At 67.1% G+C, this 93,772-nt stretch carries 81 protein-coding genes (1 of these 81 running past the window's edge); 30 read left to right on the forward strand and 51 right to left on the reverse strand.

Annotation, left to right across the window (positions count from 1 at the left end; all coding sequences use genetic code 11):
• Positions 1–1,010: the 3' portion of an S-methyl-5-thioribose kinase gene (gene mtnK / locus QNJ30_07195; GenBank protein MDJ0943231.1), read on the forward strand. It extends 286 nt beyond the left edge of the window; only the last 1,010 of its 1,296 coding nucleotides appear in the window; the start codon falls outside the window, past its left edge; its stop codon occupies positions 1,008–1,010.
• Positions 1,011–1,126: 116 nt separating this feature from the next.
• Positions 1,127–1,594: a class I SAM-dependent methyltransferase gene (locus QNJ30_07200; GenBank protein ID MDJ0943232.1), complete on the forward strand. Its 468-nt coding sequence runs from the start codon at positions 1,127–1,129 to the stop codon at positions 1,592–1,594.
• Positions 1,595–1,621: 27 nt separating this feature from the next.
• Here the strand turns inward: QNJ30_07200 and QNJ30_07205 are convergent, their stop codons facing one another.
• Positions 1,622–2,647, reverse strand: a complete 1,026-nt coding sequence (locus tag QNJ30_07205; protein MDJ0943233.1) for a D-cysteine desulfhydrase family protein — start codon at positions 2,645–2,647, stop codon at positions 1,622–1,624.
• A gap of 148 nt (positions 2,648–2,795) precedes the next feature.
• Between QNJ30_07205 and QNJ30_07210 the strand changes: the two genes are divergently transcribed.
• The 4 genes from QNJ30_07210 (at position 2,796) to QNJ30_07225 (ending at position 7,073) form a co-directional block, all read left to right on the forward strand.
• Entirely contained in the window at positions 2,796–3,557 is a 762-nt protein-coding gene (locus QNJ30_07210; protein ID MDJ0943234.1) for a type 1 glutamine amidotransferase, read from the forward strand.
• 536 nt (positions 3,558–4,093) lie between these two features.
• A complete protein-coding gene (locus tag QNJ30_07215; protein MDJ0943235.1) occupies positions 4,094–5,179 on the forward strand; it encodes a TAXI family TRAP transporter solute-binding subunit in 1,086 nt (361 codons plus the stop codon).
• A 169-nt stretch (positions 5,180–5,348) separates the two neighbouring features.
• Entirely contained in the window at positions 5,349–6,641 is a 1,293-nt protein-coding gene (locus QNJ30_07220) for a sulfite oxidase (GenBank protein ID MDJ0943236.1), read from the forward strand.
• 87 nt (positions 6,642–6,728) lie between these two features.
• Positions 6,729–7,073, forward strand: a complete 345-nt coding sequence (locus QNJ30_07225; protein MDJ0943237.1) for a hypothetical protein — start codon at positions 6,729–6,731, stop codon at positions 7,071–7,073.
• 123 nt (positions 7,074–7,196) lie between these two features.
• Here QNJ30_07225 and QNJ30_07230 read toward each other — a convergent pair whose 3' ends face one another.
• The 3 genes from QNJ30_07230 to QNJ30_07240 all read right to left on the reverse strand — a co-directional run bounded on the left by QNJ30_07230 (position 7,197) and on the right by QNJ30_07240 (position 10,459).
• A complete protein-coding gene (locus QNJ30_07230) occupies positions 7,197–7,676 on the reverse strand; it encodes a GNAT family N-acetyltransferase (protein ID MDJ0943238.1) in 480 nt (159 codons plus the stop codon).
• 17 nt (positions 7,677–7,693) lie between these two features.
• Positions 7,694–8,794 (reverse strand): S-methyl-5-thioribose-1-phosphate isomerase, encoded by a 1,101-nt coding sequence (mtnA, locus tag QNJ30_07235; protein ID MDJ0943239.1) that lies wholly within the window; start codon positions 8,792–8,794, stop codon positions 7,694–7,696.
• A gap of 111 nt (positions 8,795–8,905) precedes the next feature.
• Entirely contained in the window at positions 8,906–10,459 is a 1,554-nt protein-coding gene (locus QNJ30_07240; protein ID MDJ0943240.1) for a hypothetical protein, read from the reverse strand.
• 326 nt (positions 10,460–10,785) lie between these two features.
• Here QNJ30_07240 and QNJ30_07245 point away from each other — a divergent pair, with 326 nt between their 5' ends.
• Positions 10,786–11,463 carry a spondin domain-containing protein gene (locus QNJ30_07245; GenBank protein MDJ0943241.1) on the forward strand — a complete coding sequence of 226 codons (678 nt, stop codon included), beginning with the start codon at positions 10,786–10,788 and terminating at the stop codon, positions 11,461–11,463.
• 73 nt (positions 11,464–11,536) lie between these two features.
• Here QNJ30_07245 and QNJ30_07250 read toward each other — a convergent pair whose 3' ends face one another.
• Positions 11,537–12,622: a metal-dependent hydrolase gene (locus tag QNJ30_07250; protein MDJ0943242.1), complete on the reverse strand. Its 1,086-nt coding sequence runs from the start codon at positions 12,620–12,622 to the stop codon at positions 11,537–11,539.
• A gap of 401 nt (positions 12,623–13,023) precedes the next feature.
• On the opposite strand from QNJ30_07250, the gene QNJ30_07255 reads away from it, so the two are divergent.
• The gene (locus QNJ30_07255) at positions 13,024–13,869 is read left to right on the forward strand and encodes a hypothetical protein (protein MDJ0943243.1); all 846 of its coding nucleotides are present in this window, start codon (positions 13,024–13,026) and stop codon (positions 13,867–13,869) included.
• Positions 13,870–13,891: 22 nt separating this feature from the next.
• Here QNJ30_07255 and QNJ30_07260 read toward each other — a convergent pair whose 3' ends face one another.
• From QNJ30_07260 to QNJ30_07320, 13 genes are all read right to left on the reverse strand, one after another.
• On the reverse strand, positions 13,892–14,650 hold the full coding sequence (locus tag QNJ30_07260) for an SDR family oxidoreductase (protein MDJ0943244.1): 759 nt from the start codon (positions 14,648–14,650) through the stop codon (positions 13,892–13,894).
• 88 nt (positions 14,651–14,738) lie between these two features.
• Complete coding sequence (locus QNJ30_07265; protein ID MDJ0943245.1) at positions 14,739–15,167, reverse strand: YbaN family protein; 429 nt, start codon at positions 15,165–15,167, stop codon at positions 14,739–14,741.
• Positions 15,168–15,292: 125 nt separating this feature from the next.
• Positions 15,293–16,324, reverse strand: a complete 1,032-nt coding sequence (locus QNJ30_07270; GenBank protein MDJ0943246.1) for an ABC transporter ATP-binding protein — start codon at positions 16,322–16,324, stop codon at positions 15,293–15,295.
• 52 nt (positions 16,325–16,376) lie between these two features.
• On the reverse strand, positions 16,377–17,642 hold the full coding sequence (locus QNJ30_07275; GenBank protein MDJ0943247.1) for a hypothetical protein: 1,266 nt from the start codon (positions 17,640–17,642) through the stop codon (positions 16,377–16,379).
• Between the two features lie 4 nt (positions 17,643–17,646).
• A complete protein-coding gene (locus QNJ30_07280) occupies positions 17,647–18,897 on the reverse strand; it encodes a carbohydrate ABC transporter permease (protein ID MDJ0943248.1) in 1,251 nt (416 codons plus the stop codon).
• A gap of 1 nt (position 18,898) precedes the next feature.
• Positions 18,899–20,188, reverse strand: a complete 1,290-nt coding sequence (locus QNJ30_07285; GenBank protein ID MDJ0943249.1) for a sugar ABC transporter permease — start codon at positions 20,186–20,188, stop codon at positions 18,899–18,901.
• A 43-nt stretch (positions 20,189–20,231) separates the two neighbouring features.
• Positions 20,232–21,578 (reverse strand): extracellular solute-binding protein, encoded by a 1,347-nt coding sequence (locus tag QNJ30_07290; protein MDJ0943250.1) that lies wholly within the window; start codon positions 21,576–21,578, stop codon positions 20,232–20,234.
• Positions 21,466–22,692, reverse strand: a complete 1,227-nt coding sequence (locus QNJ30_07295) for a substrate-binding domain-containing protein (GenBank protein MDJ0943251.1) — start codon at positions 22,690–22,692, stop codon at positions 21,466–21,468. The genes QNJ30_07290 and QNJ30_07295 overlap by 113 nt, the downstream gene beginning before the upstream one ends.
• Positions 22,693–22,848: 156 nt before the next feature.
• Positions 22,849–23,274: a CBS domain-containing protein gene (locus tag QNJ30_07300; protein ID MDJ0943252.1), complete on the reverse strand. Its 426-nt coding sequence runs from the start codon at positions 23,272–23,274 to the stop codon at positions 22,849–22,851.
• 165 nt (positions 23,275–23,439) lie between these two features.
• Positions 23,440–25,095 carry an NAD(P)-binding protein gene (locus QNJ30_07305; GenBank protein ID MDJ0943253.1) on the reverse strand — a complete coding sequence of 552 codons (1,656 nt, stop codon included), beginning with the start codon at positions 25,093–25,095 and terminating at the stop codon, positions 23,440–23,442.
• On the reverse strand, positions 25,092–26,111 hold the full coding sequence (locus QNJ30_07310; GenBank protein MDJ0943254.1) for a thiamine pyrophosphate-dependent enzyme: 1,020 nt from the start codon (positions 26,109–26,111) through the stop codon (positions 25,092–25,094). Before QNJ30_07310 ends, QNJ30_07305 begins: the two co-directional genes overlap by 4 nt.
• A gap of 17 nt (positions 26,112–26,128) precedes the next feature.
• Positions 26,129–27,385, reverse strand: coding sequence for a hypothetical protein (locus tag QNJ30_07315; protein ID MDJ0943255.1), 1,257 nt, complete (start codon positions 27,383–27,385; stop codon positions 26,129–26,131).
• A gap of 28 nt (positions 27,386–27,413) precedes the next feature.
• Entirely contained in the window at positions 27,414–27,974 is a 561-nt protein-coding gene (locus tag QNJ30_07320; protein ID MDJ0943256.1) for a 2-oxoacid:acceptor oxidoreductase family protein, read from the reverse strand.
• 223 nt (positions 27,975–28,197) lie between these two features.
• Between QNJ30_07320 and QNJ30_07325 the strand changes: the two genes are divergently transcribed.
• Together QNJ30_07325 and QNJ30_07330 are read left to right on the forward strand one after the other, a co-directional pair.
• Positions 28,198–29,889: a GNAT family N-acetyltransferase gene (locus QNJ30_07325; protein ID MDJ0943257.1), complete on the forward strand. Its 1,692-nt coding sequence runs from the start codon at positions 28,198–28,200 to the stop codon at positions 29,887–29,889.
• A 98-nt stretch (positions 29,890–29,987) separates the two neighbouring features.
• On the forward strand, positions 29,988–30,617 hold the full coding sequence (locus QNJ30_07330) for a histidine phosphatase family protein (GenBank protein MDJ0943258.1): 630 nt from the start codon (positions 29,988–29,990) through the stop codon (positions 30,615–30,617).
• A gap of 30 nt (positions 30,618–30,647) precedes the next feature.
• On the opposite strand, the gene QNJ30_07335 is transcribed toward QNJ30_07330, so the two are convergent.
• The 5 genes from QNJ30_07335 to QNJ30_07355 form a co-directional block, all read right to left on the reverse strand.
• Complete coding sequence (locus tag QNJ30_07335; GenBank protein ID MDJ0943259.1) at positions 30,648–31,823, reverse strand: hypothetical protein; 1,176 nt, start codon at positions 31,821–31,823, stop codon at positions 30,648–30,650.
• Positions 31,824–31,860: 37 nt separating this feature from the next.
• Entirely contained in the window at positions 31,861–32,316 is a 456-nt protein-coding gene (locus QNJ30_07340; protein MDJ0943260.1) for a CBS domain-containing protein, read from the reverse strand.
• Between the two features lie 152 nt (positions 32,317–32,468).
• Positions 32,469–34,790: a polyphosphate kinase 1 gene (gene ppk1 / locus QNJ30_07345; protein MDJ0943261.1), complete on the reverse strand. Its 2,322-nt coding sequence runs from the start codon at positions 34,788–34,790 to the stop codon at positions 32,469–32,471.
• Positions 34,791–34,919: 129 nt separating this feature from the next.
• Positions 34,920–36,800 (reverse strand): Na/Pi cotransporter family protein, encoded by a 1,881-nt coding sequence (locus QNJ30_07350; protein MDJ0943262.1) that lies wholly within the window; start codon positions 36,798–36,800, stop codon positions 34,920–34,922.
• The gene (locus QNJ30_07355; GenBank protein MDJ0943263.1) at positions 36,793–37,293 is read right to left on the reverse strand and encodes a universal stress protein; all 501 of its coding nucleotides are present in this window, start codon (positions 37,291–37,293) and stop codon (positions 36,793–36,795) included. Before QNJ30_07355 ends, QNJ30_07350 begins: the two co-directional genes overlap by 8 nt.
• Before the next feature lie 566 nt (positions 37,294–37,859).
• Here QNJ30_07355 and QNJ30_07360 point away from each other — a divergent pair.
• A complete protein-coding gene (locus tag QNJ30_07360) occupies positions 37,860–39,446 on the forward strand; it encodes a CNNM domain-containing protein (GenBank protein MDJ0943264.1) in 1,587 nt (528 codons plus the stop codon).
• Positions 39,447–39,449: 3 nt separating this feature from the next.
• Complete coding sequence (locus QNJ30_07365; protein MDJ0943265.1) at positions 39,450–40,709, forward strand: hemolysin family protein; 1,260 nt, start codon at positions 39,450–39,452, stop codon at positions 40,707–40,709.
• A gap of 21 nt (positions 40,710–40,730) precedes the next feature.
• On the opposite strand, the gene QNJ30_07370 is transcribed toward QNJ30_07365, so the two are convergent.
• The 8 genes from QNJ30_07370 to phoB form a co-directional block, all read right to left on the reverse strand.
• Positions 40,731–41,531, reverse strand: coding sequence for a phosphate ABC transporter ATP-binding protein (locus QNJ30_07370; protein MDJ0943266.1), 801 nt, complete (start codon positions 41,529–41,531; stop codon positions 40,731–40,733).
• Positions 41,532–41,570: 39 nt separating this feature from the next.
• On the reverse strand, positions 41,571–42,398 hold the full coding sequence (locus tag QNJ30_07375; GenBank protein MDJ0943267.1) for a phosphate ABC transporter ATP-binding protein: 828 nt from the start codon (positions 42,396–42,398) through the stop codon (positions 41,571–41,573).
• Positions 42,392–43,261: a phosphate ABC transporter permease PstA gene (gene pstA / locus QNJ30_07380; protein ID MDJ0943268.1), complete on the reverse strand. Its 870-nt coding sequence runs from the start codon at positions 43,259–43,261 to the stop codon at positions 42,392–42,394. Before pstA ends, QNJ30_07375 begins: the two co-directional genes overlap by 7 nt.
• 31 nt (positions 43,262–43,292) lie before the next feature.
• Positions 43,293–44,282, reverse strand: coding sequence for a phosphate ABC transporter permease subunit PstC (gene pstC, locus QNJ30_07385; GenBank protein ID MDJ0943269.1), 990 nt, complete (start codon positions 44,280–44,282; stop codon positions 43,293–43,295).
• Between the two features lies 1 nt (position 44,283).
• A complete protein-coding gene (locus tag QNJ30_07390; GenBank protein MDJ0943270.1) occupies positions 44,284–45,375 on the reverse strand; it encodes a PhoU domain-containing protein in 1,092 nt (363 codons plus the stop codon).
• 170 nt (positions 45,376–45,545) lie between these two features.
• Complete coding sequence (locus QNJ30_07395; protein MDJ0943271.1) at positions 45,546–46,424, reverse strand: PstS family phosphate ABC transporter substrate-binding protein; 879 nt, start codon at positions 46,422–46,424, stop codon at positions 45,546–45,548.
• 181 nt (positions 46,425–46,605) lie between these two features.
• Complete coding sequence (gene phoR / locus QNJ30_07400; GenBank protein MDJ0943272.1) at positions 46,606–47,931, reverse strand: phosphate regulon sensor histidine kinase PhoR; 1,326 nt, start codon at positions 47,929–47,931, stop codon at positions 46,606–46,608.
• On the reverse strand, positions 47,928–48,623 hold the full coding sequence (gene phoB / locus QNJ30_07405) for a phosphate regulon transcriptional regulator PhoB (GenBank protein ID MDJ0943273.1): 696 nt from the start codon (positions 48,621–48,623) through the stop codon (positions 47,928–47,930). Before phoB ends, phoR begins: the two co-directional genes overlap by 4 nt.
• A gap of 417 nt (positions 48,624–49,040) precedes the next feature.
• Between phoB and QNJ30_07410 the strand changes: the two genes are divergently transcribed.
• Both QNJ30_07410 and QNJ30_07415 read left to right on the forward strand, forming a co-directional pair.
• Positions 49,041–49,721 carry a TIGR00153 family protein gene (locus tag QNJ30_07410; protein MDJ0943274.1) on the forward strand — a complete coding sequence of 227 codons (681 nt, stop codon included), beginning with the start codon at positions 49,041–49,043 and terminating at the stop codon, positions 49,719–49,721.
• Between the two features lie 36 nt (positions 49,722–49,757).
• On the forward strand, positions 49,758–51,023 hold the full coding sequence (locus QNJ30_07415; protein MDJ0943275.1) for an inorganic phosphate transporter: 1,266 nt from the start codon (positions 49,758–49,760) through the stop codon (positions 51,021–51,023).
• Positions 51,024–51,109: 86 nt separating this feature from the next.
• Here the strand turns inward: QNJ30_07415 and QNJ30_07420 are convergent, their stop codons facing one another.
• Positions 51,110–52,453, reverse strand: a complete 1,344-nt coding sequence (locus QNJ30_07420) for a metallophosphoesterase (GenBank protein ID MDJ0943276.1) — start codon at positions 52,451–52,453, stop codon at positions 51,110–51,112.
• Between the two features lie 137 nt (positions 52,454–52,590).
• On the reverse strand, positions 52,591–53,241 hold the full coding sequence (locus QNJ30_07425) for a hypothetical protein (protein ID MDJ0943277.1): 651 nt from the start codon (positions 53,239–53,241) through the stop codon (positions 52,591–52,593).
• A gap of 405 nt (positions 53,242–53,646) precedes the next feature.
• Here QNJ30_07425 and QNJ30_07430 point away from each other — a divergent pair, with 405 nt between their 5' ends.
• From QNJ30_07430 to QNJ30_07445, 4 genes are all read left to right on the forward strand, one after another.
• Positions 53,647–54,156, forward strand: a complete 510-nt coding sequence (locus QNJ30_07430; protein MDJ0943278.1) for a universal stress protein — start codon at positions 53,647–53,649, stop codon at positions 54,154–54,156.
• The gene (locus QNJ30_07435) at positions 54,156–55,004 is read left to right on the forward strand and encodes a Crp/Fnr family transcriptional regulator (protein MDJ0943279.1); all 849 of its coding nucleotides are present in this window, start codon (positions 54,156–54,158) and stop codon (positions 55,002–55,004) included. The genes QNJ30_07430 and QNJ30_07435 overlap by 1 nt, the downstream gene beginning before the upstream one ends.
• 151 nt (positions 55,005–55,155) lie before the next feature.
• Positions 55,156–57,774, forward strand: coding sequence for a TRAP transporter permease (locus QNJ30_07440; GenBank protein ID MDJ0943280.1), 2,619 nt, complete (start codon positions 55,156–55,158; stop codon positions 57,772–57,774).
• Between the two features lie 15 nt (positions 57,775–57,789).
• Positions 57,790–58,218 carry a universal stress protein gene (locus tag QNJ30_07445; protein MDJ0943281.1) on the forward strand — a complete coding sequence of 143 codons (429 nt, stop codon included), beginning with the start codon at positions 57,790–57,792 and terminating at the stop codon, positions 58,216–58,218.
• 213 nt (positions 58,219–58,431) lie between these two features.
• Here the strand turns inward: QNJ30_07445 and QNJ30_07450 are convergent, their stop codons facing one another.
• The 3 genes from QNJ30_07450 to QNJ30_07460 all read right to left on the reverse strand — a co-directional run bounded on the left by QNJ30_07450 (position 58,432) and on the right by QNJ30_07460 (position 62,084).
• Entirely contained in the window at positions 58,432–60,159 is a 1,728-nt protein-coding gene (locus tag QNJ30_07450) for a thiamine pyrophosphate-binding protein (GenBank protein MDJ0943282.1), read from the reverse strand.
• 51 nt (positions 60,160–60,210) lie between these two features.
• Positions 60,211–61,191: an NAD-dependent epimerase/dehydratase family protein gene (locus QNJ30_07455; protein MDJ0943283.1), complete on the reverse strand. Its 981-nt coding sequence runs from the start codon at positions 61,189–61,191 to the stop codon at positions 60,211–60,213.
• A 170-nt stretch (positions 61,192–61,361) separates the two neighbouring features.
• Positions 61,362–62,084, reverse strand: coding sequence for a hypothetical protein (locus QNJ30_07460; GenBank protein MDJ0943284.1), 723 nt, complete (start codon positions 62,082–62,084; stop codon positions 61,362–61,364).
• Between the two features lie 95 nt (positions 62,085–62,179).
• On the opposite strand from QNJ30_07460, the gene QNJ30_07465 reads away from it, so the two are divergent.
• Positions 62,180–63,709 carry a wax ester/triacylglycerol synthase family O-acyltransferase gene (locus QNJ30_07465; GenBank protein ID MDJ0943285.1) on the forward strand — a complete coding sequence of 510 codons (1,530 nt, stop codon included), beginning with the start codon at positions 62,180–62,182 and terminating at the stop codon, positions 63,707–63,709.
• Here QNJ30_07465 and QNJ30_07470 read toward each other — a convergent pair whose 3' ends face one another.
• From QNJ30_07470 to QNJ30_07485, 4 genes are all read right to left on the reverse strand, one after another.
• Entirely contained in the window at positions 63,710–64,567 is an 858-nt protein-coding gene (locus QNJ30_07470) for a hypothetical protein (protein MDJ0943286.1), read from the reverse strand. It abuts the gene before it with no gap.
• A gap of 15 nt (positions 64,568–64,582) precedes the next feature.
• The gene (locus QNJ30_07475; protein MDJ0943287.1) at positions 64,583–65,227 is read right to left on the reverse strand and encodes a TetR/AcrR family transcriptional regulator; all 645 of its coding nucleotides are present in this window, start codon (positions 65,225–65,227) and stop codon (positions 64,583–64,585) included.
• Positions 65,228–65,265: 38 nt separating this feature from the next.
• Positions 65,266–66,486, reverse strand: a complete 1,221-nt coding sequence (locus tag QNJ30_07480; GenBank protein ID MDJ0943288.1) for a patatin-like phospholipase family protein — start codon at positions 66,484–66,486, stop codon at positions 65,266–65,268.
• A gap of 96 nt (positions 66,487–66,582) precedes the next feature.
• The gene (locus QNJ30_07485) at positions 66,583–67,017 is read right to left on the reverse strand and encodes a phasin family protein (protein ID MDJ0943289.1); all 435 of its coding nucleotides are present in this window, start codon (positions 67,015–67,017) and stop codon (positions 66,583–66,585) included.
• A 163-nt stretch (positions 67,018–67,180) separates the two neighbouring features.
• Here QNJ30_07485 and QNJ30_07490 point away from each other — a divergent pair, with 163 nt between their 5' ends.
• Entirely contained in the window at positions 67,181–69,166 is a 1,986-nt protein-coding gene (locus QNJ30_07490) for an SDR family oxidoreductase (protein ID MDJ0943290.1), read from the forward strand.
• Here the strand turns inward: QNJ30_07490 and QNJ30_07495 are convergent.
• Positions 69,163–70,080 carry an alpha/beta fold hydrolase gene (locus tag QNJ30_07495; GenBank protein MDJ0943291.1) on the reverse strand — a complete coding sequence of 306 codons (918 nt, stop codon included), beginning with the start codon at positions 70,078–70,080 and terminating at the stop codon, positions 69,163–69,165. The genes QNJ30_07490 and QNJ30_07495 overlap by 4 nt on opposite strands.
• A 334-nt stretch (positions 70,081–70,414) precedes the next feature.
• Here QNJ30_07495 and QNJ30_07500 point away from each other — a divergent pair, with 334 nt between their 5' ends.
• From QNJ30_07500 to QNJ30_07515, 4 genes are all read left to right on the forward strand, one after another.
• Entirely contained in the window at positions 70,415–72,082 is a 1,668-nt protein-coding gene (locus tag QNJ30_07500) for an AMP-binding protein (protein MDJ0943292.1), read from the forward strand.
• Positions 72,083–72,227: 145 nt separating this feature from the next.
• Positions 72,228–73,883 carry a GMC family oxidoreductase gene (locus QNJ30_07505; protein MDJ0943293.1) on the forward strand — a complete coding sequence of 552 codons (1,656 nt, stop codon included), beginning with the start codon at positions 72,228–72,230 and terminating at the stop codon, positions 73,881–73,883.
• Positions 73,880–75,346 (forward strand): coniferyl aldehyde dehydrogenase, encoded by a 1,467-nt coding sequence (locus tag QNJ30_07510; protein ID MDJ0943294.1) that lies wholly within the window; start codon positions 73,880–73,882, stop codon positions 75,344–75,346. Before QNJ30_07505 ends, QNJ30_07510 begins: the two co-directional genes overlap by 4 nt.
• Positions 75,347–75,491: 145 nt before the next feature.
• Positions 75,492–76,103, forward strand: coding sequence for a hypothetical protein (locus QNJ30_07515; GenBank protein MDJ0943295.1), 612 nt, complete (start codon positions 75,492–75,494; stop codon positions 76,101–76,103).
• A gap of 190 nt (positions 76,104–76,293) precedes the next feature.
• On the opposite strand, the gene QNJ30_07520 is transcribed toward QNJ30_07515, so the two are convergent.
• From QNJ30_07520 to QNJ30_07540, 5 genes are read right to left on the reverse strand one after another with little or no spacing between them, the layout of a single operon-like run.
• Positions 76,294–77,265, reverse strand: coding sequence for an NUDIX domain-containing protein (locus QNJ30_07520; protein ID MDJ0943296.1), 972 nt, complete (start codon positions 77,263–77,265; stop codon positions 76,294–76,296).
• Positions 77,266–77,277: 12 nt separating this feature from the next.
• Positions 77,278–78,483, reverse strand: a complete 1,206-nt coding sequence (locus QNJ30_07525) for a sodium ion-translocating decarboxylase subunit beta (protein ID MDJ0943297.1) — start codon at positions 78,481–78,483, stop codon at positions 77,278–77,280.
• Between the two features lie 26 nt (positions 78,484–78,509).
• A complete protein-coding gene (locus tag QNJ30_07530) occupies positions 78,510–78,914 on the reverse strand; it encodes an acetyl-CoA carboxylase biotin carboxyl carrier protein subunit (GenBank protein MDJ0943298.1) in 405 nt (134 codons plus the stop codon).
• Between the two features lie 37 nt (positions 78,915–78,951).
• Positions 78,952–79,278 carry a hypothetical protein gene (locus tag QNJ30_07535; GenBank protein ID MDJ0943299.1) on the reverse strand — a complete coding sequence of 109 codons (327 nt, stop codon included), beginning with the start codon at positions 79,276–79,278 and terminating at the stop codon, positions 78,952–78,954.
• A gap of 30 nt (positions 79,279–79,308) precedes the next feature.
• Positions 79,309–80,862 (reverse strand): acyl-CoA carboxylase subunit beta, encoded by a 1,554-nt coding sequence (locus tag QNJ30_07540; protein MDJ0943300.1) that lies wholly within the window; start codon positions 80,860–80,862, stop codon positions 79,309–79,311.
• A 237-nt stretch (positions 80,863–81,099) separates the two neighbouring features.
• Between QNJ30_07540 and QNJ30_07545 the strand changes: the two genes are divergently transcribed.
• Positions 81,100–81,537, forward strand: coding sequence for a CBS domain-containing protein (locus tag QNJ30_07545; GenBank protein ID MDJ0943301.1), 438 nt, complete (start codon positions 81,100–81,102; stop codon positions 81,535–81,537).
• Positions 81,538–81,589: 52 nt separating this feature from the next.
• Here the strand turns inward: QNJ30_07545 and QNJ30_07550 are convergent, their stop codons facing one another.
• Positions 81,590–82,786: an elongation factor Tu gene (locus tag QNJ30_07550; GenBank protein ID MDJ0943302.1), complete on the reverse strand. Its 1,197-nt coding sequence runs from the start codon at positions 82,784–82,786 to the stop codon at positions 81,590–81,592.
• Between the two features lie 250 nt (positions 82,787–83,036).
• Here QNJ30_07550 and rocD point away from each other — a divergent pair, with 250 nt between their 5' ends.
• The 5 genes from rocD to QNJ30_07575 all read left to right on the forward strand — a co-directional run bounded on the left by rocD (position 83,037) and on the right by QNJ30_07575 (position 88,137).
• The gene (gene rocD / locus QNJ30_07555; GenBank protein MDJ0943303.1) at positions 83,037–84,269 is read left to right on the forward strand and encodes an ornithine--oxo-acid transaminase; all 1,233 of its coding nucleotides are present in this window, start codon (positions 83,037–83,039) and stop codon (positions 84,267–84,269) included.
• Between the two features lie 69 nt (positions 84,270–84,338).
• Positions 84,339–85,340 carry a metal-dependent hydrolase gene (locus QNJ30_07560; GenBank protein ID MDJ0943304.1) on the forward strand — a complete coding sequence of 334 codons (1,002 nt, stop codon included), beginning with the start codon at positions 84,339–84,341 and terminating at the stop codon, positions 85,338–85,340.
• A 322-nt stretch (positions 85,341–85,662) separates the two neighbouring features.
• Positions 85,663–85,839: a hypothetical protein gene (locus QNJ30_07565; protein ID MDJ0943305.1), complete on the forward strand. Its 177-nt coding sequence runs from the start codon at positions 85,663–85,665 to the stop codon at positions 85,837–85,839.
• A 115-nt stretch (positions 85,840–85,954) separates the two neighbouring features.
• Positions 85,955–87,304, forward strand: coding sequence for a cation:dicarboxylase symporter family transporter (locus tag QNJ30_07570; protein ID MDJ0943306.1), 1,350 nt, complete (start codon positions 85,955–85,957; stop codon positions 87,302–87,304).
• A complete protein-coding gene (locus QNJ30_07575; GenBank protein MDJ0943307.1) occupies positions 87,301–88,137 on the forward strand; it encodes a transporter substrate-binding domain-containing protein in 837 nt (278 codons plus the stop codon). Before QNJ30_07570 ends, QNJ30_07575 begins: the two co-directional genes overlap by 4 nt.
• 238 nt (positions 88,138–88,375) lie before the next feature.
• Here QNJ30_07575 and QNJ30_07580 read toward each other — a convergent pair whose 3' ends face one another.
• Genes QNJ30_07580 through QNJ30_07595 form a run of 4 tightly spaced genes read right to left on the reverse strand, consistent with a single transcriptional unit; the run spans position 88,376 to position 93,554 of the window.
• Positions 88,376–88,957, reverse strand: a complete 582-nt coding sequence (locus QNJ30_07580; protein ID MDJ0943308.1) for a sarcosine oxidase subunit gamma family protein — start codon at positions 88,955–88,957, stop codon at positions 88,376–88,378.
• On the reverse strand, positions 88,950–92,003 hold the full coding sequence (locus QNJ30_07585) for a sarcosine oxidase subunit alpha family protein (protein ID MDJ0943309.1): 3,054 nt from the start codon (positions 92,001–92,003) through the stop codon (positions 88,950–88,952). Before QNJ30_07585 ends, QNJ30_07580 begins: the two co-directional genes overlap by 8 nt.
• Complete coding sequence (locus tag QNJ30_07590; protein ID MDJ0943310.1) at positions 92,000–92,281, reverse strand: sarcosine oxidase subunit delta; 282 nt, start codon at positions 92,279–92,281, stop codon at positions 92,000–92,002. The genes QNJ30_07585 and QNJ30_07590 overlap by 4 nt, the downstream gene beginning before the upstream one ends.
• Positions 92,282–92,291: 10 nt before the next feature.
• Positions 92,292–93,554, reverse strand: a complete 1,263-nt coding sequence (locus tag QNJ30_07595; protein MDJ0943311.1) for a sarcosine oxidase subunit beta family protein — start codon at positions 93,552–93,554, stop codon at positions 92,292–92,294.
• Positions 93,555–93,772 lie beyond the last annotated feature (218 nt).

The raw sequence follows: 93,772 nt of genomic DNA on the forward strand, positions 1-93,772 counted from the left end.
AGGCGCGTTTCGCGCCCGGGCTGGTACCGGCGATCCGGCACTACGACGAGACCCTGGCCCTGATCGCCATGGAGCTGCTGGAGCCGCACATCATCCTGCGCCGTGGCATGATCGCCGGCAGGGTCTATCCCAGGTTCGTCGAACACATCACGACCTTCGCGGCGCAGACCCTGTTCCACAGCAGCGACCTCGCGCTGGGCGCCGCGGCAAAGAAGGATCTGGTCGCGGCCTTCGCCGGCAACAGCGCGCTCTGCAAGATCACCGAGGACCTGATCTTCACCGAGCCCTACATGGTGGCCGATAACAACCGCTGGACCAGCCCGCAGCTCGATCCCTATGCGGCAAGGCTGCGCGAGGACGGCGACCTCAAGGTCGCGATCTCGCGGCTCAAGCTGCGCTTCCTCGGCGACTCCCAGGCCTTGATTCACGGCGACCTGCACACCGGCTCGATCATGGTGACCGAGGAGGACACCCGGGTGATCGATCCGGAGTTCGCCTTCATGGGGCCGATGGGCTTCGACACCGGCGCCCTGGTCGCCAACCTGCTGCTCAACTACTTCGCTCAGGATGGGCACGAGGAACGGCCAGGGGCGCGGGACGATTACCGCGCCTGGGTGCTGGAGACGACGGTGGGCTTCTGGGACAGCTTCCGTGCCAAGTTCCTGGCCCTCTGGCGCAGTGAGGCGGCGACCGGCGACGGCTATCCGGCCGCGCTGTTCCAGGGTTCGCTCGGCGCGGCGCGCCTCGACCAGGAGCGCAAGGCCTACCTCGACCGGCTCTACCGCGACACCCTGGGCTTCGGCGCCGCCAAGATGATCCGACGGATCGTCGGCCTGGCCCACAACATCGACCTTGAATGGATCGAGGACCCGGCGCTCCGCGCCCGCTGCGAGGCCCGCGCCCTGACCCTGGCCCGAGAGTTGATGGTCAACCCCGGCACCTTTCCAACGATCGGCGACGTGATCGAAGCCGCCGCCGAGCTGCGCGGCTGGGAGCCGAAGCTCGGGTAGCGTCGAACGAGGGCTCGCGACCGCTTCGCCTTGACGGGGTAGGTCGCCCTGCCCATGCTGCCGCCCGCATGTCGCGCCGCGCTGGCGGGCGCGCAAGGGGAGGTCGGGACATAAGCATGAGCCGCCTGGAGAGTCATATCCGCCGCTGCCTGGCGCAGTGCGCGTGCATCGAACGGGCGGCGGAGCTGATGTCCGAGCTGCCCGGCCCGGTGCTGGAGCTGGGGCTCGGCAACGGCCGCACCTACAGCCACATCCAGGAGCACTTGCCGGGGCGCGAGATCTACGTCTTCGACCGGCAGATCGCGGCTCATCCGGACTGCATCCCCGACGAGGACCACATCTTCCTGGGCGAGATCACCGAGACCCTGCTCCAGGCCGTCGAGCGCTTCGCTGGGACGATCCCGCTGCTCCACGTCGACCTCGCGCCGGAGGTGATCCGCGATATCGCGGCCCACTTCCCGAAGCTGCTGCGCCCGGGCGGCATCGCCCTGGCCCAAGCCGAGGCTGTGGCGGAGGGCCTGGTCCCGCTCGAGCTGCCCTCCGGCGTCGCGCCCGGGCGCTATTTCATCTACCGCGCCGATTGACCGGCGGAGCCGAGCGGTCCCGACTGGCTACAGCCCCAGAGCCTCCCGGTAGGCGAAGAGCGCCGGCTCGCCGCCGCTGTGAAGGAAAACGACCTCCTCGTTGGCTTTCCAGCGGCCGTCGCGCACCAGGGCGATGAGGCCGGCCAGACCCTTGCCGGAATAGACCGGGTCCAGGACCAGGGCCTCCAGCCGGGCGGCGAGCTCGATCGCTTCCAGGGTCGCGGCCTGGGGCACGCCGTAGGCCGGCCCGGCGTGGCCGGCCAGGACCTCGACGTCGTCGGCTTCGAAGGGGATTTGCAGAAGCTCCGCAGCCGCCTCGGCGTAGCGCAGGACGTCGGCCTCGACCCGGTCCGGCTCGGCGTCGATGTCGATGCCGAGGACGCGGGTCTCCGGCAGGGCCGCCCGGGCGCCCAGCACCAAGCCGGCCTGGGTGCCGCCGCTGCCGGAGCAGTGCACGATGGCGCTGGGCGTGAAGCCGGCCTCGGCGCTCTGCCGTGCGATCTCGACGACCGTCGAGGCATAGGCCAGCGCCCCGCGGGCGTTGGAAACCCCGTAGGGCACGACGAAGGGCTTGCGCCCCTGCGCCCGGAGCGCTTCGGCGCGGGACTCGATGGCCGTGTTGCGGTCGCCGGTCCAGGTCAGGGTCTCGATCTCGGCGCCGAAGAGCCGGTTGAGCAGGGCGTTGCCCGAGCGGTGGTAGTCGGGCGAAGGCGGCGTCACCCGGCCCTCGTAGACGACGAGGTGGCAGGCGAGGCCGAGCTTGGCGGCGGCCGCCGCCACCTGGCGCTGGCTGTTCGACTGCGCCACGCCGCCGGAGACCAGGGTGTCGGCGCCTTGGGCGAGGGCCTGGCTGAGGACGTAGTCCAGCTTGCGCAGCTTGTTGCCGCCGAAGCCCAGGCCGCTGCAGTCCTCGCGCTTGACCCAGAGTCGCGGACCGCCGAGGTGGGCGGTGAGGCGCGGAAGCGGCTCCAGCGGCGTCGGCAGATGGGCGAGGCCGACCCGCGGGATGCGCTCGAGGCGCTGCGCCAGATCGTCGGTCGAGGATCGACACATGTCCTCTTCCTAGCCATCAGGGTCGGCCAAGCCAACGCTTCGCTGCCCACGCCCCGCGCAGCGCTGCCATGCGCGAGGCCGAAAGCCCTTGGTGGCTTGGGCGAGGCCGGCCAAGCTGGGCGCCTGGCGCGGTGGCGAAGGAGGGATCATGCGGCTTCTGGTCTTTCAACACATTGCCTGCGAGCATCCCGGGATCTTCCGCAAGTTCCTGGCCGAGGACGGCATCGCCTGGGATCCGGTCGAGCTCGACGCCGGCGAGGCGATCCCCGACCTCGAGGCCTACGACGCGCTCTGGGTCATGGGCGGCCCGATGGACGTTTGGGACGAGGACGAGAATCCGTGGCTCCGGGCCGAGAAGACGGCGATCCGCGAATGGGTGCAGGTCCGACGCAAGCCCTTCTTGGGGATCTGCCTCGGCCATCAGCTGCTCGCCGACGCGCTCGGCGGGCGCTGCGACTGGCTGAACCCGCCCGAGGTCGGAATTCTGGAGGTCGCGCTGACCGAGGAAGGCCGGGCCGATCCGCTCTTCGCGGCGTTGGATCCGGTCGCAGAGTGCCTGCAGTGGCATTCTGTCCAGGTGGTGGAGCCGCCAGAGGGCAGCGTCACCCTGGCGAGCTCAGCGGCCTGCCGGCACCAGGCCCTGCGGATAGGACAGTATGCCTACGGCATCCAGTACCATGTCGAGCTGGAAGCCGACACCATCGCCAACTGGGGCGAGATCCCCGCCTACGCGGCCGCCCTCGACAAGGTCCAGGGCGCGGGCGCCCTGGCCCGCATGGACGCGGCGGCCCGGCCCCTGATGCCGGCCTTCGCCAAGAACGCTCGCCGGCTGTACGACGGCTTCCTGCGGATGGCGCTGGCGCACGATGACATGAGGTCGAACCGACCTCCTGTCCGAATTGTGCTCTAACCCTCTGAAAGAAAGCGGAATTCAGACATGAAGCCGGATCGGCTTCATGTCGTCCCGCTCCAGCAGAGGCGGACAAGTCGGCCCGTTGACCTGCCGGCTTGGCTTCCGGCGCCGGCGTTGTCAGGAACGAGAGCGGCCGCTGGCCCTCGGCGCGCGCCATTAGCCACGCCTCCGGCCTCGCTGATCCCGATCTTCGGCGCGGATGTATTCGTGCCGCAGATCGCCCAGGTCCAAGTGAAACGTCTTCCGTCGCGGGCTTCCCCCGCTTGGGCCCAGATCTGCCCGGCCATGGCTTAGTGCCTATTCTAAATAGGCTAATTTGTCACATTTATGTTCTCGAACAGCGGCAACCGCTGCTTGTATCACTGTGGGCAGGTTGATATCGTTTGCTCTGACGGCGGCCGAGATCACAAATGTCAAGTCACACCCGTGTGATGTGGCTTTCAAATAGGGCGAGATCTGAAAATAGGGTCATCCAGATGCTAGTCTCTTCAACCTTTCAGCGCAGTATTCGTTGCTTCATAGCCGCTCTGGCGATGTCTTTCACCTTGGGCGGCGCGGCCGCGGCTGCCAACCCGGACGACTATCCTGTCGGTGACGTCGAATGGAAGCGATACGCCAACGGTGGAACGGTTCGGATCATCACCAAGGGCCTGGGCTGCACCTGTACGGCGATCGCATCAGATATGGCACGGGTCCTGAACGATATGGGCGATTTGCGCGTGCTGCCGGTCATCGGGCATGGGTCGCTCCAGGGCATTGCCGACGTCATGTACCTCAAGGGCATCGACCTGAGTATCTTGCAGTCGGACGTGCTGGCCTACGTGAAACGCAACAGAATTCACCCGAATATCGACAACAAGGTTCGCTATGTGACGAAGCTATACAACAGCGAGCTTCACCTCATCGCCGGGCGGGGTATCGAGAAAATACAAGATCTGAATGGCAAGCCCGTCAGCTTCGATGTCAAGGGGCGCGGTGCCGCCTTCACGGCTCAGAACGTCTTCGATGCCATGGGCATCGTCCCGGTTCGGCTGAATCTCGAGCGAGATGTGGCGATCCAGAAAATCAGGACGGGCGAAATCGCGGCGGCCTTTGTGGTGACCGGCAAGCCTGCCGACTCCATGCTCAATGTCGAGCCCGGAGACGGTCTGCATTTCCTGAACGTCCCCTTCTTGCCGGCCCTTGCCGAGACCTACCTGCCGTCCAAGCTGACCCACGAGGACTATCCCAACCTCGTCGCCGAAGGGCAGGCGGTGGATACGATCGCCGTGGGCGAAGTTCTCGCGGTCTACAACTGGGCGCCAGAGAGCGAGAGGTACAAGAAGCTCGAACGCTTCGTGGCCGAGTTCTTCTCCAATTTTGCCAAGTTCCAGGATCCGGTGCGGCATCCGAAGTGGCGGGATGTCAATTTGGCGGCCTCGCTCCCCGGCTGGAAGCGGTTCAAGCCGGCTCAGGATTGGTTGGACAAGAATACTCCGGCCTCTGCCCCGCCCCTGGCGAATCTCCGCAGCAGCTTCGAGCGATTTCTGGCCGAATCGAATTATATCCGTCCGAGCAGTCCGCAGGATCAAGATGCGCTCTTCCAGGCCTTTCTCAATTGGGCCAAGAACCAACAATAGGCCGATTGAGGGCGGGCGCAGACAGAGATCAGGATATTTTTCCTTGAGCGCTTGCCTAACATGACGATCGGTCGGCATCCTGGCGGAGATGGCAACCATGTTCTTGCCCCGAGATATCGTGATATCTCGGGGCCTTGGGCCTTGATCACAAGCAGAGGGAATCTACGCGATGGGTGACAAGCACCAGTTGGGATTGTTCGAGCTCTATGATGAGGATCCTGATCGGGCGGATAGGCTGCTGTTCGGGCGGGAGGCAAAGCCGGATCGACGTGGCTTTCTTCGGGGTGCCGGGCTCACGACGATGTGCGCGATGGTCGGCGCCACGATTCCTTTCGCCGCCAACATGCCCGCGGGCTTCATTCCCGTGGCCTTGGCGGATTCCTCCAAGATCAAAGGCAAAGACGGTCTGACCCTGCTCAACGATCGGCCGCTCAACGCCGAAACGCCGCCGCACTTGCTGGATGACGATATCACTCCGGTGTCGCGCCACTTTATCCGCAACAACGGCGTGCCTCCTGAAGACATGAACCCGGAGACCTGGAGTCTGACCATCGACGGGCTGGTCGAAAAGCCGATGAAGCTGTCCATCGCTGAACTGAGGGACAGATTCGAGACCGTAACGGAGGCCTTGACCATCGAGTGCGGTGGCAACGGTCGGTCTTTCTTCGACCCGCCGGCCAAGGGTAATCAGTGGACGCTTGGTGCGGTCGCCTGTTCGAATTGGACCGGCGTGCGCCTCGCGGACGTGCTCAAGGCCGCGGGTGTGAAGGACAACGTCGTCTACACCGCCCATGTCGGCGCCGATACGCATCTCTCCGGTGAGGAAGGCAAGCTGCCCATTTCCCGCGGCGTTCCGATCGAGAAGGCGATGAACCCTCACAATCTCATTGCCTTCCAGCAGAATGGCGGGCCGATCCATCCCATGAACGGTGCGCCTCTTCGTCTGGTGGTGCCGGGCTGGCCCGGGTCGTGCTCGCAGAAGTGGCTGACGCGAATTTGGCTTCGCGATCAGGTCCATGATGGCCCGAAGATGACCGGCACGTCCTACCGCGTGCCCAACCGGCCGGTCGAAGCCGGCGAGAAGGTCGACAAGAAGGACTTTGTCATCATCAACGCGATGCCGGTGAAGTCTCTGATAACTTCGCCCGTGACGGGGCAGGAGACGTCGGATGGCAAGATCGCCGTGCGGGGCCACGCCTGGGCCGGCGATGACAGGGTCGAGCGGGTCGATCTGTCGATCGATTTCGGCGCAACCTGGATGCAGACCGATCTGAGCGAGCCTGCCAACCCCTATGCGTGGCAAACCTTCCGTGCCGAGCTGGCCCTGCCGCAAAAGGGCTACTATGAGGTCTGGGCCCGGGCGACCAGCGACAAGGGAGTCTCCCAGCCGCATGCCATTGCCTGGAACCCGAAGGGATACCTCAACAATTCCATGCACCGGATTGCCGTACGATCGGTATAGGCGAGCGGCTTCGAAGGGTCTCCGAAGCCGGCCGAGGGCTGCGAGGGGTAACCGCCTGACGGCCGACGACAAGACACCGGACCTGTCATGACCGCGTGGTTTCGCTTGACGTTGTTGGCCGCGTCGATCCCGCTCGCGTCCCTGCCATTTGTCTCGGTTCTCGACGCGGCCGGTTCCGAGACCGACGAGCTTGCGGCGCTCGGCTTCCCGCCTGACGCCGGGCGGGAAGAGGTCGAGATCTATTGCGGCGCCTGTCACTCCCTCAGGCTCGTCGCTCAACAGGGCCTGTCGCGCGGCGATTGGGACGAGGTGCTTGACTGGATGGTCGAGGAACAGGAGATGGAAGAGTTGGAAGCTTCCGAACGGAGACTGATCCTCGACTATCTTGCCCGTCACTTGAGCATCGAGGCCCGACGGCAGAAGCGCAAGTAGAGCGGGCTGGGCTGGCGCCCTGGCCACTTCCGCGTAACGTTCCCATGCCTGTGATGACGCAAATCTCCTTCGGACGGGATCAGCCCAGGTTCCGGCGACTTGAGAGGTCGTTCTTGGGTGCGCTCAGGGAAGTCGCTTCTCCAGCTGCGGCAACCTGCGGCCCCGGATCGATGCGGAGGGCGCGTCGCCGATGAGAGTTGCGCCCATAGCCTGGTAGAAGGGCAGGGCTTTGGGATCGGAGTCGATGGTGATCCGCTTGGCGCCCAGGGCCGTTGCCCGCTCCTCGAGGCACGCCCAGAGCCGGCGACCGATGCCGCGGCCCTTCGCGTCCGGCTCGACGAAGAAGGCCTCGACATCGGCGCGCTCTGCCTCGACGCGCAGATCGAAGAAGCCCAGCACCTGTCCGGCCTCGTCTTCGCCGACCCAGATTTCTCCCGCCGCAAGCGAACTGGCATCGACGCTCAGCTCGGCCACGCAGGCAAGCATGAATGCCTTGTCATAGCCGTTCGAGGCCTTGGATCTGAAAGCAAGCTGCGTCAGCGGGCCACTGTCGTCGACGCCAGCGCGGCGCAACTTCAGCAAGGTCGGATCGGACGAGAACACTTCCGGCCCCCTGACAGCTAGCCACCCTTCGCCCGCTCGGGGAAAAAGCGGGCGAGGCCCTCCTTGCTGGCCTCGGCCACGCCGGCCTCGGTGATAAGGCCGGTGACCAGGCGGGCCGGGGTCACGTCGAAGGCGTAGTTCGCGACCGGTGAGCCCTCGGCAACGATGGAGACGGTCTCGATCCGGCCGTCGGCGGTGCGCCCGGTCATGCGCGAGACCTCCTCGCCGCCGCGCTGCTCGATCGGGATGTCCTTGATCCCGTCGGTCAGGGTGAAGTCGATGGTCGGCGAGGGCAGGGCGACGTAGAAGGGCACGCCGTTGTCCCGCGCCGCCAGCGCCTTGAGGTAGGTGCCGATCTTGTTGGCGACGTCGCCGCTGCCGGTGGTGCGGTCGGTGCCGGTGATCACCAGGTCCACCAGGCCGTGCTGCATGAGGTGGCCGCCGGTGTTGTCGGCGATCACGGTGTGCGGCACGCCGTGGTTACCCAGCTCCCAGGCGGTCAGCGCCGCGCCCTGGTTGCGCGGCCGGGTCTCGTCGACCCAGACGTGGACATCGAGGCCCTTGTCGTGGGCCATGTAGACCGGCGCCGTCGCGGTGCCCCAGTCGACCGTGGCCAGCCAGCCGGCGTTGCAGTGGGTCAGGACGTTGAGCCTTTCGCCCGGCTTCTTCGCGGCGATCTCCTCGAAGACCGCCAGGCCGTTGCGGCCGATCGCGGCGCAGATCTCGACGTCCTCGTCGCAGATCTCGGCGGCCCGGGCGTAGGCCGCCGCCGGGCGCTCCCCGCGGGCCCGGTTGCGCAGCGCTGCCATCATCTCGTCCAGCGCCCAGCGCAGGTTGACCGCCGTCGGCCGGGTCCGCAGCAGGCGGTCGTGCGCGCGCTCCAGGCCCTCGTCCGAGGCGTCCTCCCGCAGCGCCAAGGCCATGCCGTAGGCCGCCGTCGCGCCGATCAGGGGCGCGCCGCGCACGACCATGGTCTCGATGGCGCAGGCCGCGTCCTCGCAGGTCTTCAAGGGCAGAACCTCGAAGCGGTGCGGCAGCTTGGTCTGGTCGATGACCTCGACCGTCCAGCCGTCCTCGGCGACCCAGATCGTCCGGTAGTGCCGTCCCTCGACCTTCATGCTTCGCCTCCCGACGGGTGATCCCGGGCACATAGAACCGTGTCCGGCGGTCGACGGCAAACGACGATTGCGATGTGTCGCGGAGCCGGCTCCGCGTGAGCGGAGACTGCGCTAGACTCCGAACAGGTAAGCGGGCTTGGCCGTCTCGAGCTTGGGCCGAGTTTCGAGTTCCTCCTCCCGCTCCAGGGACTTCCTGAAGAGCAGCGAGATCACGGCGCCGATCCCGCCGCCGACGACGAAGGCGCTGATGATGCCCGGCCATCCGGGCCCCGAAGCCGGCAGGGTGGCGAACAGCAGATCGATCAGCCCCATGCCCAAGCTGCAGGTGACGAAGAGCATCGTCCCGCCGAGCAAGGCGACGCGGGCGGGAGAGGCCTCCGGGGCCTTCGCCTGACGACAGGCCATCGCTACGCCGAAGGAGAAGAAGATTGGCATCAGCCGCCAGGGCCAGCGCTCGGCAATCGCCGCTGCCGAGGTCCCGAGGGCCGCGAAGCCCTCGCTCGGCACGAGCGGTGCCGCGAAGATCGCGAAGCGCGCCAGGCTGGAGATCGCCACCGCCGAGAGCGCAAAGAGCACGAACTTCGCCACGGGCGGAAAGTTGAACCGGTCCGCCTGATCGAGGGTCTTGTAGGCGGCCAGGACCCCGACCACCGTCGAGATGCAGATTTCGACCGATATGATCAGGGCTTGGAACAAACCGTTCGCAAAGCCGGAGGTTCCGGGGAACAGCATGAAGTACAGTATGAAGAAGCCGATCGAAGCGATCAGGATCGTGAGATACTGGTTCATTCCGATGAAGGAATGCGCCTTCTCGATCTCGAAGCCGAACTCCTGGAGCCGCCGATAGCGCCTGTTCTCGGTCCGCTCCACGAAGAGAACCGCGCGCGCCAGGATCTCCGCGAGGCGTACGAACATCTTCTGCCCGCTCTCGCGGAAAAGCTCGGCATACTCCTTCTTCGGCGCCGACATCCTGAAGAAATCGCTCGCCTCTTGCACAAACTCCCTGAAGTCCTTCTCGAGCGGGTTCAGAATCCCGCTGTGCTTGGCGAGAAAGAGGCGGTAGCTCTTCGGCAGGCTGTTCTGCTCCAGAAGAAAGAAATAGAAAATAGTGAAAGACTTCGTGAAGAGAGACTTGTTCGGGTCCGTGTTGGAGAAGTCGAAAGCCTTGCCGTCGATCTCCAGCTTCTGCCCGGCCGCGATGATCTTCTCGACGAGGGCCGGATCGTTCTCGGTGCAATCCGGCTGCGGATCGCCGCAGAGCCGGAACACGGACTGCCGCGTAATCCGGTAGACGAGGTTGTCCATTTCCCGCGGGGTCGCGGCCAGCCTTTCGCAGATGCTTCTTGCCCCGGCGTCCAGGCGCTTCACCCTGCTGTCGTACCAGGACAAGACGACGAGGAGCATGGCGACGACCGGAATCCCGAAGGCGAGTTCGTCCGGGATGTCGAAACTGAAGTCCGCCAGCATCTTCCCGCCGCCCCGTAGCGTGAGGATGACCAGCGTCCAGATGGACAGCGTAAGCAGAAAGTAAAGGCTCAGCCCGGCGGAGAACAGGAACCAAGTCGTCCCGGACCGTCGCGTCGGCGGCTGGTCGAACTTGGTCTTGGCCACGACCAGCAAGACGATCAGCGATATAAACCAGGCGGCAGCATCGAGAAAGATCATGTCCACCTTCCGTGGATCGATCCTCTGCGGAAGGCTGGATCATGCTGCCTACAACGAATGAGGCCTGTGGGAAAACCCACAGGAGCCGCGCGAGCGCGCCTTGCACCCTGGCGGGGAAACCGGGCCGCAAGGGGGGACGCGAGCGGACAGTCTGCCTCAAGCGGCCTGACTTTTGAATCAATCTAATTTTACGTTTGCGTGAGCCGAGTTGTTTTGCCGCGCCGGTCAAATCCCGCTTGTGTTGGCCGCGACAGCGCGTTCCTGGAACCTCGCCGTGCCGCCCGGGTCCTGTTGTCATCGCACAGTAGCAACCAGAGGATGATGCCATGTCTTTCCGGCAAACGACGACTGCCGCTTCCATCGCCTTGGCGACTCTCTTGGCGGGTGGGTCCCTGGCCCAGGCGGCGCCCTTCGAGGTGACCATCACCAACCTGACCGCGGGTCAGCCGATCTCGCCGCCGCTGATCGTGTCGCACCGCAGCTCGATTGCCTTGGCGGAGGCTGGCGAAGAGGCCTCGGCGCCGCTCGCCACCGTGGCCGAGGATGGCGATGCCAGCGATCTGGCCTCACTGCTTGAAACCCTTGACGAGGTTCGCGACGTCGTCGTTGCCGAAGGCCCGATTCCGCCCGGCGGTCGTCTCAGCGTGACCCTCGACATCGGCCGTGGCGACGTGCTTTCGGGCGTCGGCATGCTGGTCAACTCCAACGACGCCTTCTTCTTCCTGGACAGCTTGAGGGTCAGCCGCTTCAGAACCGAGAGCGTCGCCGTCGCTGCCTGGGACTCCGGTAGCGAAGCGAACACCGAAGACTGTGACGATATCCCGGGTCCGGCCTGCCCCCCCGAATCCAGCAACGAGCGTCAGACCGAGGAGGCGGAAGGCTTTGTCCACGTCCACCGCGGCATCCAGGGCGGCAGCGACCTCATCCCGGCCGCCTACGATTGGCGGAACCCGACCGTGCTGATCACCGTCGAGCGCGTTCGCGGCCGCAAGGACGACGATTGACGTCCAGGCCTTGGCAAGAAGGGGTCCAAACGCGGGGGCGGTCTCTCGGGCCGCTCCCCGCTCTCCTCGAGGCTCAGCAGACGGCGCTGGCGCCGGCCGAGCCTGCCCTGGACGCAAGGGCTGACATCTGGACCGCGGCCGCGGCTTCCGAGGGGCGTGACACGACTTCGCCCGCAACGGACGCCAGAAGCCAGTCCCAGTCGCCCGGCGCCGTGCGCTGGCTGCGGCGGCGCTCGGGAGGGACCAGTTCGATGCCATCGGCGGTTTCCCGCGCGATGGCGAAGCGGAAGACGTAGCCCGGGTTGAGGCCCATGCGCAGATCGGCCATCAGGATCTCGCCGTCCTCCCGCTCGATCCGGAAGAAGCCCTTGCTGAAGGCCGCCAGCTTCTGGAAGGCCGGGCTGGCTTGGAGGCAACGCCCGGCGTCCATGTTGCGCGGATGAACGTAGGGTACGGTCTTGCCCTGGCCGAAGACCGGCAGGTAGAGGCTGATGTGGCGATCCTCCTCGATGGCGATGACCTGCCAGAACAGTGTGTTGAAAGGTGTCGGCAGGGCCAGCAGGCGTTGGGGCTCAACGCCGGCCTCGGCCAGTGCCGTGGCGCCGCGGGCCTGCATGACCTGCTGGGCTGCCAGGCTCCAGCCCAGGTAGGCGGTCGTGACCGCCAGGCTCGCGGCAAGCACGTTGCGAAAGCGGGGTGTCCAGGCCTTGAGGCAGAGCGCCCAGAGCAGCACGCCCAGGAGCGGCAGGCTGTAGAGGGGATCGATGATGAAGACCGAGCCGATGCCGACCGGCTCGGGCCAGAGCGGCCAGAACAGCCGGGTGCCGTAGACCGTTATGGCATCGAGCAGGGCATGGGTCGCGAAGCAGAGGTAGACCGCCAGGTAGGTCTGCGCGCGGTGCGCGCGCAGGTCCTTGAAGCCCCGGACCAGCGCCTCGCCGAAAAGCGGCGTGACCACCGCCTGGACGATCAGGGAATGGCTGGGGCCGCGGTGCAGGACGAAGGCGTCGACCGGATCCTCGAAGGGCACGATGACGTCCAGGTCGGGCAAGGTGCCCAGAAGACCCCCGACCACGGCCGCCTTGCGCGGCCCGACGCGGCGCCCCAAGACGGCCGTCCCGACCGCGGCGCCGAGCAGGAATTGCGTCAGCGAATCCAAGACAGACCCCTCTCGATTTCCGGTTCCGCGCCGCCGCTCTTCGGACGTCGACGACTCTAGATAGGCGCGGTGCCGGCCGCCGTCCACCTCGGAGCGAGGGAAAGGGCGCGCTGCGTCCGGACTGCCTGTGGTCTTTGCCACTGCGCTAGGGGCGGCCCCGCCGTCTCATCGGGCCTCTGCGGCCCTGGGCGCTTGGCGCTGAGAAGAGGCAGGGGGTCCGTGCCGCAGGACAGCCACCGGATGGTTGCTCGTAATCGCCGTCGGTTGCCGGCGCAGGGCCGGCATTTGCCGGCTTCGCGGGCGAGGCGAGGATCAGGTAGATGATGACTCAGGAAAATTCCGAAACTCGTCGGCGAGGCGGCTGGGGAGCCCGCGGGCCATGCCTGCCGACGCTCGTCGCTTTGGCGCTGGCCTTCTGGGCGCCGACCGGGTTGCGGGCCGAGCCGATCCTCAGCGACCGGGATCTCTTCCTCAGGGGCAAGGCGGCCAGCGATGCGCTGGATTGGGCCCGTTCGGTCAAGTATCTCCACGCCTATCTTCAGCGCAATCCGCCGGCCCTGGACCAGGTTCCCGGGCACCGGTCGCAGATCGAGGCGGCGCTCGTCGCAGCCGAGACCTCGATCGACGCCACCTTCAAGCGTTGCGCGGAGCTGGAGCGGCGGGTCGCCGAGGCCTCCCAGCGTTCCGATACGGCGACCATCGCGCCACCGCCACGGCTCGATCGCCCGCAGGGGCTTTCCGGCCTTCCGCCGCGGCGGGAATCGGCCGGTCTCGCGGACGAATTCGACCAGCTCATGGTCGGGCGCTTTCTGGTCGATCCAGGGCGCTACGTAGAGGTCGAGAGCGGGCGCCTGTCCCGCTCGACCTTCAACACGCGACAGAAGGGCGTCTTCGTGCTCCCCGCCGGGCGCCGCGAAAAGGGCATCGCGATCCTGCGCAGCAATCGCAATGTGCATGGCAAGCTGCTGTTCTCCTGGGGCCTGCCGGGGGACGGCCGCGCGCTCAGCCTGATCCTGGAATCGGTGACGCTCTACGACAAGGTCGGGGAGCCCGAGGGCGCCCGGCGGACGCAACGCATCGTCGTGCCCCCGTCCTCGGCGGTCGACCTGGACAGCGGCCAGGTCGCGACCGACGGGACCGCCGATCTGCGCTTCCGTAACATCGACGGCCAAGTCATGTTCATCGAGGCGGTCAACGATGCCCGCCTCGAGTTCCCGATGGCCTCGCTCTGCGCGTGGTGCAGGTAGAGCGGGCGCCCTCGGAACGGGCTCAGCCCCGGCCGACGAAGGGCATCTTGGTCGCCATCACGGTCATGAACTGGACGTTGGCGTCCAGCGGCAGGCTCGCCATGTGCAGGACCGCGTCGGCGACGTGCTGGACGTCCATCAGGGGCTCGGCGGCGATCCGGCCGTCGGCCTGCGGCACCCCGTCCTTCATCTTGATCGCCATGGCGGTCTCGGCATTGCCGATGTCGATCTGGCCGCAGGCGATGTCGTACTTCCGGCCGTCGAGGGACGCGCACTTTGTCAGGCCGGTCACCGCGTGCTTGGTCGCGGTGTAGGGCGCCGAGTTGGGCCGCGGCGCATGGGCCGAGATCGAGCCGTTGTTGATGATCCGGCCACCGCGCGGGTCCTGGTCCTTCATCAGGCGGAAGGCGGCCTGGGTGCAGAGGAACATCCCCGTCAGGTTGACGTTCACCACGGTCTGCCACTGCTCGAGAGTCAGGTCCTCCAGCGGCAGGGGCGGGGCGTTGGCACCGGCGTTGTTGAAGAGGACGTCGAGGCGGCCGAAGCGCGCCTTCGTCTCGGCGAAGAGCTTCGCCACCGAGTCCGGATCGCCGACGTCGCAGGAGACCGCCAGGCCGTGCTCGGCGGCCGCGCCCGCATGACTCAGGGTTTCGTCCAGGGCCTCCAAGCGGCGCCCGGCTAGGGCGACGCCGTAGCCGTCATTCAGGAAGGTGGTGGCCACCGCACGCCCGATTCCGCTGCCGGCGCCGGTGACGATCGCGACCTTGCCGTTGCTGCTCATGCTGTCCTCCCCCGGATGGCTCTCTGGATCGGCTTAGGACCCCATAACGATCCATCCCGTTCGTTTTGGCAAGCCGGGTCGGCCGACCTCACGGCAGGGACCCGCCTTCGTCGCGCTCCTCCGGGGGCAGGGGGCGGCTGAGGATGAAAACCGCGACGGCGGCCAGGACCACCGCCTGGATCCCCAGCACCTCCCAGGGCACGGACAGGGCCAGGCTCAAGAGCAAGACCACCAGCATCGCCAGAACGGAGAGCTGCTTGCCGGCGCGGGAGATGGCCCCGTGGCGGCGCCAGGCTTCGATCGGCGGTCCGAAGCGCGGGTGCTGGGTCAGCCAGCCATGCAGGCGTTGGGAGCTCCGCGCGAAGCAGAATGCTGCCAAGATCACCAGGGGCGTCGTCGGCAGTAGGGGTACGAAGATCCCAACGATGCCCAAGCCCAGGCTGGTCAGCCCGAAAAGCAGCCACAGCGCCCGGGATAGGGGATTGCGCCGAAGTTGCGTCGTGGTGCCGTCGTCCATGCGATGCCTATCCGGGGTCAGACCAGTGGTCGGGTGCGTCTCGTCCCCTGAAACCTTGGGCGCGAAGGCTCGGCCGTCAAGCCGCGAGGACGCCGCAATGCCACGCAGACCGTTCCCGCTCGGCCTCAGGCCTGGACCCGGCGGCCTTCGGCGTTGAAGAAGTGCAGGGTTTCGGGCTCGAAGCTGAGGCCGATCTCGCTGCCCGGTGGGGCGGCGAAGTCGCCCAGGTGGCGGACGGTCATCATGCCGAAGGCGCCGCAGTCGACGTAGAGCATGGTGTCGGATCCCAGGTACTCCGAGACTTCGAGGCGGCCGCGCAGCGCCGCGCCGCCGGCCTCGGTCGCCCGGAGGTGCTCCGGCCGCAGGCCGACGTTGACCGCTTCGGCCGGCGCCCCCGGAGCGGGGAAGACGCTGCCGTTCGACGCCAGGGCGGCGACGTTCATCCTCGGGCTGCCGATGAACTGGGCGACGAACTCGTTGGCCGGGTGCTCGTAGAGCGCGCGCGGGCTGCCAACCTGCTCGATCGCGCCGCCCTGAAGGACGACGATCTTGTCGGCCAGGGTCATGGCCTCGACCTGGTCGTGGGTCACGTAGATCATGGTCGCCGAGAGCGCCTGGTGCAGCTTGGCGATCTCGAAGCGCATCTCGACCCTCAGCGCGGCGTCGAGGTTGGACAGCGGCTCGTCGAAGAGGAAGGCCGCGGGCTGGCGGACGATCGAACGGCCGATGGCGACCCGCTGGCGCTGGCCGCCGGAGAGGTCCTTGGGCCGCCGGGCCAGCATCGGCTCGAGCTTGAGGACCTTGGCCGCCTCGGCGACCTTGGTGGCGATCTCGGTCTTGGGCGCGCCGGCGGTCTTGAGCGCGAAGCCCATGTTCTCGGCGACGGTCATGTGCGGGTAGAGCGCGTAGCTCTGGAACACCATCGCCAGGCCGCGGCCCGAGGGCGGCTCGGCGGTGACGTCGCGCCCGTCGATCAGGATCCGCCCCCGGCTCGCCTCCTCCAGGCCGGAGATCAGCCGCAGCAGGGTCGACTTGCCGCAGCCCGAGGGGCCGACGAAGATCACGAACTCGCCGTCCTCTATCTCCAGGTCGACGCCCTTGATGACCTGCGCCTCGCCGAACCACTTCTCGACGCCCTCAATCCGGATCGCGCCCATCGCTCCCTCCTCGCGTCTTTCCCGTCATGCCTTGCCCTTCAGGCTTTGCCCATCAGGCTTTACTGGGGCTGGCCCAGGCCAGCCAGACCGCTGCGGTCCAGGTGAAGTCGCCGCCGCCGGCGCCGCTCCCGTCGCGCGGGTCGAAGTATTCGTAGAAGCCGGCGCTCTCGATCAGGCGCCGGGTGTCGGCGCGGACCCGGGACGCGGTGTCGACCAGACCGGCCTCCTCCAGGCCGCGGCCGATCAGGTAGTTCATCACCGGCCAGGTCGGTCCGCGCCAGTAGCGCCGGGCATCGAACTTGGGATGCGCCGGATCGAAGCTCGGCACGCCGAAGGGCGCGGACGAGAGGATCCGGTCCAGGGTGGCGAGCAGCCGCGCGTCGCGCCGGGGATCCGAGAGGCCGGCGTAGAAGGCCAGGAAGCCGACGCTTGAGACGCCATCGGCCGGCAGGCCGCTGCGCAGGTCCAGCGCCGCATAGCTCCGCAGGTGGGCCTGCCAGAGCAGGGCCGCGCCCTCGGCCGCCCGGTCGAGCCAGGCGGCGATCTCCGCGCCCTGGGCGGTCTCGCCCAGGGACTCGGCCAGGGCGGCCAGATCCCGGTCGGCGCGGGCCAGGATGAAGGTCAGGCCGGGATCCGCTACGGCCAGCGGCCCCTCCCGGGTGATCCGCAGGTGGTCCCAGGAGGCGGCCCGGCCCCACTCGATGATCCTGACGTAGCGGTCGTAGTCGTCCTGGGTCGGCCGCATCGCGGGGTCGACCTCGTGGATGTCGTGGCGGGCATAGGCGGTCACGCCCTCCGGATCGACCCGGGCCATGGCGGCGTCCCAGTCCGGCGCGTTGTCGCGGCCCGACTCCCAGGGATGGGTGGCGGCGATGACGCCCCGGCCTTCGGGGTCGCGGGTCTCGTGGAACCAGCGGTGCCAGGCCACGAGCTTCGGCAGGAGCGCGCGCGCCCGGGCCTCGCCCGCGCTGCGGTCCCGTTCGTAGAGCGCCCGCACCACGGTGGCGGCGACGGGCGGCTGGGAATGTCCCGAGGTCGGCGGGCTCCCTTCGCAGCCCCAGACCGACGGTCCGGGGAAGTAGTCCGCCCCGTCGTGGCGGAAGATGATGTGCGGGACCATGCCGTTCGGCCATTGCCCTTCGAAGAGGGTCTCGATCTCGGTCCAGGCGCGGTCGAGGTCGAACTCGGCGAAGCCCAGCGCGGCAACCGCCGAGTCCCAGTTCCACTGATGGGGATAGAGCCGCGCCGAGGGCACGGTGAAGCCGTCCCGGTCGTTCGCCTTCAGGATCTCGGCGGCGCGCCGGTCGAGATCGGCCATCGGATCAGCCCTTGACCGCGCCGGCCGCGAGGCCCTGCACCATGAAGCGCTCGAGCCAGAGGAAGATCGCCATGATCGGGACGGTCGCGATGACCGCGCCGGCCATCATCAGCTCGCGCGGCAGCTCGGAGGAGTTCAGGGAGGCGACGCCGCGCGGCAGGGTGAAGATCCCGGGGTCGTCGAGGAACATGAAGGCGAAGAGGAACTCGTTCCAGGCGATCATGAAGACGTAGAGCGCCACCGAGGCCAGCGCCGGCAGGCTGAGCGGCAGCGTGATCTTCAAGATCACGGCAGCCCGGCTCAGCCCGTCCATCAGCGCAGCTTCCTCGATTTCGGCCGGCAGCCCACGGAAGTAGCCCTGCAGCATGTAGAGCGCGACCGGGATCGTCGTGGCCGGATAGACCAACATCAGGCCGGTCAGGGTGTTGCGCAGCTCGAGCTGGCTGAAGACGGCGTAGATCGGCAGCACCAGAACGATGGCCGGCACCATGTAGATCAGCAGGATCGACTGAGCCCAGACGTCGCGCCCCGGAAAGCGCAGCCGGGCGACCGCATAGGCGCCCGGAACCGCGATCAGCAGGGTCAGGATCACCGTCGAGAGCGAGACGATGGCCGAGTTCAGGATGTAGTCGCCGAAGTTGAACTTGACGAAGAGTTCAATATAGCTGCCGAAGAGATCGTCCCGCCCGAGGTCGATGGAGAAGTCCAGCGGATTGGCCAGCAGCGCGGCCTGGCTCTTGAAGCTGGTCATCACCATGACGTAGAAGGGCAGCGCCACGAAGACCGTAAAGAGGACGAAGCCGACGCCCCGGGCGATGCCGATCATCAGGCGCTCGAAATCGTAGCGGCTCAGGCGGCCCAGGGGCGCCCCGCCGAGGCAGAGCCAGTTGGCCTGCGCCACCGCGCCGGCGAAGAGCAGCAGCGCGACCGCCTGCCAGAAGGTCGCCTCGGCCAGCGGCAGGCCGAAGGGCGCGCCCAAGGTCAGCACCAGCAGGACCGCCAGGATCGTGCCGCAGGAGACCGTCCAGCTCCGCCCCGTCCGCGATTCCTGTGGCGTCAGCAGGATCGCCGCGGCACCGGCCAGCCCGGCGATTGCGGCCACACCGACCGGCGGCCGCGTCGGGGCGCCGGAGACCAGGGCCAGGGTCACGCCGATCACGATCATGCCCAAGGCGCCGAAGACCAGGCCCGAGACCGCGCCGACGCTGGCGCCGGAGCGCAACCCGAAGCCGCCTTGTTGCGCGATTGCGGCCATCTCAGCCCTCCTTCGGCGAGAAGCGGAAGAAGACCAGAGCGAAGGCGAGCAGGACGGCGAAGACCACGACCGCCACCGCCGCACCGGCGCCGATGTTCGACAGTCCGATCGCCTGCTCGTAGACGTCGACGGTCAGAGTCCGCGTGCCCGCGGCTCCGCCGGTCATCAGGAAGATGTCGTCGAACTTGTTGAAGGTCCAGATGAAGCGCAGCAGGAAGAGGATCGCCAGGATGGTCGCGAGCTGCGGCAGTGAGAGGTACCAGAACTGCTGGAAGGGCGTCGCGCCGTCGATCTCGGCGGCCTCGTACATGTCGGTGTTGATCGACTGCATGCGCGCCAGGATGAAGAGGAAGGAGAGCGGGAAGTAGCGCCAGGCCTCGAAGACGATCACCGTGGTCAGGGCCAGGCGGAACTCGATCTCCAGGCCGAAGAGATTGAAGCTCGCCGCCGTCCTTTGGCCGAGAAAGTTGATCGGCGAATCGGTGGCGCCCATCTGCGCCAGGATCGCGTTCAGCGCGCCGGAGTTGGGGTCGAGCAGGGTGACCCAGGTATAGGCGACCGCGATCACCGGGGCGACATAGGGGAAGAGGAAAAGGCCGCGCAGGAAGGCCCGGCCGCGGAAGGCCTGGTTGAGCAGCAGCGCCGCGAAGAGCCCCAGGACGAGCGCGCCGCCGGTGCCGAACACCGTGTAGAGCATGGTGGTCCAGAGCACGTCCCAGAACTCCGAGGCGTCGAAGACGCGCCGGAAGTTATCCAGCGTGAACTCGAGGCTGGTCAGGGGGTTGCGGCCGACGCCCTCGACCCGCGGCGGCGAGCCCTCGAGCAGAGCTTCCGCATCCTCGACGGCGGTCTCGAAGGTCGCGGTGGCGCGCAGCCGCTCGCGGGCCCGCGGCACCAGGTCGCCGAAGACGCAGCGCAGCCTGCCGTCCGCCAGGGTGCAGCGCGGATCTTCGACCGCCAAGACGACGCCTTCGGGCGCGGCGTCCTCGAAGGCGACGCCGCGGAGCGGCTGGTTGGGGGAGGGGTTGCGGACCGTGTAGACGACCTCGACGCCCTCGCCGGCGGCGACCGCCTCGGCGCGCACGCGCTCCGAGACCTTGGGCGCGGGCGGCCGCAGGTCGGCGAGCTGGATCGGCTTGGCGCTGATCCAGAAGTTCGCCAGCAGCGGCAGGGCGACGATCAGGGCGACGATCGCAAAGGTCGGGCCCAGCATCATCCAGGCCAGTCGCGCCTCGCGCTTCTGCAAGGGGCCCGCGCCTTTGGGCGCACCGGCAGGGGGCCTGGGCGACATGGTGTCCTTCTTTTCCTCGCCGGCGGACGACCGGGAAGCGTTCCTAGAGCTTTGCCAGCTCCGCGTTGATTGTCTTGGCGGCCTCCGCGGCCGAGATCTCGTCGTCGATGAACTGGCGCACGACCCGATTGACGATCTGGCTGTTGACCACCTTGGAGGCGGCGGAAAGCTGGCCCTCGGCCACGCCCCATCTCTGGGCGGTATCGAGCCCGGAAACGATCGCCTCGATCACCTCCGGCGGATAGATCTCGGTCAGTGGCGCCTTGCGGTCGACGCCGACCGGCAGCCCGGACCAGGCCTTGACGAACTTCTCCGGGTCGTCGCCGTCGCCGCGCCGCACCGGGAACTTGCCCTCGGGGGCGATCGACAGGGTTTGGACATAGCCTTCGTCCAGCGCATACTTCACGAACTCGATCGCCGCATCGGTATTGGCGTTCGTGGTCACACCTAGATATCGGATGTCCGCCCAGGCCGCGCCCTCCGGGTTGGAAGGGCCGGAAACGGCGGTGACGACGCCGCTGGCGCCGGCCAGGTCGCGGCTGGTCGGATCGTCGTTGATGGTCGGCGGCGCGCTGTCGCGCAGGCCCGCCAGCTCGTCGAGGATGAAGGGCGACCAGATGATCATCGCCGCCTTGCCGGCGAAGTAGAGCTCGCGCGATTGTTTCCAGTAGAGCTCGCCTGGCGGCGAGGCCTTGGCGATGGCCTTGTAGAACTCCAGGCTCTCGACCAGCTTCTTCTCGTCGAAGCCGGTGATGCCCTTCGGGCCGACCGGGGTCGCGCCGTTGGCGAGAAGGACATGCTCCAGGACCTGGCTCATGAAGTTCTCGTCGATCTTGGTCGCCGCGACGAAACCGTAGACCTCGGGCGGATTGTGCAGTTTTGCCAGGGCGGCGCGGATCGCGTCGTAGGACGTTGGCGCCGCCAGCCCCGCGGCCTCGAAGAGATCCCTGCGGTAGATCACCATCTGGGTCCAGCCATCGACCGGAACCGCGGCGAAGTCGCCGTCGATATCCGCCGTCTCGAGGGCGCCCGGCGCGAAGGTCTTGACGTCCAGCTCTTCCAGCGCCTCGGTGTTGGCATCGATGTCGAGGATCCCGGCCTCAGCCCAAGGCTGCACATATTGCAGGGTGTGATAGATCACGTCCGGCAGGTCGTTGGCGGCGAAGGCGGCCGTCGCGCGCTTGCCGAGGTCGGTCTCGGTGACCGGGATCACCTCGACAGCCACGCCGGTCTTGGCCTCGAAGTCTGCCGCCAGCGCCTCCTGCTTGGCGAGGCGCTCAGGTTGCTCCTCGGTGGTCCAGAAGCGGATCGAGTCCGCGGCGGCGGCCTGGGCGAACAGTAGTGCCGCCGCGGCCGCCGCGATCGGCGCTCGCGCCTTGCTGGTCAGCATCCTCCATACTCCCTGGTGCATTTTCCTTGGAACCGCCGCGCCGTTGTGCGATCGCGTTCAGCAGGGCCCGCAGCGATTCCGGTGTCCGGCCAGGCGGCCCGTCCGATGCGCGCTCGATCAGTTTCGCCGGCCGCAGCTCCTGAAGATCCTTGGCCCGGCGGCCGCGCATCAGGCCAAGCAGCATCTCGGCCACCCGCGTGCCCGCGGTCTCGCTTTCCTGAGAGAAGGTGGTCAGCGGCGGGTCCATGAACTCGGCGTGTGGAACGTCGTCGTAGCCGATCACCGAAACTTCCTCGCCGACCCTCAGCCCCCGCGCGCCCAGCGCCCGGGCGGCGCCGATGGCCACGGCATCGCGCACGCAGATCAAGGCGGTCGGAGGGCGTTCCAAGGCCATCAACGCGTCGGCCGCGCCCCAGCCGTCCGCCTCCTTGAGGCCGGCACGGCGGATCAGCGCCCGGTCGTCGTCGAGACCGAGGGCGTCTCTGGCCGCCCGGTAGCCGGCCAGCCGCTCGCGGGCGAAGTTGAAGGCGCCGGGCGCGGCGATGAAGCCGATCCGGCGATGGCCGAGCCCGGCGAGCCGTTCGGTCGCCTCGGCGAAGGCGCGCCGGTTGTCCATGTCAAACCAGGCGTACTGGCTCGGGTTCTCGGTGCGGCCATAGCTGACGAAGGGGACGCCGCGCTGGCGCAGGTAGGCGATGCGCGGGTCGCGGGTTTCGGTCCGGGTCACGATGAAGCCATCGACCTTGCGCGAGGCGATCAGCCGGTCGTAAGCCTCGCGCCAGCGGTCCGGGCCGGGCGCGGTCGCGACCATCAGGTCCAAGCCCTCGCGGTCCAGGGCCCGGGTCACGCCGCGGAGGAACTGTGCGAAGAAGGGGCTTGCGATGTCCGGGCCCTCGCCGGTGAGCACCACGCCGACGGTATCGACACGGCCGCGTTTCAGGTTCCGGGCCATGCTGGATGGACGATAGCCGCAGCGGTCGGCGGCGCCGCGCACCCGCTCGCGGGTCTGCTCCGCGATGTCGGGATAGCCGTTCAGCGCGCGCGAAACCGTACTCTTGGCCAGCCCCAGTTCCTGCGCCAGGGTATTGAGAGTCACGCCGCTCTTCGCCGGCATTCCCGCAGCTGCCTCCCATGGCTTTGTTCATTGTCTGGTTTTCCACCATTGATGCGCAACGGGCGGCCGGATTCAACGAAACCTTTCCGAAACCGTTTTCGGTGGCGCGGCGCGATCGGATTTCAACCCGCGTCCGTTGTCCGCTCAGGGGAGGGCCTACATCTGGACCAGCCGCCCCTTCTTCTTCTGGGGGCTCGGCGCGTTCTTGGCCGTGAAGCGATGGTCCTCGAGCAGCTTTAGCAGGTCGAAGGAGCTGACGATCCCGACGATCTTCTTCTCGTGGGTCACGACGACGTGGTGGATCCGGTGCTTGCGCATGATCTTCGCGGCCATGCTGACGTCGTTGTAGGCCGGCAGGCAGTGGACCCGGTCGGACATGATCCGCTTGACCGGGGTTTCGCCCTTCAGCTTTCGCGCCAGGTCGGCGGTGGAGACGATTCCCTTCGCCTCGCCGTCCGGCCCGACGATCGGGATCGCGTGAATCCGGTTGCGCTCCAGAATGCCCCGAACGTGGTCGACACTTTGGTGAGGTTGGGCGGTGATCACCCGCTTGGCCATGAGATCGGCGATCTTCACATTCATTCGGCGCTCCTTGTACTCTCGGCCGCTCCACCCCGGCGCAGCGCTGGCCGGTGCCGACCCCGCTAGAGCAGCCTGCGTTCATTCGAACGCAGATAAGCTGCTCTATCTATATGAAATAGATCAAATTATCTGCGCTCAATTGATTCCAATTGAGCGCAGTTTGATCTAGACCGTCTCCGGCTCCATCCTGATCGCCCCGCAGGGGCACTCCGCGGCGCACATCCCGCAACCCTTGCAGTAGTCGTAGTTGAAGCGGAAGCGTGCGCCGGGTCCCAGCTTGATCACCGCGTTGTCCGGGCAGATGCCGTAGCAGTTGTCGCACTCGAAGCAGTTGCCGCAGGACAGGCAGCGCCGCGCCTCGAAGAGGGCGTTCTCCTCGTTGAGGCCTTGCAGCACCTCCTCGAAGCTGCTCTGCCGGCGCACCAGGTCGAGCTGGCCCTGGACCCGCTGCGGCGCATCGTCGTAGTACCAGGTGTTCAGCAGGTCGAAGCTGGCGAGCTCGTGCTTGGGCGGCTTCTCGTAGCGCGCGCCCCTGAGCCAGGCATCGATGTTGCGCGCCGCCTTCTTGCCATGGCCGACTGCGACGGTGACCGTCCGTTCCGAGGGCACCATGTCGCCGCCGGCGAAAAGGCCTTCGCGCCCGGTCATCATCTGCGGGTCGACCCGGACCACGCCGTCGCGCGCGACCTCGACACCAGGGACCGCTTCGAGGAAGCTGGTGTCGACGTCCTGGCCCAGGGCCAGGATCAAGGTGTCGGCCTCCAGGGTCTCGAACTCGCCGGTCGGCTGCGGGCGGCCGTTCTCGTCGATGACCATCTTCTCGACCGTGAAGGTGGTCTCGTCGATCTGCTTGATCGTCCGCAGCCAGTGGATCATGACCCCTTCCTCCTCGGCCTCCCGGGCCTCGAAGTCGTGGGCCGGCATTTCCTTGCGCGAGCGGCGGTAGACGATCATGGCCTCGTCGACGCCCAGGCGCTTGGCCGTACGGGCCACGTCCATGGCCGTGTTGCCGCCGCCGTAGACGACGACGCGGCGGCCCAGCTGCGGCGGCTCGGCGCCGGTCTCCATCTCGCGCAGCACCGAGACCGCGTCGAGGATCTTGCCGGCGGCATGGGCCGGGATCTCGGTGCGCTTGGCAAGGTGCGCGCCGACGGCGACGAAGACCGCATCGAAGCCGTCGTCCCGGAAGGCGGCCTCGATGTTCTCGACCTTGGCGTTCAGCTCCAGGGTCACGCCCATGTCGACGATGCGCCGGATCTCGGCGTCCAGGACGTCGCGCGGCAGGCGGTACTTCGGAATACCGAAGCGCATCATCCCGCCCGCCATGGGCCCGGCCTCGCGGATTGTCACACCGTGGCCGAGCCGGGTCAGGTGGTAGGCGGCGGAAAGGCCGCTGGGGCCGGCACCCACGATCAGCACCCGCTTGCCGCTGGGCTCGGCCTCGAAGCTGGGCGCGAGCCCCTTCTCGATGGCGAAATCGCCGAGGAAGCGCTCGACCGCATGGATGCTGACGGCGGAGTCGAGCTGGCCGCGGTTGCAGGCATCCTCGCAGGGGTGATAGCAGACCCGGCCCATCACGGCGGGCAGCGGATTGTCCTCGAGCAGGCTCTGCCAGGCCGCGGCATAGTCGCCCTCCTCGGCGTGGTACAGCCACTTCTGGATGTTCTCGCCGGCCGGGCAGGCGTTGTTGCAGGGCGGCAGGCGGTCAAGGTAGACCGGCCGTTCGTTACGCCAGGTACCGGTCTGGTTGGCCAAGCTGGTGCCAGGATCCAGGGTGATCGCGAAGGGCAGCCCGTTGTCGGTCTTGGTCGCATCCGTCATGCCTGCGCCTCCTCCGGCAGAAGCCCGTACCTGTCCACGTTGGCGTCGGCCATCCTCTGGATCGCGGCGATGCGGTCCCGGTCCTCGGCGCCCTTCTTGAAGAGATGCGCGAAGCGGCGCTGCAGGCGCAGGTAATCCTCGACCGGGGCCTTGCGGCGGATCTTCTTGACCGCGGTGACCTGGCCGTGCTCCGCCTCGAAGAGCGGGAAGAGCCCACTCTCGACCGCCAGGCGCGCGACCTTGATGGTGTCCGCCGCTTGGGAGCCCCAGCCCAGCGGGCAGGGCACCATGATGTGGATGTAGCGCGATCCGCTCATGGCCATGGCCTTTGTCACCTTGGCCTCCAGGTCGTGCAGGTCGGCGACCGTGGCGGTGGCGACGTAGGGGATGTTGTGGGCCATGGCGATCTGCGGCAGGTTCTTGCCGGTCCCGAAGACGTTGCCCGGCGCCTCGCCGACCGCGGGGGTGGTCGCGGTCCGGGCGGTCGGCGGCGTCGCCGAGGAGCGCTGCACGCCGGTGTTCATGTAGGCCTCGTTGTCGTAGCAGATATAGAGCACGTCGTCGTTGCGCTCGAACATGCCCGAGAGGCAGCCGAAGCCGATGTCGACCGTGCCGCCGTCGCCGCCCTGGGCGACCACCTTGACGTCGTCGCGGCCTAGGCGGCGCAGGCCGGCGGCAACCCCGGCGGCCACCGCCGGCGCGTTGCCGAAGAGCGAGTGCAGCCAGGGGATCTGCCAGGAGGTCTCGGGATAGGGGGTGGTGAAGACCTCCAGGCAGCCGGTGGCGTTGACCGCGACCAGCTTGCCCTCGGCGGCGCGCATCGCGGCGTCGAGGGCATAGCGGGCGCCCAGGGCCTCGCCGCAGCCCTGGCAGGCCCGGTGGCCCGAGGTGATGGCGTTGGAGCGCTCGGTCGAGGCCTGCACGCTGCGGGCCTCTTCGTCCATCAGTCGGTTACCCACGGTGTGCGTGCCGGTCTGGTAGAACTTGACCTTCTGAAGCGCATCTCCGTCTGTCATGGCCTGGGTTCCTTTCGTCAGGACACGCGCCGCACCAGGCCCGGGTTCAGGGCCTTGAGCAGGTTCTCGGCGATCGGGCCGGAGTGGCGAACGTCGCGGGCCCGGGACAGCTGCTCGTGCACCACCTCCCAGTTGAGGTCTAGGAAGGTGACGTCCTCGAGGCTGTCGCGGGCCGCCCGCTCGAAGAGCTCGGCCAGGGACTTGCGCGTGATGACCCGGCCGCCGAGGCCGGCGATCACGGTGTAGACCGGCAGCGCATGGCCGCGCAGGGCCATGCGGACGTTGGAGGCAAGCACTCCGCCGAGACCCGGCGCCAGGCTCTTCTCCAGGCAGACCACCCGCCGGGCCCCCTCCAGAGCCTCGCGCAGCTCGGCCAGGGGGAAAGGCCGGAAGGACGAGATACAGACACTGCCGATGCTGGCGCCGGCCTCGCGCTGGGCGTCGACCACATCCTTGATCGTGCCGTTGATCGACCCGAGGGCGACGACCACGGTCTCCGCGCCCTTGCTCCGATAGGTCCGCAGCAGGCCGCCCGACTCCCGGCCGAAGACCTCGGCGAACTCGGCGGCGATCGGCGGGATCCGCTCCAGCGCTTCCATCTGCTTCTGGTGCGCGAGGTAGCGGACCTCGGAAAAGGCCTCCGGCCCGACCATGGCGCCGATCGAGTAGGGCTTGGCGGGGTCGACCTGCTGGACCGGCTCGAAGGCCGGCAGGAAGGCGTCGACCTGTTCCTGGGTCGGGATGTCGACCCGCTCGTAGGCGTGGGTCAGGATGAAGCCGTCCATGCAGACCATGACCGGACAGCTCAGCGACTCGGCCAGCTTGAAGGCCTGGATGTGGAGGTCGGCCGCCTCCTGGTTGGTCTCGGCGTGGAGCTGGATCCAGCCGGCGTCCTTCATCGCCATGGAATCGCTGTGGTCGTTCCAGATGTTGATCGGCGCCCCGATTGCCCGGTTGCCGACGGTCATGACGATGGGCAGGCCCAGACCGGCGGCGTTGTAGACGGCCTCGGCCATGTAGAGCAGGCCCTGGCTGGCGGTCGCCGTATAGGCCCGGGCGCCGACCGCCGAGGCGCCGATCGCCACCGAGAGCGCGGCGAACTCGGACTCGACGTTGATGAACTCGCAGTTCTCCAGCTGGCCTGATTTTACCAGGGCGCCGACGCCCTCGACGATGTGGGTCTGCGGCGTGATCGGGTAGGCGCAGACGACTTGCGGTCGGCAGAGCGCGACCGCCTCTGCCACCGCCTGGGAGCCTTCGATCTGCTTCAGCATGGGTTTCGTCCTCCCCTCTCGACAGCCCTCAGGCCGCCTTGGCGATCTCGTAGGCGTCGCGGGCGGCGGCGACGTTCGCCTCGGCGATGGCGCGCGGAAACTTGTCGCGGATCGCCTTCTCGACCGACTCGAAGGCCAGGAGCCCGGTGATCGCGGCGAAGCCGCCCAGCAGGGCGGCGTTGGGCACCGGCCGGCCGACGTGGTGCAGCGCCAGCTCGGTCGCCCCGAGGTCGCAGACGTGGTGCGGCGGGAAGCCGGCGACGAAGTCGGCGATTCCCAGCTCCTCGAAGCTGCGAGTCGAGTTGATCAGGATGTAGCCCTCCGGCTTCAGGCCCGAGAAGACGTCGACCGAATGCAGCAGGGTCGGGTCCTGGATGATCAGGGCGTCGGGCTCCAGGATTGGCTCGCGCAGCCGGATCTCCTGGTCGTCGACCCGGCAGAAGGAGACCACGGGTGCGCCCATGCGCTCCGAGCCGAAGCTGGGGAAGGCCTGGGCGTGCTTGCCTTCGTCGAAGGCGGCAACCGAAAGCAGCTCGGCGCCGGTGACGACGCCCTGGCCGCCGCGGCCGTGAATGCGGATCTCGAACATTTTTTCGCCTCCCGAGCGCCATACCTAGCGCGAGGCGGGGCGGCCCCTCTTTGATCCTGATCAATCGGGCCGAACGATGTCAGGCCGTGCGCCATCGTGCGGACCGCCGCGACGGGCTATCGCGCCTGTTTTTTGATCAAGATCAATGATTTCTCTCGTCAATCGTGAATGATCGTTTCATGAGAAACGACCGGCGAGCCGAAGGGGACGGAGTGCTGTGCAGGTGAAATCCAAGCACCGCAAGGCCGGATCGGCAAAGCCGCAGGCGGCGGGGCCGCTTGCCGCAGCCAAAAGCAAGCAGCGCCGGGGCGACGCGCCCGAAAAGGACGGGGGCCAGCGCGACGATGCCGAGCTGCATCACCGGCTCCGGCTGCGCAACACTCGGCTGTCCGACTATCCGGCCCTGAAGGAGATCATGGACCTGGTCTACGGCCACGCGGGCGGCGCTTGGTCGCGGGCGCAGTTTGAGTCGCAGCTCGCCCACTTCCCGGAGGGCCAGATCTGTCTCGAGGACAAGGGCAGGGTCATCGCCGCGGTGATCAGTGTCGTCGTCGACTACAAGAAGTTCGGCGACTTTCACACCCATCGGGAAATCACCGGCAACGGCCATCTGACCACCCACGACCCGACCGGCGACACGCTCTACGGCGTCGACGTCTTCGTCCACCCGGACTACCGCGGCCTCCGCTTGGGCCGTCGTCTCTACGATGCCCGCAAGGAGCTTTGCCGCAAGCTGAACCTGCGGCGGATCGTCTTCGGCGGACGCATCCCGGGTTACGACAGCTACAGCGACAGGATGACCCCGCAGGAGTACATCGACGAGGTCAGGAAGCGCGAGATCTACGACCCGGTGCTGACCTTTCAGCTGAGCAACGACTTCCACGTCCGGCGGGTCATCACCGGCTATCTGCCCGAGGACGAGGAATCCCACGGTTACGCGGTGATTTCGCAGTGGTTCAACATCGACTTTGAGGAGCGCAAAAGGCTTCTGGGGGAGCCGAAGCGGATCGTCCGGGTGGCGGCGGTGCAGTGGCAGATGCGGCCGGCGGCGACCTTCGACGTCTTCCGCTCGCACCTCCGGTACTACATCGACGTGGTCGCCGCGTATCAATGCGACTTCGCCGTCCTGCCAGAGTATTTCAACGCCTCGCTGATGTCGCAGTTCTATCCCCACGTCAAGAGCGACGCCGAGGCGATCCGCTCGCTCTCCACCTACACCGAGCGGATCCGCGCCTATATCTCGGACCTGGCGGTGCAGTACAACATCAACATCGTCGCCGGCAGCCTGCCCGAGTACAAGGACCACGTACTCCGCAACGTCTCCTTCCTCTGCCGGCGGGACGGCAGCTGGGACTTTCAGTACAAGCTCCATCCGACCCCGGACGAGGAGCTTGAATGGGGTCTGCAGGGCGGCGACGAACTGAAGCTCTTCGACACGGACGAGGGCAGGATCGGGATCCTTGTCTGCTACGACGCCCAGTTCCCGGAGCTCAGCCGGCTTCTCGCCGAGCAGGGGATGCACATCCTCTTCGTGCCCTACTTGACGGATACCAAGAGCGGCTATCTGCGGGTCAGGCGCTGCGCCCAGGCGCGCGCCATCGAGAACGAATGCTACGTCGTCGCGACGGGGAGCATGGGGAACATCCCGAACCTGGGCTACATGGACATCCATTACTCCCAGTCGGCAATTTTCACGCCGTCGGATTTCGCCTTTCCACACGATGCGGTCAAGGCCGAGGCCACGCCGAACACCGAGACGACCCTGATCGCGGACCTCGACCTGGGCTTGCTCAAGGAGCTACGCAGCCAGGGTTCGGTGCGGAACTTCCAGCAACGCCGCCTGGATCTCTACCAGGTGCGCTGGAAGGGGAAGCCGATCGGCCCGGGGCGACCGGCCAAGGGGGCCAAGAACTAGACCGACCCGGCAGCGCAAGCCGGCCCGCTCGGGCGCGGCGGTGCGGGTTGTGCGACGTCGAGTGCCGTCGTCGCCGAAGATGTGAGACGAGACGAGTCATGGAGCAGTTGTTGCTCAAGTCGATAGCCCTGCGTTCCGGCGCGGTGAAGACAGAGGGTCCCGCCTTGGAGGATTCGCGCTTCGAGTTTGGCGTCACGCCCTTCTACTTCCTGCGTCACGGGGAAACCCGGGAGACCGAAAGGGGAATCGTCCAGGGTCAGAACGACACCCGGCTGATCGACAAGGGCCGCCAGTCCGCGGTCAAGGCTGCGGACGCGCTCGACGGCGTCCTGCTTCGCTCGATCCATGCGAGCCCGCTGAAGCGGGCCTGGGAGACGGCCTCGATCCTGTCGCTCCTCAGGGGCGTCCCGGTCTTTCCGGTGCCGGGCCTGATGGAGAGGAACTGGGGCCCCTACCAGGGCCTCCACAAGGACCTGCGGCCTAGCGAGCCCAGTGACGACACAGTGGAAGGCCGCGAGGCCTTCGCCAAGCGGGTGATCGCCGCCATGCGTTCGATCAGCGGGCCGGCGCCGCTCGTGGTGGTGGCTCACTCGGGAGTCTTTCGGGTGCTTTGCGGCCACATCGGGCTCTCCGACAGCCCCCAGGTCACGGTTCCCAGCGGCTTGGTGCTGCGCTTCGAGCCGCCGGCAGTCCGGGGCCGGCGATGGCGCCTCGGCGTCGTCGCCTGATCCCGCCGGCCGGCGAAGAAGCGCCGGGTTCTATCTGAAGACTTCCGAAGGCTCAGCGCTCAGCCGTTCCAAGAGGGCGTTGACGATCACCGTCATGATATCCTGTATGACCCGCTGCCGGTCGTGGTTGACGATGATCGGGATATGTCCGCGGTCGGCCTCCGACAGGAGGTGAGCCTGGAGACGCCAGATCGAGCCGAAGTTGTCCAGATAGCGTTGGGCCCGGCGCCGGTCCACCTGCTCGCCGCGACCCATGAAGCGCCGGCGGAGCTGCTGCGGGTTGAGCACCGCCAGCATGATCGGAATCACGATGGCGCTGCTGTCTGAGGGCACCTTCTCGACCAGGGAATTCTGAATGTGGACGCCTTCCAGGATGAGCGAGGCCCCTTCGTTGAGCGAACGCCGAATCACTGCCTCGCAGGGCACCGAGAGCAGCTCGGCCTGCGCCTGATAGCCGTCGATCAGCAGACCGTCGGCGTCTCCGTGCTTGGCGGACAAGGCGCGCCAGGCGTCGTAGGACGAGCGGTGAAGGACCGGCATAAGGCGTTCGGGAATCATCATCCGCATCACCTCGCGCAGCAGGTCGGTCGACTGGGTGCGCGCGATGTCCAGACGGTGTGCGACCTCCGTTGCGATGGCGCTCTTTCCGGTGCCGCTGGCTCCGCCGATCATGAGCACGATCGGTTGCTCTCGCCGCCGAAAGTTGACCAGCACGAGATATCGCCGCGCCTTCTCGCGGCCGAGCGCGACCCGGAGGTAGCGGTAGGTGAGGAAGCCGAGATGCCGTGATTGGATCTCCGACTGCCCCTTGTTCATCATGTGGGTGAACAGGGCGGCCGTGACCGTCGTGGACTCCTCGTAGGAAAGCCCGCTCGATTCGAGAAGCCGCCGGTGCTCCTGCCGGGAGAACTGCCGCGCATGGCCCTCGGCATCGCGCACCAGGATCGTCCCGGTCAGCGCGGCCGGCTGCTGGTAGCGCTGGACGACGCTGGGCCCGAAGCGCGCGATGTGCTTCAGGACGGTCTCGCGCAGCTCGACCGTCGTGATCTCCGGCCGCTCGCTCAGCTCGTCCCGAACCTCGGAAGCGAGGGCGTAGGCCTCCTCGAAGGGCAGCCCGGATTCCTGGAGCGAATGGGTCAGGATACCTCTGAGGAAGGGGATCTTCGTCGGGGTTTCGCCCGGCTCGACCACAAGTGTCTTGGCCATGGAGTCTTTCCGGCCCCTTGTTGTCCGCGGCGCGCGATCAGTCCTCGTCGGTCGACCAGGCCGCAGCCGTGACCACCTGGTCCTGGAGGACCTTGGTCATCCACTTTAGCTCGGAAAGCACGGCCTTGACGACATCGCCGACGCTGATCATGCCGACCAAGGCATCTCCACGGACGACGGGCAGGTGGCGGATCTGCCCCATCAGCATCTGCTCCATGATCTCCTGCGTGCTGCTTTCCGGCGTGCAGGTGATCACCGAGCGGTTCATCAGGTCGGCGGCGTGCATTTCGAGCGCCGCCGGGCCGTGCTCGGCGACGCTCGCGACGATGTCCCGCTCAGAGATGATGCCGGCCATGTCTTTCCCCTCGCTCTTGACCACCGCCGCGCCGATCCCTTCGCGCCGAAGCGTGGCCGCGACGTCGCAGACGCTTGCCGCCGCGGCGATCGAGATCACCCGGTCGCCCTTCGCCGCCAGTATCTCCGAAACCTGCATGGCACACCTCCTTTCGATCCTGCACCCGGTGACGCCAAGCCGATGCGTCAGGCCTGGTCGGTCCGCACCCGAGCCCTCGATCCGAGCTATGTTCCTCGGCCCCTACGAGGGGCGGTCGGCTTGCTGGGCAGCCCGGCCTCGGCAGCGCGGCCTCAGCGGACGCTGCGCCGGGCGATCGCTCTCGGCTTGCGGCGCCGCAGGCGGGTCGCCGAGGCCTGACGCTTCTCCGCGTTGGCGATCATGACTTCCTGGCAGCCCTTGCTCTCGCGGCCGCGGCCGCAGGGCTGGCGCTGGACGTACTCACCGTCGGCGGCCATGTCCCAGACGTTGCGCTGATCCTCGAGCTGGGTCTCGAAGAACCCGCAAAGATCCTCGCGATGCGCCGGGTCTTCGATCGGGGCTAGAAGCTCCACGCGGCTTTCCAGGTTGCGCCGCATCAGGTCCGCCGACCCGATGTAGTACTCCTCCTCGCCGCCGTTGCGGAAGTAGTAGATTCGCGCGTGCTCCAGGAAGCGGCCGACCACGCCGATCACCGAGACGTTCTCGGACAGACCCGGCAACCCGGGCCGCAGGCGGCAGCTGTCGCGAACGATCAGCTCTACCTTGACCCCGGCGCGCGAAGCCTTGTAGAGGGCCTCGGTGATGTGGGCGTCCTCGAGCGCGTTGGTCTTGAAGCGGATCAGCCCGGGGGACTCCTCGCTGTGCACCTCGATCTCCCGCTCGATCTTGGCCAGCAGCGCCTTCTTCAGGAACTTCGGCGCGGTCAGCAGCTTGCGGTAGCGGCGCGACGGCTTGCAGCCGCTGGTCAGGTAGTTGAACAGCTCGGTCAGGTCGTGGCCGATATCGTCGTCGCAGGTGAGCAGGCCGAGGTCCGAATAGATCCGCGCGGTGCCGGCATGGTAGTTGCCGGTCCCGATGTGCGCGTAGCGGCGCAGGCCGGCATAGTCCTGGCGAACGACCAGGATCGACTTGCCATGGGTCTTCAGCCCGATGACGCCATAGGTGACGTGGATCCCGGCCTCTTCCAGGCGGTTCGCCCAACGGATGTTCGCCGCCTCGTCGAAGCGGGCCTTGAGCTCGACTGCCACGGCGACCTGCTTGCCGTTGCGTGCGGCCTCGATCAGGTACTCCAGGATCTCGGTGTCGGCCGAGGTCCGGTAGAGCGTCATCTTGATGGCCCGGACCTTGGGGTCCTGGCTCGCTTCCCGGACGAAACGCTCCACCGAGGTTGCAAAGGATTCGTAGGGGAAGCTCAGGAGAATCGAGCCGGCCTCGCGGATCAGGTGGAAGATGCTCCGCCGGTCCTGGAGCTTGACGTTGGTCACCGGACGGTGGTCCGGATCGTGCAGCTCGGGGAAGTCCAGGCCGGCCAGCTCCATCAGATCACGGATACCCAGGAGGACGTCGGACTCGAAGACGTCGGCGGCCTCGTCGAGGCCCAGCTCGGCGGCCAGCATGCCGCGATGGAGCTCGCCCATCCCGGCGCTGATCTCCAGCCTGACGAAGGGCGCGAACTTACGGTAGCGCAGTTCCGTCTCGATCATGCTCAGGAGGTCTTCGGCCTGATCCTCTTCCAGCTCGGTGTTGGCGTTGCGGGTGACCCGGAAGAACTCGCAGGACTCGACCTCCATCTCGGGGAACAGCAGGTCGAGGTTGTGGGCCATCACCTCCTCCAGCGGGATGTAGTGCTGGGAGTCCCCGATACGCAGGAAGCGGGGCACGCCCGAGCCCAGCGGAACCTTGATGCGGTTCATGATCGGCTCTTCATCGTCCCGGTAGCGCAGGGTGACCAGAAGGCTGAGCGACAGGTTGGAAATGAAGGGGAAGGGATGCGCCGGGTCCATGGCGAGCGGTGTCACCAGGGGCAGGATGTTCGTCAGGTAGTGCTCGCGGACGGCTTGTTTCTGCTCGTCGGACAGCTCCTCGTACTCGGCGATCACGATTCCCTTTCGGGCGAGCGACTTGACCAGCTCCAGGTAGATCTCGCGCATCCGCAGCTGCAGCTCCTTGACCGCTGCTGTGCATTCGGAGATCTGCTCTTGCGGCGTCCGGCCGTCGACCGTCAGCTGGTGGACGTTGGCGGCCAGCTGCTGCTTCAGGCCGCCGATGCGCTTCATGAAGAACTCGTCGAGGTTCGAACTGGCGATCGCCAGGAACTTGAGCCGCTCAAGCAGGGGAATCCTCTTGTCCTGCGCTTCGTGCAGCACCCGGCTGTTGAAGCTGAGCCAGGTCAGCTCGCGGTTGAGGTAGAATTCCGGCGCGCGGAGGTTCATTGCGGGCGGCGCGGGCCGGGGCACCGGCGCCTCGGCCGCCGCGGATTCCGGCGTCGCTTTCTCGACCACGGCTTCCTCGGGCGAGGCAGCTCCGGCCTCCGCGGCCTCGGGCTCGGTTGCCGGCGCGGCCGCGGGCGGCTCCGCCGGGACGCCGGGCAGGCGACGCCGCACGCGCCCGTCACCGGTCCTCAGGGGCGTCACGGTCGAAGCGGTCTCCTGACTGCCGATGTCACCTGTGCCTGTCCTGGGTCGACCTGCCATGTCTCCTGTGTCCTTCTGCTAGCTCGCCCTGAGGCCGAGCGTTCGGCCGGCGCCGCGCCGGCGGACCGCCTATTCGGCGGCTTGTGGAACCTCCGCTTCGGCTGCTTCCAGCCACTGGGTGCGGGCGATCTTGCGGCTCATCCGGTAGATCCGGCTCAGGGTCTCGATCATCTCCATCTCGCGCGTGAAGGTCTGTAGCCGGTTCGGCTCATCCGCCACCAAGCGGCTTAGCTCGTATCTTGCGGTCTCTTCGGCCAGGGCCGCCATATCTTTCTTCATACGTTTGACCTGCCAGGCGGCCTTGCTGTCTTGTTCCCGCACCGACCGGATCGAGGCCTTGAAGGCCTGCGACACCTCGTCGAAGTAGTGGCGGATGACCTCCATGGTCGCCTTGCTGATGACCACCCCCTCTTCGATGCGGCGGCGTCCCGTGGTGACCAAGTTGGTCTCGATGATATCGCCGATCTGCTCCAGGTGATTGGCCACCTGAAGCAGCTCCATAACCTCGGCGGACTCCTCGCTGGTCAGTTCTCCAACGCTGATCTGCCCGAGGTATTCCACAATATGACCGTGGAGGGTGTCGATGTCGCTGTCCATATTGGCGAGGTTCTGGAGATCCTCTTCGGTCCCCGCCGTCATTGCCGGTAGTGAGGCATCGAGCATTTCGTCAACACAATCGCCCAGGCGACCGACTTCCCGGCGCGCCCGGTCCAGGGCCAGCGGCGGTGTCGAAAGCAGCTCCTTATCGAGATACTTGGGCTGGATCACGGCCACGGCCTCCAGGGGCCGGTCGGGAACCACCCATTCAGCGAAACGGGCGACCAGGCCTGCGGCGGGCAGGAACAGCGCCGAGAAGAAGATATTGAAGGTCGTGTGCGCGTTGGCGATCTGTCGGGGCGTCTCCGCGGCGAGCTTGTCCATGCCGACGGCCCCCTCCGCGACCGGCGAGAAGGCTCGTACGAAGTCCGCAAGGTAGGGGATGAACCAGACCGCGACGGCGACGCCGGCGACGTTGAAGGTCACATGGGCGACCGCCACCCGCACCGCTTCGCGTGGCTTGCCGATCGCCGCGAGGGCGGCGGTAACGCAGGTCCCGATGTTGGCCCCCATGATGAGCGCGATGCCGCCTTCGAGTGTGATCAGGCCCTGCGAGGCCATGGCGATCACCACGCCCGTGGTCGCCGAGGAGGACTGGACCAGGCCGGTGAAGGCTGCCGCGATTAGGATTCCGAGAGCCGGAGCCGAGACATCCTGCATGATTTGGATGAAGGGCTCGTAGCTGCGCAGCGGCTTCATGCCGGAGCTCATGATCCCCATCCCGAAGAAGATCAGGCCGAGCCCCATGACGAGACCGCCGTATTGCTTTATTCGCTTGGTCTTGCCGGTGAAGATCATGACGAAGCCGACGGCCACCAGAAGCAGCGCGTAGTGGGTGACCTTGAAGGCGACGATCTGTGCCGTGATCGTGGTGCCGATGTTTGCGCCAAAGATGACCCCGACGGCCTGCGACAAGGACATGAGGCCGGCCGTGACGAAGCCGACCAGCATGACCGTGGTCACCGATGATGACTGGATCACGGCGGTGACGAAGGTGCCGGTCAGAAGGCCCATGAAGCGGTTGGTGGTCAGCTTGCCGAGGATGTCCTTCATCCGGTTGCCGGCGACCCGCTTCAGCGCGTCGGCCATCTGTTCCATGCCGAAGAGGAAAATCGCCAAGCCGCCGAAGAGCTGCATGGCCATCCTGAACCAGTCGATCCCCTTGCTGTCGGAACTGGCGGCGAGGGCCGGCGCGGCGAGGAAGAGGACGAGCGGCAGGAGCAGGAAGAACAGGGCGATCCGCCAGTCCGTCCGCCACGCCGACGCCTCCCCGAGCGGCGCCGCCGCGGTCCGGCCCCGGAGGGCCACTGCCAGCCCGATAGGGCGGCCTGACCTTGCGTTTGTCTTATCCATCTTCCGCCTCCGCCTTGACGATCGTCACCGGGAGCGCCGCGCGTTGCACGACGCGTTCGGCCTTCGAACCGAGCAGGAGGTGCGGTAAGCCGGTGCGGCCCTTGCTCCCCATGACGATCATCCCTGCGCCCTCTTGTTCGGCGACCTCGAGGATCCTCGTCTCGGGGATGCCTCGGACGAGTTGCGTCGAAACGGCATCGAGCCGCAGCTCGGGATGGGTCTCGCCCGTCTTCTCTATGAACTGTTTCAGCATTTCGGCTGCGACATCCTCCATCGGGCGGAGCGCATCCGCTTCCGACCTCCGGTAGGACCCGGGCGTCTCGATCGGGTCGTGTACGACGTGCAACACCAGGACCGCCGCGCCGACCTGACCGGCGTATTTGCAGGCCCAGACTAGAGCGGCCTCGGAATCCTTCGAGAAATCGACGGCGACCAGAATCGGGCCTCTGCCGACCGGCGAGCCCTTCTGTCCCTGCGAAGCGTCCTTGACCAAGATATGCCTCCCCACCCAGGACCCAGACGGCACAGCCGCCCGACTTGAGACACGACACGGCGACCTAGCCGTACGGCCCTCGCATCGGGCAGCCTGCGATCTATCGGCCTAGAGCTTTGCTTGTCCCTGCGAGCCGCCCCGCAGCGCCTGCCGCCCCGAAAACCAGACGATCTTGCTCGACGCCGCTTGGCCCGTTGCTCCGACCGATGACTGGGAACTCAGACAGGTCGGCGCCGACATTTCCTTGACCTAGGTCAATTTATTGGCGTGGCCGCCGAACTATGATCGCAGTGGAGAGTTGCGAGACCCGACAGGTCGAAGGGTCGGTCGGGCATCAGAGAGTATCGGGTCGAGCGGTGGCCGCTCAGCGATGCGCCCCGGTCCGCCCTCCCTGATCGGCCTGGAGGGCCGAGGCTTCTGATGTCATGATGGTGCCTGTTGGCTGGCGGTATAGCGCGCGAGTAGGTCCGAGCCGGAGGGCCATGCAGTCTGGAATCTTGGGCTGACGCCCGACCACCGTATCCGATCACCTTCGGCGCGCAGGGCCCGAGCGCAGGGAGACGCAGATGGAGGGGGCTCTCGATCAGCTCGAGAGGTACTGGGAGGCGGTGGGGCTCTTCTTCGCCTTCGACACCTCGCTGCTGGCCGAGCCCGGCATCATCGCCCTGCTCATCCTCCAGGTCTTCCTGCTGTGCTGTTCGGCCTTTTTCTCGGGGTCGGAGACGGCTCTGTTCTCGCTGTCGCGCCTCGACCTGCAGAAGCTGCGGCGGGATCGGCATCCACGATCTGAAGCCCTGCACGCCCTGCTCGACCAGCCAAGGCGGCTGATCATCTCGATCCTCTGCGGCAACGAGTTGGTCAACATCGCGGCGACCGCGAACTTGGCCGGCATCCTCGTCGTGCTCTACGGAGAGGATCGTGCCGGATGGATCAACGTGCTTGTGATGTTTCCGCTTCTCCTGCTGCTGGGCGAGGTCACGCCCAAGACCATCGCGGTCAGTCACCCGATCAAGATCAGCGCCGGTCTGGTCGCCGGGCCGCTCAGCGCCTGGGCCAGGCTGATCACGCCGCTGCGGCGGGTCGTCCGGATGGCGGCGGAGAAGATCACCACCTGGATCGTCGGCGAGGAGCGGGCCCGGGAGAACATCCTCCAGGTCGACGAGTTCCGCACCCTGCTGGCCGAGGTCGCCGACGAAGGCATACTCGATGCCACAGAGAGGGTGCTGATCGACAACCTCCTGGAGGCCGGCGAGACCGAGATCGTCGAGATCATGACACCGCGCACCCGGGTCAATTTCCTCAGGGACGACATGAGCGTGCTGGAGGTGGTCGACCATTTCCGCGGCTTCCGCCACCCGCGGGTGCCGGTCTGCCACGAGCACCACGACAACCTGGTCGGCTTCGTCCACGCCGAGGATGTCCTGCGGCTGATCCTGGACGGCGCCGATCTCTCGAAGCTCACGCTCGAGCAGCTCCTCCATCCGCCGGTCGTGGCGCCACCGACCAAGTACGTCGACGAGATGTTCGACTTCTTCCAGGCCAACAACGCCCGCGCCGCCGCCGTCCTCAACGAGTTCGGCGGGATGGAGGGCTTCATCACCATGCGCGACATCATCAGCTTCATCTTCGGCGAGGTCTCCGAATCGGCCCCGGCGCAGGCCCTCTACGAAGAGCGCGACAAGAACATCTTCGAAGTGCCCGGCGACATGAAGCTCACCGACTTCGACGACCTCACCAACTTCGGCATCGAAGACCCTCGGATGACCACGATCGGCGGCGTGGTTTTCCGCTACCTCGACCGCCTGCCGGAGGTCGGCGACCAGGTCGTCATGGACGGCCTGATCGCGACCGTCCTCGAGATGGACGGCCACCGCCTGGCCCGCGTGCGCATCGCCAAGGGCACGCCTGGCGAAGACGAGGAGGCCGAAGACAAGGGCGACGACGAGGACGTCGAGGTGGCCGAGCCGGACGCGGGCAACGCCGAAGGGGATCGGGCGAGCCAGCCCGGGCCGGAGCAGGCGGCTTCCGACGCGGCGCGACCCAGCGCCGAAGTCGTCGATCTCTCCGCCATCAAGATCGGCGGCAAGGCCAAGAAGAAGGCGCGGCGGGGCGGCAAGGGCCCGCCCGGATCGCACGACAGGGAAAGGGGCTAGATCATGGACCTGGTCCTCGCGATTCTGGTGATGTTCGTCTTTCTCCTGCTGAAGGGCTTCTTCTCGGGCTCGGAGATCGCTCTGGTCAGCTCGGACAAGATCAAGCTCCGGCACCGGGCGAAGCAGGGCGACCGCGGTGCCAGCCTCGCGCTGAGGCTGTTCCAGACCCCCGACGTGCTGCTGAGCACGACCCTGGTCGGCACCAACATCTCCACCGTCGTTCTGACCACGATCGGCGCGCTGCTGATGATCCAGCTCTTCGGGAGCAGCGGCGAGTTCTATGCCTTCCTGGTCCTGACGCCGCTGCTGCTGATCCTCGGGGAGATCGTGCCGAAGAGCGTCTACCAGCAGAAGTCGGACGAGCTGACGCCTGTCATCATCTATCCGCTGCGCTGGGCGTCATTGCTGTTTTATCCGATCGTCTTCGTTTTCTCGCGCATCGCCCGCACGGCCGCCCGCCTCGCCGGGGCCGGCAAGATCGATCAGCCCTTCTTCATCACCCGCGAGCAGCTGCGCACGGTGGTCGACATGGCCGAGCAGGGCGTGTCGCTGGACGCCTTCGGACGCGGGCGCATTCGCCGGGTTATCCGCTTCGCCGAGACCACGGTCGCCCAGACAATGATTCCCATCGCCGAGGCCACGGTGATCGACCGGCGGCAGACCACCAAGACCGCGATCGAGCTGGTCCGCCGGCACGGCTACAACCGCCTGCCGGTCTTCGAAAACAGCACCAGCAACATCGTTGGCCTCGTCACCCTGACGACCTGGGACCTGATGGATCGGGATCTGGCCGAGCAGGACCTGGCCTCGCTCATCCAGCCGGCGCTCTACGTCTCGCCCCTGCAGACCATCGATCAGCTGCTGCCGATGCTGAACCAGCGCCACGACCACATGGCCGTGGTGGTCGACGAGTTCGGATCGAGCATTGGCATCATCACCATGGAGGATATCGTCGAGGAGGTCGTCGGCGAAATCGACGTCGGCTACGACTTCGAGGAGTACCTGCCGAAGCGCAAGCGGGTCTACGAGAAGCTCGCGGAAGACATCTACGTCATGGACTCACGGCTTTCGATCGCCGAGGCCAACGAGATCCTGCGGACGGGCTTGCCGACCACCGAGTTCCACACCGTCGGCGGCCTGGTGATGGCGCGCCTGCGGCACATCCCCCGGGAAGGGGAGTTCATCATCGAGGAAGGCTACCGCTTCACGGTCATCGAGGCCAATGAGCGGAGCATCGAAAAGCTGCGGGTCGAGCCGGAGTAGGGCCCGGCCCTGTAGCGCGGCTCAACCGTAGCGGCCTTCGATGTAGTCGGCCGTCTCCTGCTTGGCAGGCGTGACGAACATGTCCTCGGTCGGGGTGTGCTCCACGACCCGGCCCATGAGCATGAAGATGCACTCTTCGCTGGCGCGCCGGGCCTGGGCCATGTTGTGGGTCACGATCAGGATCGTGTACTGCCCGCGCAGCCCCCAGATCAGCTCCTCGACGGCTTCCGTTCCCTTGGGGTCGAGCGCCGAGCAAGGCTCGTCCATCAGCAGCACCTCCGGCTTCACGGGTAGCAAGCGCGCGATGCAGAGCTTCTGCTGCTCCTCCAGCGAAAGCTCCGTGGCCTTGCGGTCGAGCCGGTCCTTGACGTTGTCCCAGAGCAGGACCTGGCGCAGCGCCTGTTCCACGATCTCGTCCTTCTCGCTGCGGTGCATCCGCTTCTTGCCCTCGGCGTGCAGCTCGAAGCCGAAGAGCACGTTGTCGCGGACCGAGATCGGCAAGGGATTGGGCCGTTGGAAGACCATGCCGACCTGCTTGCGGACCTGGGCGAGCTCGACGCCTTGATCGTAGATGTCGTGTTCGAGGACCGCGATCGAGCCCTCGATGCGGACATAGCCCAGCCGCTCATTGATCCGGTTCACGCTGCGCAGGTAGGTGGTCTTGCCGCAGCCCGAAGGGCCGATCAGCGCGGTGATGATCCCCTTCTTGATGTCGAGGTTAACGTCGTAGAGCGCCTGGAAGTCGCCGTACCAGAGGTTGAGGTCCCGGGTCCGGATGGCGAGGCCGTTCTGGCCGTTGGTCGTCTGCGCGGTCTTGTTCATGATCAGCAACCCATGAGCTGCGGTTCCGGTCCGGCCGACCTAGCCGAAGCGGCCCGCGATGTAGTCCGCCGTCCGGCGGTCGGCGACATCGCCGGTGAAGAGGCTTTCGGTGTCGCCGATCTCGACGCAGCTGCCCATCAGGAAGAAGGCGGTGCGGTCGGCGAGCCGGCGTGCCTGCTGGGTCAGATTGGTCACCAGGATGATCGTCATCTCGTGGCGCAGCTCCTTCAGCACGTCCTCGATCCGCATCGTGGTGACGGGATCGACGGCGATCGAGAACTCGTCGAGCATCAAGAGCTCGGGCTCCTGGGACAGCGCGCGGGCGATGGTCAGGCGCTGCTGCTGGCCGCCGGAGAGCAGGCTGCCCAAGGAATGGAGCCGGTCCTTGACCTCGTCCCAAAGCGCGGCGCGGGTCAGGCAGCGCTCGACGATCTCGTCGAGGTCCGCCTTCCCGGAGACTCCGGCCAGGCGCGGCGCCAGGGCGACGTTGTCGTAGACGGTCATGGGCAGGCCCACGGGCAGCGGGAAGACCACGCCGATCCGGCTGCGCAGGGCATAGACGTTGCGCCAAGCGCGGACGTTGCGGCCGTTGAACAGGATGTCACCGGAAACCTGCATGCCGGGGTTGAATACGTCCATGCGGTTCAAGGACTTGAGAAAGGAGGTCTTGCCGCTGTTGGCCGGGCCGATGATGCCGAAGATCTCGTTCTCGCGGATCTCGAGGTTCACCCCGACCAGGGCCGGCTTGCCGTGATAGCTGATCGAGAGGTCCCGAACCTCTAGCTTGATCGGGGCGTCCTCGGGAAGGGCCGAGGCCGACGGGGCGCGGTCCCGCCCCGGCTCCAGAACGGTGATCGTCTCTACCATTTCTTCTTCCCCCGGAGGTACATGCGGAAGCCGATCGACAGGGCGTTCATGGTCAGCACCATGGCGATCAGCACCAGGGCGACGCCGTAGGGCAGGTGGTCCGGGACGTTAGGGACCTGGGTCGAGACCACGAAGAGGTGCAGGGAGAGCGCCATGGTCTGGTCGAAGACACTCTCCGGCAGGAAGGGCAGGAAGAAGGCGGCGCCGGTAAACATGATCGGCGCCGTCTCGCCACTCGTCCGAGAGACCTCGAGGATCACCCCAGTCAGGATCCCGCTGACGGCGTTCGGCAACACGACGCGGCGGATGGTCTGCCAGCGCGTCGCGCCCATGTTCCAGCAGGCCTCGCGGAAGGCCAGCGGGACCGCCTGCAGCGACTCCCGGGTCGCCACGATTATCAATGGCAGGGTCATGATCGCCAGGGTCAGGCTGGCGGCCAGGATGCTGGTGCCGAAGCCGAAGAAGATCACGAAGGCCCCAACCCCGAAAAGCGCGTGCACGATCGAGGGCACGCCGGCGAGGTTGATGATCGCCAGGTTGATCGTCCGGGTGAACCAGTTGTCCGGCGCGAACTCGCTGAGATAGAGCGCGGCCGCCACGCCCAGCGGCACCGAGACCAAGAGCGCGACCGCGACCAGCCAGACCGTCCCGACTAGGGCCGGGAAGATCCCGCCGGCGGTCATGCCGTCGATCGGATCGGCGAAAAGGAACTCCCAGGAGATGGCGGGCCCGCCCTTATAGATCAGGGTGCCCAGGATCATCATGACCGGGAAGATCAGCAGGATCGTCATCATCATGAAGAGGAGGCGAACCAGCCGCTCCGTGCGCCGGTTCTGGATGTTGATTTCTGTTGCTGCGAACATGACTGGTCCCTCGTCCCTTACCCCTGCGCGCTCAGCCCTTCTTGATGCCGCGGACGATCAGATCCGCGGTCAGATTGATCAGGAAGGTGATCACGAAGAGGAAGATTCCGATCGTGAAGAGCGCCTGATAGTGGTCCGAGCCCACCGCGGTCTCGCCGAGCTCGGCGGCGATGGTGGCGGTCAGCGCGCGCACGGAATCGAAGATGCTGTCGGGCAGGTTGATCGCGTGACCGCTGGCCATCAGCACGGCCATGGTTTCGCCGAAGCCGCGTCCCACGCCCAGCAGGACGGCGCCCAGCAGGCCGTTCTTGGCGGCCGGCAGCACCACCTTGAAGATCACCTGCCAGCGACTCGCGCCCATGGCTTCGGCGGCCTCGCGGTAGCGGTCCGGCACCGCCTTGAGGGCGTCCTCCGAGATCGAGGTCATGATCGGTGCCGCCATCAGCCCGAGGATCACGCCGGCGTTGAGCACGTTCAGGCCGACCGGCACGTCGAAGAGCTGGATGATCAGCGGGTTCATGATGGTCAGGCCGATGAAGCCCCAGACCACCGAGGGAATCGCCGCCAGCAGCTCGACCAGCACCTTCAGGACCTCCCGGGTCTTCCCGGTCGCGAACTCGGCGATGTAGATGGCGGCACCCAGCGAGAAGGGGATCGCCACGAGCATGGCGAGCCCGGTGACGCTCGCCGTCCCGGCGATCAGCGCAAGGATCCCATAGGTGGTCTTGTATTCCGAGGTCGGCTTCCACCTCGGCGAGCCGAAGAACTCGGCAAAGTCGAAGGGGCCGACAAGGAAGCCGAAGCCCTCCTTGGTGACGAAGACGAAGATGCCGATGATGAAGATGATGGCCGAGATTCCACCGATGAACACCAGGATCTGAACGACCTTGTCGATGTACCAGTCGGCGTTACGGCGGTCGAAATCCAGGCCGTCGCGCCTGACGGCTGACCGGGCAAGTACCGGTGAGCTCTCGCCAGTGACTTCCGCCGCACCGGCCACGTCTTTTGCCGTGTCGACCATTTCAATCGGCTCCCTCGCCGCGCAGGGTCTCCATCAGGTCGCGGACCCTGACGGCGATCTCGCGGTACATTTCGACGTAGCGGTCATTGGCCTCGGCCTCGCCGAGTCCCTCCGGCGGTGTTCCGACGTCCCAATCCAGGAACACGGTGCGAAAGGGCTGCTGCGGCAGATAGGTGCCGACATCGCCTTGCAGGCTGACGACGACATCGTACTTCGCGACCTTGTGCGGATCGGGCTCGAGGGCGGTCGTCGTGATCGGTTCGGGCGCCAGGCCGTGCGTCTCGAGGAAGCCCAAGAGTCCGGGTTTCAGATCGACGCCGTTGCGCCGACCGGCACTCTCGTACTCGCCGCTGTTGGGGAAGGTCTTGCGGGCAACGGCCTCGGCGATCTGGCTTTGGCAGGTGTTGTCCTCGTCCAGGAACAGGATTCTGTAGACCTTGGGCGGCTTGGTCTCGCCGGTCACCGTGAACAGGGTCTCTTCGCAGATGTTCTTGCACCTGTCGCAGACCCGCTTCAGCCGACCGATCAGGATCAGGGCGTCGAAGAGATACCGGATCTCCTCGTGAGAGGTCTCGCTCTCCTGGACCAGTTCCTCGAAGACCATGTCGCCGTGGCCCTTGGCCTGGGCGGCGATCGCCTTGGTCTCGCGTGCGAGTTCGGCGTCCTTCTCGTTGAAGGATTTCATCGATTGAAGCAGGCAGGTCTGCGCCTGCCGGGCCATGTCCTCCATCTCCTGCTTCAGGAGTCCCGTCGGCAGGTGCGGAAGTTGCAGGCCCTCGCGTGCGATGGTGGCCGCGTAGTCGCCGATGCGCTCCAGCTCGTTGACCAGCCTCAGGATCGAGGAAATCAGGCGCAGATGGCCGGCGCTGGGCAGATGGGTCGCCAGGAAGCCGTGGCAGAGACGGGTGATCTCCCGGGTCTGGCGATTGATGGGATGGTCCCGGAGGATCGTCTGGTTGGCCAGCTCCTTGTTGCCGGTCAGGGCCGCCTGGACTGCGTCCTCCTGGGCCTTCTGCACAGCCGCGCTCAGGGAAGCGACCCTTTCGCGGATCCGGGCCATGTCGTTTGACAATCGCTCTTCGTAGAGTGGCATAGCTGGATGCTCCGCCTTTACCGGGTGCCCCGTTTGGATAGGGCACGTCTAAAGAGGGCTGTGGTTTCCGGCCCGTTGCCCGGCTTTGCCGGACGCGCGGCGACCAGGAAAGAGAGGAAAGAGAGAGAGAAACGCCGGGCCCGGCCCCCCACCAGGCCCGGCGGGTCGGCTCAGTTGCAGGTCACCTCGCGGACCGGCGCATAGCCCTTGTCGCGGATGATGCACTGGCCCTCATCGCTGAGGATGAAGTCGAGGTACTTCTTGATCTCGCCGGTCGGCTCGCCGTTGGTGTACATCAGCAGCGGGCGGGCGATCGGATAGCTGCCGTCGGCGGCCGTCTTGACGCTCGGCATCACGCAGTCTTTCCCGTCCTGGGCGACGCAGGCCAGCTTGACGTGGTCGGTGGCGTAGGCGAGGCCGCTGTAGCCGATCGCGCAGGGCGTTTTCTCGACCAGATCAACGACGTCCTTCGAGCCGTGCATGTCGCGGGTCCCCATGCGGTAGTCCCGCGCCTTGCCGAGGACAGCCTTGCGGAAATAGGCATAAGTGCCGGAGTTGTTCTGGCGGCTGACCAGGACCATCTCCTGGTCCTTGCAACCCGGAACCTCGAGCCCGATGTCCGTCCACTTCTCGATGTCGCTTTCCTCACCGTAGATCTCTGCCAGTTGGGGGATCGAGAGGATCTTGGCCGGGTTGTCCTTGTGCAGGAAGACGGCGAGCGCGTCGAAGCCGACGGTGTGCTCGACCGGGTTCTGGCCCTTGGATTTGGCGAGCTCCAGCTCCTTACTCTTCATCGCCCGGCTGGCGTTGGCGATGTCCACGGTGCCGTTGATCATCGCGGCGATTCCGGTCCCCGAGCCGCCGCCGGTCACCGCGACGGCGACGTCGGAATTGACCTTCTGGTAGGCCTCCGCCCAGGCTTGGGCGACATTGACCAGGGTGTCCGAGCCTTTGTTCTGGATCAGCTCGCGGGCCTCCACCGAGACGCTCAGTGAGACGGCGCCCGCGGCGATCATGGCGGCGACGGAAAATCTGGCGGTCTTGTGCATGGTTCCTCCCTCATGCGGCCGGGGCCAAAGGCCTCGGTCCGCAGCGATCCAAGAATGCGCTAGATCAATTTTCTCTGGGGAGACTGCCAGGCGTTTGTTATGGATTTGTCATGAGGGTGAAAAATTTCTGTCATATTCACCGCGGTCGGGAGGAAAGCCCTTCAATGCTTCCGCGCTTTCGCTAGCCGGCCTTGGAGAGTTCTGCCTCGGGTTCCGTGCGGACTCGCGATCCCGGGAAGTGGCAACTGAATGTCGTGCCTTTGCCCACGTCGCTGGCGATCCTGAGCTCCGCCGAATAGCGGTCCAGCACCTGCTTGACGATCGCCAGACCGAGGCCGCTTCCGCCGGAGCGGCGCGATCGCCCGGCGTCGACCCTGTAGAAGCGCTCTGTGAGCCGCGGCAGGTGGTAGGCGGCGATGCCTTGCCCGTTGTCCCGGACCGAGAGGCTGGCGCCTTCGGTGTTTCTCTGCCAGTCGATGTCGACCCGGGTGCCGGCCGGCGTGTGCCGCACGGCGTTGAAAATCAGGTTCGAGAAGGCGCTGCGCAGCTCGCCTTCCTCGCCGAGGAGCTGGACGGTCGGGTCCATCTCGAGCCGGAGGCTGTGCCGCCTGTCGCCGCTGAGCATCCGGGCCTCGGCCAGGATCTCGGCCAGGATCTCGGCGACCGGCACCGCGGCTTCGGCCAGGGGCCGATCCGCCATCTCCAGGCGCGACAGTGTGAGAAGATCGTCGACCAGCGCCTGCATGCGTTCGGCTTGCTGGTCCATCTGCGCCACCGGAATGCGCCACTGCGGCTGTTCCACCGCCAACTCCTGCAGCGCCTCGAGGTAGCCGCGGAACACCGTGATCGGTGTTCGCAGCTCGTGGGACACGCTGGCCAGGAAGTCCCGGCGCGCCTGCTCCAGTCGGAACACCGGGGTGATATCCCGCGCCACCAGCAGGCGTTCGTGCTGGTTGCCGAAGGCCGCGGTGATCTGGAGGCTCAGCATCCAGGCGCCATTGGCCGGGGAGGGCACCTCCAGGGGCCGCGACGACCGGCCCGCAGCCAGGTCGTCCTCCAGGATCGGGTGAACCACCACCCCGGTTATGTCCTTGCCCAAATCGGCGGGCCAGCGAAGCCCCAGGAGCTTTCGGGCGGCGGGATTGAACCAAGAAATTGCACCGGTCTCGGAGAGGACGACGATGGCATCCGGCAGAGTCCCGGCGGCCTCCCGGTAGTCGGAGAGAAAGCCGATCAGGCGCCGCCCGCGCCGCCGCTTGCGCAGCCGCTCGCGTTGCAGGCCATCGAAGACCGCCTCCCAGACGCCCAGGGAGACCGGCAGGCGAAACCCTCGGCGCCGTCTGATCCAGGATTGCAGGAGCAGGAAGTTCGCCAGGTGCCAGCCGAGGTAGCCGATCAGGCCCAACCCCAGCAGGAGCCGGGTGCCTCCGAAAAGCAACCCCAGGAGGACCAGCGCCAGGCCGACGGCGGCGACGAAAGCGAGCTCGTTTCGCCAGGCCCGGATCAAGATTGGCCCCGGGTCGAAAACCGGTAGCCGCTGCCGTGCACTGTCTGGATCAGCCGGTTGTGTCCGCTGGCCTCGAGCGTCTTCCTCAGGTTGCTGACGTGCATGTCCACCGTGCGCGGGCTGACGTGGATGTTCCGACCCCAGACCAGGTCGAGCAGCTGATCGCGGCTGTAGACCCGCTCCGGGTGCGTCATGAGGACGTGGAGCAGGCGGAACTCGGTCGGTGCGAGGTCGAGGTCCCGCTCGCCGACCGTGACCCGGTGGCTGACGGGATCGAGCAGCAGGCCGTTCACCTTCACCGTGTCGTCGGTCGCTTCGGGCTTCATGCGGCGCAGCACGGCCTCGATCCGCGCCACCAGTTCCTTCGGGGCGAAGGGCTTGGTGACGTAGTCGTCGGCCCCGTCCCGCAGGCCCCGGACCTTGTCCTCTTCCTCGCCGCGCGCGGTGAGCATGATGACCGGGATCGATCTTGTCGCGGGATCGCGGCGCAGCAGCTTGACGAAGTCGATTCCCGATCGCCCCGGCAGCATCCAATCGAGCAGAATCAGGTCGGGGGTGTCCCGAAGGATCTCCGCCTCGGCCTGTGCGGCATCGCCCGCCTCCGCGTAGGAGAAGCCCGCCCGCGACAGGGCGAAACCGATCATCTCACGGATCGTCGGCTCGTCGTCCACCACGAGGATCTTGCCGGCCATCGCTCAAATCCCGCTGCCCCCAGTGCGCCTGTCTAGAGGCAGACCTCCCTGTTCCGCCACGTCGAAGCGCCTCCAAGCGGACCCGAGGCAATGCTTCGACAGTCTCGCATAGGTGTCGCTGATTTGGATCAATTTATCGGGTCGTCCGACGGAGGCGCTGGCTGTCCAGTCGCGAGAGGTCCGCCTACGTCCCCCGGTCCAAGAAACCAATCGAATCGGCTCAATTCTCGACAGTTCCGCCAAAAATTGATCAAGGTCAAAACTTTCTTGGCCGCTATCCGCTACTCTTCGATGACAAGCGGCGAAGTCAGACCTCGACTCTTGAGGTCTCTTCAAGGCCGGCTTGGGGGGCCAGCGTCCGATCGCCGTGTGCCGGCGCAAGCGCTGGAAGCTGAAGCAGGAGGAGGATAGTCGCTCATGGCCAGAACCAGTCCCTTCGCAAGCCTGTTCGGCCGTTCGCCGATCAAGCCGATGCAAGAGCACATCAAGGTCGTAACCCGCTGCGCCGGCGAGGTGCCGGGCTTGTTCGAAGCGCTCTGCGCTGGGGATCAGGGCAAGGTGGCCGAGTTCAAGGATCGGATCTTCGCCCTCGAACAAGAGGCCGACGACATCAAGAACGAGCTCCGCGCCCATCTGCCGAAGAGCCTTCTGATGCCGGTCGACCGGCGCGATCTACTCGAAGTGCTCGACATGCAGGACTCCATCGCCGACACGGCGCAGGACATCGCAGGGCTGCTCGTCGAGCGCCCGATGGAGGTCCCGGACAGCCTCAAGGAGCCGCTGGTTGCCCTGGCGCGCCGTTGCGTTCAGGCCTGCGACAAGGCGGCCGAGGTGATCGGAGAGCTCGATGAACTCGTCGAGACCGGGTTCCGCGGACGCGAGTCGGAGCGAGTCTCCGAGATGGTCGACGAGCTGAACAAGATCGAGGACGACACCGACCAGATGGGCATGGACCTGACGCATCGCCTCTTCGCGCAGGAAGACGAGATGAAGCCCGTCTCGGTGATGTTCTGGTACCAGCTGATCCAGTGGATCGGCGACTTGGCGGACTACGCAGAAAAGGTTGGCAATCGGCTGCGCCTCTTGCTCGCCAGCTGAGGGAAGTCCGAACGACAGATAGGGGGAGGAGCGGCCATGGAAGTCATCAATCAGTACGGTATGATCTTGATCACCCTCGGCGTGGTCTTCGGTCTGTACATGACCTGGGGCATCGGCGCCAATGACGTGGCGAACGTCATGGGTACCTCAGTGGGATCCGGTGCCATCACCGTGACCACGGCGATCATCATTGCCGCCATCTTCGAGTTCGGCGGCGCCGCGCTGGCCGGGGGGCACGTGACTGCGACGATCCGCAAGGGCATCATCGATCCCAGTCCCATCGTCAACACGCCGGAGGTTCTGATCTTCGGAATGCTGGCGGCGCTCTTGGCCGCCGCAGTGTGGCTGATGATCGCCTCCTCGCGCGGTTGGCCGGTATCGACCACCCATTCGATCGTCGGCGCCGTGGTCGGCTTTGCGATCGCCGGCATTGGACTGGACGCCGTCAAATGGGACAAGATCGGGCAAATCGTGGCCAGTTGGGTGGTGTCGCCGGTGCTCGGCGGCACGATCGCCTTCATCCTGATGATCAGCATCCGCCGCTTGATCCTGAACACCGACAATCCCTTCCAGAGCGCCAAGCGTTGGGGCCCGGTCTATGTCTTCCTAGTCGGCTTCGTCATCGCCCTGGTGACGCTGTTCAAGGGACTGAAGCACCTCAAGCTGGATCTCACCATCCCCATGAGCTTCCTGGCAGCGGCCGTCATCGGGCTGATCATCGCGGCCATAGGCTGGGCCCTGATCAGTCGTGTCAAGGTCGACGAGGCCGCCGATCAGGACTACCACTTCGCCAGCGTCGAAAAGGTCTTTGTGCCGATGATGCTGTTCACCGCCTGCGGCATGGCCTTTGCCCACGGATCGAATGATGTCGCCAACGGTGTCGGCCCCCTGGCCGCCGTCTACGGCCTGGTCCAATCAGGCGGGGAGGTGGCCCAGAAGTCCGAGCTGCCGATCTGGATCCTGCTGCTCGGCGGGTTCGGCATCGTCGTCGGGCTGGCGACCTATGGCTACAAGGTGATGCGGACGATCGGCACCAAGATCACCGAGTTGACGCCGACGCGCGGCTTCAGTGCGACCATGGCGGCGGCCGCGACGGTCGTCCTGGCTTCGCGGACCGGCATGCCGGTCTCCACCACGCACATTGCCGTCGGTGCGGTGATGGGTGTCGGTTTGGCGCGCGGCATCGGGGCGATCGACCTGCGGGTCATCGGTGGGATCGTGGTGTCCTGGATCGTCACCCTGCCGATCGGCGGCGTGCTGGCGGCGCTCTTCTACTTCACACTGAAGGGCATATTCACCTAGGCTCACGGGCCCGCCCCGAGGGCGGGCCGGGCCATCAGAACTGAAGGGGTTGGGCCGGTCCGGTCCGGCCCCTTTTGCTTGATGCGCTAAACGGCGAGGGCCGCCGGCTCCTGCTCCTTGACCTCGAGCGCGTTGGTGAGGTCGAGCAGGGCTTCGGCGGGGTACTCCAAGGGGACCAGGTCCTGGCCAAGCCCGACGAAGACCGCCAAGTTGTGCGGGTTGGCGCTGTAGACGATGTGGTGGTTGCGGATGTTTCCGGCGTCCAGCCAAAGGGTCCCTTCGGGCGATAGGGGCGTGTGACCGACGATGAAGGCGGTGTCTTCGTCGACGCCGAGTCTGGTCCTTAAGGCGTTGACGTGCCTCTTGCCGTAGCCGCCGGGATGGTTGGGCCGCCGGACCCGGTTCCAGATGATCTCCTGCCCCAGGCGGTGGCGGCTGCGGATGTTCACCAAGTCGGACACGGTCACATCGCTGCGCGGTGGGCCGCCGTGGCAGGCAATGCAGCGCTTGGACCTCACCACGTAGGGCAGCAGCTCGAAGAACTCCGCCAGCGCATCCGCATAGGCCGGGCCGCGCAGCTCTTTGGCGCGGCGCTTCAGCAGGACACCCTGCGGCACGCCGCCCTTGCCCACGGACTCGTCGAAGCTCTCGTGGTTGCCCCGAAGGTAGAAGACGTTCCGCGGCAAGCGGGCCTTCAGCTTGAGAATCAAGTCCAGCATGAGGAGCGAACCGTCCATCTGCGTCAGGTCGGTCTCTCCCTGCGGATGAACCGCGTCGCCCAGGAACACCAGGTTGGCTTTGCCTTGTTCGAGCAGATCCAGAAGGGCGTTTTCGCTCAGGACTTTGAGAAGGTTGTCCAGGTTGGCGTGCAGGTCGCCGACGATCACAGGCGACGGCCCGTCCGGCAGGCTCAGAAGGCCGCCTGGCAGGCCCAGCGAATCCCTCGGTCGATAGGCTTCGTCTCGCAGAATTAAGTTGACCCCGCGCAGCGCCATCAGCGCCTGCTCCGGCGCCAGCAGCTCGATCGGACCGCCGAAGATGCGGCGGATCTCCCTGAGGCAGGCGCGGCGCCGGCTGGCCGGACCGTCGATCCCCTCGGCAGCTCCGACGCGCGAGACATAGGTCTCTCCGCCGGGGTCGAGGCGGGTGATCGTGATCCGGCCGTCCTTGTTGGCGATCTCGAGCTGCCTCTTCGCAACGCTCTTGGGGAACTTGAAAAGCCGCTGGCAGGTCTCGTCGCCGCGCCCGAGGCGGAGCTTGCTTCCATCCCGGATCCGCAGGAACCCGGCAACCGTCTCAGCGCAACCCTCACGCTCGGCCAGGATCCAGTCCCTGGTCGTCCGCCGATCGCCGTCGAGTTGGCATTCGGGACGAAGCCAGAGAGACCGGCCCCCCAGGTCGAACTGGACCGCTGCGACCTCTGCCGACACAAGGAGACGCCCGACCAAAAGCTGCGGCTCAGCCGTCAGCGACACCGCATCCTTTGGGTCGGTCTGAAAGAACAAATCCCGAACCCGGTCTAGCACTGTCCCGCCCTTTGCTCTCCCCCGTCCTGCGCTTAGAGCGTTCAGTCCTCCCTGGCAGGCATGGCTAAATCCTTGGGCAGGCCCTCGAACTCGTCTCTGACATAGATCAAAATTCCGGCCCGCTTGAAGTGTAGTGCGGCCTGACGATACACGTCCAGTTGCTTCTCCACCTGCGCCAGGGTCACGTCCCGATCGATGGGGTGGACTTCGCGCTTCTGCCGCTCCAGGCGCCCCTCGAGGATCTCGGCGGCCGGCGGTATCAGGAACTCGAACACGAAGCGCGCCCGCCAATTGGTGGAAAGAAAGTGAGTTTTCGCAGGCGGTAGGAGAATCCGGGCGTGGTCGAGTTCGGGTGGCGGATCGGCCTCCAGCCACTCCCGGTCGAAGACCGTCAGGGCCTCCTTGTGTCCGACAAAGGGAAATCCAAGGTGCACCTCCCGCGGGCGAAGGGACAGGGCCTGAGCCCGCCACCAGATGTCCAGCGTGAGGTCGATGTAACCCTCCTCCGGCCAGCCTCCGATCTTCCGCACGAGCCGCGACTTCCCCGACCCGGGCGGTCCGGTCAGGATCAGCTGCCGGTACTTTATGCTCTTCGGGAAAGGAACCCCTTTGATGTCCTGAAGCTCCGTGATCGGCACCAGGTCTAGAAATGCTGACCCTTGGGTGGTTCTCGGTTCCGGATCGGCGGCCATCATGGAATTCAAGCAGAACCTACTTCGGCAGTGACCTTGCCCGATGCCGGGAACGAACCTGCGGTCCGGGCGCCGGATCGGGTAGGGAAAGCGGGTAAAGCCTGACGGGGTCGTGGTGCGGCCAGGCGGCTCTCCGGACCCGGGAGCCCCAGTGTTATACGCCCCGGCGTCCGTCTCCGCAAAGACGTGACAGCCGGCGGTCCCTTCCGTGCCCTCGAAGGGCCTGTTCGAAACAGGTCCGCCGCCCGCTAACATGAGGCGTCGTGGGCCCTTCGGACCCACAGATCCGAAGACCGAGGCAGATGTCATCATTCTGCAACACAGGCATCACAAATCCTTCAAGCCTGGGGGCTAGGATTAAAAGGTTTAGAATCTTTGATTTAGGTGCAATTGCAGCAGGTCTCCATGAATCAGATCGTCGATACCTTGGTAAGGCCAGACAGAGTGAGGGACGAAGCCACGACTCCGGCGCCTGTCCTGGTGGCGGTCGAGTTCTCCAAAAGCTCGGAAGCCGCCCTTCGCTGGGCCTGCGACCATGCAGAGGCCGTCGGTGCCCCGCTCGAGATCCTCCATGTGATTCACGATCCGGCCGACTCGCCGGGCAGCTACAAGCCCGACGTTGGAGATCCGCTCGAGCCGATAGCCGACGTCGCCGAACGACGGCTTGCCCAATACCTGGACAGCTTCGGCCGCGACAACGCACGGCTCTCCGGCCTTGCCGGCGCGAAGCGGCTTTGCGTCGAAGGGCTGCCGGCCGCGAAGATCCTCGACGTCGCGCGGGCCCACAACGCTTGCCTCCTGGTTCTGGGCAGCCGGCCCCGCAACGGTCTCGGGCGGCTCGTGCACGGCTCGACCGCGGTCCAGATCGCGCGGGAGGCGGCCTTGCCGGTGACCATCGTCAAATCCGACGGCTGATGCTTCTGCGCCTGATCGATGGGGGGCAGTCCTCGGCGATCGACTTTCCCCTTTTCAACGCGGTCCTCGACAGGACCGGCAGGCGGCAGCTCAGACAGCTGGTGACGCTGGTGGCAGCCACGCGCGGTCAGGTTCTGGCTAGCCAGGGTGAGATCGGGTCCGACTTCCTCGTGCTGGCTGACGGCGTCGCCAAGCTCTGGAAGGTTCTGCCCGACGGGCGGCGCCAGATCGTTGCCTTCCGCGCCGCCGGGGACCTGATCCCGCTGCATCGGCGCGATACGCCCTGGCCGGTCACCGCCCAGGCCGTCTCAAACTGCCGGCTCTTCCGGCTGGAATGGAAAGCGCTGCAGCGTCTCGCCGATCGCTACCCGGTGATCGACCGCGCGCTCCTCGATCTGGCGAGCGACGAGATCGCCGCCCTTCAGGACCGTCTTTTGACCCTCGGCCGGAAGACGGTCGAGGAGAAGCTTGCGTCTTTCATCCTCGAGTTCTGCCGTCCCTCAGCAGCGCCAACGAGCCTCGGCCGGGAGATTCACCTTCCCATGCGCCGCTCTGAGATCGCCGAATACCTCGGCTTGACGACGGAATCCGTTTCGCGCGAGTTCTCACGCCTCAAGCGAGAGCGTATCCTGTCGATGCCCCGACCCAGCCGCATCGTTCTGCTCAACCGCCCGGCGCTGGAGGCTCTGGCGACAGGAATGCCGGGCGTAGCGCAGCCGCAGGTCTGGCGGGGCCAGTCAGCGCGCTTGGACGAAGGTTCCGGGCCCGCCACCGCAAAGCCGAACGGCGGTGTATCCGGGCACCATCAGGAACCCTTGCCGAGCACGACGCGGCCAGCCGTCCGCTAGGGTCCGCCCTGCGGCGGCCGCCCGCGGCCGTCCGAACGAAGATCCCTGGACGGTCGCCTTCATCTGCCGGAAACTGGCATAGATCAATGCAGGTCCGGCCCCGGGCCGTAGCGTCGGGCCGGCGTGTCTGGGCGGGCGGAAGGCGGTGCTGATGGGCGAAAGGGTTCCCGGCAAGGACGAGTCTGCCGAGAAGTCGCAGGCCGCCAAGGCCATGGCCGCGGCGGAGACGGGCCTGCGCAGCCCGCTCGGCCCGGTCGGGAAGCTCTTGGCCGGCGTTGCCTTGGCCTGGTCGCTGTTTCAGCTGTGGATCGCGTCCCCGCTGCCCTTCCTTTTCGCCGACGTCCTGCCGGTCCTGAACGACACCAAGACCCGCTCGATCCACCTCGCCTTCGCGGTCTTCCTGGTCTACACCGGGCGGCCCGCCCTCAAGCGCTCGCCGCAGGATCGGGTGCCCCGGCAGGACTGGGTCTTTGCGCTGCTCGGCGCCTTCTGCGCGGCCTACCTCTTCCTCTTCTACGAGGCCCTGGCCGAACGGCAGGGCTTGCCGACCACGACCGACCTCGTCGTCGCCGGTACCGGACTGGTGCTGCTGCTCGAGGCGACGCGCCGGGCCCTGGGCCCGCCGCTGACCATCGTCGCCCTGGTATTCCTCGCCTATATCTTCTTCGGCGATCGCAGCTTCGTCCCGGAGGCGATTCAGTGGAAGGGCGCATCCTTCGCAAAGGCCATGTCGCATCAATGGCTGGGCACCGAGGGCGTCTTCGGCATCGCCATCGGCGTGTCCAGCAGCATGGTCTTCCTTTTCGTCCTCTTCGGCGCTTTGCTCGAGAAGGCAGGGGCCGGCAACTACTTCATCCGCGTCGCCTTCGCGCTGCTCGGGCACATGCGCGGCGGGCCGGCGAAGGCGGCGGTGGTGTCCTCGGGCATGACCGGCATCATCTCCGGCTCCTCGATCGCCAACGTGGTGACCACCGGGACCTTCACCATCCCGCTGATGAAGCGGGTCGGCTTCTCGGCCGAGAAGGCCGGCGCGGTCGAGGTCGCCTCCTCGACCAACGGCCAGCTGATGCCGCCGATCATGGGCGCCGCCGCCTTCCTGATGGTCGAGTTCGTCGGCATCAGCTACGTCGAGGTGATCAAGCACGCCTTCCTTCCGGCGGTGATCTCCTACATCGCTCTGGTCTACATCGTTCACCTCGAAGCGGTAAAAGCGGGCATGAAGGGCCTGCCCCGACGGACCGAGACCCCCTTCATACGCGCAATGATCGGCTTTCTGACGGGCGTGATCGGCTTGGTGATCCTCTCCGGCGTCGTCTACTACGGCCTCGGCTGGATCAAGGGGGTTGCCGGCGCGGCCACGCCCTACGTCGCCGTTTTGCTGCTTTGCCTGGCCTACCTGGCGCTCCTGAAGTACGCCACTCGCCATCCGGAGCTCGAGGTCATGGAGCGCATCGACGTGCTGCCGGAGCCCGGGCCGACGATCAAGGCCGGCCTCTACTACCTGCTGCCCCTGGTGGTGCTGATCTGGTGCCTGACCGTGGAGCGCTTCTCGCCGGGCCTCTCGGCCTTCTGGGCGGCCACCTTCATGTGCGCGATCGTGGTCACCCAGCACGCGCTGAAGTCGATCCTGCGCCGCGAGGCGGGATTGGGCGGCGGGCTGCGCCGGGGCCTGGTCGAGCTGCGCGACGGCCTGATCGCCGGTGCCCGCAACATGGTCGGGATCGGAGTCGCGACGGCGACCGCGGGCATCATCGTCGGCACCGTGACCCTGACCGGGATCGGCCTGGTCATGACCGAGTTCGTCGAGCTGGTCTCCGGCGGCAACCTCATGTTCATGCTGCTGATGACCGCGGTCATCAGCCTGATTCTGGGCATGGGCCTGCCGACCACCGCGAACTACATCGTCGTGTCGTCGCTGATGGCGCCGGTGATCGTGACCCTGGGGGCGCAGAACGGCCTGATCGTGCCCTTGATCGCCGTCCACATGTTCGTCTTCTACTTCGGCATCCTGGCCGACGACACGCCGCCGGTCGGCCTCGGCGCCTTCGCCGCGGCGGCCATCTCGAAGGGCGACCCGATCCGGACTGGGATTCAAGGCTTCACCTACGACATCCGCACCGCGATCCTGCCCTTCATGTTCATCTTCAACACCGAGCTCCTGATGATCGATATCCAGGGGCCCCTGCATCTGGTCCTGACGATCGCGACCGCCCTCTGCGCCATGCTGGCCTTCGCCTCGGCGACCCAGGGCTACTTAATCGTCAAGAACCGGCTCTGGGAGATCGCCGCGCTGCTGCTCATCGCCTTCACCCTGTTCCGGCCCGGTTTCTGGCTCGACATGGTGCAGCCGCCGTTCCGCGCCGACGATCCCGCCCGCCTGATCGAGATCGCCGGCGGCGCGGCGCCGAACAGCGACATCCGCCTGAAGGTCGAGGGCGAGAACTTCGCGACGGGGGAGATGGTCGCCAAGACCGTCCTTCTCCCGCTCGGGCCGGCGGGCGAGGGCGCGGCGCGCCTCCAAGCCTCTGCCGGGATCACCATGCGCGAAGAGGACGGCAAGACCTTTATCGACGCCATCGAGTTCGGCAGTCCGGCCGAGAAGGCGAAGCTGGACTTCGACTGGGAGATCACCGAAGTCATCGTGCCGGCCGACCGCCTGCCCAAGCAGATCCTCTACATTCCCGCCCTCGCCCTCTTGCTGTTCATCTACCTCCAGCAACGCCGCCGGCGGGCAGGTCCGGTTGCGGCGGCCGCGCCGGCGGCGGACTGAGCGGAGCGCCGAGCCATGCACAAGAACATCCTCCTTCCGGTCGACCTCAATCACACCGAGAGCCTGGGCAAGGCCGTCGAGGTCGCGGTCCACCTCGCCAAGACCTCAGGCGCCCGGCTGCACGTGGTCACCGTCGTGCCCGGCTTCGGCCTGCCGGTGGTCGCCAGCTACTTCCCGGAGGATTTCGAGCAGAAGGCGCTGGCGAGCGCGAAGCAGGCGCTGGACCGCTTCGTCGCTCAGAGCTTCCCGAAGGGCCTGGCGGTCCAGGCGCTCGTCGCCCACGGCACCGTCTACGACGAGATCCTAAGCTGCGCCGCGGAGCTCGGTGTCGATCTCATCGTCATGGCCTCCCACCGTCCGGAAATGCAGGACTACCTGCTCGGCAGCAACGCCTCGACGGTGGTCCGCCACGCCAAGTGCTCGGTCCTGGTGGTGCGGGACTAGATCAAACTGCGCTCAATTGGACTCAATTGAGCGCAGATAATTTGATCTATTCCATATAGATAGAGCAGCCTATTTGCGTTCGAATGAACGCAGGCGGCTCTAGCGCACTTCCCGATCAGACGCGTTCGCGTCTGGCCGGATGTAATGCCCTAGAAGCCGCTCTCCGCCGGCTCTCCGGGAGCGGCCAGCCTGCGGACGGGGTTTGCCGGCGCTCTATCGGCCGAACGCGCGGCGGCCCAGCGCCCTTGTAACGAAATGCAGGCGCTCGCCCCAGGGCAGCCGGCCGAAGTTGGTGCGCACGACGCCCTGGGTGAAGAAGGTCCGCTGGGTGTTGTCGACGGCGACTTCGACCACGACCGGGCCGGCGCGGGAGCGGTTCAGGGCTTCGGCGATCCCGTCGTCGAGTTCCGGGTCGCTCTGGATGCTCAGGAAGGGCACGCCGAGGCCCGCGCAAAGACTGCGGAGCTCGAAGTCCGGAAGGTCGCTCGCACAGCGATGCGCGAAGGCGGTGTCCTGAAACTGCGCGATCTGGGTGAGCTCCCGATCACGCAGCACGAAGAGCGCCAGGGAAACGCGAAGCTGGGCGGCGGTGATCAGTTCGAGGCCGGTCATCAGGAAGGCCCCATCGCCCATGAAGGCGGCCACCGGCCGGTCCGGATTGGCGAGGCCGGCTCCGATCGCCGCCGGCAGCGCGTAGCCCATGCAGGAGAAGTCGACCGGCGCGAGAAAGGAGCGGGGCTGGTTCAATCGCAGGCTTTCCATGGCCAGGAAGAGGCCATTGCCGCTGTCGACCACGTAGATGGTCTCCGGCCCGAAGCGCGCTTGCACGGCCTGGACCATACGAGGACCAGAAACGGCCTTCGAGCTCCGCCAGGATAGCCACTCTTGCGCGACGCTTTCCTGCCCGCCGGCAATGCTGGCCTGGAGGTCTTCGTCACGGTCGCGGTCCGAGAGACGGCCGAGCAGGTCACGCACGAAGACCGCCGCGTCCGCCCGGATCGGGAGGTCCGTCTCGTAGTTCCTGCCGAGCACCTCCGGATCGACGTCGACGTGGATCAGGGGGCGAGGCGGCGAGACGCCATAGCTGGCGGTCCCGACTTCGGCGAAACGGCAGCCGATCGCCAGGGTGGCGTCGCAGGATCCGGCGACCGCACGCAGAGCCTTCGGCGCCGCCGCGCCGAACCCGCACCAGAGCCAAAGCGGATGGCTCTCCGGAAACACGCCTTTGCCCTGTATCGTGGTCGCGACCGGCGCCTGCAGGCATTCCGCCAAGGCGACGAGATCCGCTTGCGGCGCTTCGGCGCAGCCGTTGCCCAGGTAGAGCAAAGGCCGCCGCGCGTCCTGCAGCCGCGCGACGGTCTGCGTGATCGCGTCGGAGAGCGGCTGTCCCGCTGGCGCGTCCGCCTCGGCCGTTTCGCGCCTTGCGGGCTCATGGTGGAAGACCATCAGGTTGGCCGGGATCTCGACGATCACCGGACCCTGCGGTGCCTGGCGCGCCGTCCGACAAGCCTTGCGCAGCACCTCGGCGATCCTTTCGCCCTCGGTCACGCGGTATTGGGCCTTGGTGACCGGCCTGGCGAGCTCCAGCTGTGGGACGTCGTGCAGCTGATAGGCCTTGCCGATGTCCGAGCGCACGCCACAGGACAAGACCAGAAGCGGCACCTGATCCATGAAGGCCTCGGCGATGCCCGAGAGCGCGTGGGTCAGTCCGGCACCAGGCACCAGATTGACGCACCCGAGCTTTCCGGAGCTTCGGGACACACCGTCGGCCATGAAGGAGGCGCATTGCTCGTCGGTCACCAGGACCGGCCGCACGCCCTCGGAGCGATCCAGGGCGTCGTAGAGCTCAAGATTCTGGGCGCCCGGTATTCCGAAAGCGAAGGGCACGGCTTCTTCCTCGAGAGCCTCGACGATCATGTCGGCGCCGGATTTCTTCGCCATGTGTTCGACCTCCAACGTTCCCGGCCGTCTCGCCGGCCCCGCCCCCCGGGGTCAGGCCAGCAGGCCTTCCTCCTTCATCCAGGTGCAGGCATCCACGACCATGGTCTCCAGGGCCGCCGGCTGGTAACCGAGTTCGCGCTTCGCCTTGTCCGAGACGATCTCGGGATCGTTGACCATGAGGGCGACGGCCTCGGGCGTCAGGTCGGGCTCCCGTCCGGTCAAGGCGGCCTTGAGCACCCTGAACCGGGCCACCAGGCGCAGGATCGGCATCGGCAGGTTCCTTTTGGGGATCGGCTTGTCGATCAGCCGGCCGATGGTCTCGAGAACCTCGCGGAAGCTCGCCTCGACGCCGGGCAGGAGATAGGTCTCGCCTGCGCGTGCCCTTCGGGCAGCGGCGACGTGGGCGCGGGCCACGGCCTCGGCATGGCAGAAGCGGCTCCGGACGGCGGGCACGCCGGGCAAGCTGCCATCGTCGACCATGCGGATGAGCCGCCCCCAGTTGTGCGTGTCGTAGCGGCCGATGAGGTGGCCCGGATTGAGGATCACGGCATCCAAACCTTCGGCGCCGACCCGTCGGACCTCCTCTTCGGCCAAGGCCTTGCTGCGCACGTAGTTGATCCAGGACCGGGCGCCGGCCTGCGGTGTTTCCTCGCTGATCTCGCGCTGCCCCAAGCCGAAGGTATTCCAGGTCGAGGTGTGCACCAGCCGTCGGGCTCCTTTCGCGAGCGCGACCCTTGCGACGTTGCGGGTTCCCGCGACGTTGATCCGGGTTTGCAGGGCGTCGCGGCGCGACCAGATCGAGGTCAGCGCCGCCGTGTGGAAGACCGCGTCCGCCGCCTCCGGCATCGCCGCCTCCAGCTGTTCGGACTCGGTGATGTCCCCCGCCACGAGGGCGACGGGAAAGGCCTCGGCGTAGGAAGTTGCCGTCCCGGGCAGGTGAAGGCCGACGACCTCCCAGCCGTCCGAGCAAAGCTGTTCGACCAGGTTAAGGCCTAGAAAACCGTTTGCACCGGTGACGAACGCGCGCGGCATTTGGCCGGTCTCCACGCTTGCGCCACCTTCCCCGTCGGGCGGTGAGGATGCCCGAACCCGGGGGTCTCAGCGCCCCACCTCCGGCCAGATGCAGAGGCGTCGGGTCGGGAGGTGCGCGAGGCGGCACCAGAAACCTATCTGCGAAGCGTCTTCGAAGACCTTGATCTGCGTCAGGATCCTGCTGCGCGTGAGTCGACCAGACTGTCGTCGCCGGCGAAGAGCGCCTCCAGGACCGCGCGTTCGCGAGAGACCACGAGGTCGAGGAACTCCTCGGCGCCGCCCATCTTCAGGAAGGCCGCATAGCCCCGTTCAAGGAAGTCCTGGAGCTCGCCGAGGCCGGCCAGGATCGCCGGCTTGCGCATCAAGGACAGCGCCTTGCCGACGAAGGGCTGCCGGGTCAGATGATCGAGCGACCGGCCCAGGCGCGCGATCAGGTCGATCTGAAGTTCCCGCTCGGCGGGGCGCCCGACCTTGCGGTAGGCACGGCCATAGCTGGCGTGGTCCAGCGTCTCGACCTCCGGCCCGAGGGCCCGCACCATGGCTGCGTCCAGCGTCTCCGACAGGGTGCTCAGCTGGAGCGCGTCGGCCACCGTCTCGAGGCCGGCGGCAGGCAGCACCTTCCTCATGATCGGCAGGATGCGGCGAACCTCAACCTCGTGCCGGCTCAAGTCTTCCGGGCCGTAGATGTCGCTGAGGAAGAACGACGCCGTGGCCGCGTAGCGCGGGCTCGCCAGCAGGTCGGCGTGCCGGCGTGCCAGGCTCTCTGCCTGCCACCCGCGAAGGAGCTGGCGCCCGCGCGCCGCCACGGGCTCGGCCGCCATGGTGGCGCGCAGCTCGGCCGCGAGGTCGAGCTGCTCCAAGAGGCGACGGACGATCTTGTTCTTGGTCGGCACGGGTAATTGTCTATCATCTTCGCCTGGGCAAGCGAACCGAAAGGCGTCTAGGTTCGCCGCCCCGAGGGCCATAGCCTCAGGAAAGTCGCACGCGGATGGCGAACAGCGAAAGAATGGCGGCCGTGGACACCACTTGGCTGCGCTTCGACCGGGCGAGCAACCCGATGGTGATCGTCGGCATCCTGATGCTGGAGGGTCCGGTCGATGCGGACCGAGTCCAGGAAACGATCGTGGCCCGGCTCCTGAGCCACTCCCGCTTCAAGCAGCGGGTCGAGACGCGGCTCACCGGGCTCTGGTGGTCGGCGGACCGTCATTTCAACCTGGACCGGCACATAAAGCGCGTGCGTCTGCCGGGCGCGGGCGGGCGGGCGGAGCTCGAGGACTTCGTTGCCGACCTCGCCTCCCATCGCTTGGACAGGGCGCGGCCGCTCTGGCAGTTCCACATCGTCGAAGGCTACGACGAGGGCGTGGCCTTGGTGGTGCGTATCCATCATGCGATCGCCGACGGCATCGCGCTGATCTCGGTCTTGCTGTCCTTGACCGACGATCGGCCCGATGCGCCGCCGGTCGCGCGCGCCGAGAAGGCGGACGGCGGGCAAGCGTCTCACGAAGCGTCGTTGTTTAATCCTCTCGAACCCGTGGTGGACATGATCGGGGAGGGCCTGCGCCTTTACGGCGAAGCCTGGCGAGAAGCCATGACCCGGGCCGCCGATCCGGCCGCCGCCCTCAGGGACGGCGCCGGCATTTCGGCCGAGATCGCCCATCTCCTGGCCATGCCGAGCGACAGCGCGACCCGCTTCAAGGGCAAGCCCTGCGGCGACAAGCGGCTCGCCTGGACCGATCCGATCGACCTGCGCGAGGTCAAGGCGATCAGCCATCTCTTCGGCTGTTCGGTCAACGACGTGCTGCTGGCCTCGGTCACCGGCGCCCTGCACCAATACCTGAAGGACAAGGGCGATCCGACAAGGGGAGTTGAGCTGCGCGCCATCGTCCCCGTGAACCTCCGGCAGCGAGGCGGCAAGCAGTCCTTGGGCAACCACTTTGGCGTCATCGGGGTGGAGCTGCCGGTCGGGATGGACAATCCGATAGCCCGCCTCTACGAGATCTTCCGCCGGACCCAGGCGCTAAAGCACTCCTACGAGCCGCCGGTCACCCTGGGGATCATGACCGCGCTCGGTTACGCGCCGCAGATCCTGCAGGACCGGCTGATGGACCTGCTGGTCAGCCGTTGCACCGCGGTCATGACCAATGTTCCGGGACCGCAGCACCCGCTCTATCTCGGCGGCGCGCGAATCAAGCAGGTGATGTTCTGGGTGCCTCAGGCCGGCGACGTCGGCATGGGTGTGTCGATTCTCTCCTTCGACGGCAAGGTGCAGTTCGGCCTGATGACCGACACGGCCATCATTCCGGATCCCGACGAGGTCATCGCCAGGTTCGTGCCGGCCTTCGAGCAGTTCGTCTATTTCGGGCTGATGGAAGCCTCGATCGACCCGCCGCCGGACGCCGTGGCCGCACCTGCGGCCAAACCGGTACGAGAGCCGGCGAGCCGGAAGCTGCCGAGAAAGCGCACGGCCAAAGGAAGCGCGGCGCCTCGGGCCGCGAAGTCCAAGGACGCCTCGCCCTGATCATTCGTCCTCGAGCTCGGCCTTGGCCAGCTCGACGTCGAGGCGCTCCATGGCGTCGGCGGGCGTCGAAGCGGCCGCTTTCTCGTAGAGGGCGACCGCCTCGTCCAGCTTGTCCTTGCCGAACATCATGACCAGGCCGTTGGCATACTCGATCTGCCCGATCGCGGACTCCGGGTTGAGCTCGAGCGCGGACTGGAAGTTTTCGAGGCTGCCCTTTCTGGTGGCTCCGTAGGTCAGACGACCGATGGTCTCGCCCATCTTGTAAATCACCACCGCTTTGTAGGCGCCCAAGGCGACCCGGGCGTCCGCGTGCCGGGGCTCCAGGGCGATGGCCCGCTCCAGGCTGGTCTTGACCTTGTCGCCCAGGCCCTCGGCGAGCACCTTGGCGATCGACAGCTCCTGGCCGTAGCGGCCCAGCGCCTGGGCGTGGAAGTACCAGGCGTTGGGCAAGCCCTCCGCGCAGGCCTGGACCTCTTCCGCGCGCCGCGCCGAATCGACCAGCAGCGCCAGCTTGCGCTCGGAATCGTCTTCGAGGTAGGTCGCGTAGATGATCGAGGCCTTGTTGGCGACGTTATAGCCGAGGGGCCCGACGGACAGACCGAGCCTGGTGGCGGCCGCGAAATCGCCGCCGTGATAGGCGCGCCAGGCCTTCTGCAGCTCGCCCGCAGCCTTCTTGATCGGCAAGTCGGGTTCGAGCCCGGGATTGCCATCGACTAGGCGTTCCAGGCTCTCCGGGTCGGGGTAGGGCTCGCAATCGCCCAGATGAAGGCGCGCCCAGTGCTTCTTCAGGGCGCCGCCGGCGTAGTCGTAATCGGCGTCGTCGTGGGGGAAGGCCGTCCAGTCCGCTGTTTGTTTCACCACGTCAGCCTCGCGCTAGCTCAGGTACTCTTGTGCCAGATGATCGAACAGGGCCCGCGCCTTGGGCTCCAGGTAGGGAGCCGCCAGAGAAAGGACGTGGACCGCGCCCCGTGCCAAGGTCCGACCATTCTGCGGCGCACGCGGGTCGCGTGCAAACTCGTATGATAGCCAGTAGGTGGCGATCAAGGTCATGTTGGTCGACATGGTCTTAATCTCTTCGCGGCTGGCGTTGAGATCGCCGGCCTCGACCAGGCCTTCGAGGATGGACGATGCGGTCCGCGACTTGTGCGCCAGGATCGCCTTGAACTGGAGCTCCAGGGGCCGGCTGCGCGACAGCAGCTCGTTCAGGTCGCGGTAGATGAAGCGGTGTTTCCAGATCGCCTCGAACACCAAGTGCAGGAAGAGCCATATGTCTTCCGCGTGCGCCGGCGTGCCTTCCGGAACGGCGAGGGTCGCATCGATCTCGCGGCGGTAGGCGGCGAAGAGGGTCTCGACGATCTCTTCCTTGGAATGGAAGTGATAGTAGAGGTTGCCGGGGCTGATCCCCATCTCGGCCGCGATCGCGGTGGTCGTGACGCCCGGCGCGCCGAACTGGTTGAAGAGCGCGAGCGCGGTTTCCAGGATCCGCTCGCGCGTCCGTCGCTTGGGCTTGCGCTGCATGGCGCCGATCTCCCCTGTCGATCAGCCGAAAGCCGGCGTCAGGCCGGAGGCCGGCTCGTACGCAGCACGTCCTCCAGGCGATCCAGCGCGGCGTCCAGTCGGGTTGCCGTTCCCAGGAGGCCCGGCCCTTCGACGCCTGCGGCCCGGTCGGCGCACTGGGCCAGGCTACGTCCCTCGTCTGAGAGCACGCCTTGATCGATCGCAATGCCGTGACGGGCGAAGACCGGCTCCAGCTCGTCCTGGCGCCGCCGCAGCTCGGCCCGGGTCCTCTGATAGGCGTGCTCGGACAGACGCTCCCGGTCTGCATAGCTGAAGACGTTGGTGAAGAACATCTCCACGTCGTCCCGGCTCGGTTCGAAGAGCACGACATCGGCATCCGGGAACTCTTTCTCATAGCGGCCCATGCCGACCTGCATGCGCGAGTAGATGATCGACCTGAAGGTCTGGGCCAGCATGGCCGGCAGGCCACCTTCGACCAGCAGGCTGGTCGCGTCGCCGTCCCTGGGCAGCGTCGGATCGGCGGTGAAGGGGACCAGGGGGTTGACGCAGACCAGCAGCTTGGCGCCCGCCTTCAGGGCGACCGAGGCATGGAGCGTCTTGATCAGCGCGCCGTCGACGAAGTACCGGCCGCCGATCTCGACCGGCGGGAACAGGCCGGGCAGTGCAGAGCTTGCCTTCACGGCGTCCGAGATCGGCACGCCATCCCAGCCGGGCGTGCCGAAGGGCACGGCCTCGCCGCTGTCCAGGTCGGTCGCGACGATGAAGAGCTTGTGCCGCAGCTCACGAAAGTCGTTGGTCCGCCCGGGGGCAGCGAAGAGTTCGGTCAGGTACGCGCCGATGCCCGAATTGTCGAAAAGGCCGGTCGGGATCGCCCTGGTCAGCCGCTGAAAGGACTCGAAAAAGCCGTGCGAGAACGGCGCCTCCAGGTAGCTCCGCACGGCCGAGATGAGCAGTTCGGGCAGGTTGGCGAGCCGGCGCCCGTACTCCAGCAAAGCGGGGCGCATCAGAAGGTCGGGCTCGAAAGGGTCGTCGGCCGCCTCGGTCGCAATGAACATCCGGTACATCGCCTGCGGCGTCAGGCCGTTGGCGAGCCCGGCGGTGATGAAGCCGCCGGAACTAACCCCGACGTAGACGTCGCAGTCCGCCAGCTCGAGCCCGGAGAGCGCCTCGTCGAGGGCCACCAAGGCGCCGATCTCGTAGATCGCCCCTAAGGGGCCGCCGCCGGCCAAGGCGACGCCCGTTGCATTCGACTTCACCATGGTCCCTCTCCTGAGGGGTGCAGGCGGAGCGAGCCACCCGCACCCGCGGAAACCTGGGAAGCTTCTGCTCGGGCCGACATGCGCGGCCCGGCTCGCTCAGCCGGCCGCCTTGGTGGTGCGCCGCGCCCGCGGCTTCGGGGCCGCCTGCGCCGGTCCGGCAGAGAGCTCCTCGACCAGCGTCGTCAGCTTTTCGACCCGCTTCGAAAGGGTGTCGATGTCCTTCTTGGTCGGGACGTTGAGGCTGTGGAGCGCCCGGGCGACCCGATCCTCGAAGACCTGCTCCAGCTTGTCCCAGGTCGAACTCGCCCTTTCGTTCATCTCGACGACCTTGTCGTCGGCCACCTTCTTGGCCCGCTTTTGGAACTTCTCGCCTTCCTTGACAAGGGCATCGAAGACCTTACCGCCTTCCGCTTGGGCCTTCACGAAGGCCCCCAGGCCGGCGAGCCAGATGTTGCTGGCCGAATCGCGGATCGTCGCCGACAGCTCGCTGTCGCTGGACTCTCCTGCAAGCTTTTTCAGTTTCTGCGCCATGATGTCGGTCCCTCCTTTACCTGGCAGCAATTACGTTCGCTGATTGAGGATATAAGTGTCGATTCTAGAGCATGCAGTCTAATCTTCTAGGCAACGGACTCTAATCCGAGCGGACTTCAAGGGCCCGCGACAAGGCGATGAATCGCATGGGGAGACAGGAACAATGATCTATCTGGTCACCGGCGCCAGCGGCTTTATCGGCAGGCGGTTGGTCCGCAAGCTGCTGTCCCGCAGTGGCTCGACCGCCTACTTCTTGATGCGCGATGCATCGCCGGCCCGCTGCGAGGCGCTGCGCGCCTTTTGGGAGGTCGACAAAACCCGCGCCATCCCCGTCGTGGGCGACCTGAACAAGCCCGGCTTGGGCCTCTCCGATTCGGATCGGGAGATGCTGGCGGGCAGGGTCGACCACGTCTTCCACCTGGCCGCGGTCTACGACCTCAATGCCGACCCCGAAATCGAGGTGGCGACCAACGTCGCCGGTACGCGGAACGCGGTCGAACTCGCCCAGGCGATCGGGGCCGGACACTTCCACCACATGAGCTCGATCGCCGCGGCCGGCCTCTACCCGGGCGTCTTTCGTGAGGACATGTTCGAGGAAGCCACCAAGCTGGAGCATCCCTATTTCGCCAGCAAGCACGAGGCCGAGAAGGTCGTGCGCAGCGCCTGCAAGATCCCCTGGCGCATCTACAGGCCGGGCATCGTGGTCGGCGACTCGCGCAGCGGCGAGATGGACAAGATCGACGGGCCCTACTACTTCTTCAAGCCCATCCAGAAGATCCGTGGTCTCCTGCCGCCCTGGATGCCGACGATCGGGATCGAAGGCGGTCGCATCAACCTGGTTCCCGTCGATTTCGTCGTCGACGCGCTGGATCACATCGCCCATCTGGAGGGCCAGGACGGCCGCTGCTTCCACCTGACAGATCCGCACCCCAGGCGCTTCGGCGACGTGCTGAGCATCTTCGCCCGCGCCGCCCACGCGCCGGCGATGACCCTGCGGATCAACGCCGCCCTCTTCGAGATGGTCCCCAAGGGCCTGGCCAAGGGCCTGTCGTCGCTGAGCCCGGTGCGCCGGATTCAGAGGGCGGTCATGAAGGACCTGGGCCTGCCCGAGGGGATCTTCACCTTCGTCAACTACCCGACCCGCTTCGACTGCCGGGATGCCGAGGCTCTTCTGGAGCCCGCCGGGATCTCCGTGCCGCCACTGGAAGACTACGCCTGGCGCCTCTGGGACTACTGGGAGCGGCACCTCGATCCCGACCTCTTCGTCGAGCGGTCTCTGCGCGGCCGCGTGGCCGGTCGCGTCGTCTTGGTGACCGGAGGGTCCTCGGGCGTCGGCAAGGCGACGGCCCTGCGGATCGCCGAGGCGGGGGCGACCACGATCATCATCGCCCGGGATCCCCAGAAGCTGGAAGCGACCCAGCAGGAAGCCGCCGCCCGCGGGCTGGAGCTGATAACCTATGCGGCCGACCTGACCGACGCCGAGCAGTGCGCGGCGCTGGCCCAGACCCTGGTCGAGGCGCACGGCGGCGTGGACATCCTGGTCAACAACGCCGGCCGCTCGATCCGGCGCAGCATCGAAAACTCCTATGATCGCATGCACGACTTCGAGCGCATGATGGCGATCAACTACTTCGGCGCGGTGCGGCTCACCATGGCGCTGCTGCCGGCCATGGCCAAGAAGAGGCGCGGCCAAGTGATCAACATCTCCTCCATCGGGGTCCTGACCAATGCGCCTCGTTTCTCGGCCTATGTCGCGTCCAAGTCGGCGCTGGAGGCCTGGACGCGCTGCGCCGCCTCCGAATTCGTCGACCGCGGCATCGAGTTCACCACGATCAACCTGCCCCTGGTCCGGACGCCGATGACCGCACCGACCGAGATCTACAAGCACTTTCCCACCCTGACGCCCGAGGAGGCCGCGGGCTTCGTGGTCGAGGCCATCACCCGGAAGCCGGTCAGGATCGCGACGCGGCTCGGAATCTTCGGTCAGGTCCTGCATGCCTTGGCGCCGCATATCGCGCAGATCGTCAACAACACCGCCTTTCGTATGTTCCCCGATTCTGCGGCGGCCAGGGGCAGCAAGGGCGAAAAGGAGGCACCGACCGCCGACCAGGTCGCCTTGACCCAGCTGCTGCGCGGGGTCCACTTCTAGAAGGCCGACGTCGGGGCGGCCGTCTCCTCGAGGAGGATCTCCAGGACCTTCGGCGAGAAGAGCATCGACAGGTGACCCAGCGACGGCAAGGCGATCTCGCGTGCGCCCGCGAGACGGCTGCTGTCCTGGGGCATGACGTAGTTGTCGCGGACACTCCAGACGCTCAAGGCCGGGACCGGCAGGGGTTCCGTTTCGGCCAGCTTGCGGAGCCAGGCGCTCTCGGGCTCCATCTGGCGGGCGTTGCGGCCGAGGCCGATTCTTGCGAGTTCGGTGCCGTGGTGCGGCGTGCCCAGGGTGATCAGCTTGGCCACCCGGCCGTCGCCGTGACGCCGCAGATAGGCGCGGGCGACGAGGCCGCCCATGCTGTGTCCGACGAGTGCGACCTGATCCGCGCCGGTCTCGGCGAGGAGCGAGCGGACGCGCGCCGCCAGGCCCTCGGCCAGCACCTCGATGTCGCCTAAGGGCGGTTCGAGGTCGATCGTGGCGACGCTCCGGCCCTGTGCCCGCAGGCCGCGCCTGAGCCACCACCAGACCCCGCGATTGCAGAAATAGCCGGGGATCAGCAGGAGCGGCGGCTGGGCCTGTCCCCGGGACCCCCGGCTCTCCGGCCCCATCCACCATCGCTCGAAGGGCTGGATGACGACGAAGAGGACGAGGGTCGCCAGCCACTCCAGGGCCACGGCCTGACAGGCCCGCCGCAAGGTCGCCCGCTGGTCGGGGGCCGCACTGTATGCATGCCGCAAGGCGAAGCCATAGCTGACCGCCACGACCGCGGACACGACCAGGAGCAGCACGCCTGCGCCCATCGCCGCCGCGGCGCCGAGGCCCAGGCCGGAGGGCGTCCCCGGCAGGGCGCCGCCCAACGCCAGGATCGCGACCAAGGCCAGCGCCAAACGCAGCCATCTCGCAAGCATCGGACCTCCTCGGCCGGCCGGTCGAGCGCCGGAAGTTTGCGCTAGCTCAAGGTTGAGTTGTACGGTCTCTGATAGAAAAATCCCAATACTGCCTGGCGACGAGGCCTCTCGCCTCCGATCGGGCAGGTGGAGAGGTGACCGGCGGCCGTTAACCAGGAGGGGCTCGAAGTCGGCGCGAAAGGCATCGGAACCTGTGGCAAGCAGCCGGATTTTTGGCGGCGTCTGGAATCCCGATCTTGGTGGGATCACGGGCTCGGCTTCGGTCGGGCTCCAAGAATAAGCGAGGGAACGCGCGAGGTTCAGCTTCGACGCGTCCTTTGGGGAGAGCCAAGTAATGGAAAAGATCTGGCTGGCGAGCTATCCGTCCGGCGTTCCCAAGACGATAGACCTGAACGACTACCGGTCTCTCGGCGACCTCTTCGAGCGCAGCACGGCGGCCTACGCCGACAAGATCGCCTACGTCAACATGGACAAGGCGATGACCTACGGGGAACTGGAGCGGCTGTCCCGGGCCTTTGCCGCCTATCTCCAGGGCGAGCTGAATCTGGCGCCCGGCGCGCGCGTGGCCCTGATGATGCCCAACTCCCTGCAGTATCCGGTCGCCCTCTTTGCGGCCTTGCGGGCCGGCTACACCGTTGTCAGCTGCAACCCCCTCTACACTGCGCGGGAACTGGAGCATCAGCTGAAGGACTCCGGGGCCGAGGCGATCGTGATCATGGAGAACTTCGCCTCGGTGCTTCAGGAGGCCGTCGCCTCGACCCGGGTGAAGCACGTCATCGTCACCCGGCTCGGTGACATGCTCGGCTTCCCGAAGAGCAGCCTGGTGAACTTCGTCGTCAAGTTCGTGAAGAAGATGGTTCCGCCCTGGCACATCGCGGGGGCGCTCCGCTTTCCCGAGGTCCTGGCCAAGGGCCTGACTCTCGAGTTGAAGCCCGTGGAGACGGGGCACGACGACGTGGCCTTCCTGCAATACACCGGCGGAACGACCGGCGTGCCCAAGGGGGCGATGCTGACCCACCGCAACATGCTGGCCAACGTGCAGCAGTCCCTCGCCTGGGTGAAGCCCTTCGCGAAGCCGGGCGAGGAGATCATCATCACCGCGCTGCCGCTCTACCATATCTTCGCGCTCACCGCGAACTGCCTGACCTTCCTTGCCCTCGGTGCGAAGAACGTCCTGATCACCAACCCGCGCGACATTCCGACCTTCGTGAAGGAACTTGCCAAGCACCGCTTCAGCGCCATCACCGGCGTGAACACGCTGTTCAATGCGCTGCTCAACCATCCGGACTTCGCCAGGCTCGATTTCTCGCAGCTGCGCCTGGCACTGAGCGGTGGCATGGCCCTGCACGAGACGGTTGCCGAGAAGTGGAAGGAGGTCACCGGCCACCCTCTGATCGAAGCTTACGGGCTGACGGAGGCCTCGCCGGCGGTCACGATCAACCCCATGGACCACACCGAACGGCGGGGCTCGATCGGCCTGCCGGTGCCTTCGACCGAGGTCTCGATCCGCGACGACGACGGGAAGGAGGTCGCGGTCGGTGCCCCCGGCGAGCTCTGCGTCCGGGGGCCGCAGGTGATGAAGGGCTACTGGAACCGGCCGGAGGAGACCGCCCGGGTGATGACGGCGGACGGCTTCCTGCTGACCGGGGACGTCGCCGAGATCGACGAGGCGGGCTTCATCCGCGTCGTCGACCGCAAGAAGGACATGATCCTGGTCTCCGGCTTCAACGTCTATCCCAACGAGATCGAGGAGATCGTGAGCAAGCATCCGGGCGTGCTCGAGGTCGGGGCGGTCGGTACGCCGGACGCCAAGACCGGCGAGGCGATCAAGGTCGCGGTGGTGCGGAAGGACCCGAACCTGACGGCCGAGGAGGTCATTGCCTTCTGTCGTCGCAGCCTGACCGGCTACAAGGTACCGCGGCGCATCGAGTTCCGAGACGAACTGCCGAAGACCAACATCGGCAAGGTGCTGCGCCGCGCGCTGCGCGAGGAGGCGCATTAGCGTCCGCCCGCGCGAGCTGGCCGGGGTCTGCGGCCCGGGCCGGCTTCCCGTTGGGCCTTGATTTGTCCGGCCCGGGCCCTACAACCGAGGGGCGTGCGACCGGCGGCGGTGGTCGCGCCGGCGAAGCTCCGATAGCGAAGGTGACATGAGAGACGGCGCCGTTCCCCACGACTACGATTTCATCGTCATCGGCTCGGGCTTCGGCGGCAGCGTCTCCGCCTTGCGTCTGGTCGAGAAGGGCTATCGGGTCGCGGTCGTCGAGATGGGCCGGCGCTGGACCCCCGAGACGCTGCCCGAGAGCAACTGGTCCCTTGCCCGCTGGATCTGGCGGCCGGGTCTGGGCCTGCGCGGCTTCTTCAGTCTGCGGTTGTTCCGCCACGTCATGGTCCTGCACGGCAACGCGGTCGGGGGCGGTTCGATCACCTACGCCGGCACCCTGATGGTGCCGCCGGACTCGGTGTGGGACGAAGGCACTTGGGCCGGTCTTGCCGATTGGAAGACAGTCTTGCCGGCGCACTTCGATACCGCGAAACGCATGCTCGGCGTCACCACCAACCGGATCTTCGGACGGTCCGACGAGCGGTTGAAGGCCATGGCCGAGGCTGAGGGGGTCGCGGACACCTTCTTTCCGACCGAGGTCGGCGTCTTCTTCGGCGAGGCCGGCGATCCGCCGGGCACCCGCTATCCCGATCCCTTCTTCGGCGGCCAGGGCCCGGCGCGCCGCTCCTGCACCGGCTGCGGCGGCTGCATGATGGGCTGCCGGCGGGGCGCCAAGAACACGCTCGACCAGAACTACCTCTTTCTGGCCGAGGCCAAGGGCGCCGAGCTTCGGGCCGAGACCAAGGTCGTGGACGTCCGGCCGATCGGAGCCTCGCCCGACGGCGGCACCGGCTACGAGGTCTTCACGCGGCCCTCGACCCGGCTCCTCGGCAGCGGGACGGGACGGCTGACCTGCCGCGGCGTGGTCTTCGCCGCCTCGTCGCTGGGGACCCAGGACCTGCTGTTCCGCCTCAAGCAGGGCGGTTCGCTGCCGCGGATTTCGACCGCTTTGGGCCGGCATCTGCGGACCAATGCGGAGTCGCTGATCGGCGTGCGCTATCCCGGGGCCAGCGACGACTACTCCGAAGGGATCGCCATCGGTTCGGGCATTCAGCTCGATCGGCATACCCAGATCCAGGTGGTCCGCTATCCGCGCGGCTCGGACGCCCTTGGCGTCCTGCTCACGGTCATGGCGCCGGGGACCGGCGGCTGGTTCCGGGTCTTCTCCTGGCTCTGGACTTTGCTAAGGCTGCTCGCGACCCGGCCGGTCTCGACCCTGCGGACGCTGCTGCCCTTCCGCTTTGCCCGCGAGACCATGATCTTCCTCTGCATGCAGAACCTGGAAGGCGAGCTGACCATGCGCCTCAAGCGGCCCTGGTACTGGCCCTTCCGCAGGACCCTGGTGACCGAAGGTGACGCCATTCCGACCTTCATTCCGGCGGCCAACGACTTCGCCCGCAGGATGGCCGAAGCCACCGGCGGCGTCGCCGCCAACTCCATCGTGGAATCCCTGTTCAACATCCCGACCACAGCGCACTGCATGGGCGGCGCGGCCATGGCGGCCTCGCCGGAGGCCGGGGTCTGCGACGGGCGCAATCGGGTCTTCGGCTACCGCAACATGTACATCTGTGACGGGTCGGTGCTGAGCGCCAACCTCGGCGTCAATCCGAGCCTGACGATCGCCGCCTTGACCGAGCATGCCATGAGCCACATCCCCCAGGCCGCGCGCCAGACCTGGACCGCAGAGGCGGGGCAGCCGTGAGCACGCTCTCAGCCGCGCCCCTGTCCGGCGTCGAGACCAACGCGGAAGCCTTGCACCGGCGCCTTGCCGAACAGCGCGAGGCCTTTCGCCGGACCGCGCCCCGGGACCATGCCGCGCGCATAGAGGCCCTGGGCACCCTCGAGTCCGTCCTGCTTCGGAACGAGGCTGCGCTCGTCGAGTCGCTGAACCGGGATTTCGGCGCGCGGGCGCGGCAGGAAACACAGATCCTGGAGATCTTCCCGACCCTGGATGAGATCCGGCACATCAAGCGCCACCTCAGGGATTGGATGCGGCCGCGTTCTGTCCTGGCCAACTGGCAGGTCTGGCCCAGCCGCGCCCGGGTCGTCTCTCAGCCGCTGGGCGTCGTCGGCATCCTCGGCGCCTGGAACTATCCGGTCCTGCTCACCCTGTCGCCTCTGGCCAACGCGCTGGCGGCCGGCAACCACGCGATGGTCAAGCCTTCCGAACTGGCCCCGGCGACCGCCGAGGTGATCGGCCGGATGATCGCGGAGGCTTTTCCGCCGGACTACGTGACCGTGGTCACCGGCGGTGCGGAGATCGGCGCTGCCTTCTCGGCTCTGCCCTTCGATCACATTCTCTTCACCGGCTCGGCACGGGTCGGAAAGCTAGTCATGGCCGCGGCCGCGGAGAACCTGACCCCCGTCACGCTCGAACTGGGCGGCAAGTCGCCGGCCGTGGTCCACGAGGACTATCCCGTCGCGCAGGCGGCCGAACGAATCTGCGCCGCCAAGATCTGGAACGCCGGGCAGACCTGCGTGGCGCCGGACTACGCGCTCGTGCCGGGCCGGTTGAAGGAAGCCTTCGTGCGGGAGGCGACGGCGGCGATCGCTCGCCGCCTGCCGCATCTCGGCGCCGGGTCGGACTACACCCGCATCATCAACGGCCCGGCCTGGGAGCGCATGACGGCGCTGGTCGACGACGCCCGCGACCGAGGCGCGGAGATCATTCAGGTCAATCCCGCGTCCGAGGCCTGGAGCGCGGAGAACCGCATCTTCCCGCCGACCCTGCTGACCAATGTGAACGACGATATGCGCGTCATGCAGGAGGAGATCTTCGGCCCCGTCCTGCCCATCGTCACCTACGAGGGACTCGATAAGGCGATCGACTACGTTAACGACCGGCCCCGTCCGCTGGCGCTCTACTACTTCGACACCGATGCGGCCCGCGTGCGTCGGGTTCTTGAGAGCACGACCTCCGGAGGGGTCACGGTGAACGACTGCATGTTCCATGTGGTCCAGAACAACCTGCCCTTCGGCGGCGTCGGGCCGAGCGGCATGGGCGCCTACCACGGCATCGACGGCTTCCGCACCTTCTCGAAGAAGAAGGGCGTGTTGTTGCAAAGCGGGCTGACCGCTTCGATGCTCGGCCGCTTCATCAAACCGCCCTACACGAAGTGGTCCGACCGGATGATCCGCTTCCTGATCGGGCGGCCGAAGCCTTAAGCGTCGCCTGCCGGTTGACAGACCGTTTCTCGCAACTCAGGCTGAGCGCACGACGAATCGCAGTCGAGCGCGCTTGATGACCGTCGCGTCAGATGCCTCGCTTGAATTGCGCAAGGCAATGCCAAGACAAGGGAAGACACATCTCATGGTAACGGTTGCAGAAGTACAAAAGCGCCTCGATGCGGAGATGAAGCGTCTCGAGGCGGCCTCGAACGATGCCCTGTCTCACGTCCGTAAGGCTTCGATGCAGGCGCGCGCAAAGCTAGAGGTCCTCGAGAAGGCTTTGTCCGACGGGTCGGCTGCGAAAGAGGTGAAGGCGCGCATGCGGGCCGTCGAGAAGGAACTGCGCGCGCTGCAAAAGGCCTCACAGAAGGAATACGCGAACATCGTCAAGGCGACGGAGCGGGAGTACAAGGCTCTGGTGAAGTCGTCCAGCAAGATCGCCAGCACGCTGCTCTCCTCTTCGTCCGCGAAGAAGCCTAAGAAAAAGACTTCGTCGAAAAAGGCGGCGGCCAAGAAGTCGGCGGCCAAGAGGCCCGCGGCGAAGAAAGCAGCCGCCAAGCGTCCGGCCGCCCGGAAATCGGTGGCGAAGCGCCCGGCCGCGAAGAAGGCCCCGGCGAAGCGTCCCGCGGCGAAAAAGGCTCCGGCCAAACGTCCGGCTGCGAAGAAGGCCCCGGCGAAGCGTCCCCCGGCGAAGCGTCCCGCGGCGAAGAAGGCCCCGGCCAGCAGGCCTCGAGCGGCCAAAAGCGGCGTCTAGGGCGTTATCCGATCAGATTGAATCGCTTCGCGATCAATCTGGCCGGATGTAACGCCCTTGCTTCAAAATCTTAGCGCACTACTCCCGGCCAGACGCGAACGCGTCTGATCGGGAAGTGCGCTAGCCGGCGGCCGAAAGGCGCCGACACCCGCCGGTCGCGCCTGCGATGTCTTTGGGAAGCGATGCCGGGCTACGCCAGGTCTCGCGGAGTCACGAAGCTGTGCAAGCGGCAAGTCCCCGAGCCGAGGTTCCGCCAACGCGGCGGCTGGACCACCAGGATAGCCAGCGCGCCGGCCGGGAACGCCGCCGCCATTCTGGCCAAGGCCTCGGCGTCGCCCTTTCCGGCGAGCCGGAGCGCCAGGGACTGCAGACCCGGGTTGTGGCCGATCAGCATCGCTGAGGAGACGGACTCCGGCAGGCGGGAGAGTCGGGCCAGCAGTTTCTTCGGGCCGCCGTCGTAGATCTGCTCGTCGAAATCCGGCTTTGCCGGTTCGTAGAAGGCCGTTGCGATGGCGGTCAGGGTCTGCCGGGTCCGCGTTGCCGGGGAGCAAAGAACCAGGTCCGGCTCGACGTCGGCCAGGCGCAGGTAATCCCGCAGGACTTCGCAGTCGGCCAGACCGCGTTTGGTCAGGGGCCGGTCGAAGTCGGCCAGGGTCCGGTCCGCCCGGCTCGACCTGGCGTGGCGCAGGAGATAGAGCAGCCGCAGGGTCTCGATCCGGGTGACCTCGGCGGCATTGGTCTTCGCCTTGGCGAGCCACTCGGGCAGGCGCCCGAGGAGCCGGCGCAGCTTCTTGCCCTCGAGCCGCTCGATCGCCGCGCTCAGCGGCAGCCATTCCCGGCGTCGGATGCCGGCCTCCGGCCAGGTCTCCAACTCGGCCGTGACCCGCATGGGGAAGACCTCGATCCGGCAGGTGCCGCCCCACTTGTCCTGGCGGTAGCGGCCAAGGCTGCGCGTCGAGACCGCACCCTCGATTCCGGCCTCCTCGCGCGCTTCCTTGGCGGCCGAGACGGGCGGGGTCATCCCCGGCTCGACGATTCCCTTGGGCAGCACCCAGCGCTTCCCGCTGCGCGAGGTGATCAGCAGGACCTCGGGATCGCCGTTACGCAGACGGTAAGGCAAGACCGCGGATTGCCGGTAGACCCAATCCGGATAGTTGATCATGACCTGCCCCGCTCAATGGATCGCGGCGATGAAGATGCCGGCGAAGATCGCCGAGGTGATGACTCCGCTGATGCTCGCACCTAAGGCGTGCGGCAGGACCACCGCATCGGGCGTGACCTCGGCCACGCACTTCTGCGCCACCTTGGCGGTCGTCGGCAGGCAGCTCACCCCGGCAATGCCGATCACCGGATTGTACTTCTTGCCGGTGGCGAAGTAGAGGATGTAGCCGCCGGCCAATCCGCCGAGGCCGGAGATGGCCAACGCCAGGATGCCGAGCAGCAGGAGCACCAGGACGTCGGGATTGAGGATCGTGTTTGCCTCGCAGAGCACGCCCAGGAGCAGGCCGAGGAAGAAGGTGGCGCCGTAGAGCAGGGGTCCGCTGAAGAGCTCGGCGTAGTTCCTGAGGTTGCTCTCGCGCACCACCACGCCGATGAAAAGCGACAAGAACAGAGGTGCTGCCACCGGAAACAGCAGGCAGAGCAAGGTGCAGGCTGCGACGCAGAAGACGATCTTCTCGCCCGGGCTGACCTTGCGGACCGGCTCCGGCGGCATCTTCAGGCCGCGGATGTGCCGCGGCACCAGCAGCTTGATCATGTAGGGATAGCCGCCGTAGGTGAGGCCCAGATAGAGGTAGGCCACCACCGTGATCGGCACGAAGAGCTCATCCGAAAGGATCAGCGAGGTGAAGAGGATCATCGGCCCGTCGGCGCCGCCGATGGTGGCGACGGCGGCCGAGTCCTCGAGCGAGAGCCCGAAGGCCCGGGCCAGGGGGAAGGCGACCACGGTGCCGAGCTCGGCGCAGAGCGCGATGAACATGCTCTGGAAGGGCCGTGCCATGACGTAGCCGACATCGAGCAGCGCGCCGATCCCCATGAAGACCAGGCAGGCGATCAGGCCGTTCGAGAAGGTCAGAGTGTAGATCGGCTGCAGCCAGTCGATCTGCAGGACGGTCATCAGCGCCGACGGCTCCTCGACCAGGGGATCGACGAAGAGGTTGCCCTGCCGACCGTCCTCGAGGAACAGCACGCCGGCGTTGACCGTGGCCATGCCGAGTCCCATGGGGATCATCAGCAGCCCCTCGAGCACCCCTTTGCGCCCGAGGTAGATCAGCAGCATGCCCAGGGCGATCAGGAAGAGGCGCATGGCGATCACCTCGGGCTCCGCGGCCGCGAGGGTGGCCAGGCCCTGGAAGATGTCGAGGAGGTCGAGGTTCTCCATGTCCGGGACGCCCGGCGTATCGGCGCTCAGGCGATCGTCAGCAGCGTCTGGCCGGCCTCGACGGCCTCGCCCGCAGTGACCGCGATGGCGGCGACCTTGCCGCTCCGGCCGGCCTTGACCATGGTCTTGGTCTTCATCGCCTCCAAAGTGGCGACCCGGGTGTCGGCCTCGACCGCGGCGCCGGTCTCGACGTCGATCGAGACCACGACGCCGGCCAGCGGGCTGACCACGTCGCCGGGGCCGGCCGTCGGTCGCGGTTCTGCAATCGCCGCCGCGGGCGCAGAGACCCCGGCCGCGGGCCGACTCGGTCCAGCCGGTGCGCCGCGCATGGTGTCACGGTCGGGATAGAGACCGCCGGCGTCCTCGGTGATCTCTTCGACGACGACGTCGTAATCGCGGCCCTCGACGCTGATCTTGAATCTTCTCTGCATCGGCCTTTCCCCTGCGACCTCTCGTCCTCGTTCCGGCTCAGCGTTTCGGCGTGCGCGTCACCGCGTGCGATGTCTGGTGGATCATGCGGCCTTCTGCGCTCCAGGCGGTGGCGCGGCCGCGGTCCTCGATGTGGATGATGTGGCGCGGGCCGACGACCGCCGCCACCGCCGCGGCGATCGCGGCCAGGTGCTCGGGCGGCACGGCGGTGGCGTCGGGCGCCGCAGGGCGCGGCACCGGCACCGCGTCTTCCCGGCGCAGCAGCGGCAGGGCGACCACGATGCCCTTGATCAGGGCCGCGACCAGGAAGGAGATCACGATGGCCAGGCCGTAGATCGTGATCGAGAGGTAGATCGGCTCGTTCATGCCTGCCGCGCGCCCCTGGGGGCGCTTCTCCTACATCGGGTTGTTTCCGTGCTTCTTGGGTGGCCGCAGCTCGCGCTTGGTCAGCGCCTTGCGCAGCGACAGCGCCAGCATCCACCGGGTTGCCGCCGGCTCGATCACGTCGGTGATGTAGCCGTGGGAGGCGGAGAGGTAGGGCGAGGCGACCTCGCGCCGGTAGTCGGCGGCCAGTTCCGCGGCCCGCGCCGCCGGGTCCTCGGCCTCCTTGAGCTCCTTGCGGTGCAGGATCTTGACGGCGCCCTCGGCGCCCATGACCGCGATTTCCGCCGTCGGCCAGGCATAGACGAAGTCGGCGCCCATCTCGAGCGCGCACATGGCGAGGTAGGCGCCGCCGTAGGCCTTGCGCAGGATCACGGTCAGCTTCGGCACGGTCGCCGCGGCGTAGGCGTAGAGCATCTTGGCGCCGTGGCGGATGATGCCGCCGCGCTCCTGCTCGACCCCTGGCAGGAAGCCGGGCACGTCGACAAGGGTCACCAGGGGGATGTTGAAGATGTTGCAGGTCCGCACGAAGCGCGAGGCCTTGTCCGAGGCGTCGATGTCCAATGCGCCGGCCTTGACCTGCGGCTGGTTGGCGACGATGCCGACCACGATGCCCTCGATGCGTCCGAAGCCGACGATCAGGTTCCCGGCCCAGCCGGCGTGGATCTCCAGGAAGCGCCCGCCGTCGACCAGGCGGTCGATCACCGCGCGGGTGTCCAGGGGCTCGCCGATGTCCTGTGGAATCAGGGCGTCCATGCCCGGGTCGGGCTCGAGCGCCAGGTCCTCGGAGGGGCGATGCGGCGGGTCCTCGGTGTTGTTCGAGGGCAGGTAGTCGAGCAGTTCGCGGACCAATTCGATGGCGTGGCCGTCGTCGCGGGCGACCAGGTGCACGTTGCCGCTGACCCCGGCGTGCACCGCGGCGCTGCCGATCTCCTCCATGGAGGTCTCGCGCCCGGTGACCGCCTTGATGACCTCGGGCCCGGTGATGAACATCCGGGCGCCGGTCTCGGTCATGATGATGAAGTCCATCAGCGCCGGCGAGTAGGCGGCGCCGCCGGCGCAGGGGCCGGCGATGATCGCGATCTGCGGCACCACGCCCGACAGCAGCACGTTGTTGTAGAACACCCGGCCGTAGCCGGAGAGCGCGTCGACCCCTTCCTGGATCCGGGCGCCGCCGGAGTCCTTGAAGGCGATCAGCGGAACGCCGACTTTCTTCGCCAGGCGCATGACCTCGACGATCTTCATCGCGTGCACCTTGCCGAGGGTGCCGGCCGCGACCGTGAAGTCCTGGCTGACCATTGCGACCAGGCGGCCGTCGACATAGCCGGTGCCAACGACCACGCCGTCGGCCGGCATGGCCTTCTCGACAGCGCCGAACTGCCGGGCCCCGTGCTCGGCGTGGGCGCCCGACTCCTGGAAGGTGTGGGGCTGGCAGAGCGCCTCGATCCGCTCGCGGGCGGTCATCAGCCCCTTGTCGCGGCGCGCCGCCAGCTTGTCGCCGCCGCCGCCGGCGCGGATCTTCGCGCGCCGCTCTCGCAGCTCTTCGACGAGTTTTCGGTCGAGGCTCATGGCGACCCTCCCGCGCCGGCGTGCCGCCGACCCTGCCGATGGCATCGGACCGTCTCCGGCGACTGTTGCTTGGGGAACGAGCGCGATCTCGTCGGGCCAGTCCCCTGCCTCCCGTCACTGCCCGCCATCAATAGGTCAGGGTCCGCCGTCGGGCGTTGATTTGAGTCAAGGAGGAATTGCCGGCATGCGGCAGAATTGCGATCTGTCGAAGTCCGGGAGAAGGGGCAGGGCGGGCTCATGCTGGAAAGCAAGATTGCTGACGTGATCGGCAAGCAGAAGCTCCTGCAGCTCGCCGCCGATACCAGCGTGGCCGAGGCGGCGAAGCGCATGGCCCAGCATCACGTCGGGGCCATGCTGGTCTGCGAAGGTCAGGTCATGCGCGGCATCTTCACCGAGCGCGACATGCTGGAACGGGTGGTCGCCGCCGACCTGTCGCCGGGCGCGACCCCCCTCAGGGACGTCATGACTCCGGACCCCGCCTCGATCGCCGCGGACGCGACCCTGCTTCAGGCCATCTTCGCCATGAAGGCGCATTTCACCCGCCACCTCCTGGTCAGGCGGGGCGAGGACCTGATCGGCATCGTCTCGGTGCGCGACCTGCTGCGCGCGGTGGTCGACTCCCGCATCGAGGAACGCCAGCGTTTCGATGACCTCTGGGACGGCTTCCCGGTCTGAGGACGGGGAGCCCAGCGGCACGCGGGGGACGCCGAAGCGTCCCCCGGGCCGGTCAGTGGGTCCGAGTGACCTTGCCCGCACCGACCGTGCGGCCGCCTTCGCGCAGGGCGAAGCGCATGCCCGCCTCGAAGGCGACGGGCTTCTCCAGCCGGAAGCGCAGGCTGCGGCGCTCGCCGGGCGAGACGACCTCCGACTGCTCCGCCGCCTCGAGAAGGGGCAGCTCGACGGCGCCGGTCACGGCCGTCAGGCCGAAGAAGAACTGCGGCATGTAGCCGGACCCGAAGGGGGTGCGGCGGCCGCCTTCCTCGGCCGCCAGGACGTAGATCTCGGCCTCGCCGGCAAGGCGCGGCGTGACCGAGCCCGGTGCCGCCAGGACCTGGCCGCGGACGACCTCGTCCCGGCTCAGGCCGCGAAGCAGAAGCCCCACGTTCTGGCCGGCCTCGGCCTGCGGCAGGTCGCGCCGAAAGGCCTGGATGCCGGTGACGACGACGCGTCGGGGCGCCCCGTCGTTCGCGGTCAGGCCGACGATCTCGACCGGCTCCTGCGGCCGCAACAGACCGCGCTCGACCCGCCCGGTGCAGACCGTGCCCCGACCGGAGATCGTCATCACGTCCTCCACCGGCATCAGGAAGGGCGCGTCGAGATCCCGCGCGGGATCCGGAATCCGGGCGTCGAGACAGTCGACCAGCTCGCGGATGCAGGCCGTGGCCGGATCGTCGAAACGGCCGGCCTCCGCCGCCTCCAGGGCCAGCAGAGCCGAGCCCCGGACCAAGGGAACATCCTGGTAGCCGAAAGTGGCCAGCAGCTCGACGACCTCGAGCTCGACCAGTTCGAGCAGCTCCGGGTCGGCGACGTCGACCTTGTTGACGAAGACGACCAGGTGCCCGAGCCCGAGCTGACGGGCGAGCAGGACGTGCTCGCGCGTCTGCTCCTGCGGGCCGCGCGACCCGTCGACGAGCAGGATCGCGCCGTCCATCTGGGCCGCGCCCGCCACCATGTTCTTGATGTAGTCGGCGTGGCCCGGACAGTCGACGTGGGCATAGCTGCGGCGCGCGGACTCGTAGAGCACGTGCGCCACGTTGATCGTGACCCCGCCAGCCCGCTCCGCCGGCGCCTTGTCGAGCTGATCGAAGTCGACAGGGTTTCCGCCGTGGAGGGCTGCCATGATCTTGGTGATCGCCGAGGTCAGCGTGGTCTTGCCGTGGTCCACGTGTCCGATGGTGCCGACGTTCACATGCTGCTTAACCATGATCTTTCCTCCAAATCCGGACCCGCGCCCATCGCGGGCCCCAAAACGCCGAAAGCCCCTCCCGGTGCGACCGGAAGGGGCTTTCGGCGAATTCTCGGTTCGCATGGCGAAGCTGGCCTTGCCGACGGAGGTCGGTCACCAGACCCGGCATCTGCACCGGGGGTTGCGACAATGCATGGCTCCCTCCCGCGTTCTTCGCTATGTTCGGGTCCGGGTGGGGAACCGAGCGATTTCACACTGGGAACCTGAGATGAGTAAGCAAGAGCTATCCACCGCAGGTCCGGACGACGGGCAGGCCTTCCTCGAGATCGAGGCCGAGCTGGGGGCGCACAACTACAAGCCTATCGACGTCGTGCTCTCGCGCGGCGAGGGGGTCTGGGTCTGGGACATCGACGGCAAGCGCTACCTCGACTGCCTCTCGGCCTATTCCGCGGTCAACCAGGGCCACTGCCACCCCAAGATCCGCGAGGCCATGATCGAGCAGGCCGGCAAGCTCACCCTGACATCTCGGGCCTTCCGCAACGACCAGCTGGCGCCCTTCTATCAGGAGATCTGCGACCTGACCAACGCCAGCAAGGTGCTGCCCATGAACAGCGGCGCCGAGGCGGTCGAAAGCGCGGTCAAGGCGGTCCGCAAATGGGGCTACGAGGTGAAGGGTATTCCCGCCGACCAGGCCGAGGTCATCGTCTGTAGCAACAACTTCCACGGCCGCACCCTGATGATCGTCGGCTTCAGCACCGACCCGACGGCGCGCGGCGGCTTCGGCCCCTTCGCGCCCGGTTTCAAGGTGGTCCCCTTCGGTGACGCCGAGGCCCTGGAGGCGGCAATCACCCCCAACACCGCGGGCTTCCTGGTCGAGCCGATCCAGGGCGAGGCCGGGGTGATGATCCCGCCGGATGGCTACCTGCAGCAGGTCCGCGAGATCTGCAGCCGCCACAACGTGATGCTGATCCTGGACGAGATCCAGACCGGGCTGGGCCGGACCGGGCGGCTGCTGGCCGAGGAGCATGAGGGGATCGAAGCCGACCTGACCCTGGTCGGCAAGGCTCTGTCGGGCGGTTTCTATCCGGTCTCCGCGGTGCTTTCCAACTCAGAGGTCCTGGGCGTGCTCAGGCCCGGCGAGCACGGCAGTACCTTCGGGGGCAATCCACTGGCCTGCGCCATCGCGCGGGCGGCGCTGCGGGTCCTGGTCGAGGAAGGGATGATCGAAAACGCCGCCGAGATGGGCGCCTACTTCCTCGAGGGTCTCAAGGCGATCCGTAGCAACAACATCAGGGAGGTGCGCGGCCGCGGCCTGATGCTGGCGGTGGAGTTCGAGCGCGAAGCCGGCGGCGCCCGGCGCTACTGCGAGTCGCTCAAGGACCTCGGCCTGCTGTGCAAGGAGACCCACGTCAATACGATCCGCTTCGCGCCGCCGCTGATCATCACCCGCGACCAGGTCGATTGGGCGCTGGAGCGCATCGACACCGTGCTGACCGGGTGAGGTGCTCCGCGCCCGGCGCGGGCGATCCTGCGCCACGCTATCGCGCAACGGCCGGAAGTCTCCGATAGCATGGACCCGCTGACACAGGGCGCGCTGGGCGCCGCGCTGCCGCAAGCGACGCGCAACAAGACCCAGATCGGCATCGCCGGCATCCTTGGGTTCTTCGCCGGCATGACGGCGGATCTGGACGTTCTGATCCGCTCCGAGGCCGATCCGCTCAAGTTCCTTGAATACCACCGCCAGTTCACGCACGCCCTGATCTTCGTTCCGCTCGGCGGCCTGATCTGCACGCTGGCGCTCCATTGGATGCTGGGACGACGCTGGCAGCTGACCTATGGGCAGACCTTTCTTTTCTGCACACTGGGCTATGCCACGCATCCCTTGCTCGACGCCGCCACATCCTACGGCACGATGCTGTTCTGGCCGTTCAGCGAGGATAGGTTTGCCCTGAGCATCGTTTCCATCGTCGACCCGCTCTTCACGCTGCCGGTCTTGGTCCTGGTCGTTCTGTGCGGGCTCAGGCGAAAGCCCGCGCTGGCGCGCTTCGCCCTCGCCTGGGCGGTCCTTTATCTGACGGCCGGAGCTCTGCAGCACCAGGCGGCTCGGGCCATGGCCGAGGAGGTCGCCGCCTCCCGCGGGCATAGGCCGATCCGTCTCGAGGTGAAGCCGAGCTTCGCCAACATCCTGGTCTGGAAAACGATTTACGAGACGCCGGATCGCTTTTTCGTCGATGCAGTGCGCGCCGGCGTCCTGCCGCGGGTGTTTCCCGGCGTGTCGGTCCCGAAGCTCGATCGGAAACGCGACCTGCCATGGCTCGATCCCAGCTCGCAGCAGGCCCGCGACATCGCACGCTTCCGGCGCTTCAGCGACGGCTTTGTGGCGCAGGATCCGGACCGCCCAAATCGGATCATCGATGTCAGGTACTCCTTCGTGCCCAATACCGTGAGCGCGCTCTGGTCGATCGAGCTCACGCCCGGTGCGCCGCCGACGGCGCACGCAGGCTACCGGACCCATCGCGAGCAAGCCCGCGATAACCTGGGCGTGCTCTGGCGGATGATATCCGGCGACTAGATCAAACTGCGCTCAATTGGACTCAATTGAGCGCAGTTTGATCTATCGCATACAGATGAGCAGCTCATCTCCGTTCGAATGACCGCAGGCGGCTCTGGGCTTTGTGGCGGCGATGATCGACATGGCCGCGCAGGGTCTTCGCCGCTTCCTGGCGCGGATTGGCTGGTTTTGGTATCGGAATCCTGTGCCAATGGATTTGGATCGGGATACCGGGTGCTCGAATGACCGGGAACCGGGCGGATCGGCGCCCGGCTGGCATGGCTTCCATGCTTGATCCTGATATGGTCGGGGGTGGCGGTAGCAGAAAAGGACCCCAAGCACCATGGCGACGGCCTTGCGTCGGAATGGCTACGAAGGCCGAGAGTCCAAGAGCGTCCAGCCCGACCCGGCGCATAGCTCGCCGGACAGGAAGGCCTGGATCATCCACTGCGAGACCGGCAGCTACCGGGTCCGCGTCAAGGGCGCTCGTAGCGCCGAAATCACGCCCTTCGGCGAATGAGGGAGTCCTAAGCGAAGTGAAGGGGAATCTGTCCGTTTGACAGGACCTTCCGTTTGGGCGATTCGGGGCGCGATGAGCGGACCGCGGTGCGGTCGAAGGGGGACGGGTGGAAGACTTGGCATCGCCTGACGGAAGGTCCGAGGGCGCAGGGGAAGGCGGGAGGCTTTCGGGTGCCTGGTCCCGCGCGCTCGGCTTCCTGGGCGATCCGAAGACGATCATCGCCGGCGTGCTGCTCGGGGTTCTTTGCGGCCTCTTCGCCAGGGACCTCGCCTTCGAGCTGCGGCCCCTAGCGGCGATCTACATAGCGCTGCTCTCGATGTGCATGCTGCCGATCATGGTGACCGCCCTGACCTGGGGCATCGGTCAGATGCTTCGCAATCCCGTGACCCGGCCGCTCTTCGGCCGCCTTGCGGGCTACTATGCGGTCGGTCTCCTGCTGCCCAGCGTGGTCGGACTACTGGCGGTCTACCTGCTCCAGCCGGGCGCCGGCCTGAGCGAAGAGGCCACAAACGCGCTGGGCGCGCGGGTCGAGGGCCACAGGGCGGCGGCCGTTCCGGAGCCCTCCGGCAGCGGCCTGCTGACCCGCTGGATCTATCACGAAGAAGTCGAGACGGGCGGCGTTCTCGGTTTCCTGCAGGGTGTCGTGCCGTCCAACGTGTTCTCGGCCCTCAGCAGCGGCCAGTTCATCAGCATCGTGTTCTTTTCTGTGCTCATCGGCCTCGCCCTCGGCGTCGTGCGCAGCACCGGTGCCGACGAAACCCTGCGGGTGGTCAACACCTTCTACGAGATCTTCGCGAAGGTCTTCGGCTGGGTCCTGGTTCCGCTGCCCCTCGGGCTCTTCGCCATCGTTGCCGCCGCGGTCGTCGAGATCGACACCGAGATGTTCGCCGCCTTCGCCCGCTTTCTGCTGACCCTCTGGGTCGCCGGGCTGGCGCTGATTCTGGTCTACGCGGTCATAACCGCCGTCGCCGCGCGCTGCTCGCCGCTTTTCGTGCTCGATGCCCAGAAGCAACCGCTCATCCTTGCGCTCGCGACCGACAATCCCTTCGTCGCGCTCTACTCGAGCATCGAAGCCCTGCGCGAGCGCTTCGGCGTCCGCCGCGAGCTCTCGGACACGGTCGCGCCCTTCGGCGTGGTTGCCAACCAGCATGGCCAGATCCTTCTCTTCGCGGTTCTGGTCGGCTTTCTCGCTCAGCTCTACGATGTTCAGCTCGGCCCGGGCGAGTTGGTGGTTCTGACGATCGGCTGCGTCGTCGGCGGCGCGGCGGCGGTCGGCGGCGGTGCCATCCTTGCGCCGGTGGTCGCGCCGGTCCTGCTGGGCGCCGGCATCCCTCCGGTGCTTGCCGTCGTCGTGCTCGCCACCACGCAGCCCCTGACCGCGCCGCTCGGCTCCATGTTGACGGTCAAGGCAACGAACATGCTGGCGGTGCTCACCGCCGCCGGAGAAGGAAAGCGGAAGCCGTGACTCGTGCTCTCGCCTTGATCGCCGCGCTTCTGGCGGTTGCGTCCTGGGGCCGCGGGGTCTGCGCCGCGGAGACCGGCTTCGCCGATATCGATCGGATCATTGCCGCGGGTCGGCTCGTCGTCGCCTTGCCGGCGCGCCAGCGGCCGCCCTATGTCGTCGACGTCGAGGGAGAGGAGCCGCAGGGCTTCGATGTCTGGCTCGCCCGCCAGATCGCCGCCGCCTTCGAGGTCGAGCTGCGGTTCGACCGAAGCGCGAAGTCCTCCGACGAGCTGATCGAAATGGTCGCCGGCGGACAGGCCGATCTGGCGCTCGGCGGGATCCTCATCACCGCACGTCGCGCCTTGCAGGTTCGCTTCAGCCGCCCCTACATCCGCGAGGCGCCGAGCCTGCTGTTGCACCGGCGTGACGCCATGCCCTTCCACAGCACCTGCCCGACCGTGGACGAAATCTCCGAGGTTTTGGCCACGCCGGGCCAGGTCGCCTTGCAGAAGGGGAGCCGGACGGAAGCCGTCGCGCGCCAGCTGGTGCCGGACGCGGTGCCCAAGCTGTTCGACGATCCCCATGAACAGTTCGAAGCGATCCTGGCCGGCGAGGTCCTGGTCAGCGTTCACACCGAGGCGCAGTCCCGTTATCTGCTGCATCAGCAACCCAGTGCCCGCATCCAGATCCGCTCCTGCATCGGCGGCGCGCGGTCATACCTGGTCGCGATCGCGGTCCGTCCCGACATGCCCGACCTTCAGCGCTGGCTGGACACCTTTCTCGAGGTCGAACTGATCGACCTGACCGCCGAAGAGCTGCTGCAATTCGGCCAGCGGGAGAAGCTCTGGCCCTGATCAAGGTGACCGCGCGTGGCGCGACCTCGCCAGCCATTCGGAACTGATCTCGACGCCCCGGGCGCGCGACCTTGGCTTGAGCGGCGCCGGCCTAGGGGCGGCCAGGTCGCGTCGCGAAGAGTCTTTGGCGAGGCAGGGCGTCCGCAGCGTCGCACCGACAGTCGCAGCTCCCCCAAAGCGGCTTCGAACTCAGTACACGGTCCTTTGAATTCACGGGCCGGAGGGCGCCGCCGCGGCCCTAGCGGACACCGCAGGCGCTGTCGGCGGCCAGGCGGAGATGGTGCAGGAAGGAGCCGGCGGAGGAGCGCGGCGTCAGGATCGTGAAGCGCCCGCGGTCGTCGCGCAGGGTGATCACCGCCGAGACATGCTCCATGGTCGTGCGCGCGGTCGTCCCCGCCGGAAAGGCGCCAGGGTGCAGGTCGAGGGGGCAGAGCTTCTCCAGCACGGCACGGGTCGCCGGGCCCTCGAGCCGCAGGTTGGCCCAGGCGTCGGATTGATCGGTGACCGTGGCCGTATCCGCGAAGGTCTCGCGCAGCAGGACCTCGAGGCTGTCACGGGCGCTCTCCGGCGCCTCGACGAACCACTGTTCGTGACCCGTCCAGAGGAAAGTCATGCCGTCGCTGCTCGCGGTCCGGCCCGACGGGGGCGGTTCGAAGCCGAAGCGGGCTTCGGCCCTGATCCGCAGCGCCGCCTCCTGCTCGCGGCGGGTGGCGAAGGAGGCGAGGGCCAGGTCCGTGACCTCCGCGAGGGCGAAGCCGGGCCAGCTCTCGGCCTGGGCGCCAGCGAGCGGGGAGCGCGCGGTGAGGGCGAGGTCAGGCACGCAGACGCTCCCCATCCGGATCGATGAAGTGCGGGCTGACGATTTCGACCTCGACGTCGGCATCGCGGACCAGGTCGATAGCGCGCACCTTCTCGCCGAGCCGCTGGTCGCCGTTCCTGATCAGCCCGAGGCCGATCGAGTGGCCGAGGTTCGGCGAGTGGGCGACCGAGGTCATGTAGCCCTGGTCCTCGGCCGCGACCGTCGCCGCGCCGAGGGCGATGAAGTGCGCGCCGGCGGTCAGCTGCGCGCCGCGGTCCAGCGGCAGGAAGCCGACCAGGCGCAGGTCGTCCGGCGCGTTGAGGCCGGGCCGTTCCGAGAGGACCTTGCCGATGCAGTCCTTCTTCTTCGAGACCATGCGGCCCATCCCGAGGTTGGCCGCGGTGGTCTGGCCGTTGAGCTCGTTGCCGGCCGGGTGGCCCTTCTCGACGCGCAGGACGCCCAGGGCCTCGGTCCCGTAGGGCACGACCCCGAAGGCCTCGCCCGCGGCCATGAGCGCGCGGATCATCGCGTCGCCGTAGCGCGCGGGCACCGCGATCTCGTAGGCCAACTCGCCGGAGAAGGAGATCCGGAACAGCCGGGCGCGGGTGCCGCCGCAGACCGTGACCTCGCCGCAGGCCATGTGGGGGAAGGCCGCGTTGGAGATGTCGTGCGCGGCATCGACCACCTCGCGCAACAGGTCGCGGGAGCGCGGCCCGGCCACGGCGAACTGTGCCCACTGCTCGGTGGTCGAGATGAGCTGCACGTCGAGCTCGGGCCAGAGCACCTGGCGGCAGAACTCCAGGTGCCGGAAGACCGGAACCGCCTTGGCCGTGGTCGTGGTCATGACGTAGTGGGTCTCGCCGAGGCGCGCGGTCGTGCCGTCGTCCATGACGAAGCCGTCCTCGCGCAGCATCAGGCCGTAGCGCACCTTGCCGAGCGGCAGCTTGGCGAAGCCGTTGGCGTAGACCCGGTTCAGGAACTCGGCGGCGTCCGCGCCCTGGATGTCGATCTTCCCGAGCGTGGTGACGTCGCAGACGCCGACCGCGTTGCGGACCGCGAGCACCTCGCGGTCGACGCTCTGGCGCCAGTGGGTCTCGCCTGGACGCGGGAACCACTGGGCGCGCAGCCAGGCGCCGGTCTCGACGAAGACGGCGCCCTGCTCGACCGCCCAGTCGTGGGAGGGCGTCAGGCGGAACGGCCGGAAGTCCTTGCCCCGGCTGCGCCCGGCGAAGGCGGCGATGGGCACCGGCGTGTAGGGCGGCCGGAAGACCGTCGTGCCGGTTTCGGAAATCGACTTGCCGGTCAGGTCGGCCATGATCGCGAGCGCCTGGACGTTGGCGGTCTTGCCCTGGTCGGTTGCCATGCCGAGCGTGGTGTAGCGCTTGAGATGTTCGACGGACTGGAAGCCTTCGCGATAGGAGAGCGCGACGTCCTTCACCGTGACTTCGTTCTGGAAATCGAGCCAGGCGCGGGACTTGCTCTCCTTCACGTGCCAGAAGGGGGTGAGCGCGACGGCGCCGTCCTCGGCCTCGGGCAGGTCGGGCTTCCGGGCCGCATAGCCCGCGGCCTCGGCCGCCGCGGCCCCGCAGTCCGCGCCCTCCCGCAGGGCCGCCTGTGTCGAGAAGCTGCCGGCCGCGGCGCCGGCGACCGCCAGGCCCGCCGGCAGGTTGTCCGACGGCACGAAGGCGGCGAGGTCGTCGCACCAGACCGGCCTGGCGCCCTGGTGGCAGGTCAGGTGCAGCGCCGGGTTCCAGCCGCCGGAGACGGCCAGGCAGTCCACCGTCAGCGACCGTCGCCGGCCGTCGCGGTCGAGGCAGTCGACGGACTTGAGCCCGAAGCGCCCGCGGGTCTCGACGACCCGGCCGCCGGCGATCAGCTCGACGCCGTCGAGTCCGGTGAGGCAATCCGGGCGTCGGGCCTCGGGGCGGCTGTCGATCACCGCCGCGACCGTAGCCCCGGCCCGGACCAGGTCGGCGGCGCTGCGCCAGCCGTCGTCGTTACAGGTGAAGACGGCGGTGCGCGACCCGGCCAGGACGCCGAAGCGGTTGTGATAGCTGCGCTGGGCGCCCGCCAGCAGAATTCCGGGCCGGTCGTTGTTGCCGAAGGCGATCGGCCGCTCGATAGCGCCGGCGGCCAGGACTGCCCGCTTGGCGACGATCTTCCACAGCCGCTGGCGGGGCTGGCCCGGCGGCGGAACCGGCAGGTGATCGGCGACCCGCTCCAGCGCACCGTAGGTGCCGCCGTCGTAGACGCCGTAGACCGTGGTCCGCGGCAGGCAGCGGACGTTGTCGAGGCCGGCCAGTTCGTCCATGACCGCGTCGGCCCAGGCCGCCCCTGGCAGGCCGCCGACCTCGTGGGTCTCGGCGAGCAGGCGGCCGCCCGGTCGGAAGTCCTCGTCCGCCAGGATCACCCGCGCCCCGGCCCGGCCCGCGGTCAGCGCCGCCATCAGGCCGGCCGGCCCGGCGCCGATCACCAGGAGGTCGCAGAAGGCGTAGGACTTCTCGTAGGCGTCGGGATCGGGCGCGCCGGACAAGCGGCCGAGGCCGGCGGCGCGGCGGATCAGCGGCTCGTAGACCTTCTCCCAGAAGGCGGCGGGCCACATGAAGGTCTTGTAGTAGAAGCCCGCGGTCAGGAAGGGCGACAGCAGATCGTTGGCGCCGGCCACATCGAAGCGCAGCGAGGGCCAGCGGTTCTGGCTGGCGGCCTCGAGGCCGTCGTAAAGCTCGACCACCGTGGCCTGGGTGTTCGGCTCGCGGCGCGCACCTGAGCGTAGCTGGACCAGGGCGTTGGGTTCCTCCGAGCCGGCGGTCAGGACGCCGCGCGGCCGGTGGTACTTGAAGGAACGGCCGAGCAGCCGGACTCCGTTGGCGAGCAGCGCCGAGGCCAGCGTGTCGCCCGGGTGACCGGCGAAGGCTTTGCCGTCGAAGCTGAACGCGAGGATCCGGCTACGGTCGATCAGGCCGCCGTCGCTGCGCCGTTGCGCCTGGACAGCGGGCGCGCTTGCGGGTCTCGTCTCCTCGCGAAGTGCGAGGCCCTCTTTGGCGACGGCATGTCCGGGCGCGGTCACGAGCCGGACTCCCGCGGGCGAAGGTCCTGGGCGCGGCGCACCTCGCCGAGCTCGTGGGTCACCGTGTTGCGGCGCACCTGCAGCCAGGAGCGGCAGCCGGCCTCGTGGTACCAGAGCTCCTCGTGCCAGCCGGCCGGATTGTCGCGCAGGTGGAGGTAGTCGTGGAAGGCGTCCGCCGCATCCGCCGCCGCCGGGTCGGGCCGCCGCGGGTCGGCATCGCCGAGATAGGTAAACTCGCTGACGTCGCGCGCGCCGCAGAGGGGGCAGGAGATCCGCATCGCCGCCGCCTCAGTGCAGGTTGGGCTGGGCGCCGACGCCCTTTTCGTCGATCACGCGACCGCTGCGGAAGCGGTCGAGGCGGTAAGCCGTGGCGGTCTCCTGCGGTTCGTCGCGGGCGAGCAGGTGGGCGAAGCAGTAGCCCGAGGCCGGCGTCGCCTTGAAGCCGCCATAGCACCAGCCAGCGTTGAGGTAGAGGCCCTCGACCGACGTGCAGTCGATGATCGGCGATCCGTCCATCGACATGTCCATGATCCCGCCCCAGGAGCGCAGCAGCCGCGCCCGGCCGATCATTGGCAGGATCGCCATCCCACCCTCGCAGACGTCCTCGACCGTGGGCAGGTTGCCGCGCTGGGCGTAGGAGTTGTAGCCGTCGATGTCGCCGCCGAAGACCAGCCCGCCCTTGTCCGACTGGCTGATGTAGAAATGGCCCGCGCCGAAGGTGATGACGCCGGGGATGATCGGCTTCAGGCCCTCGCTCACGAAGGCCTGCAGCACGTGGCTCTCGATCGGCAGCCGCAGCCCGGCCTTGGCCATGACGCGGGAGCTGGAGCCGGCGACGGCGACGCCGACCTTATTGGCACGGATCTCGCCGCGGACGGTCTTGACGCCGACGCAGCGCCCGCCCTCCATGAGGAAGCCGGTGACCTCGCAGTTCTGCAGGATGTCGACGCCCCGGCTGTCGGCGCCGCGGGCGTAGCCCCAGGCGACGGCGTCGTGGCGCACCGTGCCGCCCCGGCGCTGCAGCAGGCCGCCAGTGATCGGGAAGCGGGCATCGTCGAAGTTCAGGAAGGGGCAGAGCTCGCGCACGCCGTCGCGGTCGAGCAACTCGGCGTCCGCCCCGTGTAGCCGCATGGCGTTGCCGCGCCGCGCGTAGGCGTCGCGCTGCGGATCGGAGTGGCAGAGGTTGAGGATGCCGCGCTGAGAGACCATGGCGTTGTAGTTGAGGTCCTGCTCCAGGCCCTCCCAGAGCTTCAACGAGAACTCGTAGAAGGCCTCGTTGCCAGGCAGCATGTAGTTGGAGCGGACGATGGTCGTGTTGCGGCCGACGTTGCCTGAGCCGATGTAGCTCTTCTCCAGCACCGCGACGTCGGTGATGCCGAACTCGTGCGCGAGGTAGTAGGCAGTCGCGAGGCCGTGGCCGCCGGCGCCGACGATGACGACGTCGTAGGCCGGCTTGGGCGCCGGGTCGCGCCAGACGCGCGGCCAGTCCTTGTTGCCGGTGAGCGCCTGCCTGATCAGCGCGAGCGCGGAGTAGCGGGCGGATCTCGCCATGAAGTTTCACCTCGGAACACGGACAGCGAGCCCCCATTGTCGCTCGGGCGCAGCGCGCGTCTTTTCCAGAATCGACGGAACCGGATAGATTCTCGCCAATGATCTTCACGAAGACTTCATCCAGGTGCCAGCGCCACTAGGGGATGGCGTGCAAACTCCCCGCCCGTCTGCGTCTGAGCTTCGCGGCGAACATCGGACCAAAGCGGTTCCACCAGAGC

It is taken from the genome of Kiloniellales bacterium, from assembly GCA_030066685.1.
Lineage (GTDB): Bacteria > Pseudomonadota > Alphaproteobacteria > Kiloniellales > JAKSBE01 > JAKSBE01.

What these genes read in the sequence shown, in the direction of transcription:
- pstA (MDJ0943268.1), bottom strand. Translation starts at nt 43,261, where the DNA reads ATGTTCGCAGCAACAGAAATCAACATCCAGAACCGGCGCACGGAGCGG.
- QNJ30_07595 (MDJ0943311.1), bottom strand. Translation starts at nt 93,554, where the DNA reads ATGGCGAGATCCGCCCGCTACTCCGCGCTCGCGCTGATCAGGCAGGCG.
- QNJ30_07500 (MDJ0943292.1), top strand. Translation starts at nt 70,415, where the DNA reads ATGGAAAAGATCTGGCTGGCGAGCTATCCGTCCGGCGTTCCCAAGACG.
- QNJ30_07540 (MDJ0943300.1), bottom strand. Translation starts at nt 80,862, where the DNA reads ATGAGCCTCGACCGAAAACTCGTCGAAGAGCTGCGAGAGCGGCGCGCG.
- QNJ30_07535 (MDJ0943299.1), bottom strand. Translation starts at nt 79,278, where the DNA reads ATGAACGAGCCGATCTACCTCTCGATCACGATCTACGGCCTGGCCATC.
- QNJ30_07205 (MDJ0943233.1), bottom strand. Translation starts at nt 2,647, where the DNA reads ATGTGTCGATCCTCGACCGACGATCTGGCGCAGCGCCTCGAGCGCATC.
- QNJ30_07590 (MDJ0943310.1), bottom strand. Translation starts at nt 92,281, where the DNA reads ATGCGGATCTCCTGCCCCCTCTGCGGCGCGCGCGACGTCAGCGAGTTT.
- rocD (MDJ0943303.1), top strand. Translation starts at nt 83,037, where the DNA reads ATGAGTAAGCAAGAGCTATCCACCGCAGGTCCGGACGACGGGCAGGCC.
- QNJ30_07340 (MDJ0943260.1), bottom strand. Translation starts at nt 32,316, where the DNA reads ATGCAGGTTTCGGAGATACTGGCGGCGAAGGGCGACCGGGTGATCTCG.
- QNJ30_07350 (MDJ0943262.1), bottom strand. Translation starts at nt 36,800, where the DNA reads ATGGATAAGACAAACGCAAGGTCAGGCCGCCCTATCGGGCTGGCAGTG.
- QNJ30_07300 (MDJ0943252.1), bottom strand. Translation starts at nt 23,274, where the DNA reads ATGAATGTGAAGATCGCCGATCTCATGGCCAAGCGGGTGATCACCGCC.
- QNJ30_07445 (MDJ0943281.1), top strand. Translation starts at nt 57,790, where the DNA reads ATGCACAAGAACATCCTCCTTCCGGTCGACCTCAATCACACCGAGAGC.
- QNJ30_07480 (MDJ0943288.1), bottom strand. Translation starts at nt 66,486, where the DNA reads ATGGTGAAGTCGAATGCAACGGGCGTCGCCTTGGCCGGCGGCGGCCCC.
- QNJ30_07525 (MDJ0943297.1), bottom strand. Translation starts at nt 78,483, where the DNA reads ATGGAGAACCTCGACCTCCTCGACATCTTCCAGGGCCTGGCCACCCTC.
- QNJ30_07360 (MDJ0943264.1), top strand. Translation starts at nt 37,860, where the DNA reads ATGGAGGGGGCTCTCGATCAGCTCGAGAGGTACTGGGAGGCGGTGGGG.
- QNJ30_07565 (MDJ0943305.1), top strand. Translation starts at nt 85,663, where the DNA reads ATGGCGACGGCCTTGCGTCGGAATGGCTACGAAGGCCGAGAGTCCAAG.
- QNJ30_07330 (MDJ0943258.1), top strand. Translation starts at nt 29,988, where the DNA reads ATGGAGCAGTTGTTGCTCAAGTCGATAGCCCTGCGTTCCGGCGCGGTG.
- QNJ30_07370 (MDJ0943266.1), bottom strand. Translation starts at nt 41,531, where the DNA reads ATGAACAAGACCGCGCAGACGACCAACGGCCAGAACGGCCTCGCCATC.
- QNJ30_07465 (MDJ0943285.1), top strand. Translation starts at nt 62,180, where the DNA reads ATGGCGAACAGCGAAAGAATGGCGGCCGTGGACACCACTTGGCTGCGC.
- QNJ30_07395 (MDJ0943271.1), bottom strand. Translation starts at nt 46,424, where the DNA reads ATGCACAAGACCGCCAGATTTTCCGTCGCCGCCATGATCGCCGCGGGC.
- QNJ30_07295 (MDJ0943251.1), bottom strand. Translation starts at nt 22,692, where the DNA reads ATGCCGGCGAAGAGCGGCGTGACTCTCAATACCCTGGCGCAGGAACTG.
- QNJ30_07415 (MDJ0943275.1), top strand. Translation starts at nt 49,758, where the DNA reads ATGGAAGTCATCAATCAGTACGGTATGATCTTGATCACCCTCGGCGTG.
- QNJ30_07220 (MDJ0943236.1), top strand. Translation starts at nt 5,349, where the DNA reads ATGGGTGACAAGCACCAGTTGGGATTGTTCGAGCTCTATGATGAGGAT.
- QNJ30_07495 (MDJ0943291.1), bottom strand. Translation starts at nt 70,080, where the DNA reads ATGCTTGCGAGATGGCTGCGTTTGGCGCTGGCCTTGGTCGCGATCCTG.
- QNJ30_07520 (MDJ0943296.1), bottom strand. Translation starts at nt 77,265, where the DNA reads ATGATCAACTATCCGGATTGGGTCTACCGGCAATCCGCGGTCTTGCCT.
- QNJ30_07430 (MDJ0943278.1), top strand. Translation starts at nt 53,647, where the DNA reads ATGAATCAGATCGTCGATACCTTGGTAAGGCCAGACAGAGTGAGGGAC.
- QNJ30_07450 (MDJ0943282.1), bottom strand. Translation starts at nt 60,159, where the DNA reads ATGGCGAAGAAATCCGGCGCCGACATGATCGTCGAGGCTCTCGAGGAA.
- QNJ30_07320 (MDJ0943256.1), bottom strand. Translation starts at nt 27,974, where the DNA reads ATGTTCGAGATCCGCATTCACGGCCGCGGCGGCCAGGGCGTCGTCACC.
- QNJ30_07275 (MDJ0943247.1), bottom strand. Translation starts at nt 17,642, where the DNA reads ATGGCCGATCTCGACCGGCGCGCCGCCGAGATCCTGAAGGCGAACGAC.
- QNJ30_07285 (MDJ0943249.1), bottom strand. Translation starts at nt 20,188, where the DNA reads ATGTCGCCCAGGCCCCCTGCCGGTGCGCCCAAAGGCGCGGGCCCCTTG.
- QNJ30_07225 (MDJ0943237.1), top strand. Translation starts at nt 6,729, where the DNA reads ATGACCGCGTGGTTTCGCTTGACGTTGTTGGCCGCGTCGATCCCGCTC.
- QNJ30_07260 (MDJ0943244.1), bottom strand. Translation starts at nt 14,650, where the DNA reads ATGAGCAGCAACGGCAAGGTCGCGATCGTCACCGGCGCCGGCAGCGGA.
- QNJ30_07440 (MDJ0943280.1), top strand. Translation starts at nt 55,156, where the DNA reads ATGGGCGAAAGGGTTCCCGGCAAGGACGAGTCTGCCGAGAAGTCGCAG.
- QNJ30_07365 (MDJ0943265.1), top strand. Translation starts at nt 39,450, where the DNA reads ATGGACCTGGTCCTCGCGATTCTGGTGATGTTCGTCTTTCTCCTGCTG.
- QNJ30_07475 (MDJ0943287.1), bottom strand. Translation starts at nt 65,227, where the DNA reads ATGCAGCGCAAGCCCAAGCGACGGACGCGCGAGCGGATCCTGGAAACC.
- QNJ30_07375 (MDJ0943267.1), bottom strand. Translation starts at nt 42,398, where the DNA reads ATGGTAGAGACGATCACCGTTCTGGAGCCGGGGCGGGACCGCGCCCCG.
- QNJ30_07240 (MDJ0943240.1), bottom strand. Translation starts at nt 10,459, where the DNA reads ATGATCTTTCTCGATGCTGCCGCCTGGTTTATATCGCTGATCGTCTTG.
- QNJ30_07265 (MDJ0943245.1), bottom strand. Translation starts at nt 15,167, where the DNA reads ATGGACGACGGCACCACGACGCAACTTCGGCGCAATCCCCTATCCCGG.
- QNJ30_07485 (MDJ0943289.1), bottom strand. Translation starts at nt 67,017, where the DNA reads ATGGCGCAGAAACTGAAAAAGCTTGCAGGAGAGTCCAGCGACAGCGAG.
- QNJ30_07545 (MDJ0943301.1), top strand. Translation starts at nt 81,100, where the DNA reads ATGCTGGAAAGCAAGATTGCTGACGTGATCGGCAAGCAGAAGCTCCTG.
- QNJ30_07530 (MDJ0943298.1), bottom strand. Translation starts at nt 78,914, where the DNA reads ATGCAGAGAAGATTCAAGATCAGCGTCGAGGGCCGCGATTACGACGTC.
- QNJ30_07425 (MDJ0943277.1), bottom strand. Translation starts at nt 53,241, where the DNA reads ATGGCCGCCGATCCGGAACCGAGAACCACCCAAGGGTCAGCATTTCTA.
- QNJ30_07505 (MDJ0943293.1), top strand. Translation starts at nt 72,228, where the DNA reads ATGAGAGACGGCGCCGTTCCCCACGACTACGATTTCATCGTCATCGGC.
- QNJ30_07315 (MDJ0943255.1), bottom strand. Translation starts at nt 27,385, where the DNA reads ATGCTGAAGCAGATCGAAGGCTCCCAGGCGGTGGCAGAGGCGGTCGCG.
- QNJ30_07210 (MDJ0943234.1), top strand. Translation starts at nt 2,796, where the DNA reads ATGCGGCTTCTGGTCTTTCAACACATTGCCTGCGAGCATCCCGGGATC.
- QNJ30_07215 (MDJ0943235.1), top strand. Translation starts at nt 4,094, where the DNA reads ATGTCTTTCACCTTGGGCGGCGCGGCCGCGGCTGCCAACCCGGACGAC.
- QNJ30_07200 (MDJ0943232.1), top strand. Translation starts at nt 1,127, where the DNA reads ATGAGCCGCCTGGAGAGTCATATCCGCCGCTGCCTGGCGCAGTGCGCG.
- QNJ30_07310 (MDJ0943254.1), bottom strand. Translation starts at nt 26,111, where the DNA reads ATGACAGACGGAGATGCGCTTCAGAAGGTCAAGTTCTACCAGACCGGC.
- QNJ30_07550 (MDJ0943302.1), bottom strand. Translation starts at nt 82,786, where the DNA reads ATGGTTAAGCAGCATGTGAACGTCGGCACCATCGGACACGTGGACCAC.
- phoB (MDJ0943273.1), bottom strand. Translation starts at nt 48,623, where the DNA reads ATGGCCGGCAAGATCCTCGTGGTGGACGACGAGCCGACGATCCGTGAG.
- QNJ30_07245 (MDJ0943241.1), top strand. Translation starts at nt 10,786, where the DNA reads ATGTCTTTCCGGCAAACGACGACTGCCGCTTCCATCGCCTTGGCGACT.
- QNJ30_07290 (MDJ0943250.1), bottom strand. Translation starts at nt 21,578, where the DNA reads ATGCTGACCAGCAAGGCGCGAGCGCCGATCGCGGCGGCCGCGGCGGCA.
- QNJ30_07305 (MDJ0943253.1), bottom strand. Translation starts at nt 25,095, where the DNA reads ATGACGGATGCGACCAAGACCGACAACGGGCTGCCCTTCGCGATCACC.
- QNJ30_07490 (MDJ0943290.1), top strand. Translation starts at nt 67,181, where the DNA reads ATGATCTATCTGGTCACCGGCGCCAGCGGCTTTATCGGCAGGCGGTTG.
- QNJ30_07410 (MDJ0943274.1), top strand. Translation starts at nt 49,041, where the DNA reads ATGGCCAGAACCAGTCCCTTCGCAAGCCTGTTCGGCCGTTCGCCGATC.
- QNJ30_07515 (MDJ0943295.1), top strand. Translation starts at nt 75,492, where the DNA reads ATGGTAACGGTTGCAGAAGTACAAAAGCGCCTCGATGCGGAGATGAAG.
- QNJ30_07280 (MDJ0943248.1), bottom strand. Translation starts at nt 18,897, where the DNA reads ATGGCCGCAATCGCGCAACAAGGCGGCTTCGGGTTGCGCTCCGGCGCC.
- QNJ30_07560 (MDJ0943304.1), top strand. Translation starts at nt 84,339, where the DNA reads ATGGACCCGCTGACACAGGGCGCGCTGGGCGCCGCGCTGCCGCAAGCG.
- QNJ30_07390 (MDJ0943270.1), bottom strand. Translation starts at nt 45,375, where the DNA reads ATGCCACTCTACGAAGAGCGATTGTCAAACGACATGGCCCGGATCCGC.
- QNJ30_07435 (MDJ0943279.1), top strand. Translation starts at nt 54,156, where the DNA reads ATGCTTCTGCGCCTGATCGATGGGGGGCAGTCCTCGGCGATCGACTTT.
- QNJ30_07335 (MDJ0943259.1), bottom strand. Translation starts at nt 31,823, where the DNA reads ATGGCCAAGACACTTGTGGTCGAGCCGGGCGAAACCCCGACGAAGATC.
- mtnA (MDJ0943239.1), bottom strand. Translation starts at nt 8,794, where the DNA reads ATGAAGGTCGAGGGACGGCACTACCGGACGATCTGGGTCGCCGAGGAC.
- pstC (MDJ0943269.1), bottom strand. Translation starts at nt 44,282, where the DNA reads ATGGTCGACACGGCAAAAGACGTGGCCGGTGCGGCGGAAGTCACTGGC.
- QNJ30_07455 (MDJ0943283.1), bottom strand. Translation starts at nt 61,191, where the DNA reads ATGCCGCGCGCGTTCGTCACCGGTGCAAACGGTTTTCTAGGCCTTAAC.
- QNJ30_07270 (MDJ0943246.1), bottom strand. Translation starts at nt 16,324, where the DNA reads ATGGGCGCGATCCGGATTGAGGGCGTCGAGAAGTGGTTCGGCGAGGCG.